121 protein-coding genes, 1 tRNA gene and 3 pseudogenes (2 of these 125 cut by a window edge) are annotated in these 110,867 nt (G+C 61.6%); 48 read left to right on the forward strand and 77 right to left on the reverse strand.

All coding sequences use genetic code 11. The features are described 5' to 3' along the window. Positions 1-328, forward strand: the 3' end of a protein-coding gene (locus BLR34_RS05340) for a methyl-accepting chemotaxis protein (RefSeq protein WP_092700214.1). Its footprint begins 1,130 nt before the window's first position; 328 of the gene's 1,458 nt are visible here — the last part of the coding sequence; its start codon lies off the left edge, out of view; the stop codon is at positions 326-328. Between the two features lie 21 nt (positions 329-349). Here BLR34_RS05340 and hisS read toward each other — a convergent pair whose 3' ends face one another. Next, a complete protein-coding gene (hisS, locus tag BLR34_RS05345) occupies positions 350-1,660 on the reverse strand; it encodes a histidine--tRNA ligase (RefSeq protein WP_092700217.1) in 1,311 nt (436 codons plus the stop codon). 84 nt (positions 1,661-1,744) lie between these two features. Between hisS and BLR34_RS05350 the strand changes: the two genes are divergently transcribed. Beyond that, positions 1,745-2,179 carry a cytidine/deoxycytidylate deaminase family protein gene (locus BLR34_RS05350; protein WP_092700220.1) on the forward strand — a complete coding sequence of 145 codons (435 nt, stop codon included), beginning with the start codon at positions 1,745-1,747 and terminating at the stop codon, positions 2,177-2,179. Here BLR34_RS05350 and BLR34_RS05355 read toward each other — a convergent pair whose 3' ends face one another. Both BLR34_RS05355 and BLR34_RS05360 read right to left on the reverse strand, forming a co-directional pair. Next, the gene (locus BLR34_RS05355) at positions 2,180-2,773 is read right to left on the reverse strand and encodes a DUF7411 family protein (RefSeq protein WP_092700224.1); all 594 of its coding nucleotides are present in this window, start codon (positions 2,771-2,773) and stop codon (positions 2,180-2,182) included. Between the two features lies 1 nt (position 2,774). Continuing rightward, entirely contained in the window at positions 2,775-3,122 is a 348-nt protein-coding gene (locus tag BLR34_RS05360; protein ID WP_092700227.1) for a DNA-binding protein, read from the reverse strand. A gap of 95 nt (positions 3,123-3,217) precedes the next feature. Between BLR34_RS05360 and BLR34_RS05365 the strand changes: the two genes are divergently transcribed. Then, on the forward strand, positions 3,218-3,736 hold the full coding sequence (locus tag BLR34_RS05365) for a hypothetical protein (RefSeq protein ID WP_092700230.1): 519 nt from the start codon (positions 3,218-3,220) through the stop codon (positions 3,734-3,736). A 75-nt stretch (positions 3,737-3,811) separates the two neighbouring features. On the opposite strand, the gene BLR34_RS17735 is transcribed toward BLR34_RS05365, so the two are convergent. The 3 genes and pseudogenes from BLR34_RS17735 to BLR34_RS05375 all read right to left on the reverse strand — a co-directional run bounded on the left by BLR34_RS17735 (position 3,812) and on the right by BLR34_RS05375 (position 5,432). After that, positions 3,812-4,342 (reverse strand): hypothetical protein, encoded by a 531-nt coding sequence (locus tag BLR34_RS17735; protein WP_449271822.1) that lies wholly within the window; start codon positions 4,340-4,342, stop codon positions 3,812-3,814. A gap of 17 nt (positions 4,343-4,359) precedes the next feature. Then, positions 4,360-4,654 (reverse strand): annotated as a pseudogene (locus BLR34_RS17740) (ArsR/SmtB family transcription factor); the annotation flags it as partial. Positions 4,655-4,715: 61 nt separating this feature from the next. After that, on the reverse strand, positions 4,716-5,432 hold the full coding sequence (locus tag BLR34_RS05375) for a TMEM165/GDT1 family protein (protein WP_092700233.1): 717 nt from the start codon (positions 5,430-5,432) through the stop codon (positions 4,716-4,718). Positions 5,433-5,663: 231 nt separating this feature from the next. On the opposite strand from BLR34_RS05375, the gene BLR34_RS05380 reads away from it, so the two are divergent. Together BLR34_RS05380 and BLR34_RS05385 are read left to right on the forward strand one after the other, a co-directional pair. Beyond that, on the forward strand, positions 5,664-6,035 hold the full coding sequence (locus BLR34_RS05380) for a DUF5802 family protein (protein ID WP_092700236.1): 372 nt from the start codon (positions 5,664-5,666) through the stop codon (positions 6,033-6,035). Between the two features lie 50 nt (positions 6,036-6,085). Beyond that, the gene (locus BLR34_RS05385) at positions 6,086-6,979 is read left to right on the forward strand and encodes a Vms1/Ankzf1 family peptidyl-tRNA hydrolase (protein WP_092700239.1); all 894 of its coding nucleotides are present in this window, start codon (positions 6,086-6,088) and stop codon (positions 6,977-6,979) included. Positions 6,980-6,983: 4 nt separating this feature from the next. Here BLR34_RS05385 and BLR34_RS05390 read toward each other — a convergent pair whose 3' ends face one another. Then, positions 6,984-7,517, reverse strand: a complete 534-nt coding sequence (locus tag BLR34_RS05390) for an HTH domain-containing protein (RefSeq protein ID WP_092700242.1) — start codon at positions 7,515-7,517, stop codon at positions 6,984-6,986. Between the two features lie 115 nt (positions 7,518-7,632). Between BLR34_RS05390 and rocF the strand changes: the two genes are divergently transcribed. The 3 genes from rocF to BLR34_RS05405 all read left to right on the forward strand — a co-directional run bounded on the left by rocF (position 7,633) and on the right by BLR34_RS05405 (position 9,922). Further along, on the forward strand, positions 7,633-8,547 hold the full coding sequence (rocF, locus tag BLR34_RS05395) for an arginase (RefSeq protein WP_092700245.1): 915 nt from the start codon (positions 7,633-7,635) through the stop codon (positions 8,545-8,547). A gap of 164 nt (positions 8,548-8,711) precedes the next feature. Further along, entirely contained in the window at positions 8,712-8,918 is a 207-nt protein-coding gene (locus BLR34_RS05400) for a DUF4177 domain-containing protein (RefSeq protein WP_092700248.1), read from the forward strand. After that, the gene (locus BLR34_RS05405; RefSeq protein ID WP_092700251.1) at positions 8,915-9,922 is read left to right on the forward strand and encodes a DUF7972 family membrane protein; all 1,008 of its coding nucleotides are present in this window, start codon (positions 8,915-8,917) and stop codon (positions 9,920-9,922) included. The genes BLR34_RS05400 and BLR34_RS05405 overlap by 4 nt, the downstream gene beginning before the upstream one ends. A 71-nt stretch (positions 9,923-9,993) precedes the next feature. Here BLR34_RS05405 and BLR34_RS05410 read toward each other — a convergent pair whose 3' ends face one another. Beyond that, positions 9,994-10,233 (reverse strand): DUF7312 domain-containing protein, encoded by a 240-nt coding sequence (locus tag BLR34_RS05410; RefSeq protein ID WP_092700254.1) that lies wholly within the window; start codon positions 10,231-10,233, stop codon positions 9,994-9,996. Between the two features lie 40 nt (positions 10,234-10,273). Next, the gene (gene metG, locus BLR34_RS05415) at positions 10,274-12,388 is read right to left on the reverse strand and encodes a methionine--tRNA ligase (protein WP_092700257.1); all 2,115 of its coding nucleotides are present in this window, start codon (positions 12,386-12,388) and stop codon (positions 10,274-10,276) included. 115 nt (positions 12,389-12,503) lie between these two features. Here metG and BLR34_RS05420 point away from each other — a divergent pair, with 115 nt between their 5' ends. Continuing rightward, entirely contained in the window at positions 12,504-12,995 is a 492-nt protein-coding gene (locus BLR34_RS05420) for a hypothetical protein (RefSeq protein WP_092700260.1), read from the forward strand. A gap of 9 nt (positions 12,996-13,004) precedes the next feature. On the opposite strand, the gene BLR34_RS05425 is transcribed toward BLR34_RS05420, so the two are convergent. Then, positions 13,005-15,548 (reverse strand): efflux RND transporter permease subunit, encoded by a 2,544-nt coding sequence (locus tag BLR34_RS05425; RefSeq protein ID WP_176765242.1) that lies wholly within the window; start codon positions 15,546-15,548, stop codon positions 13,005-13,007. 229 nt (positions 15,549-15,777) lie between these two features. Continuing rightward, positions 15,778-16,428, reverse strand: a complete 651-nt coding sequence (locus BLR34_RS05430) for a helix-turn-helix domain-containing protein (RefSeq protein WP_092700266.1) — start codon at positions 16,426-16,428, stop codon at positions 15,778-15,780. A 93-nt stretch (positions 16,429-16,521) separates the two neighbouring features. On the opposite strand from BLR34_RS05430, the gene BLR34_RS05435 reads away from it, so the two are divergent. Beyond that, the gene (locus BLR34_RS05435) at positions 16,522-17,193 is read left to right on the forward strand and encodes an HAD family hydrolase (protein ID WP_092700269.1); all 672 of its coding nucleotides are present in this window, start codon (positions 16,522-16,524) and stop codon (positions 17,191-17,193) included. A gap of 4 nt (positions 17,194-17,197) precedes the next feature. On the opposite strand, the gene BLR34_RS05440 is transcribed toward BLR34_RS05435, so the two are convergent. The 16 genes from BLR34_RS05440 to BLR34_RS05515 all read right to left on the reverse strand — a co-directional run bounded on the left by BLR34_RS05440 (position 17,198) and on the right by BLR34_RS05515 (position 32,417). Continuing rightward, positions 17,198-17,944: a metallophosphoesterase family protein gene (locus BLR34_RS05440; RefSeq protein ID WP_092700272.1), complete on the reverse strand. Its 747-nt coding sequence runs from the start codon at positions 17,942-17,944 to the stop codon at positions 17,198-17,200. An 80-nt stretch (positions 17,945-18,024) separates the two neighbouring features. Then, entirely contained in the window at positions 18,025-19,098 is a 1,074-nt protein-coding gene (gene mfnA / locus BLR34_RS05445; RefSeq protein WP_218120846.1) for a tyrosine decarboxylase MfnA, read from the reverse strand. A gap of 41 nt (positions 19,099-19,139) precedes the next feature. Further along, a complete protein-coding gene (gene ppsA / locus BLR34_RS05450) occupies positions 19,140-21,428 on the reverse strand; it encodes a phosphoenolpyruvate synthase (protein ID WP_092700275.1) in 2,289 nt (762 codons plus the stop codon). Positions 21,429-21,491: 63 nt separating this feature from the next. Continuing rightward, positions 21,492-22,373 carry a PhzF family phenazine biosynthesis protein gene (locus BLR34_RS05455; RefSeq protein WP_092700278.1) on the reverse strand — a complete coding sequence of 294 codons (882 nt, stop codon included), beginning with the start codon at positions 22,371-22,373 and terminating at the stop codon, positions 21,492-21,494. A 63-nt stretch (positions 22,374-22,436) separates the two neighbouring features. Continuing rightward, positions 22,437-22,652, reverse strand: coding sequence for a hypothetical protein (locus BLR34_RS05460; protein ID WP_092700281.1), 216 nt, complete (start codon positions 22,650-22,652; stop codon positions 22,437-22,439). Positions 22,653-22,685: 33 nt separating this feature from the next. Beyond that, positions 22,686-23,777 (reverse strand): class III poly(R)-hydroxyalkanoic acid synthase subunit PhaC, encoded by a 1,092-nt coding sequence (gene phaC, locus BLR34_RS05465; protein WP_092700284.1) that lies wholly within the window; start codon positions 23,775-23,777, stop codon positions 22,686-22,688. A 120-nt stretch (positions 23,778-23,897) separates the two neighbouring features. Then, a complete protein-coding gene (locus BLR34_RS05470; RefSeq protein ID WP_092700287.1) occupies positions 23,898-24,596 on the reverse strand; it encodes an adenosylcobinamide amidohydrolase in 699 nt (232 codons plus the stop codon). After that, entirely contained in the window at positions 24,589-25,593 is a 1,005-nt protein-coding gene (locus BLR34_RS05475; protein ID WP_092700290.1) for a threonine-phosphate decarboxylase, read from the reverse strand. Before BLR34_RS05475 ends, BLR34_RS05470 begins: the two co-directional genes overlap by 8 nt. Beyond that, positions 25,583-26,590, reverse strand: a complete 1,008-nt coding sequence (cobT, locus tag BLR34_RS05480) for a nicotinate mononucleotide-dependent phosphoribosyltransferase CobT (protein ID WP_092700293.1) — start codon at positions 26,588-26,590, stop codon at positions 25,583-25,585. Before cobT ends, BLR34_RS05475 begins: the two co-directional genes overlap by 11 nt. Next, complete coding sequence (locus BLR34_RS05485; RefSeq protein ID WP_092700297.1) at positions 26,587-27,129, reverse strand: NTP transferase domain-containing protein; 543 nt, start codon at positions 27,127-27,129, stop codon at positions 26,587-26,589. The genes cobT and BLR34_RS05485 overlap by 4 nt, the downstream gene beginning before the upstream one ends. Beyond that, entirely contained in the window at positions 27,129-27,872 is a 744-nt protein-coding gene (gene cobS, locus BLR34_RS05490; RefSeq protein WP_092700300.1) for an adenosylcobinamide-GDP ribazoletransferase, read from the reverse strand. Before cobS ends, BLR34_RS05485 begins: the two co-directional genes overlap by 1 nt. Beyond that, positions 27,869-28,816, reverse strand: coding sequence for an adenosylcobinamide-phosphate synthase CbiB (gene cbiB / locus BLR34_RS05495; protein WP_092700303.1), 948 nt, complete (start codon positions 28,814-28,816; stop codon positions 27,869-27,871). The genes cobS and cbiB overlap by 4 nt, the downstream gene beginning before the upstream one ends. Before the next feature lie 6 nt (positions 28,817-28,822). Then, a complete protein-coding gene (locus BLR34_RS05500) occupies positions 28,823-29,479 on the reverse strand; it encodes an HAD family hydrolase (protein WP_092700306.1) in 657 nt (218 codons plus the stop codon). Beyond that, positions 29,476-30,981 (reverse strand): cobyric acid synthase, encoded by a 1,506-nt coding sequence (locus tag BLR34_RS05505; protein ID WP_092700309.1) that lies wholly within the window; start codon positions 30,979-30,981, stop codon positions 29,476-29,478. The genes BLR34_RS05500 and BLR34_RS05505 overlap by 4 nt, the downstream gene beginning before the upstream one ends. A gap of 7 nt (positions 30,982-30,988) precedes the next feature. After that, entirely contained in the window at positions 30,989-31,681 is a 693-nt protein-coding gene (locus BLR34_RS05510; RefSeq protein WP_092700312.1) for a cob(I)yrinic acid a,c-diamide adenosyltransferase, read from the reverse strand. Then, positions 31,674-32,417, reverse strand: coding sequence for a cobalt-precorrin-7 (C(5))-methyltransferase (locus BLR34_RS05515; RefSeq protein WP_092700315.1), 744 nt, complete (start codon positions 32,415-32,417; stop codon positions 31,674-31,676). Before BLR34_RS05515 ends, BLR34_RS05510 begins: the two co-directional genes overlap by 8 nt. A gap of 102 nt (positions 32,418-32,519) precedes the next feature. On the opposite strand from BLR34_RS05515, the gene BLR34_RS05520 reads away from it, so the two are divergent. Together BLR34_RS05520 and BLR34_RS05525 are read left to right on the forward strand one after the other, a co-directional pair. After that, entirely contained in the window at positions 32,520-33,707 is a 1,188-nt protein-coding gene (locus tag BLR34_RS05520; RefSeq protein ID WP_218120847.1) for a PGF-CTERM-anchored ABC transporter substrate-binding protein, read from the forward strand. Further along, positions 33,707-34,609: a cobalamin-binding protein gene (locus BLR34_RS05525; RefSeq protein WP_092700318.1), complete on the forward strand. Its 903-nt coding sequence runs from the start codon at positions 33,707-33,709 to the stop codon at positions 34,607-34,609. The genes BLR34_RS05520 and BLR34_RS05525 overlap by 1 nt, the downstream gene beginning before the upstream one ends. A gap of 4 nt (positions 34,610-34,613) precedes the next feature. Here the strand turns inward: BLR34_RS05525 and hisH are convergent, their stop codons facing one another. Further along, positions 34,614-35,294 (reverse strand): imidazole glycerol phosphate synthase subunit HisH, encoded by a 681-nt coding sequence (gene hisH, locus BLR34_RS05530; RefSeq protein ID WP_092700321.1) that lies wholly within the window; start codon positions 35,292-35,294, stop codon positions 34,614-34,616. A 101-nt stretch (positions 35,295-35,395) separates the two neighbouring features. On the opposite strand from hisH, the gene BLR34_RS05535 reads away from it, so the two are divergent. From BLR34_RS05535 to BLR34_RS05605, 15 genes are all read left to right on the forward strand, one after another. After that, entirely contained in the window at positions 35,396-36,712 is a 1,317-nt protein-coding gene (locus BLR34_RS05535; protein ID WP_092700324.1) for an ATP-binding protein, read from the forward strand. 178 nt (positions 36,713-36,890) lie between these two features. Continuing rightward, the gene (locus BLR34_RS05540) at positions 36,891-37,172 is read left to right on the forward strand and encodes a DUF7518 family protein (RefSeq protein WP_092700328.1); all 282 of its coding nucleotides are present in this window, start codon (positions 36,891-36,893) and stop codon (positions 37,170-37,172) included. A 26-nt stretch (positions 37,173-37,198) separates the two neighbouring features. Next, positions 37,199-40,768, forward strand: coding sequence for a chromosome segregation protein SMC (gene smc, locus BLR34_RS05545; protein WP_092700331.1), 3,570 nt, complete (start codon positions 37,199-37,201; stop codon positions 40,766-40,768). Positions 40,769-40,782: 14 nt separating this feature from the next. Next, positions 40,783-41,724 carry a segregation/condensation protein A gene (locus tag BLR34_RS05550; protein ID WP_245683178.1) on the forward strand — a complete coding sequence of 314 codons (942 nt, stop codon included), beginning with the start codon at positions 40,783-40,785 and terminating at the stop codon, positions 41,722-41,724. A 60-nt stretch (positions 41,725-41,784) separates the two neighbouring features. Beyond that, on the forward strand, positions 41,785-42,588 hold the full coding sequence (locus tag BLR34_RS05555) for a hypothetical protein (protein ID WP_092700338.1): 804 nt from the start codon (positions 41,785-41,787) through the stop codon (positions 42,586-42,588). Positions 42,589-42,784: 196 nt separating this feature from the next. After that, positions 42,785-44,725 (forward strand): threonine--tRNA ligase, encoded by a 1,941-nt coding sequence (gene thrS / locus BLR34_RS05560; RefSeq protein WP_092700341.1) that lies wholly within the window; start codon positions 42,785-42,787, stop codon positions 44,723-44,725. Between the two features lie 50 nt (positions 44,726-44,775). Continuing rightward, complete coding sequence (locus BLR34_RS05565) at positions 44,776-45,507, forward strand: ABC transporter ATP-binding protein (protein WP_092700344.1); 732 nt, start codon at positions 44,776-44,778, stop codon at positions 45,505-45,507. After that, on the forward strand, positions 45,504-46,910 hold the full coding sequence (locus BLR34_RS05570) for a hypothetical protein (RefSeq protein ID WP_245683179.1): 1,407 nt from the start codon (positions 45,504-45,506) through the stop codon (positions 46,908-46,910). Before BLR34_RS05565 ends, BLR34_RS05570 begins: the two co-directional genes overlap by 4 nt. Before the next feature lie 38 nt (positions 46,911-46,948). Next, positions 46,949-47,731: an HAD-IIA family hydrolase gene (locus BLR34_RS05575; protein ID WP_092700350.1), complete on the forward strand. Its 783-nt coding sequence runs from the start codon at positions 46,949-46,951 to the stop codon at positions 47,729-47,731. 54 nt (positions 47,732-47,785) lie between these two features. After that, positions 47,786-48,172: an SHOCT domain-containing protein gene (locus BLR34_RS05580; protein WP_092700354.1), complete on the forward strand. Its 387-nt coding sequence runs from the start codon at positions 47,786-47,788 to the stop codon at positions 48,170-48,172. 54 nt (positions 48,173-48,226) lie between these two features. Continuing rightward, positions 48,227-49,393 carry an acyl-CoA dehydrogenase family protein gene (locus tag BLR34_RS05585; protein WP_092700358.1) on the forward strand — a complete coding sequence of 389 codons (1,167 nt, stop codon included), beginning with the start codon at positions 48,227-48,229 and terminating at the stop codon, positions 49,391-49,393. Positions 49,394-49,473: 80 nt separating this feature from the next. Further along, on the forward strand, positions 49,474-49,671 hold the full coding sequence (locus tag BLR34_RS05590; protein WP_092700361.1) for a hypothetical protein: 198 nt from the start codon (positions 49,474-49,476) through the stop codon (positions 49,669-49,671). Positions 49,672-49,722: 51 nt separating this feature from the next. Then, positions 49,723-50,568: a 3-methyl-2-oxobutanoate hydroxymethyltransferase gene (panB, locus tag BLR34_RS05595; protein ID WP_092700364.1), complete on the forward strand. Its 846-nt coding sequence runs from the start codon at positions 49,723-49,725 to the stop codon at positions 50,566-50,568. Between the two features lie 48 nt (positions 50,569-50,616). Beyond that, the gene (gene samp2, locus BLR34_RS05600) at positions 50,617-50,820 is read left to right on the forward strand and encodes a ubiquitin-like small modifier protein SAMP2 (protein WP_092700367.1); all 204 of its coding nucleotides are present in this window, start codon (positions 50,617-50,619) and stop codon (positions 50,818-50,820) included. Between the two features lie 2 nt (positions 50,821-50,822). Then, positions 50,823-51,209 (forward strand): GNAT family N-acetyltransferase, encoded by a 387-nt coding sequence (locus BLR34_RS05605; RefSeq protein ID WP_092700370.1) that lies wholly within the window; start codon positions 50,823-50,825, stop codon positions 51,207-51,209. Between the two features lie 7 nt (positions 51,210-51,216). Here the strand turns inward: BLR34_RS05605 and BLR34_RS05610 are convergent, their stop codons facing one another. The 3 genes from BLR34_RS05610 to BLR34_RS05615 form a co-directional block, all read right to left on the reverse strand. Next, the gene (locus BLR34_RS05610; protein ID WP_092700373.1) at positions 51,217-52,635 is read right to left on the reverse strand and encodes a phosphohexomutase domain-containing protein; all 1,419 of its coding nucleotides are present in this window, start codon (positions 52,633-52,635) and stop codon (positions 51,217-51,219) included. Positions 52,636-52,720: 85 nt separating this feature from the next. Further along, a complete protein-coding gene (locus tag BLR34_RS17745; protein ID WP_267162653.1) occupies positions 52,721-52,870 on the reverse strand; it encodes a DUF7563 family protein in 150 nt (49 codons plus the stop codon). 123 nt (positions 52,871-52,993) lie between these two features. After that, the gene (locus BLR34_RS05615) at positions 52,994-53,815 is read right to left on the reverse strand and encodes a DUF8155 domain-containing protein (RefSeq protein WP_092700376.1); all 822 of its coding nucleotides are present in this window, start codon (positions 53,813-53,815) and stop codon (positions 52,994-52,996) included. Positions 53,816-53,955: 140 nt separating this feature from the next. On the opposite strand from BLR34_RS05615, the gene BLR34_RS05620 reads away from it, so the two are divergent. The 7 genes from BLR34_RS05620 (at position 53,956) to BLR34_RS05650 (ending at position 62,739) form a co-directional block, all read left to right on the forward strand. After that, positions 53,956-54,939 carry a PLP-dependent cysteine synthase family protein gene (locus BLR34_RS05620; protein WP_092700379.1) on the forward strand — a complete coding sequence of 328 codons (984 nt, stop codon included), beginning with the start codon at positions 53,956-53,958 and terminating at the stop codon, positions 54,937-54,939. Between the two features lie 14 nt (positions 54,940-54,953). Next, a complete protein-coding gene (locus tag BLR34_RS05625) occupies positions 54,954-56,138 on the forward strand; it encodes a cystathionine gamma-synthase (protein ID WP_092700382.1) in 1,185 nt (394 codons plus the stop codon). Positions 56,139-56,252: 114 nt separating this feature from the next. Beyond that, positions 56,253-56,798: a response regulator gene (locus tag BLR34_RS05630; RefSeq protein ID WP_092700385.1), complete on the forward strand. Its 546-nt coding sequence runs from the start codon at positions 56,253-56,255 to the stop codon at positions 56,796-56,798. A gap of 61 nt (positions 56,799-56,859) precedes the next feature. After that, the gene (locus tag BLR34_RS05635; RefSeq protein WP_092700388.1) at positions 56,860-57,357 is read left to right on the forward strand and encodes a DUF5804 family protein; all 498 of its coding nucleotides are present in this window, start codon (positions 56,860-56,862) and stop codon (positions 57,355-57,357) included. An 85-nt stretch (positions 57,358-57,442) separates the two neighbouring features. After that, the gene (locus tag BLR34_RS05640) at positions 57,443-60,556 is read left to right on the forward strand and encodes an oligosaccharyl transferase, archaeosortase A system-associated (protein ID WP_092700391.1); all 3,114 of its coding nucleotides are present in this window, start codon (positions 57,443-57,445) and stop codon (positions 60,554-60,556) included. Positions 60,557-60,558: 2 nt separating this feature from the next. Continuing rightward, on the forward strand, positions 60,559-61,545 hold the full coding sequence (locus BLR34_RS05645; RefSeq protein ID WP_245683180.1) for a DUF368 domain-containing protein: 987 nt from the start codon (positions 60,559-60,561) through the stop codon (positions 61,543-61,545). A gap of 126 nt (positions 61,546-61,671) precedes the next feature. Next, positions 61,672-62,739, forward strand: a complete 1,068-nt coding sequence (locus tag BLR34_RS05650) for a DUF7973 family transport facilitator (protein WP_092700394.1) — start codon at positions 61,672-61,674, stop codon at positions 62,737-62,739. A 96-nt stretch (positions 62,740-62,835) separates the two neighbouring features. Here the strand turns inward: BLR34_RS05650 and BLR34_RS05655 are convergent, their stop codons facing one another. Beyond that, positions 62,836-63,018 (reverse strand): HEWD family protein, encoded by a 183-nt coding sequence (locus BLR34_RS05655; RefSeq protein WP_092700397.1) that lies wholly within the window; start codon positions 63,016-63,018, stop codon positions 62,836-62,838. Between the two features lie 82 nt (positions 63,019-63,100). Here BLR34_RS05655 and BLR34_RS05660 point away from each other — a divergent pair, with 82 nt between their 5' ends. Next, entirely contained in the window at positions 63,101-63,490 is a 390-nt protein-coding gene (locus tag BLR34_RS05660) for a DUF2237 family protein (protein WP_092700400.1), read from the forward strand. Positions 63,491-63,558: 68 nt separating this feature from the next. Here BLR34_RS05660 and BLR34_RS05665 read toward each other — a convergent pair whose 3' ends face one another. Then, positions 63,559-64,014: a UPF0179 family protein gene (locus tag BLR34_RS05665; protein ID WP_092700403.1), complete on the reverse strand. Its 456-nt coding sequence runs from the start codon at positions 64,012-64,014 to the stop codon at positions 63,559-63,561. Between the two features lie 39 nt (positions 64,015-64,053). Next, positions 64,054-65,034: a phosphomevalonate decarboxylase MvaD gene (gene mvaD, locus BLR34_RS05670; RefSeq protein WP_092700407.1), complete on the reverse strand. Its 981-nt coding sequence runs from the start codon at positions 65,032-65,034 to the stop codon at positions 64,054-64,056. Between the two features lie 105 nt (positions 65,035-65,139). On the opposite strand from mvaD, the gene BLR34_RS05675 reads away from it, so the two are divergent. Then, on the forward strand, positions 65,140-65,631 hold the full coding sequence (locus BLR34_RS05675) for an Ig-like domain-containing protein (protein WP_092700411.1): 492 nt from the start codon (positions 65,140-65,142) through the stop codon (positions 65,629-65,631). Positions 65,632-65,641: 10 nt separating this feature from the next. On the opposite strand, the gene BLR34_RS05680 is transcribed toward BLR34_RS05675, so the two are convergent. Genes BLR34_RS05680 through BLR34_RS05705 form a run of 6 tightly spaced genes read right to left on the reverse strand, consistent with a single transcriptional unit; the run spans position 65,642 to position 71,650 of the window. Beyond that, positions 65,642-67,141, reverse strand: coding sequence for an NADH-quinone oxidoreductase subunit N (locus BLR34_RS05680; protein WP_092700416.1), 1,500 nt, complete (start codon positions 67,139-67,141; stop codon positions 65,642-65,644). After that, positions 67,138-68,706: a complex I subunit 4 family protein gene (locus BLR34_RS05685; protein ID WP_092700419.1), complete on the reverse strand. Its 1,569-nt coding sequence runs from the start codon at positions 68,704-68,706 to the stop codon at positions 67,138-67,140. Before BLR34_RS05685 ends, BLR34_RS05680 begins: the two co-directional genes overlap by 4 nt. Further along, entirely contained in the window at positions 68,707-70,752 is a 2,046-nt protein-coding gene (gene nuoL, locus BLR34_RS05690) for an NADH-quinone oxidoreductase subunit L (protein WP_092700422.1), read from the reverse strand. A 3-nt stretch (positions 70,753-70,755) separates the two neighbouring features. After that, positions 70,756-71,061, reverse strand: a complete 306-nt coding sequence (gene nuoK, locus BLR34_RS05695; RefSeq protein WP_092700425.1) for an NADH-quinone oxidoreductase subunit NuoK — start codon at positions 71,059-71,061, stop codon at positions 70,756-70,758. Continuing rightward, positions 71,058-71,384: a hypothetical protein gene (locus BLR34_RS05700; protein ID WP_092700428.1), complete on the reverse strand. Its 327-nt coding sequence runs from the start codon at positions 71,382-71,384 to the stop codon at positions 71,058-71,060. The genes nuoK and BLR34_RS05700 overlap by 4 nt, the downstream gene beginning before the upstream one ends. Further along, on the reverse strand, positions 71,381-71,650 hold the full coding sequence (locus BLR34_RS05705) for an NADH-quinone oxidoreductase subunit J (RefSeq protein WP_092700431.1): 270 nt from the start codon (positions 71,648-71,650) through the stop codon (positions 71,381-71,383). Before BLR34_RS05705 ends, BLR34_RS05700 begins: the two co-directional genes overlap by 4 nt. 185 nt (positions 71,651-71,835) lie before the next feature. Here BLR34_RS05705 and BLR34_RS05710 point away from each other — a divergent pair, with 185 nt between their 5' ends. The 4 genes from BLR34_RS05710 to BLR34_RS05725 are packed head-to-tail and all read left to right on the forward strand — an operon-like array spanning position 71,836 to position 74,924. Continuing rightward, positions 71,836-72,918 (forward strand): geranylgeranyl reductase family protein, encoded by a 1,083-nt coding sequence (locus tag BLR34_RS05710; protein ID WP_092700434.1) that lies wholly within the window; start codon positions 71,836-71,838, stop codon positions 72,916-72,918. Between the two features lie 40 nt (positions 72,919-72,958). After that, positions 72,959-73,804 (forward strand): NOP5/NOP56 family protein, encoded by an 846-nt coding sequence (locus BLR34_RS05715; RefSeq protein ID WP_092700436.1) that lies wholly within the window; start codon positions 72,959-72,961, stop codon positions 73,802-73,804. Then, on the forward strand, positions 73,801-74,424 hold the full coding sequence (locus BLR34_RS05720; RefSeq protein ID WP_092700439.1) for a fibrillarin-like rRNA/tRNA 2'-O-methyltransferase: 624 nt from the start codon (positions 73,801-73,803) through the stop codon (positions 74,422-74,424). Before BLR34_RS05715 ends, BLR34_RS05720 begins: the two co-directional genes overlap by 4 nt. Before the next feature lie 44 nt (positions 74,425-74,468). Next, complete coding sequence (locus tag BLR34_RS05725; RefSeq protein ID WP_092700442.1) at positions 74,469-74,924, forward strand: MGMT family protein; 456 nt, start codon at positions 74,469-74,471, stop codon at positions 74,922-74,924. Here BLR34_RS05725 and BLR34_RS05730 read toward each other — a convergent pair whose 3' ends face one another. Further along, positions 74,925-76,784 carry a hybrid sensor histidine kinase/response regulator gene (locus BLR34_RS05730; protein ID WP_143414128.1) on the reverse strand — a complete coding sequence of 620 codons (1,860 nt, stop codon included), beginning with the start codon at positions 76,782-76,784 and terminating at the stop codon, positions 74,925-74,927. 161 nt (positions 76,785-76,945) lie between these two features. Beyond that, positions 76,946-79,180: a twin-arginine translocase subunit TatC gene (locus BLR34_RS05735; protein WP_092700449.1), complete on the reverse strand. Its 2,235-nt coding sequence runs from the start codon at positions 79,178-79,180 to the stop codon at positions 76,946-76,948. Between the two features lie 121 nt (positions 79,181-79,301). Here BLR34_RS05735 and tatC point away from each other — a divergent pair. Further along, positions 79,302-80,237 (forward strand): annotated as a pseudogene (gene tatC, locus BLR34_RS05740) (twin-arginine translocase subunit TatC); the annotation flags it as partial. 7 nt (positions 80,238-80,244) lie between these two features. Here the strand turns inward: tatC and BLR34_RS05745 are convergent. Both BLR34_RS05745 and BLR34_RS05750 read right to left on the reverse strand, forming a co-directional pair. Beyond that, the gene (locus BLR34_RS05745) at positions 80,245-82,416 is read right to left on the reverse strand and encodes a PAS domain-containing sensor histidine kinase (RefSeq protein ID WP_092700455.1); all 2,172 of its coding nucleotides are present in this window, start codon (positions 82,414-82,416) and stop codon (positions 80,245-80,247) included. 145 nt (positions 82,417-82,561) lie between these two features. After that, positions 82,562-83,020 carry a TRAM domain-containing protein gene (locus BLR34_RS05750; RefSeq protein WP_092700458.1) on the reverse strand — a complete coding sequence of 153 codons (459 nt, stop codon included), beginning with the start codon at positions 83,018-83,020 and terminating at the stop codon, positions 82,562-82,564. Positions 83,021-83,238: 218 nt separating this feature from the next. Between BLR34_RS05750 and BLR34_RS05755 the strand changes: the two genes are divergently transcribed. Beyond that, a complete protein-coding gene (locus BLR34_RS05755; protein ID WP_092700461.1) occupies positions 83,239-83,859 on the forward strand; it encodes a DUF8130 domain-containing protein in 621 nt (206 codons plus the stop codon). Positions 83,860-83,944: 85 nt separating this feature from the next. Here the strand turns inward: BLR34_RS05755 and secY are convergent, their stop codons facing one another. The 26 genes and pseudogenes from secY to BLR34_RS05885 all read right to left on the reverse strand — a co-directional run bounded on the left by secY (position 83,945) and on the right by BLR34_RS05885 (position 100,384). Beyond that, positions 83,945-85,432 carry a preprotein translocase subunit SecY gene (gene secY / locus BLR34_RS05760; protein ID WP_092700464.1) on the reverse strand — a complete coding sequence of 496 codons (1,488 nt, stop codon included), beginning with the start codon at positions 85,430-85,432 and terminating at the stop codon, positions 83,945-83,947. Between the two features lies 1 nt (position 85,433). Continuing rightward, positions 85,434-85,904, reverse strand: coding sequence for an uL15m family ribosomal protein (locus tag BLR34_RS05765; protein WP_092700467.1), 471 nt, complete (start codon positions 85,902-85,904; stop codon positions 85,434-85,436). Further along, positions 85,904-86,368, reverse strand: a complete 465-nt coding sequence (rpmD, locus tag BLR34_RS05770; RefSeq protein WP_092700470.1) for a 50S ribosomal protein L30 — start codon at positions 86,366-86,368, stop codon at positions 85,904-85,906. Before rpmD ends, BLR34_RS05765 begins: the two co-directional genes overlap by 1 nt. Beyond that, on the reverse strand, positions 86,365-87,003 hold the full coding sequence (locus BLR34_RS05775) for a 30S ribosomal protein S5 (RefSeq protein WP_092700473.1): 639 nt from the start codon (positions 87,001-87,003) through the stop codon (positions 86,365-86,367). Before BLR34_RS05775 ends, rpmD begins: the two co-directional genes overlap by 4 nt. Continuing rightward, on the reverse strand, positions 87,000-87,560 hold the full coding sequence (locus BLR34_RS05780; RefSeq protein ID WP_092700477.1) for a 50S ribosomal protein L18: 561 nt from the start codon (positions 87,558-87,560) through the stop codon (positions 87,000-87,002). Before BLR34_RS05780 ends, BLR34_RS05775 begins: the two co-directional genes overlap by 4 nt. Further along, positions 87,560-88,009, reverse strand: coding sequence for a 50S ribosomal protein L19e (locus BLR34_RS05785; protein ID WP_092700480.1), 450 nt, complete (start codon positions 88,007-88,009; stop codon positions 87,560-87,562). The genes BLR34_RS05780 and BLR34_RS05785 overlap by 1 nt, the downstream gene beginning before the upstream one ends. Then, complete coding sequence (locus tag BLR34_RS05790) at positions 88,006-88,998, reverse strand: 50S ribosomal protein L32e (RefSeq protein ID WP_092700484.1); 993 nt, start codon at positions 88,996-88,998, stop codon at positions 88,006-88,008. Before BLR34_RS05790 ends, BLR34_RS05785 begins: the two co-directional genes overlap by 4 nt. After that, positions 88,998-89,534 carry a 50S ribosomal protein L6 gene (locus tag BLR34_RS05795; RefSeq protein WP_092700487.1) on the reverse strand — a complete coding sequence of 179 codons (537 nt, stop codon included), beginning with the start codon at positions 89,532-89,534 and terminating at the stop codon, positions 88,998-89,000. Before BLR34_RS05795 ends, BLR34_RS05790 begins: the two co-directional genes overlap by 1 nt. 2 nt (positions 89,535-89,536) lie before the next feature. Further along, positions 89,537-89,929 (reverse strand): 30S ribosomal protein S8, encoded by a 393-nt coding sequence (locus tag BLR34_RS05800; RefSeq protein WP_092700490.1) that lies wholly within the window; start codon positions 89,927-89,929, stop codon positions 89,537-89,539. Then, positions 89,926-90,108, reverse strand: a complete 183-nt coding sequence (locus tag BLR34_RS05805; protein ID WP_092700493.1) for a 30S ribosomal protein S14 — start codon at positions 90,106-90,108, stop codon at positions 89,926-89,928. The genes BLR34_RS05800 and BLR34_RS05805 overlap by 4 nt, the downstream gene beginning before the upstream one ends. Beyond that, positions 90,105-90,623 carry a 50S ribosomal protein L5 gene (locus BLR34_RS05810; RefSeq protein ID WP_092700496.1) on the reverse strand — a complete coding sequence of 173 codons (519 nt, stop codon included), beginning with the start codon at positions 90,621-90,623 and terminating at the stop codon, positions 90,105-90,107. The genes BLR34_RS05805 and BLR34_RS05810 overlap by 4 nt, the downstream gene beginning before the upstream one ends. After that, on the reverse strand, positions 90,620-91,339 hold the full coding sequence (locus BLR34_RS05815) for a 30S ribosomal protein S4e (protein ID WP_092700499.1): 720 nt from the start codon (positions 91,337-91,339) through the stop codon (positions 90,620-90,622). Before BLR34_RS05815 ends, BLR34_RS05810 begins: the two co-directional genes overlap by 4 nt. After that, complete coding sequence (gene rplX / locus BLR34_RS05820; RefSeq protein WP_092700502.1) at positions 91,336-91,692, reverse strand: 50S ribosomal protein L24; 357 nt, start codon at positions 91,690-91,692, stop codon at positions 91,336-91,338. The genes BLR34_RS05815 and rplX overlap by 4 nt, the downstream gene beginning before the upstream one ends. After that, a complete protein-coding gene (locus BLR34_RS05825; protein WP_092700505.1) occupies positions 91,689-92,087 on the reverse strand; it encodes a 50S ribosomal protein L14 in 399 nt (132 codons plus the stop codon). The genes rplX and BLR34_RS05825 overlap by 4 nt, the downstream gene beginning before the upstream one ends. Before the next feature lie 14 nt (positions 92,088-92,101). Beyond that, positions 92,102-92,440, reverse strand: a pseudogene (locus tag BLR34_RS05830) (30S ribosomal protein S17); the annotation flags it as partial. Beyond that, complete coding sequence (locus BLR34_RS05835) at positions 92,431-92,718, reverse strand: ribonuclease P protein component 1 (RefSeq protein WP_092700511.1); 288 nt, start codon at positions 92,716-92,718, stop codon at positions 92,431-92,433. The gene BLR34_RS05835 and the pseudogene BLR34_RS05830, both read right to left, overlap by 10 nt. Before the next feature lie 2 nt (positions 92,719-92,720). Continuing rightward, positions 92,721-92,927, reverse strand: coding sequence for a 50S ribosomal protein L29 (rpmC, locus tag BLR34_RS05840; RefSeq protein ID WP_092700515.1), 207 nt, complete (start codon positions 92,925-92,927; stop codon positions 92,721-92,723). Beyond that, positions 92,924-93,859, reverse strand: a complete 936-nt coding sequence (locus tag BLR34_RS05845; RefSeq protein ID WP_092700518.1) for a 30S ribosomal protein S3 — start codon at positions 93,857-93,859, stop codon at positions 92,924-92,926. Before BLR34_RS05845 ends, rpmC begins: the two co-directional genes overlap by 4 nt. Continuing rightward, entirely contained in the window at positions 93,859-94,323 is a 465-nt protein-coding gene (locus BLR34_RS05850) for a 50S ribosomal protein L22 (RefSeq protein ID WP_092700521.1), read from the reverse strand. Before BLR34_RS05850 ends, BLR34_RS05845 begins: the two co-directional genes overlap by 1 nt. Before the next feature lie 3 nt (positions 94,324-94,326). After that, complete coding sequence (locus BLR34_RS05855; protein WP_092700525.1) at positions 94,327-94,752, reverse strand: 30S ribosomal protein S19; 426 nt, start codon at positions 94,750-94,752, stop codon at positions 94,327-94,329. Then, positions 94,749-95,471: a 50S ribosomal protein L2 gene (locus BLR34_RS05860; RefSeq protein ID WP_092700528.1), complete on the reverse strand. Its 723-nt coding sequence runs from the start codon at positions 95,469-95,471 to the stop codon at positions 94,749-94,751. The genes BLR34_RS05855 and BLR34_RS05860 overlap by 4 nt, the downstream gene beginning before the upstream one ends. Before the next feature lie 2 nt (positions 95,472-95,473). Next, a complete protein-coding gene (locus BLR34_RS05865; RefSeq protein ID WP_092700530.1) occupies positions 95,474-95,728 on the reverse strand; it encodes a 50S ribosomal protein L23 in 255 nt (84 codons plus the stop codon). Next, positions 95,725-96,468, reverse strand: a complete 744-nt coding sequence (rpl4p, locus tag BLR34_RS05870) for a 50S ribosomal protein L4 (protein WP_092700533.1) — start codon at positions 96,466-96,468, stop codon at positions 95,725-95,727. The genes BLR34_RS05865 and rpl4p overlap by 4 nt, the downstream gene beginning before the upstream one ends. A gap of 3 nt (positions 96,469-96,471) precedes the next feature. Continuing rightward, positions 96,472-97,485 (reverse strand): 50S ribosomal protein L3, encoded by a 1,014-nt coding sequence (gene rpl3p, locus BLR34_RS05875; protein WP_092700536.1) that lies wholly within the window; start codon positions 97,483-97,485, stop codon positions 96,472-96,474. 6 nt (positions 97,486-97,491) lie between these two features. Then, complete coding sequence (locus BLR34_RS05880; protein WP_092700539.1) at positions 97,492-98,331, reverse strand: putative RNA uridine N3 methyltransferase; 840 nt, start codon at positions 98,329-98,331, stop codon at positions 97,492-97,494. A gap of 136 nt (positions 98,332-98,467) precedes the next feature. Next, positions 98,468-100,384 carry an ABC transporter ATP-binding protein gene (locus BLR34_RS05885; protein WP_092700542.1) on the reverse strand — a complete coding sequence of 639 codons (1,917 nt, stop codon included), beginning with the start codon at positions 100,382-100,384 and terminating at the stop codon, positions 98,468-98,470. 161 nt (positions 100,385-100,545) lie between these two features. Between BLR34_RS05885 and BLR34_RS05890 the strand changes: the two genes are divergently transcribed. The 5 genes from BLR34_RS05890 (at position 100,546) to BLR34_RS05910 (ending at position 104,671) form a co-directional block, all read left to right on the forward strand. After that, a tRNA-Gly gene (locus tag BLR34_RS05890) sits at positions 100,546-100,616 on the forward strand. Between the two features lie 64 nt (positions 100,617-100,680). Next, positions 100,681-101,268, forward strand: a complete 588-nt coding sequence (locus BLR34_RS16885) for an SWIM zinc finger family protein (protein WP_245683181.1) — start codon at positions 100,681-100,683, stop codon at positions 101,266-101,268. 186 nt (positions 101,269-101,454) lie between these two features. Then, positions 101,455-101,907 (forward strand): ribbon-helix-helix domain-containing protein, encoded by a 453-nt coding sequence (locus BLR34_RS05900; RefSeq protein ID WP_218120848.1) that lies wholly within the window; start codon positions 101,455-101,457, stop codon positions 101,905-101,907. Between the two features lie 565 nt (positions 101,908-102,472). Beyond that, on the forward strand, positions 102,473-102,955 hold the full coding sequence (locus BLR34_RS05905; protein ID WP_143414129.1) for a PD-(D/E)XK family putative nuclease: 483 nt from the start codon (positions 102,473-102,475) through the stop codon (positions 102,953-102,955). A 552-nt stretch (positions 102,956-103,507) separates the two neighbouring features. Beyond that, complete coding sequence (locus BLR34_RS05910) at positions 103,508-104,671, forward strand: hypothetical protein (protein ID WP_092700551.1); 1,164 nt, start codon at positions 103,508-103,510, stop codon at positions 104,669-104,671. A 4-nt stretch (positions 104,672-104,675) separates the two neighbouring features. Here the strand turns inward: BLR34_RS05910 and BLR34_RS16610 are convergent, their stop codons facing one another. Next, a complete protein-coding gene (locus BLR34_RS16610) occupies positions 104,676-105,089 on the reverse strand; it encodes a hypothetical protein (protein WP_143414130.1) in 414 nt (137 codons plus the stop codon). 292 nt (positions 105,090-105,381) lie between these two features. Here BLR34_RS16610 and BLR34_RS05915 point away from each other — a divergent pair, with 292 nt between their 5' ends. After that, positions 105,382-106,017 carry an IS6 family transposase gene (locus BLR34_RS05915; protein ID WP_092700554.1) on the forward strand — a complete coding sequence of 212 codons (636 nt, stop codon included), beginning with the start codon at positions 105,382-105,384 and terminating at the stop codon, positions 106,015-106,017. A gap of 3 nt (positions 106,018-106,020) precedes the next feature. On the opposite strand, the gene BLR34_RS05920 is transcribed toward BLR34_RS05915, so the two are convergent. From BLR34_RS05920 to BLR34_RS05940, 6 genes are all read right to left on the reverse strand, one after another. Further along, positions 106,021-106,299, reverse strand: coding sequence for a PD-(D/E)XK family putative nuclease (locus BLR34_RS05920; protein WP_092700557.1), 279 nt, complete (start codon positions 106,297-106,299; stop codon positions 106,021-106,023). Beyond that, on the reverse strand, positions 106,296-106,436 hold the full coding sequence (locus BLR34_RS16890) for a hypothetical protein (RefSeq protein WP_176765243.1): 141 nt from the start codon (positions 106,434-106,436) through the stop codon (positions 106,296-106,298). Before BLR34_RS16890 ends, BLR34_RS05920 begins: the two co-directional genes overlap by 4 nt. Before the next feature lie 203 nt (positions 106,437-106,639). Further along, positions 106,640-107,722 (reverse strand): P-loop NTPase family protein, encoded by a 1,083-nt coding sequence (locus BLR34_RS05925; protein WP_092700560.1) that lies wholly within the window; start codon positions 107,720-107,722, stop codon positions 106,640-106,642. A 2-nt stretch (positions 107,723-107,724) separates the two neighbouring features. Next, complete coding sequence (locus tag BLR34_RS05930; RefSeq protein ID WP_092700563.1) at positions 107,725-108,564, reverse strand: DUF8125 domain-containing protein; 840 nt, start codon at positions 108,562-108,564, stop codon at positions 107,725-107,727. After that, the gene (locus BLR34_RS05935; protein WP_143414131.1) at positions 108,561-109,088 is read right to left on the reverse strand and encodes a DUF8063 family protein; all 528 of its coding nucleotides are present in this window, start codon (positions 109,086-109,088) and stop codon (positions 108,561-108,563) included. The genes BLR34_RS05930 and BLR34_RS05935 overlap by 4 nt, the downstream gene beginning before the upstream one ends. A 71-nt stretch (positions 109,089-109,159) precedes the next feature. Then, positions 109,160-110,867: the 3' portion of an Env/VP5 family phage fusion protein gene (locus tag BLR34_RS05940; RefSeq protein ID WP_143414132.1), read on the reverse strand. Its footprint extends 194 nt past the window's final position; 1,708 of the gene's 1,902 nt are visible here — the last part of the coding sequence; its start codon lies beyond the right edge, outside the window — the gene reads right to left on this strand; it ends in the stop codon at positions 109,160-109,162.

Consider the following 110,867-nt stretch of genomic DNA (forward strand, 5'->3'; position numbering starts at 1 on the left):
CCGGTCAGAGGCCGCCCGGACTGTCTCGAACCTTCAGGAGACGACTGACCGCGTCGATAGCGGCGTCGACCAGGTCCAGGAAGCGATGGAACGATTCGAAGATATCGTCGAGGCAGTAGCTGAGACCGCCGAGGGCATCACACAGGTCGCCGACGCCACCGACGACCAGGCCGCGAGCGCCGAGGAAATCGCCAGTATGGTCGACCAGACTGTCCAGAAGGCAGACACGGTCTCGGGGTCGGTCGAAGAAATCGTCGCCAGCACCGAAGAACAGGCGGCCATGGTGTCCGATATCAACGATTCGGTGTCCGAACTGACGAGCAACTAGTACCGCGCTGTCGAAGGTCGCTTACTCGCTCCGGAAATCCGCGAGCGTAGGACGGTCGTACTCGCCGGGGAATGCCTCGACAGAGACCTGAATCTGGTCGCCCGAGGCCATTTCTTTCAGCGTCAGTTCGTCGTTTTCGAGGTCTTGCTCGCCGACGATGACGACGGTCTCGGCGTTGATACTGTCTGCGTAGTCGAGTTGTGCTCCGAATCCACGTCCCGCAACGTCTCCTTCGACGATGTGGCCCCGCTCACGGAGTTGGCGGGCAACTTTTGCCGCGACGGGCCGAGTGTCGCCGACCTGCAAGACGTAGTAATCGGTCGTAAACTCCTCTGCGGGCCAGACACCCGCGCGTTCGAGCAATAGGGGCAGTGTCGAGTTCATCACGCCCGGCGCGACACCGACGGCCGGCATCTCCGGACCACCGTAGGACTCGATGAGGTCGTCGTACCGGCCGCCGCCGAAGATGGCCCGGGATATCTCTCCCTCCGCGTCGAAACACTCGAAGACGACACCGGTGTAGTAATCAAGTCCCCGGGCGGTTTCGAGCGACACGTCACAGTACTCTCGGACGCCGTAGTCGTCGGCTGCCGAGAGGACTGCCTGCAGGTTCTCGACGGCAGACTCGACGCTGTCGGTGAACGCGACGAGTTCGCCTAGGTCGTCGTTGCCCGCTGCGAGCAGGTCGACGAAGGTTTCGGCCTGGTCTCCGTCGAGGCCGGCGTCTTCGAGCAGCCGGAGGTACTCGTGGCGGTCGACCTTCTCGGATTTATCCACGGCTCGAATCGCCGCCCGCACGTCGACATCGCCGTCGAACGACCGGAGTAGTTCGCCGAGAATATCCCGGTGAGAGACACGAAACTCGAAGTCATCGGCAGTGAGACCCAGCCCAGTGAGCGTGTCCGCGCCGAAGGCCAGAATCTCTGCGTCGGCCGCCGGGTCCGACGCACCGAAGATGTCGACGTTCGTCTGGTAGAACTCCCGGAACCGCCCCTGCTGGGGTTCCTCGTAGCGCCAGAACGGACGCGTCGAGAACCACTTGATTGGTTTCGCGAGTTCCTGACTGCGCCCGGCGACCATGCGGGCGACTGTCGGCGTCAGTTCAGGCGTAAGCGCGACGTGGCGGCCGCCCTTGTCCTCGAAGGCGTACAGCTCTTCGACAATCTCTTCGCCGCTTTTCTCGATGTACATCTCTGCCGGCTCCATGGCCGGCGTCTCTATCTCGCGAAATCCGTACCCCCGGGCGGTGTCCTCGACCGTGTCGATGACCTCCCGGTAGGCCGTCATTTCTTCGGGGTACACCTCAGAGAACCCCTTGATGCCGTCGTACATGTCACCGCCTTCGAGAAGCGCGCGCTTGAAAGCACCGTCTCGTGACTCATAAGACACTTATCGAATCGCCAACTCGCCGGTTCCATGGACACGACACCGCTCACTGACACGGACCGCGACCTCGTCGACCGGGTCGTCGAAACGAACGAGAAGAGTTTCGACGATGAACTGCTCGACGGTGCACACATCGTCGCCGCGGGCGTCCGGACCGCCGATGGCAGCGTCTACGAGGGCGTCAGCCTCCCGGCATCCATCGGGCGGGCGTCGCTCTGTGCCGAGCCGGTCGCTATCGGGTCGGCTATCGCCGACGGCTACAGTCACGGCGACGTACAGACCTGTGTGGCGGTCTCTTACCCGATGCCCGACCACGACGCAGACGAGGTTCGCACCGTTCCCCCGTGTGGCGTCTGCCGGGAGATGCTCGTCGATTACAACGACCAGATGCGCGTCATCATTCCGGTCGAGGGTGCAAACCGCGTCGCTCGGGCTGTCGAGTTGCTCCCGGGACGAACCTGGTAGTCACTCTCTCCGACCAGTGACCCGTGACTGGGTGTGTTCGGGAAATATCTCGACGACGCGCTCGGGGCTGTACTCGTCGGCGATAAGCGCCCGTAGCTCCGTCTCGTAATCGCCCTTCGGCACCTCTGCAGACGGCCCAGTCTGTGCGTGCAGGTGAGAGTCGACCATCGTGTCGATAGTCTCGCGGCCGATACCTGCAAGCGGCGCGAGATGGGCAACGCCGTGGCGGTCCTCGATGCTCTGTGCGAGTGAGCGAGGCACCGTCGGCACACGGTCGTCACGGCGAGTGCCATCGGCAATCGCGTCGAAAGCAAGCTGTGCCGTGCGTTCGAGCGCATGCTCGTGTACCGTCTGGATGCCGTTGCGCGGGAAGCCGTCCCCGACCATCGTCTCGACGGCCGTTCTGGCCACATCCTCGTCGAGGTCGACCCGCTGGACGGGGAAGTCGACTGCGGCTCCTGCTCGCTGTGCGTGCTCGTGGTCATCAGTCAGGCCGAACGTACAGCACAGGAGCGTTACCTCGCCAAAATCTTCCAGCAAGAGCGCCGCCAGCGTCGAGTCTTTGCCGCCGCTGTAGAGGACGCCGATGTCCATCCTATCGGCGCTTGATGTCGAAGCTCTTCGAGTCGGGCGTGAGTTCCTTGAGGAGTGCCTTCATCTTCTCCTCGTCGATTTTGCCCTGGATGCGGCCGCTCTGGGCGAGCGCGATGACCTGCTGTTCGACCTGTTCGCCGATCTGTGGCTTCGACATCTTCACCGTGTTGAGCCGTTTGCGTGCGCCGTCAGTCAGATTCTTGCGTAGGATTGCCTTCTTCTGTGCCTCCTGCTGTTGGCGTTTCTGTTCGATTGCCTCCTCGTCGGGTTCGCCGGCCTGCTCTTTGAGCTGTTTGCGCTTCTGTTCTCGAATCTGTTCGAGTTCGTCGTCGCTGGGTTCGCCGCTCATGTTCTCGTATTTGTGTGTGGCTCAGAAAACCATTACGAACCACCGAACCGACACGAGCCAAAGAACCAAATCCACGGGGACTCTAGCCATCTACCATGAGCGAACGTCAGCGCCAACAGACCGACGATGTCGACGATGTCGACCTGTCGGTAGACGTTGGCACAGGTCTCGACGACTCTTCAGGCGGATTCGACGAACCAGTGGAACCGCCAGCCGAGAGCGACACCTCCCGCGGGACCATCGGGTCGTTCTACGACCGGACGCTCGGGTCAGTGTTGTCGAGCCGCGGGCTTGTTGTCGCACTCGTGGTGACGCTCGTGTTCACCGTCCTCTCCGGCTTGATTCCGTTTCTCGGATTGTTGGGCAACATCCTCGGTATCGGTGTCGCCGGCTTCGTCTACGGCGCTATCGCATCCGAAAGTCGGTATGTCGAGCTCCTCGTGGCGGGCGGTGTGGTCGGGGGCGGCTCTGCACTGCTCGGGAATCTGCTCGTCATCACGTTCGGCTCGATGACCGGACTTCTGGGTGCAGGACTGGCTGGTGGCGCAATCGCGGCCGTTGTCGGACACTACTTCGGCCGGGATTTCCGAGACGGTCTCACACGCGAAGTCTAACCGTAACTCAGTGGAGTTCGATTTGTCCCACGTCTGGGAGAGGCCCTCCATCTTTTCTCAGACAATAGCCGCTGATCAGGCGTCGAGATACCACTCGTGGCCGTCTCTATCGACGACTCCCGCTGTCGCAAGCTCCTCGAGAACCTCCTCGATGACAGGAACGGGAGCGTCGAGTTCGCGCCCGAGATGCTGGGCTTCCTTGCTCTCGTTTGCCAGCGATAGCAACAGCTCCGAAATCAGGCGCGGGTCGCCGTTCCCGATTGCACTTCCAAGAGCGTCACGAAGCTCTGTTATCCGGCCCTGGGTCCAGCGCTGGGCCAGCGAGAGTTCGCGCTCGAGTTGTTTCAGGTCGTGCAGCCGTTCCGTGAGTTCGATAATGTCGTTGCTCGTCCCCTCGATGTTGCTCTCTGATTGCGTGTCGGCTGCCGGCTCGTCGGGGTCCCGTAACTCTCCGGTCGACTTGCCCCCGTCGGCCGGTCGACTGCTTGCTGTCTCGCCTTCACCGCCTGCATCCGGGGGTTGGGTCGTCCCGTGGCTGGCACGCTCGCCCTGTTTTGCTCCGTTCGCTGTCGGCGTCTGGTCCGTCTCGTCGATATCGATACTCAGGCGACGACAGGTGGTGAGGTCGAGCCGAGAACTGGCCGGGTAGGCGCTTTTCGTGCCGAACTCGTAGGGCGAAACCGTCACTTCCAGCCGGATATGTCGATTGATAGAGAAGTACTTACGCCGTCTGTCGTCGGTTCGACTGTTGACCAGTCCCGCCTCTTCGAGCTTGCGGAGGTGATCGATGACTGCTTTCGGACTCACGCCGAGGAATTCGCTGATTTCGGTCACGTAGCAGGGCTTTCGTGCCAGTAGCTGCAGAATACGACGCCGGTTCTCGTTTCCCAACAGGTCCAGAAACTCCGCAGAGTCCATTTTTGTAGGGTACGCCACTTGCAGTTAAAAAAGCATGGCTGTTTCGTCGCTCTGCGTTGTGTTAGGCAACTGCAAGCAGGACATTCGAGAGATGTTCGACGGCCGCTTCCCAGAGGCTGTTGTACCCGTAGACGGCTTCCGGTCCGGTCACCATACCGAGAATCGTATCCAGGCCGAAGAAGGTAAACAGCGTTGCGCCAAACAGGTGTGCCTTCCGGAGGTCAAACGTGGCCGAAAACCGATGGAAGAAATACGCGTTCACCAGACTCACGGGGATGATGACTATCATCTCGCCGACCCAGATGGCGGGCGTCGCCCCAAACTGGGCGGCCAGGCTAATAGTGACTAGCTGTGTCTTATCGCCGAACTCTCCGGCAGCCATCATCGCGAAGATAGTGAGGAAGACGCCGACCTGCCCGCCAACAGTGTACCCGAAGAACTCGAAGTCGGTCTCGATGTCGCGTATCTGTGTCTCCGAGACCTCACGCTCTGTCACCGAATTCTCTGGCATCGACCGGATGAGTAACACCGCAAACAGGAGGAACAGGGCCGCGGTCAGGCCGTCGAGGACGAACCCGGGAAGCAGCCGCTGAATTGTCTCCCCGAAGAGTATTTCGAGCGCCGTCCAACCGGCAAATGCCGTTCCGGCCGCAGCGACCACGAGAGAGGGAGCAAACCGCGTCGAAAGGCCCGCGATAATCAGTTGTACCTTCTCTCCCGGCAGGACCGTCAACTGTGCGATTGCGGCGACGACGACGATATCGAGAAACGATGTCATGTCTGTACGCTCCCGTCTCGAACGGGTATACCGCCGGCCAGTCCTGCGTCACTCAGCATTGTCCGAATCACGTCACACCGGACGCATATTAGACGTATCTAAATGAGTCTTTTGAAACTCCGCATATTGGACAGCCGCTGTCGGTCGGTTCAGACTGGATTGATTCTTCTTCGGTATAAGGATTGGCCAAACTACTTATATACGATACTATGCAATGTGTGTTCGTATCGCATGTTCGAGCAGTTCTCACGCGGCTACTACTTGGGCCGCCTGTACGTCGAACCGAGCAACGACGACACCGTGAAAATGTGTCGAGAGCAACACGAGTCTGTGAACGAACAGCTCTACGGCGACGACGGGATTACTCGACTCGACAATCCCCTCGTAATGAAGCTCGGCTCGACACACTTCACGGTCCGTGGCGGCGACGAGGTGCCGGTGGACACGCTCGTGGTGCCCGAGGAGTTGCTCGACGAGCGCGCCGTTCAAAACCCACCGAAGTGGAGTGAGGTGTTGTTGGCAAAAGCCGACACCGCCGCGCGGTTGCTCGGTATGGCGAGCCACCAGCCAACGCCCGAGTTCGACGGCGTGACCTACCAGTAGCGTCCCTCGTAGCGGGGGCTTTTTACCCTCGGGCGTCTCGTTCTCTGTTGATGCTCGACGACCTGCTGGGCCGGACTGAGCTCAAAGAGCGTATCGCCGAACTCGAAGACGAGCGCGACCGGCTCAAAGAGCAACTGTCGGCCGAGCAGCGGCGGCGCACAGAGGCAACCACGGCCAAGCAGAACGCAGAGCAACGACTCAACACGCTCGAAGACAAGATTGCACAGCTCGAAGACCAGGTCGAGCGCCTCCGGGACAACGAAACCACACTCTCGCCGCGTCGCGAGACGACGCTCTCGGGGGAGCGTCTCGACGAGATACTCGACAGGCTGTCCAAAGTCGAGACGGGAGCCGAGGGCGCACTCACTGCGTTTGTCGAAGACGGCCACGACCTGCCAGTGGAGGTACGGCAGGCCCTGGGAGACCGTGCGGCACTTGTCTCCAGAGCGGCCCCCTGTCTGGTCGCCACCGACGACGCAGGGCTGGTGAACGTCTGTCTGCGTCCGCCGGTGTCACCAGCGCCCTTCGCAGAATGGGGCCAGACGTTCCGTCTCGACCGCGAGTGGCTCTGCCCGCAAGGGCGATACACGCTTGCGCTCGTGCGCTCGGACCTGTTTGCGATGGGGACCTACGACGGCGACCAGCGGACCGCATTCCACGGATTCGACAGCGCCCTCAAAAGCCAACACTCGAAGGGAGGCTTCTCACAGTCACGCTTCGAGCGACTGCGCGACGAGCAGATAGACGACCACATCGACCGTTGTTGTGCCGCTATCGACGAGCGAGGGACCGACCGGCTGGTCGTCGTCGGTGAGCAGTCAATACTCGGGAACTTCGAAGAGAAAGCAGACGAGACAGCAACTGTCGACGCGACGGGTGACCCCGAGGATGCGCTCGAATCCGCCTGGTCGGATTTCTGGACTGTCCGGCTGTGGACTCTCTGAACCGCTACTCTGTCTGCGGGGCGACCGGCGCCCGCATATCGTCGATTGTCAACACGAGCGCGTTGTCGGTCTCGTCTTTGCCGTCGATCTTCCCGACGATTTCGAGCCGTGACAGCGGCGTCGGTCCGACAGTCACGGTATCGCCCTCGGAGAACGCCGAGAGCGACCCCTGAAGCGAGATATTTGCCCGGCACTTCTCGGGGTGGTGGACGCTTGTGAGGTCAATCTGGTCGACGTTCGCCGTCTCGACGTTCTCACCGTTGTGTGCTAGTGGCACGTCGGCGGCCTGGTCGAGGTCCTGTATTTCGAGCGCGTCGTAGGCCTTTGCCGTCGGCTTGTAGCCGCCTTTCGGACCCGGGACGCCTTCGACGAGTTGGAGCGCCTTGAGACTCTGCATCTGGTTGCGTACTGTGCCGGGGTTCCGGTCGACTTCGCCGGCAATCTCCTCGCCTTTGACGGCCGTTTCGGCCGTCTTGTAGAGATTGACCAGTTCCTGTAAGATTGTCTGCTGACTCGGGGTCAACTCGATAGATGACATGGTTCAGGATTCGACGTTGCCGGTATTAAAGTCGGCGGTCTGTTTAAAAAGACGAGGAGAGGTGTGGCGGCTGTGAATCCTGTATGCTTTTCTCCTGGCTCGGCAACCACTGGGTATGGAACGGACAGTCGAGACACTCGGTGTTCCGATGGACCTTGGTGCCGACCGACGAGGCGTCGACATGGGTCCGTCGGCGATTCGGTACGGTGGGTTAAACGCAGAGTTCGAGACAATCGAGCGGTCGATTGTCGACGGCGGCGACCTCTCGGTCCCACACCCCGAGGAAGGTGAGGCCGAAGCCGGCACACAACTCGGTGGCAAAGCGAAATACGCCGAAGAGACCCAGACCGTCTGTGAACGCGTCGCAAAGCGCGTGTCGTCGGTTCGGGACGAGGGTCGGTTTCCGCTCGTCCTCGGCGGCGACCACTCCATCGCTATCGGCGGAGTGAACGGCGTCACCGACGGCGAATCGACGGGCGTCATCTGGTTCGACGCTCACGGCGACCTGAACACGCCACAGACTACTCCGAGTGGCAACATCCACGGGATGCCACTGGCCGCAATTCTCGGACGCGGCGTGTTTGCAGACAAGCCCTGGGCACACTGTCCCGAGGTTGACGAGAAGAACGTGGCGATGGTCGGCCTCCGGAGTCTCGACGACGGAGAGACATCCTACATCCGCGACAGCGACATTCACGCCTATCCAATGTCCGAAATCGACCAGCGCGGCATCACGGCTGTGACAGAGGAGGCAATCGACGCGGCGACGACCGGCACCGACCATCTCTATGTCAGTCTTGATATGGACTTTCTGGACCCCGACGAAGCCCCGGGAGTGGGAACACCCGTTCGTGGCGGTGTCACCTACCGAGAGTCTCACGCTGCCCTGGAGATGGTTCAGGACAAAGCTGGCGACTCGCTCTGTGGGATGGACGTAGTCGAAGTGAATCCGATTCTCGACCGGGAAAACCGAACCGCGGAACTCGCCTGTGAACTCGCTGCGAGCGCACTCGGCAAGCGGATTCTCTGAGACGCGTCGGCGGCATTGCGAGACAGCGTATCGTCTCCCAACCACCGAACCAATGTTCCGCCAGCACCCGACGACGCGAGAGCCACGCCGGTTGTCTGTCTCCGATGGCTGCTGATACAGCCACCGTCGGTAGGTTTAGACGGCAGGAGAGCATCGCCCATACCATGAGTGACCCGCATCCGACACGCTGGGAGTACAAGACGTGTCGGCCGGAACGTGACGAGATTAAAAAGGAGGCCGAAGACCCAGAGGCGCTATTGAACGAGTACAGCAGCGACGGCTGGGAGTTTGTAGACACCATCGATTACGTTGGTGGCGGGACCAAATACCTCGTCTTCCGACGGCCAGTAACGGCGGGTGAAAACCCGTGAGCGATGAGGTAGATGCGAGTCCGTCCGACACGATGGATAATCGAATTGGCATCACTCGCCTCAGATATGCTGTCCTGTTTCAAGTCCATCGCGTTGCCCTCGCCGCAGGGATGGCCGTTGGAATCTTTGTGTCGTTCGTGGCTGTCGTCACCCACTTCGATTCGCTGTTCTTGGGGCAACTCACGTCCGGTGACATGATCGACTCGATATTTACGACGATGATTAGCGTCGTTTTGACCGGCACGACGCTCGTCGTCTCAATCGGCCAGCTCGTGTTGACCCAGGAGACAGGGCCCCTCGGAGACCAGCGCGAGCGCATGAGTAACGCGATGGACTTCCGAGGCTTCACTGCGGAACTCACCGGCCAACCGAGCCCTACCAACCCCGGTCAATTTCTCGCGGCCCTGATTGACGCCGTAGTAGTCCGGAGCAATCAGCTCCGCGAAGAACTCGACACCGCTCACTCGACCGAGCTTCACGACGAAGTCGACGTGTTCGTCGGCGATGTCATCGAAAACGCACAGACAGTGAGCAGTCGGCTCAAACGAACTGAATTTAGCACTTTCGGTGTGCTCTCTGCTGCACTGGATTTCAATTACGGGTGGAAAATCGCCAGGATTGAGCGATTCCAGAGCGAGTACGCCGAGGAACTCAGTGACGAAGATGTCGAACGTCTGGACGACATTAAAACCGCCCTGTCGATGTTCGGTCCGGCGCGAGAACACGTCAAAACGCTGTACTTTCAGTGGGAGCTTATCGACCTCTCGAAGATGATTCTCTACGCGGCACTTCCCGCAATCCTCGTTGCGAGTCTCATGATTGCTGTCGTCGAGCCAGCAACATTCCCCGGGACGCTGTTTGGTGTCGAGCACATTACGCTAGTCGTGGCAGGGGCACTTACTGTCACTCTTATTCCCTTTCTTCTGTTCGTATCGTACCTTCTCCGTATCCTGACGGTCGCAAAGCGTACACTCGCGATCGAGCCGCTTATTCTTCGGAAGTGAGGCCTGCGTTCCCGGGCGGGTAATCCGACAACAGAAGAAATCAGCGCTGTGTCGGTAACTGCGGTCGGTCGTCAGAAGCCGAGCACTGCGCCCAAGATGAGTCCGACGACGATGAGCACGCCAAGAGCCACGAACACGGCGTTTTCGAGGTCTATATCGCCCGGTTCGAGCGGCTGGCGCGTCTCCAGGGTACCCGCGATGTTACCGTCACCGTCACCCGAGGCGTCGGTCGCCGTCTCGCTGACCTCCCCGTCATCGAGGTCGTCGAGCGAGAACCGCCACTCGTCGTCTTCGTCGTCCTGTGTAGCCATATGTCGCCGTATGGTGTCAAGTGCTAAAAGCCGTCCGCACTCAGCGCACGCGCGTTCCGAGCGGGGCGTCTTCGTGGGTCGTCAGGAGGTCTGCCTCCTCGCCGGCCGCCAGTACCATCCCGTTCGACTCGACCCCGAATAGCTCCGCTTTCTCCATGTTCGCCAGCAAGACGACGCGCGTCTCTGGCAGGTCGTCGGCGTCGTGTAACTGTTTGATGCCGGCGACGACCTGACGCGTCTCGACCCCGATGTCGACTTCGAGTCTGACGAGGTCGTCGGAGTCCTCGATTGGGTCGGCAGTGACGATTTCGCCGACTCGCATGTCGATGTCCTGGAACTGTTCGAATCCGATACGCTCGTCCTCGATTGGGTCGATGTCTGTCATGGTTGCTGTTTCGCTGTCGTCTTGGTCGTCAGTTTCCTCTTGGGCCGTCTCGACGCGCTCGCGGAGCTGTTCGTTGAGGTCCTCGATTGTCTCGTCTTCGACCTGTGTGAACAGCTCAGTCGGCTCGTCGAAGTCGGCCGCTGGCGGTTCGAGCGCCGCCGACAGCTCTGCGTCGGCCACGTCGCCGTCCTCGCCGAGTTGCGCCCAGAGGTCGGCCGCCTTGCCGGGCATCACCGGCTGCATGAAGACGGCACAGGCTTTCGCAAGCTGGACGCAGTCCCTGATAACGACCGCCGCCGCCTCGGGGTCGTCGCCGATGAGATTCCAGGGCTCGTTGCGCTGGATGTACTCGTTGCCGAAGTCCGCGAGGTCGAGCGCCACCTCGCCGACCGTGCGAACGTCGTACTCTCGGACGGCCTGCTCGAAGGTCTCGGTGGCCTGCTCGATGCGCTCGCGGACCTCCTCGCTGGGGTCGGCATCGGGCGTGCCGTCGTAGTTGCGCTCGGCAAAGAGCAGCGCACGATAACAGAAGTTCCCGAGGTTGCCGACGAGTTCGCCGTTGACACGCTCGGCAAAGCGGTCCCACGAGAAGTCGATATCTGATTCGACCCCTGACCCAGTGGTGAGATAGTACCGCAACAGGTCCGGGTCGAAACCGGCGTCGAGGTACTCCGTGGCCCAGACCGCCCGGTTGCGCGAGGTCGAGAGCGACTTGCCGTCGATACCGACGAAGCCGGTCGCGATGACTGCACGAGGTTCGTTGAAGCCCGCGCCTCGGAGCATCGCCGGCCAGTAGACGCAGTGGTGTTGAATGATGTCGGTCCCGATGACGTGGATGATTTCGCCGTTGTCCTGGCTCCAGTCGTCGGTCCACGACGTATCGGGACGAGTCTGGCCGTCGAGTTTCCAGGCGGCCTCCCAGTCGAACTCGTCTGTTCCGACCTGCTCTGAGTACTGTTTCGTCGAGGCGACGTACTCGATTGGCGCGTCAACCCAGACGTAGAGGACGAGGTCCTCGCGGTCCTCGCCCGGGTAGTCGACACCCCAGTCCATGTCGCGGGTGATACAGAGGTCCTGTAACTCGCCTTCAATCCACTCCCGTGGCTGATTGCGGGCCTTCTCGGTCCCCTCCAGGCGGTCGATGAACTCTTGGAGGTACTCCTGGAAGTCCGAAAGCCGCAGAAACTTGTGTGGCTGTTTGCGGTACTCGGCAGGGTTGCCCGTCGTCACACTCACCGGGTCCTCGATTTCGCCCGGTTCGAGGTGGCGCTGACAGCCCTCGTCACACTCGTCGCCCCGGGCCTTCTCGCCACAGTACGGACAGGTCCCTTCGACGTACCGGTCGGGCAGTGGGTCGTCGGTCTCGGTATCGAAGGCCACTTCGATTTCCTTCTCGACGACGTGGTCCTGCTCAATCCAGGTTTCGACGAACTCCTGGGTGAGTTCGGTGTTGGTCTCGTCGTGGGTATGGCCGTAGTTGTCGAACTCGACGTTGAACGACGGGAACCGCTGTTCGTACTGTTCGTGGTGGTCCATCGCCAGCGCTTCCGGTTCCCGGTCCTGTTTTGCCGCGTTGACCGCGACGGGTGTGCCGTGCATGTCAGAGCCACAGACGAACGCTGTCTGTTGGCCGAGACGCCGGAGTCCACGGGCGTACGTATCCCCCGTAATGTAGCCAAGCAGGTGGCCGACGTGGAGGTCGCCGTTCGCGTAGGGCAACCCTACCGTCACCACCGCTGGCTGGTCCGTGGGAAAGTCCTCCTGACTCATACCACAATGTGGGGTAGCCGCCGTAAAAAGCCAGCCGGTTCGAAGAAGGGGCAACAAGAGCCGCAAAAAATGTGTGGCAATGCTTTTTCGTCTTGGTCACGTTCGATAACCACGGATGGACGACCCATTGACGAAGCGACGACGACTCATTCAGACGGCCGGTGCCGGCGGCGCAGCCCTCCTCGCCGGCTGTTCTGGGATACTCGACTCACAGGACGGCAGCGACAGCGAAGACGGTACCGATGGCGACGACGGCAGCGACGGCGACAGCGGTATCGAGTCCGGTGACGGCGACACTCGTGAGGTCGGCATGGTCGCAGAGCCAGACCAGCAGGCGCTGTCAGCCCTCCAACAGGAGCTCCAGTCAGGCAACCTCACCCAGCAGGAGGCCGTACAGCAACAACAGGAGATTATCGCGAAGTCTATCGAAGACCTGAAGACCGTTCTGTCGGCCGAAACGAGCATCGAAGTGACCGAAGAACTCCCACAGCTTGGTGCCCTCCGCGTCGACGGTGACCCGTACGAACTCGTTGACGCCATGACCGCAGACCGCGTGTCTGCGCTCGTCCCGGCCGGTTCACTCGACGTACAGCAGCCGACCGGATAACCGCCCTTCTTACCGGTAGCCGGCCCAGCGACTCCAGAGAACGAGTAGGCTCGGCAACGCGAGAACACTCGCTAGGAACGCAGCGACTAGCGTAAGTGCAATCAGTAGCCCGAACTGCTGTATAACAGGCAGAATGGCGAACGCGAGTACGCCGAATCCGCCTGCCGTGGTTGCGGCACTGCCAAGCAGTGCACCCCCAGTCCCGACGACACTCTCTTCGAGCGCGCGCTCCACGTCACCGTCGCTGTCGAGTTCGTGACCGAACCGTTCGCTCATGTGGATGGCGTAGTCGACGCCGAGTCCGATAGCGATACTCCCGATAAGCGCAGTGGCGAAACTGAATGGAAGGTCGACCACGTACATGGCACCGAGAATCCACGTGAGCCCGAAGAGGACGGGCGCAAGCGTCAGCGCACCGAGACTTCCCAACGACCGTCCATACCGGAACGTAACCACGAGGACAGCGAAGACGGTCACGAGCGTGACCGCCAGCCCCTCGACAGTCGTCGTCGCCAGTTGCCGCTGGACGAGTTCGTTGGTGATTGCGTCGCCGGTCACTGTGACTGCACTCCCGTTTCTCTCTGTCAGGTCTCCGACTGCACGCATCTGTTCGGCGACGACTGAGGGGTCTTCTGCACCGTCGACGACGACTGTGACCTGTGCGCCCTCGTAGCCGCCCTCACTCCTGTCCAGCAACTGGTCGGCACGGTCGGGCGACGCCTCGTAGAAACTATCGAGGACAGTTTCGAGATGACGGTCGGGGACGCCGTCGTCGTCCGTATCCGATGCAGCAAGCGTCGACTGGAACCGCTCGTTACTCGCTGCGAGGGTCTGCATCGCTCCCACGGGACCGGTGACGGCTGGCTCACCAGTCGGCCCGTCGACTGTCACCGGACGGGTCGCAGCATCCTGTTCCGCCGCTGCGAGGCGTTCCAGTGTCGCCGGCGTCACGGCCGTCTCGCTGACAATATGGACACGCTGGCCCGGTGACTGGAAGGAGCTGTAGAGGATGTCACGCGTCTCTCTGAGTTCGTAGTCGCCGGGTGCCAGCGACTCCGGCAGTTCCTGTGTCCAGTCTGGCGCATCCTCTGCGATGTAGTCGTCGGTCGAGAAGCTCGTATCGAGCTGTGTCGCACCGGCGGCACCCAGAGAACTGACGAGCAAGACGATGGCCAAGATTGCGACAGGCCGCCGATAGCTGACCCGGGCGAGCCGCCGCAAGCCAGCGCCCATTGTCCCGGTGGTTCCGACAGCTCTGTGCCGGCGCTCGTGGCCTCTCGTGACCAGCCACTCTTCGAGTACGACCTTGCAAGCGGGGACGAGCGACCCGAAGACGACGAGTGCTCCGACGATGCCAGCGGCCGTCGCCACTCCGAAGTCGGTGAGTGTCGGAACGCCGCTCACCCGAGTCGAGAGGAATCCGAGCATCGCCGTCACGGTGACAAGGGCAAGCGCCGGCCCCAGTCCGACGAGTGTCTCGTGCATGGCTTCGGCCACCGACGCGCCTCGCTGTTCGGTGACGCCGTTCCCCGCCCGGTTCTCCCGGTAGCGCATCACGACGTGAATGGAGTAGTCGATAGAGAGGCCGATGAGCAGTATCGGCACCGCTATCATCATGAGGTTGAAGTTGATTCCGAGCCACCCCATGACGCCGAAGGTCCACACCAAAACGAGCAGGATGCCGACGAGTCCGAGCACGACATCTATCAGGTCCCGGTACGCCAGCGCGAGCGTCCCGACGACGAACAGGAGCGCGAGCGGCCCGACGAGGCGCAGACTGTCACTAATTGAGGCCTGCTCCTCGACCAGTAAGAGCCCGTAGCCAGAGAGGCGATACTCGTCACGCGAGGTGTCCTCAGCGAGTTCGTCTGCCGCGACCTGTCCTTCTCTGACTGCCTCCGATAGCTCCGGAACCGACACCACCAGGCCGTCGGTCCGGTATGTCACGATGGTGATTCGGCCATCGGCGTCGGGCGACCCCGGCTCGTAGTCCTGTGGGAGCAAGCTGAGTGCGGCCTCGGTCAGGGCACTCTCACTCGTCGGGTCGAGGAGGTCCGTAACTGCTGCCTGTACCTCGGCGTCAGTCATCGATTCGAGCTGTGTCACCTGGGCTGAAAGCGGCGGCAACGCATCGCGTGTCAGCGGCCCCGTGGTGTCGCCGCGTTCCGACTGAATAGCCCCGGTCGCGACGAGATTCTCGATGCCGAACATCGCACCGCTGTCCAGCAGCGTGGCGTTTACCGTCTCGTTTTGCCGCAGCGTCTGCTGGTACCGGAGCGATTCGAGCAACGACGCTCTGTCGAGAACACTCCCCGACTCGTTGCGGACCATCACGACCAGTTCTGTGGTGTTTCCCTCGTGGGGTGTAAACTCCGACTGGACGTACTCCTGTGCGGTGACTTCCGGTGGGTCCTCAGAGAACAGTTCCATCTCCGGGGACTTCTCGATGTTCGCCGCGCCTGTCCCGACGAGGGCAATCAGGACGACCAGAACGGCGATAACTGTCTTTGGCCGACCGGTAACCGTACCGACCAGAGTATCGAGTCGACTCACGGCTGACACACCTCTGTTCTCGCGGTTCGTCTGGTAAACACACCGAGCGACAATCTGCAAGTAGTCATCACCTATACTGTGACGGTCGACAGCAATCGGACTGACGTGCCACATGTGAGTAGGGTTCATATACCGGTGCCCGTTGTTCACACCCGTCACCAGACCGTTCGAACACCGTATCACGCGGCGAGACGGCAGACCGATAGCGTGGCCGAGACAACGCAGAAGGTCAGGGGACGTACTTCTCGAATACTTTTGACTCGATGGAGCGAACGTGTTGACCGACGGTGCCGACAGAGATATCAAGCTCGGTCGCTATCTCGTCGAGTGTGGTCTCGCGGGGGTTCTCGTAGTACCCCAGGCGGAGTGCAGTTTCGAGCACTTCGCGTTGTCGGTCGGTCAGGTCGCCGAACACGCCCCGTGATTCAGGCGAGTACGGCCCCATCGAGACGAGTTCGATATCGGTCTCACCGACGCCAATCATCTCCGACATTTCGAGGAGTGACTCCTCAGTGCCGATAACAGTCACTTTTCTGGCGCTGTCTTCGGTGTACTCGATTGGCATATCGATGATGAAATCGCCTGCTTCCCGGTGTTCGAGCATCTCGCGTGTCTGTTCTGAGGCCTCGAAGTGACTGTAGACGTAGCCAGACTCGTCCCCCGAGACAGTGAACCCCTCGACGACGGGCGAGTCCTGCATGATTTCGCGGTACCTGTCGAGGTCCCCCTCTATCTCGCCCAGCAGAGCTATCGTATCGTCGTCGACGAGTTTGATGGAGTGAATCGCTTTGCGCTGAATCGAGGGTTCGCGGTCGAGTTCGTGGGCTATTGGATGGAACGCGCGTTCGTTCTGGTCGAGGATGACAGTCGCATAGCGCATCGACACCTGTAGTTGTAGAATCAGCTATATAAGAGTACTCGACCGAGACGTCTCCCGGTCCATTTTTCAGGGGACTCCGCCTACCCTCGCCCGATGACAGATTCGGTCGAAGCCGTGGTTTTCGATATCGACGGCACAATCTGTGAGTACGAGCGGACGACTGCAGACCTGCTCCCGCTCGCCTTCGAGCGCGCCGGCGTCGACCCATTTTTCTCGACCTCGGAATACGTCTCGCGGTACGAGACGTTTCTGGACAGCAGTGACGGGGTCGACGACCACCGCGAACGCTGTTTCGTCGATATCGCACGCGAGAAAGGTCGCGACCCGGACCTGGCTCGCGAGGTGGCCGCCGCCTACGCCGCCGAGCGTGACCACTCGCGCGTGCGGTTTCTCGACGGCGCACAGGAGCTACTCGAAACGCTTGCGGGGACGTACCCTCTCGCGGCAGTCACCAACGGCGACCCGGAGATGCAGTCCCAGAAACTCGCGTCCCTCGGTGTCGACTGTTTCGAGACGGTCGTTCACGCGGGCTACGACGCGCCTGCCAAGCCCAGTCCAGAACCCTTCGAGCTGGCACTGTCGGCAATCGAAACGCCACCGGAGCGAGCGATGTACGTCGGCAACAGTCTGCAGGCAGACATCGCTGGGGCTCGTAACGTCGGGATGCACGCGGCCTGGATAGCCAACGGTGAGACGAACGACCCCGAGCCGGTGCCGGACTACGAACTCGACTCCCCCGGAGCGCTGCTCGACGCGCTGGCGTGAACCGTCATTCGAGAGAAATTGTCTGCTGGTGGCTGTCGCGGACGAACAGGTCGGCGGTCAGCGGTCCGTCGAGGTCGAGTAACGCCCACGTCCCTGTGACCGGCCGGTCTGGGTGTTCCTTACTGACGGCGTTGACCGAGAGGTGGGGGACGCCGCGGTGTTGGACCGCCGATGTCTGGTGGATATGTCCGTTGACCGTCGCTCTCGCGTCGGGACAGAGTACGTCGAGTACTGCCTGCTGGTCGCTCAGAAAGGCTCGTGCGGGCGCGTCCCAGAACCAGTGGTTGTCTGCGATGGGTGCAGGACCGGCCGGATGATGCAGGAGGACGACAGCGCCTGGCTCTAGCGCTTTTGTGAGCCACTCGCGTTGTTCCGTACCGACGTTACCGATGACCCGATGGTCGGGCCGCTGTGTATCCAGATAGACAAATGGGGTCTCTCCTGTGTCGAGACGGCCACGGAACTCCGTCTGTCCCAGAATCTCGCCGATGTCCTCGCGCGAGAGCGAGACCGTGTCGTGGTTGCCGAGCAGATAGGTGACCGGAAGTCCGTCGAGTAAGTCGGCGACGCGGGCGACGTGGTTTCTGTCGGTGGCCGCATCGTCGCTGTCTTGAATGATGTCGCCCAGCACGAAGACGTGTGCCGGCTCTTCCTGTTCGAGCCTGACGCGAATCGTCTTCAGGGTCTCGGTCACCGCCGACCGATACTCCTCGCGCATGTGTACATCTGTGAGAATGGCGACCGTCGTCACGTCTCTCTCTCTCGGTGTGAACGTCTATAGGGGCTTTCGCTTCTGTCCTGGTAGTTCGCGGCGACAGTGCGTCGGCAGCGTCAGTACCAGTCCAAATCAGCAACGAACGACCGCAACATCGAGCGAGTGACGTGGGGCATGCATACGATACGCATTTCGTCGCTACCGGTTTTCGAAACGCGCCAGCCACGGCTCCGGAGTTCGTCGGTCATCGGGACCGAGAGGTCGGCCGTCACGAGTGGCAGGACAGGCCCGAACACGTCGTGACCGCGGGCGCGAAGCTGGTCGGCCAGCCACTCCGCGTTGTCCATCGAGACGCGGTACTGCTCGCGGTACCCCTCGGGCCAGAGCGCCTCCATCGCGGCGACGGCACTGGCGACGCCGGCCCCGCTCCGGGTGCCGGTAAGCGTGACCTGAGAGGTCGTTTCCAGATATGGCGTATCGATGGCGAGCGGGTCAAAGACCGACTCAGAGCGGGCGAGCAGCCCGCCCGAGGGAACGGCAGCCTGACCCACCTTGTGTGGGTCGATAGTCAGCGTGTCAATCTCGGCGTGGTCGAACTGCCACTCGAAGTCGGTGAACGGGAGATAGAAGCCACCCCAGGCGGCGTCGACGTGACAGAGCGCGCCGGCGTCGGTCGCGAGTTCGGCGATTTCTGGAATCGGGTCGACGACGCCGTACTCCGTCGAACCTGCGACACCGACGAGCGCGACGGTGTCCTCGTCGACGAGTTCGTTCATCGCGTCGACGTTCGCACGGTGGTCCGTGGTGGGTGCAGTCCGGAGTTCGACGCCCAACAACTCGGCGGCTTTCCGGAAGCTGAAGTGGGCGCTTTTGGGTGCGACGACGTTGGGGTCGTCCGTCTCGGCACGGTTGCGGGCGATGCGGACCGCCTGAATGTTCGCCTCGGTGCCGCCGCTGGTGATGTAGCCGGCAGGCTCGTCCAGGCCGGTGACGGCCCCCAGCAACTCGACCGCCCGGTCTTCGAGGTTGGCGACGGTCTGATAGGTGCCGGGGTCGCCGGGATTCGTCGCTAGAAAGCGCTCGGCAGCCTCGCGGGCCGCCGGGTGGGGTTCGGTACACATCGACGTGAGCACACGGTCGAAATCTTGGGGCTGCATCCCGTCGAGACCCGCCTGCTGTGCCTGCTGCATGGCAATTCATTCGAGCGGTGCCGGTTTATCTTCTGTGGTCTTCAGCGAACGGATTCGAGCAGCAGGCGCTGTTCGACGCGTTTGACCTCGTGTTGTACGTCCCGGACCGCGTCGATGTTCGCACTGATTGAGGTAATTCCCTCCTCGACGAGATAGCGGACCATCTCCGGGTCCGAGCCTGCCTGCCCACAGATGCTCGTGTCTACGTCGTGTTCGCGACAGACTTCGATGGTGCGAGCGATGAGGTCGAGGACCGCGGGGTGCATCGCGTCGTAGCGGTCGGCAACCCGCTCGTTGTTGCGGTCGATGGCGAGCGTGTACTGGACGAGGTCGTTCGTGCCGAAGCTAACGAAGTCGACTCCGGCCTCCGCGATGCCCTCGACAGAGAGGGCGGCGGCCGGCGTCTCTATCATTGCCCCCCAGGTCCGCTTGTTGGTATCGATGCCGACCTCCTCCATGAGGCGTTTCGCTCGAAGCACGTCCTCGGCGTCGTTGACCAGTGGAAGCATGAGTTCGACGTTGTCGTAGCCGAGTTCGTACAGCTTCCGGAAGGCATCGAGTTCGTGTTTGAACGTCTCTGGTGTGTCGAGACTGCGCCGAATCCCGCGGTAGCCGAGCATCGGATTGTGTTCGACAGGCTCGGATTCGCCGCCTTCGAGCTGTCGGAACTCGTCGGTCGGCGCGTCGAGCGTTCGGACCCGCACCGGTCGCGGGTAGAACTCGTCGGCGACGGTCCGAACGCCGTCGACGAGGGCCTCGATGTACTCGCCCGTGCTGTTGTCTTCGATGAACTGCTCGGGTGTCTTGCCGAGCGAGAGGATCATGTGCTCGACGCGAAGTAGCCCGACCCCGTCTGCCCCGGTCGCGGCCGCGCGCTCGGCCGCCGACGAGATGGAGACGTTTACCTTCACCTCGGTTGCGGTCATCGGCTTGACCGGCGTATCCGGGCGCATTTGCTCGACAGCGTCTTCTTCGTCGTTGTGGGTTCCCGTCACAGCACCGGCAGTAATCGTGCCCTTGTCGCCGTCGACAGTGATGAGCTGTCCGTCCTCGAGTTCCTCGGTGCCGGTCTCCGTACCAACCACCGCAGGCACGCCGAGCTCGCGCGAGACGATAGCCGCGTGTGAGGTCGTGCCGCCCTCGTCGGTGACGATGCCCGCGGCGCGTTTCATCGCGGGCACCATGTCCGGCGTCGTCATCTCCGTGAGGATAATGTCACCCTCCTCTACTTTGTCGAGCTGGTCGAGCTTGCGGACGATTTTGCTGTTGCCCGACGCCGAACCGGGCGTCGCGCCAAGGCCGCTCAGGATTACCTCGCCACCCTCAGTGTCGCTGCTGTCGTCTGCTGTCCCACCGTCGGAGACGCCTCCCTGTACGGCCGTCGATTCGCTCCCGTCGATTGTCGTGATAGGGCGAGACTGGAGGAGGTAGACGTCGCCGTCGTAGATAGCCCACTCCACGTCCTGTGGCTGGCCGTAGTAGTCCTCTATCATTTCGCCGGTTTCGTGAAGCTCTGTGAGTTCCTCATCCGAGAGTACCCGCCGATTACGCTTATCGTCGGGGACTTCTCGCTCGACAGTCTCGCCGGTTTCGTCGTCGCGGACGAGCATGGTCTTCTTCTCGGCGATAGTCGTTGCTTTCAGTTCGCCGGTCGCCCTGTCGATAACGTAGTTGTCGGGCGTGACAGAACCAGAGACGACGGCCTCACCCAACCCCCACGCGGACTCGATGGTGATTTCAGGCGCACCCGTCGAAGGGTTGCTCGTGAACATGACGCCGCTTTTGTCGGCATCGACCATCCGCTGGACGACGACAGCGATATCGACCTCGTGGTGGTTGAAACCCTGCTCACTGCGGTAATACAGCGCCCGATGAGTGAACAGTGAGGCCCAGCATTCTCGAACACAGTCGACGACGCGCTCTCGTGTGACGTTCAGGAACGTCTCCTGTTGGCCGGCGAAAGAGGCGTCGTCGAGGTCCTCGAGCGTCGCAGACGAGCGAACTGCGACGGAAGCGTCTGACCCGATTGTGTCGAAGGCATCGAGAATCTCCTCCTCGATACTCTCGGGCATCGAGGTCTCCGTGATGAGTTCCTGTGCGGCCTCGGCGGCATCCCCGAGGTCGGGGTCGTCGGCCCGCAGGTCGACGATGTCGAACAGTTCCTCGTCGATACCAGTTTCCTCGATAAACGAGCGGTACGTCGCGGTCGGGACGACAAAGGCCGGCGGAACGGGCAAGTCTGCGGCCCACATCTCCCCAAGCGAAGCGGCTTTCCCACCGACGGTATCGAGGTCATCGCCCCCGATGTCGTCCAGCCAGAGTACAGCCATGGCGTATGTGATGCAACTTCAGGTATTGTAATGAAGCTTCTGGACGGTGCAATTCAGGCCGGGTTAGACTTCGATGATGTCGTCGCCGTCGTCTTCCGGCAGCGAGAGTGTCGTTTCGAGCGCAGTGAGTCCGTGTCCGCCGACCTGTACCGGCGCGAGGAGTGTCGTCTCGACGGTCGCTGGCCGGTCGATGAACCGTCCGCATTCGACAGAAACTGTCTCACGTCCGCCTTCGAAGGCGTCGTGCTGTTCGAGATACTGTCCACAGCCCGCGGTTGCGACGCCACTTGCGGGGCGCTCACACCCTTCGACGCTCGGGTCGAAGACGCGGGCGTGCAGGTCGGCCCGCCGCGAGACGGTATCGAAGGTAAACGCGAAGACTCGCGCTGTGTCTGTTTCGGTCAAGACTGCCGCTAGCGCGTCCCGGTTGGGCGCGCAGTTGCTCAGGTCGTCGAGGAACCCGACCGGGACGAACAGTGTCCCGCCAAATGCCGTCGACCGGGAGACCGGCAGTTCTCGACCGACGTTTTCCAGGCCCGCGGCCTCGACACCGAGCACCGCGGCGAGCCGGTCGAACGAAACAGAAACTGAGTCAACGCTCTGACTCGGAACCTCGACGTGTACGTCTCCGGTCTCGTGTTCGACGGGGTAGGACCGTTCAGCCCCGTCGGACCCGAGGACGCTCATCTGGTCGCCGAGGTCGGCCCGGTTACGGTCGTGCCCGGCAGTCAGTCCCGCGACAGCGGCTTCGACGACGTTGTTGGCGGGCACACGCTCGACGTAGCGGAACCCCTCTCCCAGCGACACCGCGCCGCTGGCACCGAATTCGGCGGCGACAGTCTGAAGCTGGTCCGGTGTCGCGCCGTCGGTGACCACGGGTACCGGAACCCCGCCCAGTGGCTCGTCGGCGAACGTATCGACCAGCAGTACTGATTTCGTCTCCATGCAGGCTTCTCTCCCCGTGCGGTGAAGAAAGCTCCCCTCCAGCCCGGGGCCACAGTGCCATCGTCACTCCCGCGCCGACTGGTACAGCGCCGCGAGCGCAATCAATATCAACCATCCTGCGCCAGCTACCGCTGCCACGACCGGGTCGAACCACAGGGGACCGGATCCAATCGTGTACTCGCCGGTAGTTCCCAGAAAGAAACCTCCCGTCAGTACGACAACGCCGACGCCGAGATAGAAGTAGGCGTTCGACCCTGTCGGAAGCGTTGACTCTCCCATCGCTGTGTCACTGCGCGGCCCAGTGATAAGGGGTTACCCCCCCGTTTCAGGCTGGGAAACATCCCGCTGTGCGAGCCAGGAACAGACCTCCGGCCAGAGCTGTTCGTGTGCCCGCTCGGAGACGGAGATGCCGATGTGACCCGCTGAGAACGATATCAGACGCTCGTCCTCGCTTCCGACAACCTCGTTGAGCGGTTTGCTGGAGGCCGGCGGGACGATATGGTCGTATTCGCCGACAATCTGGAGCAGGGGTACCTCGACATCGGCGGGGTCAACCCGCTCTCCGGCGAGGGTTATCTGACCGTCGATGAGGTCGTTGTTCCGGTAGACGTCGTCGACGAACTGCGTGAACACGCGTCCGGCAACGTCGACACCGTCCCATGTCCAGCGCTCCATGCGTGCGAACATCTCGACGAACGCCTCGTCGTCGAGGCGCTCGAAAAACCGGACGTACTTCGTGAGCAGGTTCTCGACGGGCTCCATCATCGCGAACTGGGCGGCGAGCAACTCGGCAGGGACGTTCCCGTAGGTTTTGGCGACTGTCTCGGGGTCGTAAAACCGCGCCCACCGCTCCAGGAGGCCGCCAGTGTCGTCGAAGACGATTGGCGTCGCCATCAGCGAGAGGGTCCGCACCCGCTGCTGGAACCGCGCGGTGTACATGAGCGCTAGACTCCCGCCCATACAGTAGCCAAGCAGATGTACGTCCTCCGTAGTCGAACGGTCGGTGACAGCCGAGATACAGTTATCGAGATAGCGACAGATATAATCCTCCAACCCGAGCGACGTGTCCAGGCCGGAGGGTTCGCCCCAGTCGACGAGATACACCTCGAAACCGTCCGCAAGCAACTGTCCGATGACGCTTCTGTCGGGTTGTAAATCCAGAATGTAGGGCCGATTGACCAGGGCGTAAACGAGACAGATTGGCGCCTCGTGGCGTTTCTCCGGGGGCTCGTAGCGACGGAGTTCGAGTTTGTTCTCCTCGTAGACCACCTCACTGTCGGTGTGTCCAACATCGGCCCGAAACAGCGCAGCGAGCCTGTCGGGCGGGCCTGCCCCCTGTTCGATAGCCCTGGCAGCGAGATGTACGAGCCGGCGTCTGAGGTGTGCCGGCATGTCGTCTCTCATGCCGGTCGCCCCCGACCCAACTGTTCCGACGCGACGGCAGGCAGGCGGATGTCGTCCACCTCGCTGTGGTCCATAGACGGGTTTCGTCCACCTGTATTGTAGTAGTTTTCTTCTGACCTATCAGGGGACAAATGTCTCGGCTCGGCGTGTCGTCTCGACACCGTACTCAGCGGCTTCGACGCTCTCGGGGTACTCTCGGTCTGGGTACCGAGAGCGGAGACTGGCCTGAACTGCGTCCCGCGTGCAGGCGCGGGCGGCCGCGCCGACTTCAGTCGCCGCGCCAGTGTACTCTACTGGCTCGCCGGCAGGGTCGGTAGCGACGACGACCGCGTCGGTCGTGGTTCCGGGAAAGCCCGCCTCGGCCAACAGCGTCGCGCTCTTTGCCTCTGCGACCACCGTACTCAGGTTGGCGAGCGCACCGTCGCCGAGGGCTCGCGTCGTGCCGAGGATGATATTGACAGTTCCCGGTGGCGTCGCGGGGGAGTCACCAGTCCCGTCGTCGCCCGAAGGGTTGGCTGGCAGCGCCGCCGGGTTCGAAATGCCGGCCGTGGCGTAGGCTACGACAGGGCCATCTCGTGCGCCCCGTGCATGATTAAGATTGACACCAGTGAGAAGCGCCGGCCCTGCCGTCGAAAACTCTGCCCGACTGCGGCGGGTTTCGACGTATGTATCGAGGTCAGTCCGTCCCCACCCTTCGGGGACCGAAATGTTGTACGCGGCTCCGGCTTCAGTGATACCGCCGTCGTAGCCGCCGGACAGCCACCGAGTCCCGTCCCGTGTCACCTGCAACACCCCCTCGCGCACGGTCGTCTCAAACATCTCCGAGCACCTCCAGCAGTCGGTCGTTCTCTCGGGGCAGACGCACCGCGACCCTGATGTGTGAGTCGAGTCCACGGAAGCTTCGAGCGTCACGAACTGCGATTCCGTCGTCTCTGGCGGCCTCGAGGACGGCATCGACCGAACGCTCGCCTATGTCGAGCAACAAGAAAGGCGCAGCAGAGTCGAACACATCGAACGCCTCGCCGAGTGTTGCCGCCATCCGGTCGCGCTCTGCCCGGACTCTCGCCCGCGTCTGCTCGACGAACTCACGCCGGGTCAGACAGTATTCGCCGACAGCGATAGCTGGCGCGCCGAGATTCCAGGTCTGTCTGGCAGTACCCAACCGCCGGCGCATCTCGCCGGTTGCGGCCAGAAACCCGGCGCGAATGCCGGGAAGACCGAACATCTTGGTCAGCGAGCGCGCGACGACGACGCCCTCTGTTCCCGCCAGTGAGGGGCGGTCCGTGAAATCCAGGAACGCCTCGTCTACCAGCAAGCGGGTATCGCTCTCTCGGCACCGACTGGCGAACTCACGAAGTGCTGCGTCGTCGTAGGCCTCGCCAGTCGGGTTGTTCGGGTGACAGACGACAGCCATCTCGTGCTCGCTCGGGTCGGCGTCCAGTACCGCGTCGTGGTCGACGAAAACGGGCTCGGCTCCCTGAAGCCGAACCTCGCGACTGTACTCGCCGAAGCTCGGTGCGGGAAGCAGCGCCGAATCTCCCGGCGTGAGCGTCACTTCGGCGGTGAGTCGTATCCCGGCCAGTCCACCCGGCATGGGCAGGACCTCCTGACGCGAACAGCCCACGCAGTCGGCGGCAGCAACACGGAACTCGGCAGGTAGGTCTGGCGGGTACGACTGTGCGTCCGCCAGCGCCGACCGGTACACGTCGGCAACACCCTCAGGCGTCTCGGGGTTCGTGTTCGCACTGAAATCGAGAACGTCGGCCTCGCCGCCGTGTTCGACCCGTCCAACTTCGTCGACCGCATCAGGCTCCATCTATCGCTCCTCCTGTGTCTGTGAGGTTACCGTACACCGATTCGATTTGCCCGCGCACGTCACGCATCGACACGTCGCTCTCGGCTGCGAGCGCCAACGCACCGCCCATGCCAACGCCCTCCTTGGCCTCGCCCTGGCAGTACTGCTGCATTGCGACGTGGTCGGTGGTCTCGAATCCGGGGTCGGTCACCGTCAAATCGAGTCCGAAAGCGTCCGTCGCCTCCCGGAGGTCGTCTGTGTCTTCGTCGACGAACACTGTCGTCGCGAGCGCGAGGTCAGCATCAACCCCGAGGTGTCTGAGCAACGCTGCCACCGCGACCATCTGTGTTCCGCCTGCCAGTGTCACGTCGACGCCTGTGTCAATTGCTCCGGCGGCCACGCCCATGACAGCCGGCATCACCGGGTCACCCACCAGCCGGACCGCCCGTAGCGGGTCCTCAGCCGCCTCGCCCGCGGCAATTCCACTCGCCTCGAGTGCGGTGTCGACGACCGCTCCCTTCCGGCCGAGCGGGTTCTCGGGGAGTGAGGAGGAGACGCCGTATGGCTCGCCGAGCGCTCGCAGGACGCCGAGGGCAGTCGTTGTCCCACCGGGGACGCTCTCGCCGATAGAGACTGCATCATTAGAGAACGTTCGGCCGACTGCCCTGGCGCGGTCGAATATCTGGCGCGCGTCTGGCACTGCCTCCGCCTCTCGAATATCTGCGCCGGCCTGGTCTCCCACTTGGACTATCGGTGCGGCGGTGTCGACGGTGAGGCCGGCCTCGATGGCGACAGTCTCGAACGCCAGCAGGTCGCGAACAGCACGCGTAATGACTGCGGGTGTCGGACACCCGGTCGGACTCATCGGAACGACATCTGTGAACACCGGGCGACCGTACGTCACGAGTTCGAGGTCCGCGGCTGGCGTGTGATAGGTGCGGTCGGGGTTTGCACCGGCGGCACTGATGCCGTCTATCGTCGCCGTCGCCGTCGACCCCGCAACCAGAACAAACGTCACAGCAACGCCTCCGCTATCTGTCCGTCTCGTCGTCTGTTCACGTTCACGGCAAATCTAAAGTCCTCGGTCACGTGTCTACTGTCCTCTCTATCGCCCACGACGTTAATTCCGCTCGGTACGAGCGTCCGCTCGCCGGCCTCGACCGTGATATCGTATCCGAGACCGAGCGCCGTCTTCACCTCGGAAGGCGTGTAAACGCTCAGCGAGCCGCCCTCGTGGATTTCTAGCACGTAGTCAACAGCCTTGCCGTCGAGTAGCGGGAGGTCGGCAGCGACGGTCAACACCGGCAGTTCACGGCCATCGAGAACGTGCTGGAGGTCCTCGACGTACCCCGTCCCTGGGGTGTCAATAATCGCGACGTGCTCGGCGGCGAGCCTCTCGCGTGTTTCCGGCGTGGCCGGCGAAACCGCTGCGTGAATGTGCTCGACGGCGCTGGCTTCGAGCGCGTTGAGGACCCGACAGACCATCGGGTCACCGCCGATTTCGTACAGCGGCTTCTCGACGGGCGTGTCCAGTCGGGTTCCCTCACCGCCACACATCACAACTGCGTCCACGCAATCACCCCCGCGTGGAGTGCGACGGCGCGGGCTATCTCGTTTGCCGCGCCGAAGATATCACCGTTGACGCCGCCGAGTCGGCTGCGCGCCACTCGGAAGACGACCAGCGCCGAGAGCAACCCGGCGACGACAGCGACGGCACCGGCCGGATGTGGCCAGGTGATGACTGTCGCTGGAACCGCCGCGAAAGCCGGGAGTGCCAGGTCACGCGGCCCCGACTCGCCGGTCAATGTCGCTGCCATCCCTTCGTGTATTGCGGTGCCAACACAGACCAGGGTTGCCATCCCGAGTTTCGCGGACACCTCCGCAGCGATGACCAGACGCAGGCCGACGAGTGGGTCCGCCGCTACACTCACGACAGCCAGCGCCAGCCCAGAGACCAGCACGACGACAGTGACGACAGCGCCGACGCCGACAGTCGTGTCTTTCAGTACGTCCCGGCGTTTCTCGGCCGAACCGTGGACGACAAGGGCATCACCGAGGTCTGCGAGCCCGTCGATGTGCGTGATGCCGGTGAGCAGGTAGAGCCATGCGACCACCATCGCGGCGGCGGTCGGCTCGGGAGCAGGGACGAAAAGCGGGAGCGCCACCAGCGCACCGACGGCGTACCCCGCCAGCGGGAAGGTAACTGGCGACTGTCTGAACGCGTTCCAGGCGCGCTCGGTATGACCGACTGGAATCCGGGTCAAAAATCCAATAGCACCCCGGAGTGCCTGTAGCGTCACGCGACCACCTCCGACCGGGCGACGACGACCGCGAGTACGACAGCCAACAGCCCGGCAATTGCGACGATTCGGACACAGGCGTCTGCACGGTCGACGGTTGGGTAACTGGCGATCTCATTCAGCGTGTACGCACCGGGCTTCGAGAGTTTGACACTCGCTGCTGCCGCGAGTGTCGCCATTGGCCACCCTGAGTTAGGGGAGGCAGGCCTGTCTGCCCAGGGCCGTCCGCGCCGGATTGCGCCTGGGTCCCAGGCCGCCACTGCGAGCAGGAGTGCACTGACCCGGGCCGGGAGCCACATCGCCATGTCGTCGAGTCGTGCGGCCGCCGTGCCGACCGACTTCGATCGATAGCCGAGCATCGAGTCCATCGTGTTAACTGCCTTCAGTGTCGCCGCCGCGCCGACGCCAGCGGCGAGGGAGAGCTGTGCGCCGACGGCAAACGCGAGTACCGGCCCAACGAGTCCGTCGGCCAGGTTCTCGGCCGCGCTCTCGACGGCCCCACTACGAAGCTGTGCCGGTGACAGCGACCCGGCGTCTCTGCCGACGAGAGCTTTGACTCTGCTCCTCGCAGTATCGGGGTCGGACGCTGTAAGCGTGATTACTTCTCGGGCCGTGTCGAGCAACATCCGGTAGCTGAACGTGCTGAACAAGGCGAGAGCGGCGACAGCGACACCCACAATTGTCCCAAGTCGAAGGGCAAGGGCCGTCACGGCCCAGAGCGCTCCGCCAGCCGCGAGCGGCAGGGCCACTGCGAGTCCGAGGCCGACGGCTCGAGGGTGTCGCCACTCGCTGTCGAATGCGCCCACGACCCGTCCGAACCAGACGACCGGGTGGACCCGCTGTGGGAACTCCGACACTGTCACATCGAGGGCGAACGCGAGTGCCAGCACCACCGTCGAGAGTTCGACGGCCCCGGGTATTCGTATCAGACTGTCGACAACCATCGCTCGTTACGTGTCGTTTGGTCGGCCATCGCTTATAAACGCTGGTAGCGAACTCAGCGGAAGGTCATCGAGGAGCACCGCAGTCGCGCCGGCCGACTCCGCGCCGCCGTCGGTCTCGGGGTCGTCACCGACATGCACCAGTGCCGACGGCGATACACCCAGCCGGTTGGCGACGGTCTCGAAGGCGCGTTCGTCCGGTTTCCGCCAGCCACAACCGACGCTAGTCACCACTGCATCGAACCAGCTGTCATCGAGTGCTGACTCCGATAGGGCGTGCTCGACGAGCCCCGGGACACTGCAGTTCGAGAGGATGCCGACCGGTCCTTGGCCGCCGAGGGTACGTACCACGTCGACGGCACTCGCCCGGGTCGTTACGTCGGTCTCGAACGCGGCGCGGACAGCATCGTCGACGATGCCCGTCTGTGCTGGTGGGGCCTCGATACCGCTATCAGCGAGGGCTGCCCGGACGTGGGCCGACAGTGAAATCTCGGTGCCGGGTGGGGAGTCGACCTGTGGCTCGCGATAGCGCTGTTGCCAGTCGTCGGGCACGTCTATGCCCCGTGCCGCAAGCTCGTCGGCGACCAGCGTCGCTGGCTCTCCCGGCGTTTCGACGGTCACGAGCGTCCCGAAGAGGTCGAAACTGACGGCTCCGTCCTGACTCACGCGTCACTCACCGGTTGTGTGTAACCGAGTTCCGTTGCGAGCCAGTCATCGTCGATGCGAGCGACAAGTGTGGCGGCTGCGTCGTAGGGAGACGTATCCTGTGTTGTCTCGGTCGGTCGCTGTTTTCCTGCATGCTCGAACACCACGTCGAGGAACGCGTCGCGGACGGTATGGTTCTCGAACAGGCCGTGGAGGTACGTGCCCAGCACCGACTCGGTTGCCGTACTCCCCTCGTCGAGTGGCTCGGCAGCTCCACTCAGGCGTCTGGTTCGACCCATATGTATCTCGTAGCCCGTTGCCGTCCCGGTCGCGCCCGCAATCGGACCAGTCCCGTCGACCGACACTGTTGTTTGCTTTACTTGCTTGTCAGCCTCGAATCTGGTCTCGACGGGCAAAAGCCCCAGCCCACTGACCCGCTCGTGTGCCGCCGTCGACTCCACGGACGCGTTGGTAATCGCCTGCCCGAGCATCTGATACCCGCCACAGATGCCCACAATCGGTCCCCCGAAGGCAGTCAGGTGTTCGTCGAAACCCGCCTCGCGAAGCGCCAGCAGGTCGTCGACGGTGTTTTTCGTCCCTGGAACGACCACGGCGTCTACCGCGAGACCGTCCGCTTCGAGCGGGAGGTAGGCGACCCTGACACCTGGCGTGTCACGGAGCGGTTCCATGTCGGTGAAATTCGAGATATGCGGGAGCCGGGGGACGCCGATGGTGACTGTTTGCCCTGGCGGGTACTCGTCGTCGCCCTGCACTGCTCGCGTATCGGTCGCTGGCAGGTCGACGCTGTCCTCGGCGGGCAGTCCGGGGTCCTCGTATGGAAGGATGCCGACGACCGGGATATCCGTCAGCGATTCGAGTTCCGTGACGCCGGCATCAAGCAGGCTCGGGTCGCCCCTGAATTTCGTGATGACTGTTCCGCTGACGCGCTCGCGCAGGTCCGCGGGCATGAGTTCGATTGTGCCGTAGAGACTGGCAAAGACGCCGCCCCGTTCGATATCGCCGAGCAACAGAACGGTAGCGTCGGCGAAACGAGCCGTTTCGACGTTCGCCAGGTCCCGTTCGTGGAGGTTTATTTCGGCGATGCTGCCAGCCCCTTCTGCGACGATGACATCGTGGGCCGCTGCGAGGCGGGCGTGGGCGTCGGCGGCGGCCTCACGGGCCCGCTCCCAGTGGTCCTCGTAGTACGACCCCGTGTCGTAGTGGCCGACAGCCTCGCCGTCGATGACGAGTTGACTCTCGGTGTCACCGCGAGGTTTCAACAGCACCGGATTCAGGTCGGTCGTCGGATTGATGCCGGCCGCTCGGGCCTGGACGTACTGTGAGACACCGATTTCGCCCCAGCCGTCGTCGGCGACCACTGCTCGTGCGTTGTTGCTCATGTTCTGTGCCTTGAACGGCGCAACGTCGACGCCGGCGTCGGCGAGAAGCCTGCAGAGTCCGGCGACGACAGTGCTTTTGCCGACGTGGCTCGCTGTCCCGGCGACGAGCAGTGTGTCTGTCATCTGCGCTTCAGAACTCCGTTCCCTTCCTGGCTCGATGCCCCGAGGAGAACGGATGCTGCTCTTTGCTTACTTCCGTGACGAGGTCTGCGTGGTCGTAGAGATAGTCGGGCTTCTCGTGGCTCCCAGTGAGCACGAGTTCGAGGTTCGACGGTTTCTCCTCGACGAGGTCGAGGACGCTATCGGGGCTGATGAGCCCACGGTTGGCTGCGTACAGTATCTCGTCGAGAATCAGCATGTGAACGCCGTCCTCGGGGTCACCATCCAGCGTGAGTGGCTCGTCAAGGTCGGCGTCCCCCGCTGCCTCGACCAGTTCGCGGGCGCGTTCGAGTCCCTGCTGTGCCTCGCGCTCGTGGTCGTCGTCACTGGAGTTGTCGAGGCGCCCGTGCCAGCCGTAGTGACCCGCGTTTTCGTACGAGATAGCCGGCATCGCCGCGATAGCGTTGTACTCCCCTCGCACGTCTTCGACGCTCCCGGTCCCGCCTTTCATGAACTGTAGAACGTGGACGCGGTAGCCGTGTCCGGCGGCCCGGAACCCCATCCCCAGCGCGGCCGTCGTCTTCCCTTTGCCGTCGCCCCACCAGGCCTGGACGAGGCCGAATGACTCCGGTTCGCCCGGTCGAATCTCACGGTCGTCGAGTGGTGCCTGTCCTGGTTGTTCGCCCTGTGCGTGTGTGCTCTCGGCGTCTGTCTGTTCAGTCATCGGTATCAGTTGCTCGTACTGTCAGTATCGTCCGGTCAGAGTATCGGTCTTGTGCTGTCGCTTCCACTGCCGCAAGCTCGCCCAGCGTCGTTCGCTCGATGGACTCGTCGGGGAGCGTCAACTCCTCTAAGACAAGCGCAGGTGTTTCGGAATCTACACCGCGCTCGAGTATCGCTCGTGCGATGTCCGGTGGCATCCAGTCGTATGGCCTGACGATGACGACGAGATGCCGACCCCGGGCGAGGCTGTCGGCGAGTCGGTCGAACTCGCCTGCCAGGTCGCCGCGGCGGTGCAGGCTGGCAAACGTCGCGTGTTCGAACGGAATCCGCGACCGAGAGGCGGCAATCTGCACCGACGAGATGCCGGGAACGACCCGGACCGGTCGGTCAACCGCGCGCTCGACCCGGCCGAGAAACTGGTATCCCGAGATGTTGGGGTCGCCCCAGAGCACCGCGACGCCGCGCTTGCCGCTGGCAATCCGCTCGCCGAACTCCGCCAGACGTGCCGTCTGGTTGTCGTACGAACAGCGGAGTATCTCTGGGTCGCCGATGTCGGTGATTCTGTCGACCACCGTGTCGAACCCGACGACGATGTCGGCGTCGGATAGCAGGTGGTGTGCCCGCTGCGTGAGAAACGCCTCGTCTCCGGGGCCGACACCGACCGCATACACCGGCTCTGTCTGCTGGTCCCGTTCTGGACTGCTGGCCGCGTGCCGGGCGGGATTATCTGGTGTCATTCCGTACCAATACCTCCTCGACCCGCTCGTGGCGGCAGTCGCATTGGACAAAATTCACTTGTTATAATTAAATATTTATTGTTTTGTTCGCAACCGGGTGACGTGCAACGCACAATCAGTGCCATCGTGACAATGCTGTTGGTCGTGGGAGCGGCCAGCGGCATGGTAGTGACAGACGGTATCGTTGGCGAAACAACGGCACAAGACTCAGACGAGTGTACGTTCCCCGTCTCGGCGACGGATGCGACGGGAACCGAGGTGACCGTCGACGAAGAGCCAGAGTCGGTCGTCACGCTCAATCCGAGCGCGGCACAGACGCTGTGGGAAATTGGGGCAAAGGACAAAGTCACTGGTGTGACCAAACACGCCTCGAACCTGGAGGGAGCCAGTGAGCGAACGAACATCTCGACGGCCGGGCAAACGATTACCCACGAGGTTGTCGTCGACCTCGAGCCCGACCTCGTTCTCGCTCCGCTGTCGGCAGTGACGACCGAGGAAGATGTCGAGACGCTTCGCGACGCCGGCCTGACGGTGTTCGCCTATCCGACCGCCGAGTCCATCGACGAGGTCAGACAGCGCACGCTCCAGACCGGCGAGTTCGTCGGCGAGTGCGAGGGTGCCACCGAGACTGTCGAGTGGATGGACGAGAAGCTCTCGGTGGTCGAAGATGCCGTCGACGAGCAGGAAAAGCCAAAGGTCCTGTACACCTTCTTCGGCTACACCTCCGGTACTAACACGTTCATTCACGAAATACTCGAAACCGCCGGCGGCGTGAACATCGCCGCAGAGGCAGGCATCGAGGGGTACCAGCAGATTAATCAGGAAGTTGTCGTCACCGAGGACCCCGAGTGGATTGTCCTCAACTCGGATTCAACAGAGGTGCCCGACGGCAACGGCTTCCAGGAGACGACCGCGGTCAAACAGAACCAGACTGTAGTCATCGACACAAACCGGCTGAACAGACCCGCACCGCGAATCGTCTACGCGGTGACAGAGCTGGCAGAGACATTCCACCCTGACGCCTACGAGGAGGCCGTCAAAGCTGCACAGTCGACACCGACGCCGACACCGACAGAGTCACCGACTGAGACAGAGCCGACACCAACCGAAACGGAGCCGACTGCGACGGCAACCCAGACGCCTGCGGCTACGGAGACACCGACGGCAACCCAGACCCCGGAGAACTCCGACGGCGACGGCGCAGGGTTCGGGGTTCTCGCCGTGGTGGGTTCCGTCGTGCTCGTGAACGCCCTCGTGCTCGGCGCTCGCCGCCGAAACGACGGTCACTGATGCGAGTCGTCTCCACGTCACCGTCGTCGACGGAAATCCTGTACGCGCTGGGCGTCCAGCCGGTCGCGGTGTCACACGCCTGTGACTATCCGCCAGCTGTCGAGAACCGACCGGTCATCGATGTCTCGAAAGTCGACGCAAAAGCGAGTGCAGACCGCCACGAGCAGGTCCAGGCAGCGACGGCTGACGGCCACGTCTATCGGATGGACGCCGACACCCTGGATACAGTCGAGCCAGACCTCATCGTCACCCAGGGCGTCTGTGGCGTCTGTGCTGTCGACGAGGTGCTCGTCGACGAGACAGTGGCCGAACTCGACGCAGACCCCGACGTGGTGGCCCTCCAGGCGCATACTCTCGACGACGTACTGGCGTGTATCCGTGATGTCGGAGAGGAAACAGACACCGACGACCGGGCAAGGGCGCTCGTCGAGGACTTGCGGCGCCGTATCGAGGCAGTCGAGCGCCAGCGGCCGGCAGACGACCGGCCACGGACCGCCGTGCTGGAGTGGCTGGACCCACCCAGACCGGCCGGGAGTTGGGTTCCCGATGTCGTCACAGCCGCTGGTGGCGAGTACGGCCTCGGGGAGGCCGGCGAGCGGTCGCAGGCAGTCGAGTGGGAGGCGGTCCGCGAGTACGACCCGGAGCGACTCGTCGTCGCACCCTGTGGATTCGACCTCGAACGGACGCGCCGGCGACTCCACGAGTTGACCGACCGACCAGGCTGGGACGAGATTACCGCGGTCCAGACGGGACAGGTGTACGCACTCGACGGGAGCGCGTACCTGACCCGGTGGACGCCCCGGATTGTCGACGCGGTCGAACACCTCGCCCGAATCTGCCATCCGGAGACGTTCGGAAGCCCTGTGGAGACGATGGGCGTCGCGAGACTACGACGCGAGTAGCCACTCAGCGCCCGTCAGCGCACAGGTCGACGAAGTTTCGCAGAATCTGGAGGCCGGTCTCGCCCGATTTCTCGGGGTGGAACTGAGTACCGAAGACGTTGCCCGCGTCGTTGGCGATGACACTCGGGAATTCGAGCCCGTAGTCTGTTGTTGCGACGACAGCCTGTTCGTCGTCAGGGTCGGCGTAGTAGGAGTGGACGAAGTAGGCGTACTCGTCGTCGACGTTGCCGCCCTCGTGTCGGTCTCTGTCGCCACCAGTCACCAGCCGGTGGTCTCGGGCGACGGAGAGTCGGTTCCAGCCCATCTGTGGAACCTTGACTGTCCCGGGAAAGCGGCGGTTGGTTCCTGGAATCAAGTCGAGGCCACGCGCCTCGCCTTCGCCCGCGTGTTCGGCCTCCTCGCTCGACGTGAGCAGCATCTGCATCCCCAGACAGATGCCGAACAGCGGCGTCCCGGCCGCTGCTTCCTCGACGAGCAACTCGCGGAAGGGACCAGCGTTTTCCATCCCTTCACTGAACGCCCCGACGCCAGGCAGGACGATGCCGTCGGCGTCTGCAATCGCGTCCCGGTCGTCAGTCACGTCGACCGCTGCCCCGGCGCGTTCGAGTCCGCGGGTGACACTCCGGAGATTTCCCAGTCCGTAGTCCACGACAGCGACCTCGGCGGCAGTCTGTCTCGTGCCCATGGACGTTACGTGGGGTGCCCGGTGTAAATGAATTCGTTTTGGCACCGAACGTCCACGCGCTTCGATTGACTTATTCCTGCCCGGAGGCTAGTCTCGTAAGGATGACTGATTCGGACTTTGCCGTCGTCGAGTTCGTGTTGACCGCGCTCACGTACAACGAGGACGATGAACTCGACCCCGACGACCTGCCGCCCGCCTACCGGACGCCGTTCTGGAGTGAAGGGGCAATCGAACGGCCGCTGGCGGTCACTGTAGACACAGTCGCGAAGGCAACGGGGGTTTCACATCCGTGGGAAGCTGTTTCGGGTCTGATGTTTACCGACTACGACGACTTCACCGGGGAAATCCAGTTCACCGACCGGTCGATGGCCGACGACTGGTATCTCGACCGCGTCAGGGACGACGACCTCGAAGAGAACCCCGTGCTCACAGCAGCCTACGAGGGCGACCGAGACGTGAGCTACACCCGGGCGAGAGAAAACAACCGCCCGGCGAGAGCCGACCGGGCGTTTATCGACGCGCTGCTGGAGGAGTACTTCGACGACGACGAGGAAGACGAGATGCTCGACCTCGTCGACGTTCGCGCGCCCGAAGAAATCGAGATGACACTCGACGACATCGTCCTGACGGGCGAGCAGGAGGGCGAAATCCAGAAAATCGTCAAGGCAATCGAACACCGCGAGTACCTCGCGAACATCGGGCTCCGCGAAATCGGGAAGCTGCTGTTTGTCGGGCCGCCAGGAACTGGGAAGACCTCTGTCGCACGTGCGCTCGCGAGCAAGCTCGGCCTCCCGTCGGTCGAGGTGAAGCTGTCGATGATTACGAGCCAGTACCTCGGCGAGACGGCCAAAAACGTCGAGAAGACCTTCGAGGTGGCCAAGCGGCTCTCTCCGTGTATCCTCTTTATCGACGAATTCGACTTTGTGGCCAAGACCCGCGCAAGCGACGAACACGCCGCAATCAAGCGCGCTGTCAACACGCTGCTCAAGAGCATCGACGAAGTGTCGCTCATCCGTGACGAGGTGTTGCTCATCGGGGCGACCAACCACCCCGACCAGCTCGACGCAGCGGCCTGGCGGCGCTTCGACGAGATCGTAAACTTCCCCAAGCCCGACGCACCGATGCGCGCCGACATCCTCGAAATCGTCACCCGTGACATGGAGATTGTCGACTTCGAGCCCGAAGAACTCGCGGAGTTGACCGAAGGACTGACCGGTAGCGACCTCCGTCTGGTGCTCCGGGAAGCGGTGCTCGAAGCGCTCACCGAGGAGCGGACCACACTCACACAACAGGACCTCGTCGACGCTGTCGCTGACTTCGAGGAGCGAGACACGCTCAAGAACCTGGACATGATAGAGGGAGACCACGATGCGCTCGTTGCCGGTGGGAGCTTCGATAACGACGGGCACGACCACTGAACGGCCTCGCCGAGGAGTTCCGCATGTAGTTCGGGGTCGGTCCGCGCTGCTTTGCCTTCGCCGGGAACTAGCCTGGGCGTGCGTGAGGGCTGGAGAACTGGGAGACAACGCAGACCTATAACAGAGGCGACTATTGTCTGACGTACGTTTATGTGGAGTGGCAGTTTCTGTCATTATTATGTGTGGCAACAGAGTCGAGGAACTGGAAGCGCGAGTGAAGGAACTTGAGGCCTCAGTCGAGGGTCTGACCGACGAACTGGTTGAATGCAAGGTTCGTCTGCGCGAACTGGAGAACGCGGTCGACGACGAACTCGGGTTCGTCCCGGAGACCGACAGCGAGGAAGAACGTGTCGGGACAGAGCGCGTCCAATCGCCAGACACAGGCGAAGCATCTAAAACCGAGGCCGCCGACGAGGAAGATAACACGGAGGAGTCGGACAGCGATATCATCGTCGCCTGAGGCCGACGCTCCTCCGCGAGCACCCCATGTATATCAAAGAGCTCGTCCTCGACAATTTCAAGAGTTTCGGCCAGAAGACTCGCATCCCGTTTTACGAGGACTTCACGACCGTGACCGGCCCCAACGGGTCGGGGAAATCGAACGTCATCGACTCGGTGCTGTTCGCGCTCGGCCTCGCCCGCACCTCTGGTATCCGGGCTGAGAAACTGACTGACCTCATCTACAACCCCGGCCATCAAGAAGGCGAATCGTTCCAGGGCCAGCGCGAGGCGAGTGTCGAAGTCGTGATGGACAACGCGAACCGGACGCTCGACCGCGCTCAGGTCGTCAACGCCGCCGGGAGCGACGACATCGGCGACATCGACGAGATTACGATCAAGCGACGCGTCAAGGAGACTGAAGACAACTACTACTCTTATTACTACATCAACGGCCGCTCGGTCAATCTCTCCGATATTCAGGACCTGCTCGCACAGGCCGGCATCACTCCCGAGGGGTACAACGTCGTGATGCAGGGCGACGTGACCGAGATTATCAACATGACACCGGGCTCTCGGCGGGAGATAATCGACGAGATTGCCGGTGTCGCCCAGTTCGACGAGAAAAAAGAGGCTGCATTCGAGGAACTCGATGTGGTCGAAGAGCGAATCGACGAAGCCGACCTCCGAATCGAGGAGAAGACAGAACGCCTCGACCAGCTCGAAGACGAACGGCAGACTGCACTCCAGTATCAGGACCTCCGCGAGCAGAAAGAGACCTACGAAGGCTACCGAAAGGCGGCAGAACTCGAGAATAAGCGGGCAGAACGCGACGAGATAGACGCTGAACTCGCAGAGGCAACAGAGACACTCGAAAAGCGTCAGGCGACGCTCGACGAACGGCAGGGAGAGCTGATGCGCCTGGAGAGCGACCTCGAGCATCTCAACGGCGAAATCGAGCGGAAAGGCGAAGACGAACAACTCGCGCTCAAACGCGAGATGGAGGAGATAAAAGGCGACATTTCCCGCCTGAACGATAAAATCGAGACACAGCGCGAGCGAATCGAAGACGCCGAAACCGAGCGCAAGCAGGCGTTCGTCGAAATCGACCGCAAACAGGAGGAACTCGACGAACTGGAGAGTGAGATTCGGGAGTTGAAAGTCGAAAAATCCTCGATTGCTGCCGACGTTCAAGAGAAAGAGGAGTCACTCGAAGCCGTCGAGGCCCGTATCGACGAAGTCGGCGAGGAGTTCGAGGAGGTTAAAGAACAGCTTCAAGAAAGGAAAACACAGCTCGAAGAGGCCAAAGCAGAGAAAAACGACCTCCAGCGCGAACAGGACCGGCTTCTCGACGAAGCGCGACGCCGCTCCTCAGAGAAACGCGAGAAACAGGAGGCAATCGAGGCCGCCCGAGAGCAGATTCCCGCCCTCGAAGCCGATATCGACGACCTCGAAGTCGAGCTCGAAAAGGCGACCGAGAACCACGAGACGATTGGCGAGGTCGTCGACGACCTCCGCATCGAAAAGCGCGAGCGCCAGAGCGACCTCGACGAAATCGAGGACGAGCTCAACGCCGCCCAGCAGGAGTACGCCGAGCTAGAGGCAAAAGCCGGCCAGTCAGAGGGGTCGTACGGTCGGGCCGTAACGACGATTTTGAACGGCGGCATCGACGGCGTTCACGGCACCGTCGCCCAACTCGGGAGCGTCTCGAACCAGTACGCGACCGCGTGTGAGACCGCCGCGGGCGGGCGACTCGCCAACGTGGTGACCGACGACGACCAGGTCGGTCAGCGCTGTATCGAATACCTCAAATCTCGCAACGCCGGGCGGGCGACGTTCCTGCCGATTACGAAGATGCACCAGCGCTCGCTGCCGTCGCTGCCGAGTCACGACGGTGTCGTCGACTTCGCGTACAATCTCGTCGACTTCGACTCGGAGTACGCCGGCGTCTTCTCGTACGTGCTCGGCGACACGCTCGTCGTCGAGGACATCGAGACTGCCCGAGAACTGATGGGCGAGTTTCGAATCGTCACGCTCGAAGGAGACCTCGTGGAGAAATCCGGCGCGATGACCGGCGGTTCGAAGAAGGGGTCGCGGTACTCCTTCGAGGGAACCGACGGTAAACTCGAACGGGTCGCGGCCCGCATCAACGACCTCGAAGAACAGCGCCAGTCGATTCGCACCGAGGTCCGCGAACTGGAAGACCGCCTCGAAGACGCGCGAGACCGCGAAACCGAGGCCGCAGAACAGGTCAGAGACATCGAGTCGGAAATCGAGAAACGAGAGAGCGAAATCACAGAAACCGAGTCCCGAATTGAGACACTGACAGAGGAAGTGGCCGACATCGAGTCCGAACGCGAGGAGGTCTCGGACAAGATGGACGAACTGGAAGCGGCTATCGCCGACCAGAACGAACGGATTGCCGACATCCAGTCCGACATCGAGGAGCTCGAGACCGAGGTCGAAGACTCGGAACTCCCCGAGCTCACGGCCAGAGCCGAGTCCATCCGCGAGGATATCGACGACGCGAACGCACGTATCGACGACCTCGACGGACAACTCAATCAGCTCTCGCTCGAAAAGCAGTACGCCGAGGAGGCAATCGAGGAACGCAACGAGGACATCGAGGCGGCACAGAACCGTAAGGCCGACGCCGAGGAGACAATCGAGGAACTCGAAGCGGATATCGGGGAAAACGAGGCGAAACTCGAAGAGAAAGAGGCAGAGGTCGCAGAGCTCGAATCCGAGCTTGCAGACCTGAAAGCCGAACGCGAGGAGCTACGAGACGCGGTCGAGGAGGCACGGACAGAGCGCGACGAGGCCAAAGAGCGCGTCTCGACTATCGAGGACGAACTCGCCGAGTTGCGCCAGGAACGCGAAACCCTCGACTGGGAAATCGAAGAACTCGAAGCCGAGGTTGGCGACTACGACCCAGACGAAATTCCTGACCACGACGAGGTCGAGGCCGAAATCGCACGCCTGGAAGGCGAGATGACGGCACTGGAGCCGGTCAACATGCTCGCTATCGAGGAGTACGACAGCGTCAAAGGGGACCTCGACGAGCTACAGGACCGAAAGGCGACACTGGTCGAAGAGGCCGAGGGAATCCGCGAGCGTATCGACACCTTCGAGGCACGCAAAAAGGAGACGTTCATGGACGCATACGAGGCAATCGACGAGCAGTTCCGGGACATTTTCGAGCGCCTCTCGAATGGAACAGGGCGACTCCACCTCGAAGACGAGGACGACCCGTTCAACGGCGGCCTGACGATGAAAGCCCAACCCGGCGACAAGCCTATCCAGCGCCTCAACGCGATGAGCGGCGGCGAAAAGTCGTTGACTGCGCTGGCGTTCATCTTCGCAATCCAGCGACACAACCCCGCGCCCTTCTATGCGCTCGATGAGGTAGACGCGTTCCTCGATGCGGCAAACGCCGAACTCGTCGGCGAAATGGTCGACGAACTCGCAGGAGAGGCTCAGTTCGTCGTCGTCTCGCACCGGTCGGCGATGCTCGAACGGTCAGAGCGGGCAATCGGCGTTACGATGCAAGATGACAACGTCTCTGCGGTGACCGGTATCGACCTCTCGGGCAGCGAGGAGGTGCCCGCGGATGACTGACGGGGGTGACGGCCGTGACTGACGAGATACCGCTCGATATCACCGGCCACGAGGACCGTGACCCGCCCTCGGGAGCAGATGGACTTCTCGAAGAGCCCGTAGAGACTGAGAGCGAACAGGCAGAGAACACAGACGAGGCGACCGAGCAAGTCGACGACCAGGCGGCCGAGACAGACGAGGAGGAAGTCGAACCGGTCGAGGTGCTGGTTCAGCTCGCCGAAGACGGCGCTATCGACCCATGGGATATCGACATCGTCGAGGTCACAGACAAGTTCCTCGACCGACTCGACGAGGCCGACCTCCGGACCTCTGGACGGGCGCTGTTTTACGCGAGCGTCCTCCTGCGGATGAAAAGTGACGTGATACTCGAGGACGACGAGCCTGAAGCGGAATCGGCCGAGCCCTGGGAACAGGCGATGAACGGGGGAGATGTCCCCGAGGAGGCCGACCCGTTTGCCACTCTCGAACAGGAGATGGACCGTCGCCTCGAACGAAAGCGCGCACGGGGGATGCCACAGACACTGGACGAACTGGTGCGTGACCTCCGCGACGCAGAACGTGACACCTGGTGGAAGGAGTCACGCGAGTACGACACCAGCGACTCGCCCCAGCGGTACGACCGTGGCACTCAGGAACTCGATTACCGGTCGACAGACCAGCTTCGGATGGACGACGAACCCACGGAGGCCGAAGTCACCGAGAAGACCCACGGCGAGGATATCGATGCCGTCATCGACGACGTTCAGGCCGCGGTTCGCGACCAGTACGACCAAGGACGTCCGGAGGTGCTGTTCAGGGAAGTTGCACGCGTCGGCGGCTCGCGGGTCCAAACCTATCTCGGGGTGCTCTTTCTCTCCCACCGCGGAGCGGTCCGACTTCAGCAGGACGACCTCTTTGGCGACCTCTGGATACAGGACCCGAACGCAGTCGAGCGCGAGGAAGCACTCGCCGACTGAGATACCAGTCTCGCTGTCGCTGTGCAACAGATATATTCCTCCTGTGTCGGAATCTGAGGTATGGACCGACGTGGGTTTCTGGCGGCAGGTGCCGGCTTGGCGGCGGCGACGGCTGGTTGTCTCGGGACTGACGAGGAGGTCGACACGGGTCGAGTCGCTGCCGGCGGGACCATCGGCGACGAGGGCGAGACAGTCGCGAGCGGAGCGGTCGTCGAGGTCGATGGCGGGACGATGCGTCTCACCGCGACAGACGTACAGCGGTCGGTCGTCTCGCCACAGGAGGGAAACACCGTCTACGAACCTACAGACACACAGTTTCTCGTCGTCGGGCTGGACACCTCCGACCTGCTTATCGAAAGTCCACTAGAGGATATGAGCCTCCTGCTCGACGGCGAGCGGCCGGACATCCCACAGCGCGTGCCGCGTCTGGTAAATCTCGACCGGGGCGATATAACAGCGACCCGAGGGAGCGCAGACATCGCCTTCGCTGTCCCGACGGCGACGCCGTCGACGGCACGCATACGGTACGATACGCTGACGAACGTCTCCTGGCGGGTACCCGACGCACTGGTCGATATCTTCGAGACCGCACCGGAGTTCGCCTTGGAATCGGCCGCAGTTGTCGAGGACAACGGCGAGACAGCACTGGCACTGACAGTCGAGAACCGCGGCGACAGGGACGGCGTCTTCCGGTGTACCACAGCGAGCGGGGACGGTACCCCAGAGGTCGTCCGGTTTACTGTCAGTGCCGACCGTCAGGCGAATGTCACGATTACGAACGCGGCGGTCAGCGAGTGGCCGGCAGGGGCGGATTTCGCGCACCCGGTCGACCCAGACACCCGGGCGTTCGCTGTCGACATCTGAACGAAGCCACGGTTGACAGCGACAGGGCACGAGCGCAATCTTTTTGACCGGTGGCGAGATAGGGGGAGGTATGATGGTAGGTGTCCGTTTTACAGGCCCGCTGTGAGCAACACCTGCCAGTTCTGTCGTGCGCTGGTCCCGAGCAGCCACGGCGTCAGCGCGGTCCTGAACGCGTTCTCTCGGGGGAGGTATACTGATGTCACGACAAGCGTCTACCATAACTGTCGTCCTCCCGGACGGCTCGGAGATGGAAGTTGAGCAGGGTGCAACGGTCGAGGATGTCGCCCACGAAATCGGTCCTGGACTGGGCCGGGATACGGTCGCGGGCGTCGTCGACGGTGACTTGGTCGACAAAGCGACACCGCTGACCGAGGACTGTCGGATCGAAATCGTCACAGAGAGCAGTGACGAGTATCTCGACGTGCTCCGTCACACCGGCGCTCACGTCTTCGGGCAGGCTCTCCAGCGACTGTACCCCGAGGCAAAGCTGGCTATCGGTCCCCCGACCGACGATGGGTTCTACTACGATATTGCAGGCGTCGAACTCGACGAGGACGACCTCGAAGACATCGAAGCCGAGATGGAGAATATTGTCGAGGCGGACTACGAACTGCAGCGAGAGATTCGCTCCCACGACGAGGCCGTCGATGCCTACGACGATAACCCCTTCAAGCAGGACATTCTCGCCGACGAAGCCGCCGGCGAAGACACCGTTTCCTTCTACGTCCAGGACGACTGGGAAGACCTCTGTCAGGGCCCTCACGTCGACTCGACGGGCGATATCGGCGCGATTACGCTGCTCGAAATGTCGGCTGCCTACTGGCGGGGCGAGGAGGAAAACGACCAGCTCACCCGCGTCTACGGTACCGCGTTCGAGAGCGAAGACGACCTCGAGGCGTTCATCGAGCGCCGCGAGAAGGCAAAAGAGCGCGACCACCGGAAAATCGGCCGTGAGATGGATCTGTTCTCGATTCCAGACCACTCGCCGGGCTGTGTGCACTTCCACCCTAACGGGATGGAGATTCGCCGCGAACTCGAAGACTACATTCGGAACAAAAACGACGAACTCGGCTACGACGAGGTCTGGACGCCGGAGCTAAACAAGGCAGAGCTCTGGAAGCCGACCGGCCACTACGACAACTTCAAAGAGAACGGCGAGATGTTCGCCTGGGAGCAAGACGAGACCGAATACGGTCTCAAGCCGATGAACTGCGCGAACCACGCCCACGTCTACCAGGAGGGGCAGTACTCCTATCGGGACCTTCCGGTCCGGTTCTCGGAGTTTGGCACCTGCTACCGAAACGAGCAGTCCGGAGAGCTGTCGGGACTGCTCCGGGTCCGTGGGTTTACCCAGGACGACGGCCACGCGTTCATCCGACGCGACCAGATTGAGGACGAAATCACGCAGACGCTATCGAGCATCGAAGACATCTACGACAGATTTGGCATCGAGATTGCCTACAAACTGGAGACTCAGGGCGACAACGCCGTCGGAAGCGACGACATCTGGGAGGAGGCGACGGAGGGTCTGCGGGACTCGCTCGAATCGCTCGGACTCGACTACGACGTCGAGCACGGCGAGGCTGCGTTCTACGGCCCGAAAATCGCACTCAACGGTATCGACGCGCTCGGTCGCGAGTGGACCATCGGCACCGTTCAACTCGATTTCAACATTCCGGAGCGTCTGGACTTGAGCTATGTCGGTAAAGACAACGAGGACCACCGGCCGGTGATGGTCCACCGCGCGCTCCTCGGTAGTATCGAGCGCTTCATGGGCGTGATGATAGAGCACTTCAACGGGAACTTCCCGACCTGGCTCGCGCCAGAGCAGGTCCGGATTCTGCCGGTGTCTGACGACAACATCGGCTATGCCAAGCGGCTCAAAAACGCCGACCTCGGTGACTTCCGGGTCGAAATCGAAGACCGCTCGTGGACGGTCGGGAAGAAAATCCAGCAGGCCCACGACGACCGAGTGCCCTACATGCTCATCGTCGGCGACAACGAGGAGGAGGCAGGTACGGTCTCTGTCCGTGACCGCTTCGAGAACGAATCCAAAGACATCGAAGTCGAGGCGTTCCGCAACCACCTCGCTGACGAGGTCGAGAGTCGACGCGTCGAACCCGACTTCCTGGAATAGGTCCTGTCTGCTGCGATGATATAAGTGGGCACATCCCCACGTATCGGACAATGCCAGCAGTGGAGACACAGCAGTTGACCAAAGAGTACGGCGCAGTACACGCGCTCGACGGCCTGGATTTGACAATCGAGCGGGGCGAACTCTACGGGTTGCTCGGCCCGAACGGCTCGGGCAAGACCACTACTATCGAGATTCTGACCGGCCAGCGTGTCCCCACATCGGGTGAGGTGTCGGTGCTCGATATCGACCCGGTCGAGAACCCGCTCGACGTTCGCCGCGCGGTCGGCATCCTCCCCGAGCGAGAGGACCCGCCCAGTTTTCTGACGCCGCGTGAGTATCTCCAGTTCGTCGGCGACGTGCGCGATATCGCGGACGTCGACGCGCGCATCGAGGAGTGGTCGACGAAACTGGAGTTTCGCGGGATTCTCGATACGCTCTCGACGGACCTCTCTGAGGGGGAACGCCAGCGGGTGATGCTCGCACAGGTGTTCATCCACGAGCCGGAACTCGTGTTCATCGACGAGCCACTGGTGAATCTAGACCCGCTGATGCAGGCCGAAGTCAGAGACATTCTCACAGCCTACTGCGAGGCCGGCAACACGCTCTTTCTCTCGACGCATTTCATGGAGGTCGCAGAGGACCTGTGCAGCCGTGTCGGCATCATCGCCGACGGGAAACTGGTCACCGAGCGCGACCCACAGAGCCTCGACGAAGACGGACTGCTCGAAACCTTCGCGACCGAACTCGGCGGCGAGTCCGCCGTGGAGGCTGGTCGACCGTGACGCTGAATCGAACGCTGTTCCGGCGGATGCTCGTCGAGGAGTTCCGGATGCACACCTCGCTGTTTGGGGTTCGACGGTTTTTGCTCTTCCCCGTCTTCGTGGCCGTCGTCGTCACAGCCAGTGCGTGGCTGCTCGGGCTGACCGGCACGGCGATGGAGACCGTGGTGGCCGGCGTCCACCTGCTCGTCTTTTTCTTCGGCTTGCAGGTCGGTACCGCAGGTCTGGTGGGACGTGACGCGATGCGTAACGTGCTCGGTGAGATGACGCTCCTCGTCTTCTCGGGGCGAACGCTGCCTGTCTCGCGGCGACGGTTGCTGAGTGTCTTTCTCCTCAAGGACCTGGCGTACTACTTCCTGTTCTTTCTCACGCCGATTACCGCCGGCTTCCTGCCGCTGGTCGCCGTGGGCGAACTCTCGGCGGCGAATCTGGTCGTGTTGTGGCTCTCGGTCACCGGAACTTTCGGTCTCGGAGCGGCGACGAGCCTAACTCTCGTCGGTGTTCTCAGTCGGAGCCAAGTCGCGGTCCTCGGCATCGTCGCTGCTGTGGCCGCCGGTATCGTCGCCGAGGGGATTACACTCGTCTCGTACACGCCATACGGTGCGTATCTCGACCAGACTGTGGTCGGTGCCGTCGGTGGATTCCTGCCGTTTGCCGTCCTGCTCGTCGTCGGCCCACTGGCTTTCGAACCGACGGCCAGCCGGCGGGTCAGGCGCTTCGAGTCGGGCCGGTTCGACCGGCTTCGCTCGCTTGGCGACGGCCTCACCGCGCGGCCGCTGCTCGAAATTACGCGCTCCAGTGGCTCCGTCTGGAAGGTCGTATTCTCCCTCGGTGTGCTCTTTGGCGTGGCCGCACTCCTGTTAGACCGGGTCGCCGTTGCGACGAGAATCGAGCCGTCGGCAGGTATCGCCTTCGGGACGCTGCTCGCGCTCGGTACCTTCACCACCTACAACTGGGTGACGCAGTTCGACGAGCCTCGGGAGTACCTGCGGTACCCGGTCGGTATGGACGCGGTCTTCCGTGGGAAACGCCGCGCCTTTCTCGCGCTCTCGTTGCCGACCGGCGTGGCGTACCTGACCCTTGCGGCAGTCTGGTATCCGGTCGTCGACCTGTTGGTCGGGCTGGTCGTCTTCCCGCTCGTCTCGGTGTACGTCTTCGGTGTTACCGCCTACCTGACGGGACTTTCAGCAAACGAGTTACTGTTCGATACGGCACTGTTCGCCTTGTACGGCGCTGCCCTCGCTGTCGTCGCAACGCCGTTACTCGTGGCTGCGCTCGCACACGGGAGCGCGCCGGTCCCATCGCTCGCCGTTGCTGTTGCTCTCTCGGTCGTTGCGGCGGCTGTCGGCGCTGTCCTCTCGCGACGGGTGGGAGTCCGCTGGCACAGTCGGCTACGCACCGAGTGAATCACTGCCGTTATACCACTCCAGTCGTCCGGCTAGGTATGGACGGTGTCATCGTCGACCTCGACGGAACCGTGTACCGCGGCGAAACGCTGCTCCCGGGGGCGGCAGACGGTGTCGACGCCCTCCGGTCTGTGGGTCTCGATGTTCTTTTCTTCTCGAATAATCCAGTTCGGGACAGCGAGGCATACGCCACGCGTCTCACCGAGTTCGGGATACCGACCGAGCCACACGAAGCCTGTTCTTCGGGCGTCGTAACCACGGAGTATCTTCGCAAGAATCACCCTGCTGAGGACATTTTCCTCATCGGCGACGACGGACTCCGCGACCAGTTCCTCGATGCCGGTCTGGAACTCACTGCGACGCCCGAGGATGCAGACGTACTCCTGGCGTCGTGGACCGCGGAGTTCGGGTACACCGACCTGCAGGCAGCACTCGATGCGACCGAGAAACAGATACCGTTCTACGGCACCGACCCCGACAGGACCTTCCCGGATGAGAATGGCAGAGACGTACCTGGCTCGGGCGCAATAATCGGGTCCGTGGCCAGAACAATCGGGCGAGAGCCCGACGAGGTGCTCGGCAAGCCTTCGACAGTCGCCTTGGAGTATGCGCTCGGGCGACTCGACACGAACCCTGAGTCCTGTCTCGTCGTCGGCGACCGACTCGATACCGACCTTCTGCTGGGCGACCGCGCGGGGATGACGACTGTCCTGGTCGAAACTGGTATCGCCGACAGCGCGGATATCGACGACAGCCCTGTAACGCCGGACTTCGTCGTCGATTCGCTCGGCGATATCGAGAGTGTGCTGAGCCAGCTTTAGTGGTGGAGTAATCAAAAGTAGTATGCTACCACTCAACAAATAGGAGAGCGAAGAATGTCAGGTGAAACGAACGATACGGACCCACTAGAGGAGACGGTCGCCGGTGCGGTGACCGGACTGACGCTGCTGGTCGCGTTCGGGCTGTTGTTCGCGGGCGTCGAGTTCTTCTGGGTTGCCTTTCCCGTCGGCTTCGGGGGCGTGTTGCCGATGAGCATCGGTCTCACACGGTACTATCAACAGCAGGCAAAACCAGCAGAGACCGCCACCGAGACAGCGGACGCACTCGAATCGTTACGGGAGCGATATGCCCGCGGTGAGCTGTCCGACGAGGCGTTCGAGCAACGGGTCGAGCGACTGCTTGAGACGGAGTCTGTCGAAGACGCACAGGAGTATGTAACACGCGGCGACACCGAGACAGACCGGATACTCGACCGCGAATAAGACACGACCTTTCGCAACCTAAAGGCATAATAGGCCACGCCCGAACATTTCTGCATGCTGGATTACTTCGACATCGACGCGAAACTGTCTCAGGAGGAACGCCTCATCCGGGATGAGGCCCGCAAGTTCGTCGACGAACGGGTTCGCCCGGACATCGCCGAACACTACGAGGAGGCGACCTTCCCGACTGAGCTCATCCCAGAGATGGGGGAGATGGGGTTCTACGCCCCGAACCTCGACGGCTACGGCCTGCCGGGGGTCAGTGAAACCGCGTACGGACTGTTGATGCAGGAACTCGAAGCCTGTGACTCCGGGCTGCGCTCGATGGCCAGCGTCCAGGGGGCGCTGGTGATGTACCCGATACACGCCTACGGCTCCGACGAGCAGAAAGACGAGTGGCTGCCAAAACTCGGAGAAGGGGAAGCAGTGGGCTGTTTCGGACTCACCGAACCAGAACACGGCTCGAACCCCTCAGCGATGGAGACTCAGGCCGAGAAGACAGACGAAGGCTACGTCCTCAACGGCTCGAAGACCTGGATTACGAATTCGCCGATTGCCGACGTTGCCGTCGTCTGGGCGCGTGACAAATCCGAGGCGGACACGCCCATCCGTGGTTTCCTCGTCGAAACCGAGCGAGACGGCGTGACGACGAACAAAATCGACGAGAAACTCTCGCTCCGTGCTTCGATTACGGGCGAGATTGACCTCAACGATGTGTGGGTGCCCGAGGCGAACCGGCTCCCCGGCGTCGAGGGGATGAAAGGGCCGCTGTCGTGTCTCACTCAGGCCCGCTACGGCATCGCGTGGGGTGCGGTCGGCGCAGCACGAGACAGCTTCGAACAGGCCCGAGACTACGCCCTCGAACGCGACCAGTTCGGCGGTCCGATTGCGCGCTTCCAGATGCAACAGGAGAAACTCGCCGAGATGGCGACCCAAATTACGCTCAGTCAACTGCTCGCGTTCCGGCTGGCTGAACTCAAAGAGGCCGACGAGATGCGTCCCCAGCACGTCTCGATGGCCAAACGCAACAACGTCCGGATGGCCCGTGACCAGTCTCGCGTCGCCCGGGAGATGCTCGGCGGTAACGGGATTACGCTCGACTACTCGCCGATGCGCCACATGTCGAACATGGAGACCGTCTACACCTACGAGGGGACCCACGACATCCACACGCTGATTCTGGGCGAAGACCTCACCGGCATCCCCGCTTACAACCAGTAACACACAGCCCGGTGGTTTCTCCGAGTACAGTCACGGCATCGAATCGGGAGACTCAAACCGGGCCATCAGTAAGTACCGGCATGCCCATTCCAGCAGTCGACCGAATCGACGTGGCGACGTACGGATTCATGCTCGGTCTGCTGGCGTTCGTCTATTTCATCTATCCACGCCATTTCCTGCAGGTAGTGGCGTGGTACACGAACATCATGGTGTTCACTTGCTGGACCGGGTACTTCGTCTATCGGCTGGCTTTTGGTGAGGCCGAGTTCTGGGAGTGACACCCTCCAGGGATGCGATGTTTTACAATCACACCCGTCGAAGCCACCGCCATGCAGGAACGAACGTCAGTAAGTGATATCTGGACACGATACGAGGACGGTGAGACGCTGACGATGCTGACGGCGTACGACGCACCGATTGCGGCCCAGGTTGACGCTGGTGGCGTGGACATGATTCTCGTCGGAGACTCTGCTGCCGACAACCACCTCGGCCACGACGACACGCTCCCGCTGACGATGGAGGAAGCGCTCTCGAACACCGCTGCGGTCGACCGGGCGGTCGACGACGCGATGGTCGTCGGCGACATGCCGTTTCTGTCCTACGGCGCGTCGATGGAGGAGTCAGTCGAGAACGCCGGCCGATTCATGAAAGAGGCCGGCGCCGACGCGGTCAAACTCGAAACAGCGCCACACGGCGAGACGACAATCGAGATTATCGACCGACTGACCGAACTGGGCATCCCGACGATGGGCCACATCGGCTTTACCCCACAGCGGATGCACCAGATTGGCGGCCCCTATATCCAGGGTCGCGGCCAGACGACCTCCGCTGCGGCCGACGAACTCGTCGAGACAGCAGAGCGCCTGGAGGAAGCGGGCGTGTTCACAATCGTCCTCGAAACGGTGACCGAGGAGGTGGGCAGACGTGTCACCGAGGCCGTCGACGTTCCCACAATCGGTATCGGCGCGGGCCGATACGTCGACGGACAGGTACTCGTCATCACAGACATGCTCGGCCTGGGCGGAGAGGCATTCAAACTCTCGAAACAGTACGCAGACCTCGACAGTGAAATCGAAAGCGCAGTCGAGTCCTACGTCGACGAGGTGAAAGGCGGGGAGTTCCCGGCCGAGGAGAACACCTACGACCCACTGCCGGAGGGGCCGGACGAGGACTAATCGGTGCCGAACGATAGCGTAAAGGCCGGCGAGCATCGACAACAGGACATGGGAATCACGGTCGAACTCGTCGGTGAGAGAAGCCAGGAAGTCGAGGCTGAAGCGGGCTGTTACAGCGACCTTCTCTCGCCGTTCGACGTGAGCAAACACGAGGTCTCGATTTTCGTAGACGGGCGGCCAGTGCCCGAGGACGAACAGATAGACCCGTCGGTCGACCACGTCCGTGTTCTCCGCCTCATCAAGGGCGGCTAACGATGGACGTGCGTGCTGCGACAGTCGACGATACGCCCGTCGTACGGAACGTACTAGACGCGGGCCTGCTCGAACTCGACGGCTCGACACTCGAAGCGGCAATCGAACGCGAAGCTGTTTTGTTCGCGGTCAGCGAGCGCAGAGCGACGGTACTCGGCGTGCTGGTACTCGATGGCGACGAGATTCTCGCAATCGCGGTTCGGAAACGACGGCAGGGACAAGGAATCGGGACGGCACTCGTCGAGGCTGCGGTGGCTCGCCGTGGCTCTCTGTCCGCGGAGTTTCACGAGCGTGTTCGCCCGTTCTGGGAATCGCTTGGATTCAGCATCGAGGAACGTGACGAGGCGAACCGCTACCGTGGGGAGTTGCTGACAGTCACCGGCGAATAGCGTCGTCTTACTGGGTGTCGACCAACGGGTCGACGATAGCTTTCCCTGCGTCGAGTAGCTCCGTCACGCGGGCGTCTGCAGTCGCTTCGGCGTAGATTCGCAGTTTCGGCTCGGTGCCGGAGGGTCGCACCAAAACCCACGTTCCGTCTTCGAGGACGAGCTTGACTCCATCGACCCCGCTCGCGTGTTCGACGGCTGTCCCGGCAAGCCGGTCGGGACGGTCGCCCTCCAACGCGTCGAGGACCGCCGTTTTCTCCTCGTCGGGGCAGTCGACGCTGCGTCGGCCCTGACGTATCTCACCGTAGGTGTCGAAGAGTTCGTCGATACGCTCGTCGAGTGGCTGCTCGACGTGAGCGGCCGCCGCGATGAGCGCGACCAGCACGCCGTCTTTGTTCCGGAGATGGGCAGTCACGCCGTACCCGCCGCTTTCCTCACCGCCAGCGAGTACGTCGTGGTCACCCATCGCCTCGGCGACCCACTTGAATCCGACTGCCGTCTCGTGGACGCTACGGCCGTTGGCCGCCGCGATGCGGTCGACGAGACTGCTCGTCGGAACCGTCCTGACCACGTCGCCGTCACCGTATTCGAGCAAGAAGTCGTACACCAGCGCCAGGACGACGTTCGGGTCGAGAAATCCGCGCTCTGTGGTGACGATACCGACGCGGTCGGAATCTCCGTCGTTGACAAATCCGATGTCGGCACCGCCGGCTGTCACCTCATCGACGAGTCCGCTGGCGTTCTCGGGGGTTGGCTCCGGAGCCGTGCCCCCAAAGTCGGGCACCCGCTCGCACCGACGGCGGCTGACCGTCGCCCCGGCACGCGCTAGAACCTCGTCGGTGACGCCGCGACCGCTCCCGTGCATCGCGTCGTATGCGACGGTCAGCCCGTCGAGTGCAACATCGATGCCGAACTCCTCGCCGAGAAAGTCAGCGACGTGGTCGATGTACGGCCCCCGCAGGTCGCGCTCTCTGTGACTGCCGGGCGCGTCGCCTGTCTCCCGTGGCGGTTTTAACTGTCGTTCGAGTTCGTCCGTCACCGTAGCTACCGCCGGCGCACCGTCCGCAGGAACGAACTTCACACCGTTGTACGACGGCGGATTGTGCGAGGCGGTTACGACGAGCCCGCCGGCAAAGTCGCCGCTGGCGACAGTCCAGGCGAGAGCGGGCGTGGGACAGTCACGGTCGGAGAGGACGACATCACGACCGTTTGCCGTGAGCACGCTCGCGAGGTCCTCGGCGAAGCCACGTGAGTGTTCACGCGCGTCGTAGCCGATAGCAACTGCTCCCGGCTGTCTGTCTTCGAGATACGTGGCGACCGCTTGGCCGACCATGCGCACGCGCTCGCTCGTAAACGTAGAGAGCGGCGCACGCCATCCGTCCGTTCCGAAGGTTATCGGTTCACGCGTCCCAGGGTCCTCGTTTCCCATAGGCGCTTTTCCCCGGCGATGGCACTAAAATCCCCGTTCGTCGGCACGGAAACGTATAGCCAGGGGGGTCCGCGGAGTCGGTGCGTCAAGCTTCGTGGGCACGGCGTCGTGCCGCCTCGGCGATACCCGCGTTGGCCGAACAGCTTGGACAGGCACGGATGTGCCCAGCCTCGTCGGCGAATACGCGAGCGAAGCGGTCCGATACGTGTGCGCCACAGTGGTTACATTCAGGCATTCGTCTGGCAACCGGCCTCGTGCTGCCGGCGTACAGTTGTAGGAGAGGACCGTAAATACAGATAGTGCCTAACAGGTTGGGTGTGTTGTACCAACCGTCGCTGTCGCTCGGTATGGCGGTCTGTCAGGACTCGTCGTGGCTGACGCTAACTGTCACGTCCTGGCCAGACTCTAGTTCTCCTGCTGTCGAGCCAACGAGTTTGAGACCGAACTGGTCTCGGGCGCAGTACAGCGCGACGCCTCGCACGGGCGTACCGTTCGCCTCGACAGTTACGTCGTCCCAGGTCACGGTCCTGTCCGAGGCGGTGCCGACCGCGGTGTCTGTAAACGTCGCTTCTGTCCCGTCACCGAGGACGCCGCCGCGCTCGTAGTGAGGGAAGCCGCCGTCGAGGACGCCGCCGTCGCTCGCTAGCCCGACGAACGTCGAGCCCGGGTTCGGGTGGGTTGGGCTGTCGAGGCGGGCCCACGTCTCGCCGGTTTCGACGACTGTCCCGGTGCCGTCCCACGCAAGCGGCGTCGGGTCGACCGACACAGTGAGGCCCAGCGAGCCACTCGCACGGTAGGGGTTGGTGTCGTGGTCTCTGAATCCGAGATGGATGTGATTCGGGACCCAGGGTGCGAAGAAGCCGGCTCTGACGAGTGTCCCCAAAGGGTCACCCTGCACAACGTGGTCACCGGCCTCGACGGCCGGGTCGACGTGGAGCAGTCTGGCGACGTGGGTTCCGGTATCGACGAGTATCAAGTGGTCGTGGGTCGCGGCGTACGGTTTCGGTGGCGCTTCGACGGTTCGGGTCTCGAGCACCTCGCCAGCCACCGGTGACGGGGCCGTTCCAGCCTCGGGATAGAGGTCTATCGCCGCGCCGGTATCGTGGGCTACGTACGGCGAGTTATACAGCGTGAACCGGCGATACTGAAAGAGGGTGTCACTGTCGATGGTGACCGTCATTACTGTGTTATTTGCCGAAGCCTGCATATGCTCGTCGGTCTTCACGGTGGCGAGGAATGAACAGTTCTAAGCCTGCGGCTCGGTGACTGTGAACCGATGGGAACTGGGAGACAGACCCCGGTAGTTCACAGGGCAGAGCCATGACGACACACAGGGAGCCACTCGAATCCGTACTGGAGACGGTCGGCGAAACGCCGCTCGTCCGGGTCCAGGCGAGTCCGGACGACGTACCCGTCTACGCAAAACTCGAATCGTTCAACCCCGGCGCGAGTATCAAAGACCGGCTCGGCGTCTATCTCGTCGAGAAGCACCTCGAACGCGGCGATATCGAGCCAGGAGGGACGGTCATCGAGCCCACAGCCGGAAACACGGGCATCGGCATCGCACTGGCCGCGACACAGATGGACGTCGAGGCAGAGTTCGTCGTCCCCGAGCGGTTCAGCGTCGAAAAGCAGACGCTGATGCGTTCACTCGGTGCGACGATTGTCAACACCCCCACCGAGGAGGGCATGAAACGCGCTATCGAAGTCGCCCACGAGCGAGCCGAGCGCAAGGACAACGCAATCGTTCCACAGCAGTTTGCCTCGCCGCTGAACGCGGCGGCGCACGAGGCGACGACCGGGCCCGAAATCTGGGACGCCCTCGACGGCGAGGTCGGTGCCGTTGTCGCGGGTTGTGGAACTGCGGGAACGCTCATGGGTATTGCCGGCTACATCAGCGAGCGTCAGCCCGACGTGCACGTCACTGCCGTCGAGCCCGAAGGGTCGCTGTTTGCCCGGACCAAAGGCGCGGATGTCGACCACGAAGAGTACAACATCGAGGGAATCGGTACGAGCGACCTGGGGACAAACGAACTGTTCGACGAGTCTCTGGTCGACGAGGTACGGCAGGTCAGCGACCGCGCTGCACAGGAGGAACTCAAACGCCTCGCCCGCGAAGAGGGACAGCTGGTGGCCTCCAGCGCCGGTGCTGCGAGCGTTGCCGCGCGCGACGTCGCCGACAGAATCGCCGACGGCGACCTCGATGTTCCACACGAGACAGTCGTCACCGTCTTCCCGGATTCGAGCGAGCGCTACCTCTCGAAAGGCATCTACGACGAGTACGAGGAATGGGTCGACGACTAACCAGACGATAATACATGACACGAGATACCGACGACGACGGTTATCGCTTCGAGACGGACAGTATCCACGCCGGACAGGAACCTGACGCGGAGACGGGCGCGGTTATGCCGCCCATCTACGCGACCTCGACGTACGTGCAGGACGGCCCCGGAGACGACCGCGGCTACGAGTACTCGCGGACGGGGAACCCGACGCGAACAGTCCTCGAAGACAACCTCGCTGCGCTCGAAGGCGCAGAGTACGGTCGCGCCTTCGCCAGCGGGATGGCAGGCATAAACACGGTGCTGAACCTGCTCGAATCCGGCGACCACGTCATCGCCGGTGACGACGTTTACGGCGGCACACACCGCCTTTTCCGGCAGGTCTACGAGGATTACGACCTCTCGTTTTCCTTTGTTGATACCACCGACCACGACGCGGTCAGAGAAGCGATTCGTCCCGAGACTGAGCTGCTGTGGGTCGAGACGCCGACGAATCCGCTGATGCGGGTCAACGACATCGAGACGCTCGCCGATATTGCCCACGACCACGACGCGCTCTGTGCCGTCGACAACACGTTCGCGACGCCGTACCTCCAGCAGCCACTCACACACGGTGCCGACATCGTCTCGCACTCGCTGACGAAGTATCTCGGCGGACACTCTGACGTTGTCGGCGGTGCACTCATCACGGACGACCCAGAGCTGGACGAGCAGTTCGGCTTCTATCAGAACAGCGTCGGCGCGACGCCAGACCCCTTCGCGTGTTTCCTGGTGTTACGCGGCACGAAGACGCTCCCGGTCAGGATGGACCGTCACTGCGAGAACGCGCGAACGCTCGCAGAGCGCCTCGAAGCCCACGAAGCCGTCGATACCGTCTACTATCCCGGTCTGGAGTCTCACCCCAGTTACGACCTGGCGCGCAAACAGATGGACGACTTCGGTGGCATGGTCAGTTTCGAGCTGGACGCGACGCTTGACGAAACCGCCGAGTTTGTCGCCGAGACCGACGTGTTTGCGCTGGCCGAGAGCCTCGGTGGTGTCGAGAGCCTCATCGAACAGCCCGCGACTATGACCCACGCTTCGATTCCCAAAGAGGAGCGTCTCGCGGCTGGTCTAACCGACGGCCTCGTTCGCATCAGTGTCGGCATCGAACACGTCGACGACCTCTGGGCAGACCTCGACGGCGCAATCGAGAGTGCAGTCTCGTCAGAAATCTAATATAGGCTGCCGACGGAGACCCAAGCTGTTAAAAGGGTTTCATCCAGATATATAGGTAGACAGCCGACCGGGGGAAGCCGCCGAGATGGTCGGTACCTACAGTCAGACGAAACAATGACAGAAACTGACGATGAACGTGTCCTCGTCGTCGACGACGAGGCGGAACTGGCGAACCTGTACACGACGTTTCTCGAGCCCGAGTACGATGTCGTGACGGCAACGAGCGGGGAGGACGCACTCGATGCGGTCGACAGTACGGTCGATGTGGTGTTACTCGACCGCCGAATGCCGGAGATGTCCGGCGACGAGGTGCTCGCAAAACTCGCCGAACGTGGTATCGACATTCAAGTTGCGATGCTCACTGCGGTCGAACCCGAGCGGGACATCGTCGACTTACCGTTCGACGAGTACAAGACAAAGCCAGTGACGCGCGACGAACTCCTCGCGCTGGTGCAGGTCCTGCTCGACCGAGCGGAGTACGACAAACACAGTCAGGAGTTTTTCAGTCTCGCAGTCAAGAAGGCGACACTCGAAGCAGTCAACGAACACGGGACCGAGGAGTACGAGAAAGTCGTCGACCGGCTCGACGAGCTCCGTGAGGGTATCGACATGACCCTCGAAGAGGTAAGCGCAAACAGAATCGTCCTCGACGACTCTTGAGGGCACTGTCACCGTCCTGGGATGCGAAACCACTTTCACCCAGCCTCGTCACCCTGTGAGTATGGCGCGAGTCTGTCTCGTAGGAGAGGAAGAGATAACGCTGCAGTACGAACTCCTCTCCAGAGAGACTTCGCGAAACGCGCTTGCGGCATACGACCTCGAGGAACCTTTCGCCAACTCGATAGCCGTCGAGACGGTCAGTCTCGGGGCCGCTGTCGCGCTGTTGAACGACCTCGATTGGTATCTCGCCCGCTTCGTCGAGGCCGCCTTCGTTCGCGAACCCTCGGTAAGCGACACAGAGTGGCTCTCACGTGCGATGGCGACCGCGATTCGAGACGGTGACGTTGCCCCCACAGACAGCGGGCGCTTCCTCAAAGTGTACGGGCTCGAGCCTGTCGAGACAACCGTTGACGACGAGTCTGGCGAGGATTCGCCACAGTACAGGCTCGTTGAACCGATGTTACTGGCCCGGACCGGCCAGACTATCCCGGAGTACGACCTTCGCGACGTCGAACAGACGCTCACGGTCCGAGTCACGGAGTCCGAATTCGGCGCCTGAGCGCGCTCTGGCGGGCCGGGATTTTTCGAGAGCACATGGCTGTATTACATAAAACTTATCCCCCCCGTTCTGTTCTCATCTTGTAATGAGCAACTGGCGGGAACAGCTCTCCGAGGAGTCGGAATCAAAGGCGCTGGCAGCGTGGCTGGAGGACTACTACCACTTGCCAGTCCTGCTCCTTCTCGTCGGATTTGTGGTGTGGAATCGCTTGCGGAACTACGGTAACTTCATCGTCGACGGAACGGTCTATCTCTCGGGGAACGACCCGTGGTATCACCTCCGGATGACCGAATACGCGGCGAACAACTTCCCGTCGACGCTGTCGTTTGACCCCTGGACGTACTTCCCGTACGGGTCGGCAACCCAGCAGTTCGGGACGATGTTCGACCAGATTGTGGCGCTCGTCGCACTGGTCGTCGGCCTCGGGAATCCCAGTACCGAGCTAATAAACACTGTGGCACTCATCACTCCGCCGTTCTTGGCTGCCCTCGTCTGTCTCCCCGGGTATGTCATCGGGCGCCGTCTCGGCGGCCGTATCGGGGGACTCGTCGTCGTCGCGATGGTCGCGTTTATGCCCGACCGCCTGCTCGCAGTGACGATTGCCGGGACCTTCGACCACCACGGCTGGGAGGTCCTGGTGATGTCACTCAGCGTACTCGGCCTCATGGTCGCCCTCTCTGCGAGTGAACAGGAGAGGCCCGTGTTCGAACTCGTTCTGGCACGTGAGTTCGAGGCGATGCGCAAGACCATCGGCTACTCGATGCTCGCTGGCGTCGCGATGGCGATGTACGTCTGGACGTGGCCGCCCGCGGTGTGGATTTTCGGCATTCTGGCCATCTTTTTCACCATCCAGATGAGCCTGGACCACCTCCGCGCGCGGAGTCCCGAACACGTCGCGTTCGTCGGTGTCATCAGTATGACTACCGCGGGACTGTTGGTCATGAGCACGACCCGGACGTTCGAGTTGACCGGCGTGACGAGTCGGTCGCTGCTCCAGCCGGGGCTGGCCTTCGTCGTCGCTGGCGGCGTCGCCACGCTCGCCGTGCTCTCGCGTCAGTTCGACAGACAGAATCTCAGTCGGTACTACTACCCGCTGACCGTCGGTGGCACAATCCTGCTCGTTGGCGTCCTTTCGTCGCTCCTGTTGCCGGAGCTGTTCGATTTCTTCGTCGGTCAGGTCGACCGTGTCTTCGGCTTCGTGACCAGTCCTGGTACAGCCGCCGGAACCATCGGCGAAGCACAGCCGATGGAGTTCAGCCAACTGCGAGACACCTATCAGCTCGCCCTGTTCACGGGCGGCATCGGCGGTGCAATCGTGCTCGTCCGGCAGGTCATCAACGACCAGCCCCGGAGTGAACAGCTGTTGATAGTCCTCTGGGGGCTGATGATGCTGTTGGCGACGCTCACCCAGCTTCGCTTTGCCTACTACATGACTATCGTGGTGGGCGCACTCAACGCAGTGCTGGTCGGCTTCGTCTTCCAGTTCACCGGGAGTTCCGCGGAGAAATTCGAGTTCGAAACGTACCAGGTACTCACCGTCGCGGTGCTGGTGCTCGTCATCTTCGCTCCCTTGCTTGGTCTCCCGGTTATCAGCGCAGATACGACCGCGACCGAGTTCGCGTCTGACCGCAGCTACCCCGGTGATGTCGTCGCCTGGGACGACAGCCTGCAGTTCATGAGCGAGAACACGCCACAGCCCGGTCAGTTCGGTGCGCCCGACAACGACCCGATGGAGCTGTTTGGCTCCTTCGACCAGACTGACGACTACGACTATCCCGACAGCTCGTACGGCGTGTTGTCTTGGTGGGACTACGGTCACTGGATAACCGAACGCGGCGAGCGGATTCCGACAGCGAACCCGTTCCAGGAGGGGACCGACACCGCTGCGCGGTTCCTCCTCGCACAGACCGAAGAGCAGGGACTCGACGTGCTCTCGGAGATGAGCGACGGCGAGAGCGCACAGACTCGGTATGTCATGATCGACTGGCGAATGGTCGAAACCGAGTCTTCACGGCCAGTCAGAGGGAAGTTCTTCGCGCCGCCGGAGTTCCATCCTGATTTCGAGCAGAAAGACTTCACCACACAGCTGATGCAGGTCGGGGAGCGCGACCGGCTCCGACCGCTTGCGCGGATACAGAAACAGCCGTACTTCAATTCGATGGTCTCGCGGCTCTATCACTACCACGGCAGCGCAAAGAGTCCGGAGCCGGTCGTCGTCGAGTGGAACGGGCAGGAACGCGAGTTTCAGCGTGAGGAACTCGACGGCCGGTCGTACATCGAGGCACCGTCGGGCGGAAGTACACAGGTGTTCGAAACGGTCGAACAAGCCCGTGATTACGTCGAAAACACGACCTCCGCACAGCTGGGTGGTATCGGCGCGATGCCGAGCGAGCGAGTCTCTGGGCTCGAACACTTCCGGCTGGTTCACATGAGCAACACGACGGCCATCCCGCAGACAAGGCAGGACCGCCAGATGGCCAGCTACGGCGTCAATCTCGCGATGCGGCTGTCGTACCGCCAGAACTTCAGAAACACTGGCTTTGGACAGGCACTCATCGAGCAACTCGATAACGGCGAGATGAGCGACGAGCAACTCCGGCAACGGGCTGCTCTCAGGGCCATCAATATGATGTATCCCACGACGCCTGCGTTCACGAAAACCTTCGAGCGCGTCCCCGGTGCAACGATTCAGGGTACTGGACCGGCGAACGAAATCGTCGACGTGTCGGTCGACCTGCAGCCAGAGAACGGTCAGCGGTTCACCTATCGTCGCCAGGTGGCCACCGACAGCGAGGGTAACTTCGAACTCACTGTCCCGTACGCCACGACCGGGTACGACGAGTACGGCGTTGAAGAGGGGTACACCGACACCGCTGTCAAGGCAGTCGGCGAGTATCAGTTCACCGTCGGCACACCGGAGCGCGTCGACAACAGCACTATCGTCCGCCAGCAGGCGACTGCGAACGTCTCTGAGGCGAAGGTCATCGGTGAGGATACCGACCCGGTGACCGTCGAAATCGAAGAACAAGAGCTGGATCTCGGGGGGCAAGACGGCAACGAGTCGAGTGACGGCACAACTAACGGCGGAGCGAGCGATGGCGAAACCGACGACTCGGGTGGTGACGGAAGTAACAACGAAACACAACATATTGCGCTGTCGACCGGAGTGACAGCCGTGGCACCGGCAGCGAGAACGTAGCCGTGCAACCCTCCGAAACCATCGGGACCGAAGAGACCCGACCCGCCGTTGTCGGCCTCGTCGTCGTCTACTGCAAGGGGCTGGCGATGGGTGCTGCAGACGCCGTCCCCGGCGTCTCCGGCGGAACTATCGCCTTCATTACCGGCATCTACGAGCGCCTCATCCGGGCGGTCACCTCACTCGACCCGTCGGTGATACTGCTGGTACCCTCGCTACGTCGCCAGCGTGGCCGTCAAGAGTTCGTTGCAGAGCTCCAGCGGATGGACGTTCCGTTCCTTATGGCCGTCGGGACTGGAATGGTGACGGCTGTCGCCATCCTTGCTCGCCTGGTCCAGTTCGCGCTATCGGCACTGCCGGGGCCGACCTTCGCGTTTTTCTTCGGTCTCATCGGCGCGTCGGCAGTTGCGCTCTTCGAGCGAGGGTGGGTATATCAGTCCGGTCCTGCGGTTGCGGCACTGGTCGGGTTCAGCGCCGCCTTCCTCGTTGCCGGCGAGACTGCGACCGGGACGTTCCCGCACAGTTTCCCCGTCATATTCGGTGCCGGCGTGCTCGCCATCTCTGGGATGGTACTCCCGGGCATTTCGGGAGCGTTCATCCTGCTCTTGTTGGGGCAGTACGACTACATGACGACGACACTCAACGAGTTCATCGACGAGTTTATCGCAGTGTTACAGGGTAGTTCGCCCGACGCGTTCCTGGATGCAGCGCTGACTGTCGTCGTCTTCGTCAGCGGCGCACTCATCGGGCTCTTTACGATCGCCTTTGCGGTCCGGGCCGCACTGGAGCGGTACCGCATGGCGACACTCGCATTCCTGGTGAGCCTGATGCTCGGAGCGCTTCGCTACCCAGCGATTCAGGTAACGGAGACGACATCGGCGTGGACGGTGCCCCGCGTCGCCGCTCTCTTTGCTGCGCTTGTTGCCGGTCTCGGGGCAGTGTTACTCCTCGATTATTACACCGAGGACTTCGGCTACGAAGCCGACGCCTGAGCCGAGACACAAACAACTATCATCCCGGTGGACGCACTGATAGCTGAGTATGCGACGGGAGTTGACCGGCGTCGAGAGCGAATCGAGAGACGACCGCACCCGAGGCGGCGTCCGCTGGAGGTAACGATGGTGGTTTCCGAGTTGACTGTCGAGATTTTGATTGCAGGGTTTGCCGGCGGAATGGTCGGCGCGGCCATCGGTGCGCTCCCCGCACTGAGCCTGTCGGGTATCGCTATCGTTGTCGGCGAGATGACTGGAACGCTCGGCGATATCGAGGGGACAGCAATCGCCGGCGTCTTCGGGGTCGACCCAGCAACGGTCGACGTTCTCGGCCTCGGCGGCGCTATCGGCTTCGGGCCGGTACTTGGCCCACACGTCGCTTTTGCCGGCGGCGTAGCTGCAACGGCGTTTTTGGGCAGACGAGAGACGTTCGATACCACGTTCCGGTACCACCAGGCCAAAAACATCACCAAACCGCTCGGTTCGGAGCCGGCGACACTTCTGGTCGGCGGCGCATTCGGCGTCTTCGGCGTCCTCGTGGCTCGCCTCGCCGTCTCAGCCGAGGTGCCGGTCGACCCAATCTTCTTCGCGGTGGTTCTCTCTGCGTTCGTCCACCGCCTCGCACTTGGTTATCCGCTGGTCGGTCGGGTGCGTGGAATGAGCCGTTCGATGCTCGATATGACTCCACACGTCCGTGACGAGCGCTGGGGCGAAGAGCCATACGAGACTGAACAGGGAACCGAAGGACGGCTGGTCGTCGAGGTGTGGCTCCCGGACCATTACGAGCCGGCAAACGTCGCCGTGCTCGGGCTGGCCGTCGGTCTCGCCTCTGGCTACATCGCACTGGTGAGTGATAGCGCCTTCTTGGCCTTTGGTATCTCGCTTTTCAGCCTCGCATTCCTCGCGCTTGGCCAGTACAGGTTCCCAGTCACACACCACATGGCGCTCCCGGCCGGAATCGCAGCTCTCGCCGTTGCAAGCGAGTTCGACCCGACAGTCGGCCTCATCGCAGCGGGTGTGTTCGGCGTCCTCGGTAGTCTGCTCGGTGAAGGAGCTCAGCGCCTCTTCTACGCTCACGGCGACACTCACGTCGACCCGCCAGCCGTCTCTATCGTTGTAACGACGCTGCTGTTGGGCTTGCTCGCGACCGCTGGCGTCATTGACCCCGAGTTGATTCCGTACCCGACTCTGTAGCCCTCAGGAACTGGTTTCTTCCTGTACCCACTCGCCGACGGGGTCGAACCGCTCTGCCCCGTCGAAGCGCAGTGATGTATACCGTCGGTATCGTGGTCACTGAACGCCGGTCGGGTTGTAGTTTCCCGTGATGTCCCATTCGTGGACGCAGTGGGGCCGGCCGCGCCGTGTCTCACCATCGACCGTCGCCGCAACCCACGACGTGCGGTCCTCGTCCCACGTTTCGATGCGGCCACAACGAAGACACTCCCGCTCGGTCGGGGGTGCTATCGTACTCATACATCCGGGTACGAGGGAGAGAGACTTGAATCGTGTGTCTGGCACCCACAGCGGTTATCAGCGGGCTCTCCCTAGGACGGCTATGAGCGAGGAGACGAACGTGCTTGGCACAGAGCTGGAACCCTGTAGCATGGACCCGACGACAGGCTACAAGCGTGACGGCTGTTGTCGGCACGTCGACGACGACCCCGGCAGACACGAGGTGTGTGCGGTGATGACCGCGGAGTTCCTCGACTACAGTAAACAGAAAGGAAACGACTTGATAACACCCCGACCGGAACTGGATTTCCCTGGCCTCGAACCCGGTGACCGGTGGTGTCTCTGTCTGGGGCGCTGGATAGAGGCGCTTGAAGCCGATGTCGCGCCGCCGGTGATTCTCGAAGCGACAAACGAGTCTGTTCTCGATTCACTGTACTTTTCGACACTCACCGAACACGAGTACGAGGGGGAGACAGGCGAGGACGCATCCTGACTTATCGTGGTTGGTGTGACAAGGCCTCTCTGGTATACGCTGAGATGGGTTCGAAACCGGAATCCGCACTATCGGCTGCCGTCTGGGGCCTCGAATTCGACGAGGGTAAGCTCGCGGTCGAGCACGCAGTAATCGTGTGGCGGGTCCCCGACAACCTCGTCGATGCGGTACTCCTCGTCGAAGGCGGCACCTGCCGGTTCGCAGTACTCGTGGCTCGGACAGCTCGTGTGTGGGCACGGTCCCTCAAGCGAGGCCTTGCTGCCAGAATAAGCGCTGCTCGATGCGACGTTTGCCCGCACCGGTGTCGGCTCGACCTCGACTGCGGTAACTCCCGTGTCGTGAACCGCACAGTCGAGCGTGCTCGCATCCTCACGAATCGAGGTGACACGGTACTTGCGTCCTTCGGTCAGATTGAGACACTGACTCCGATAGGGACACCCCTCACAAGCGGTTGACTCCCCGTTGTACACGAATTCGACCCCCTCCTCAGCGAGTCGCGTCCCGATAAGTGTCACCGTCGTCATTGGGTGCTGTAGGGCCCCTGGTGGATTAAGTCCCCCGCCTCAAAACAGTGCGTTCTCCTCGGGCAACACCTCTGCGGGACCGCCGACGTGCCAGCGACGAGTCTCGACACCGCAGTCGGCGATGGCGTCCTCGACACGGTCGGCGTACTCTGCAGTTGTGTTGACGTAGACGCTCGCGCCGGTGTCTGCAGAGAAGTAGACAGGCACCTCCTCCTCAGTCCGGAGCCGTCTGACCGTGTTGAACACCTCGATGGTCTCGGGCTGCCAGTAGACCCACCCCGAAGGCCCGGTCATCGTCGTTGCAGTCAGCGAGAGCGTGTCGTGCTCGGCGAGTTCGAAGGTGCGATGGAAGTTCCCTTCCTGCAACGCGTCGCGCATTTTCGCAATCTGGCCGTGGATGTGAGCCATCCGCGCCTCGAACATGTGACTCGCAGCCGCTTCCTCGTGGGCGTGCTCGGTCTCTTTGTATGAGGGGACGAGCGCACCGATGACACGGAGGTCTTCCTCGAAGGCCTCGGGCGAGGAGACCGTCTCCGAACGGCAGTCAGCGTCGTTGAGTCCAGAACGGAGATGCGAGAAGCCGCCAGTGACCGCCCGCGCCGCCGAACAGGAGCCACGCCGGGCGATTGTTGAGATTTCCGGCAACGTCAGGTCCAGTCCCGCGGCGTCTGCGAGCGCCGTTGCGGCGGCCGCAAAGCCAGAGGCAGACGAACCAAAGCCGACGTTCGTCGGGAAGGAGTTCTCCGATTCGAACCGGACTCGGTGGTCAATGCCTGCCAGCTCGCGGACGTGGTCGACGACGTGACAGACGCGTTCGGCCGCCCGACCGTCGACTTCCTCGCCATCGATGACGTAGCGGTCCTCCGTGAGTGAGGTATCGAACTCGACGGTCGTCGTCGTGTTGCTCGGTGCGGTACAGAGGCTGATGGAGTCGTGATACGGGAGCCGAAGTTCCTCGTCACGCATCCCGTGGTATTTGACGAGCCCCTCGATTGGGTGGGCTCTCGCAGTCGCCTTCATACCCTGAGCAATTCGGCGTCGGTACTTGGCAGTTTTGAACCGCACCGTCGCAGGCGGTCCCAGCTCCGCCAGCAGATTTTTGACCGAATCGGCCGTACGAGCGCCATGCGCAAACGGTTTCTCGTCGTTATGGCCATCCTGACGGTGCTGCTGTTCCTTTTGGTTCCAAGCGACGGTTCGGCGCCGACTATCACGGACCAAATCGAGTCTGCTGACGGTGATTGCTATACAGACACCTCCGTCGGTGACCCCGTGCCGACGTACTGTCTGGTCTCCGAGAAACCGCCAGACATTAGGGTCATCAACGACCACGGCGAGCAACACGAGGTCTTCGTCGAGGTCATCGAAAACGGGACCACGCGGTACGCAGAGACGGTTTCGCTTTCCGGCGCGGACAGCGGTCAACGGCGCCAGATTCTCGAAGACGTAACACGGAGCTCAGGCAACTACACGATTCGGGCGACTCTCGACGGTGGCCGACGTGCGTCGCTCGTCTGGCGTCTCGAGGAGGGGTATCTCGGTGAAGGTGGTCCGACGTGGGTCGTCAGAATCGGCGCAGACGAGTCACTGGCAGTCCGTCACATCAAGGAAAGCTAACCCACAGGCGTCAGGGGACGACGAGTTTTGCCGCCGTGTTGGCGAACTCGACCGCGATGCCAAAGCCAGGCAACAGCAGGACAGTGACCAGCGCCGCCAGCGCGAGCGCGGTGTACAGTCCGACGGGCTGGCTCTCGATTTCGAGGTCGTCGCTTGGGTCCTCGACCCACATAGCCTTGATGACTCGCGTGTAGTAAAACAGCGAGACGACGCTGTTGAGCACCAGCGCAACCGCAAGCAGCGCAACGTCGGCCCTAACTGACGCTATCAGCAGATACAGCTTCGAGAAGAAGCCGCCGCCGATTGGCAGGCCAGCAAGCGAGAGCAAAAACAGCGTCATCGCACCACAGGCGAAGGGTGCCTGTGTTGCGAGCCCGTTGAAGTCCTCGATGCGCCGTCCGATACCCCAGTGTTCGGCAAGCGCGATGAAGAGGAACGCCCCGGTGTTCATGAACGCGTACACCATGAGGTGGACCATGCCCGAGCCGAGGACGAAGGCACCGCTGGCCTCGCCGGTAAGCGCCGCCACCGCGATGAGAACGTACCCCGCGTGCCCGACAGAGGAGTACGCGAGCATGCGTTTGACCTTCTCTTGTCTGAGCGCCGCGAAGTTGGCGACGGTCATCGTCACGATGGCGATTGCCTGGAACGCCATCACCCAGTCGACGGTGCCTTCGACGACTTCGTACGGGAAGACATCGACGAAGACGCGGAAGAGAATCACGAATCCAGCGGCCTTCGAGGCCGAGGAGATGAACGCAGACACTGGGCCAGGTGCCCCTTCGTAGGCCTCGGGTGCCCAGAAGTGAAATGGCACGGCAGCGATTTTGAAGCCGAAGCCGGCCAGAATCATCACGATTCCGAGCCCGAGAATACCACCGACGCCCCCGGAGAGTGCCTCGGTGACCGCACCGAACTGGAGGGAGCCAGTCGAGACGTAGACCAGTGAGATGCCGTAGGCCAGAATTGCCGACGAGAGCGCACCGATGAGGAAGTACTTCAATCCGCCTTCGATACTCCCGCGGTTCTCTTTCAGCGAGGCTACGAGCGCGTAGGAGGGGAGCGACGAGAGTTCGATGGCAATGAAGGCGGTGACGAAGCTGTTTGACATTCCGACCATCACCATCCCCGTGGCTGCGAGCAGTGTCAGCGAGTAGATTTCGGCCTGATGTGGGTGATCGACGAGGTAGTCGTAGCTCGCCAGCGTGACGAGGACGACGACGCTGGTGACGATAGTCGCGAAAAACAGCGACATCCCGTCGACGACCAGCGTTCCTTCGAACAGTTGGATTGCGCCGCCGCTCTCGGCCTGGCCGGTGCCAGCGACGAGATACCAGACGCTGAGAGCGAGTCCGGCGAGGCCGCCGGTAACCGAGATGCCGGCGAACAACTCTCTTTGGGGCCTTTTGGGATAGACCATATCGGCGACAAACAGCGCGAGCGCGGTGAACCCAAGCGCCAGCGCCGGACCAAGTGCCGCCCAGTCGGGGAGCGTTCCGAAGTCCGTCATCGCAGCTCACCTCCGAGGTCGACGACGAGCGCAAGTGGGTCGTTCAGCGGGTTGACAGCGTTCTGGATTGTCTCGTAGATGATATCGGGTTGGACGCCGAGCGCGATAATCAGCGCGATGAGGACGAACATCGGGGCAATGTCGTGAAGCGGTGCGCGCCCGATTTCGTAGTCGGTTTCGACGGCGAACTCACCGAACAGCGTCCGCTGCATCGCCCACAGCAGGTAGCCCGCGACGATGACGATACCGAACATCGCGGCGGCGGTGAACAGCGGTGCGCCCCCGATAACCGTCGATTCGAAGGCACCGATGAATATCAGCACTTCGGCAGCAAAGCCGCTCATCAACGGCAGTCCCATGTACCCGAACGCACCGACGAGGAGGATACCGACCGCGTATGGCATCCGGTCGGCCAGCCCGGACATGTCACCGACCATCCGGGTGTGGGTCGCGTTGTAGATGACGCCGACGGCCATGAACATCAGCCCCGAGATGAGGCCGTGACTGACCATCTGGAATGTCGCCCCACCCATACCGTGAGGTGAGAACGCGACCAGCCCGAGGATGACATAGCCCATCGAGGATATCGAGGAGTACGCGACGATGCGTTTCAGGTCACGCTGTGCGAGCGCGAGCAGGGCACCGTAAATAACACTGAAGACGCCGATTGCGGCGATAAGTTCGGCGTTTGCGCGTGCCACGTCCGGGAGCATCGTGAAGTTGAACCGCAAGAGTGCGTAGGTCCCCATCTTCAACAAGACGCCTGCAAGCATGACCGACACGGGTGTCGGGGCCTGAACGTGAGCGTCGGGTAGCCAGGTGTGGAACGGTACCACCGGCACCTTGACCGCGAACCCGAGAAAGAGCAAGACGAACGCGAACAACCGCAGTGTGTCGGGTTCCATCCCAGCGAAACCACTCAGTTCGCCCCCCCGCAGCGCCTGTGCGATTTCGGCGAAGCCGAGCGTCGAAATAGCGTCGCCGAGTCCGAAGATGAGGGCGAACATCCCGACGAACATCACGAGCGATGCCAGATTCGTGTACAGCAGGAACTTGATGGCGGCGTACTTCCGGCGAGGCCCGCCCCAGATGGCGATGAGGAAGTACATCGGAATCAGGACGGCCTCCCAGAACACGAACCATAGCAGAAAGTCAAGCGTCGTGAAGACGCCGATGAGCGCCGTCTCCATCAACAGCATGAGGCCGTAGAACTGCGACTGGCGGCCGTCGATTGGCGTCCACGAGGAGACCAGCGCGAGCGTCGTCAACACCGTCGCAAGCACCAACAGCGGGAGGCTCACGCCGTCGACGCCGACGTTCCACTGGAGTGTCCACTCGTAGGTGTCGAACGTGAACCTGAACCAGTCGACCGTGTTGCCAAACGCGACAGTGTCGTCCGCGAGCAGCGCGTTCCCGTCACTGGAAAACTCGCTCCACATCCAGAGGCTGCCAAGCAGTGGAACGGCGCTCAGGCCGGTCGCGAGTTTCCCCGCGTACCGGTCAGGGACGCCAAAGACAAGCATCGAACTGGCGAGTGTGAACGCAAGCAGTGCCTCGATTATCATCTAGAACCACCCCCCGAGGAATCCAAAGACCAGCAGCAACAACACGAGGCCAAGCGATAGCAGGGCGGCGTAGTTGGTTACGATACCGGTCTGTATCCGCCGGAACCGCTCTCCGGTGAACATGCTCACGCTGCCGGCACCGTTGACCACGCCGTCGATGCCGCTTTGGTCGAACTTGTTCGCCGCGCGGGCGAGCGGTGCAGTCACGCCGGTTGCCAGCCAGACCTGGAACTCGTCGAGATAGTAGTTGTTCATGAGTAGCGTGCGAATGCGGCCGAGTTTCGTCATGTGCGGCGTCGGCTCCGGAGCGCGATAGAGCGCCACGGCGGCTCCGAGACCGACCAGCCCGAGAACGAGCGCGAGCGCGCCGGGACCGAGCGGTGAAAGCTCAGTAACCTCGTAGCCGGCGGCAAAATCGCTTTCGAGGATGTGATGATACTCCTCTGCCGAAAGCGGGCCGAGTTCGCCGCTGATAGTTTTGCCTTCGAGCCACTTCTTCAGAAAGAGGTTTTCTGACCCGATGAAGTCCTTGAGAACGCCCATGTTGAGGACGCCACCGACGACCGAGAGCGCACCGAGAACGACGAGCGGGAACTTCATGCTCCAGCCGATGGGTTCGGGCGACGCTGCGGTGTCAGTCCGGGGCTCACCGTGGAAGGTGAGATAGACCATCCGGAACGTGTAAAACGCCGTCATGACGACGGCAAGCAGTCCGAAGGCGTAGCCGACCAGAAGCAGCGGCTCACCTGAGAGGGCGTGCTGAAGCGTCTCGAACAGCACCTCGTCTTTCGACCAGAACCCTGCAAACGGGAAGATGCCCGCGAGCGCGAGCGACCCGAACAGGAACGTCCAGTAGGTGACCGGCATCCGCGATTTCAGGCCGCCCATGTCCCACATGTTCTCGTTGTGGTGCATGGCGATGATGACCGCACCGGCACCGAGGAACAGCAACGCCTTGAAGATGGCGTGGGTCGTGAGGTGGAAGACTGCCCCGACGTAGCCGCCACCACCCAACGCGAGCATCATGTAGCCGTACTGTGAGACAGTCGAGTACGCAAGTACCTGCTTGAGTTCCTGTTTGACCAGCGCCATCGTCGCCGCGAAAAACGCGGTGAAGCCGCCGACGAGCGCGATGACGCCGAGTGCGGTCGGCGAGAGCGCATAGAAGCCGTACATCCGCATGACGAGATAGACGCCGGCGGCGACCATCGTCGCGGCGTGAATCAGCGCCGAGACCGGCGTCGGACCTTCCATCGCGTCAGGAAGCCAGGTGTGTAGCGGGAACTGTGCGGACTTGCCCATCACGCCACCGAGCACCAGCAGACCAACGACCGTAATCCAGGCCTGCTCACCGAGGCCGAGGAAGGTGTTCATCTCTCCCGTGGCGTCGGGTTCGAGGACGTGTGTCGCCTCGACGATGAACGAGTGGTCACCCGCGAAGGCTGTCGTTCCGAAGGTGGCAAAGACGGCGACGACCCCGACGAGGAAGAAGTAATCCCCGAAGCGGGTCACCAGAAACGCCTTCTTCGCGGCGCTTGGCGGGCCAGCCTCCCGGAACCAGAAGCCGATAAGGAGGAACGAACACAGCCCCACCAGCTCGAAGAACATGAAGGCCATCAGGAGATTGTCGCTGTAGACGAACGCAAGCATCGAAAACGTGAACAGGCTGAGACTCGCGTAGTAGCGTCGTAGCCCGATTTCGCCCTCGTCGTTCATGTAGCCAAGCGAGAAGATGTGAACCAGGAACGAGATGAGCGAGACGATGGTCAACATCAGGGCCGCCAGCGGGTCCACGAGCAGACCGAAGGAGAGTTCGACGCCTGCGCCGTCGCCAGCGACGAACGTGAACAGCTCCTCGTGATAGACCTCGCCGCCGGTCGCGAGGTCGAGAACGACCAGCAGTGAGATAGCCAGCGAGAAGCCGGTCGCGGCAATCCCAGAGAGCGCGCCCTTCTTGGGCATCCGGTTCCCGAGGGCGAGAACCAGGAGGAACGATACGAGCGGAACCAGTGCAATCGCCTCGACAACGTTGAAGACATCTACCATCTGTTACCACCTCATCGTGACTGCTTCAGTGACATCGATATCGTCGAAGTTGCGGTTCAACACGAGGATGATTCCGATGCCGATAGCGACTTCAGCGGCAGCCAGCGCGATGCCAAAGAGCGCGAACACCTGCCCCGTCAGATTGCCGTGTTCGAGCGAGAACGCGACGAGATTGATGTTCGCGGCGTTGAGCATCAACTCGACTGCCATCACGAAATGCAGGGCCGACTGTCGGACGAGAACGCCGAACAGACCGGCACAGAAGACGCCGGCCGAGAGTACGAGATACCACTCCAGGGGAGCGGTCACTGACCCTCACCTCCGTCGTCTCGCTTCGCGAGCATCAGTGCGCCGTCGAGTGCCGCGTCCAACAAGACGGCGATGAGGATGAGCGCGACGACGAAGTTCTCGGTCGCCTCGACACCCTGCTCGGCTGCCCCGATGAGCGCGTACCCGATGCCGCCGACGATGCTCGTGTCAGGGAATCCTGCCGGGTCGGTGAATACCCACTCGAAGAGACCCGTTCCGTCCGCAGTCAGGAACACAGCGGACATGATGCCAAAGAGTACGAAGGCGATGAGTCCCGGGACGAGACTCCGGTCTATCTCGATGAGACGCGGTCCCGTCGTCATGCCGTGACCTCCCCTGTTTCTTCCGTGTCGTCCTGCGTGAGCATGACACCGAACGCGATGAGTATGAGTACACCGCCGATGTAGACCAGAAGCTGCATCACGGCGATGAACTCGGCCTGTAACAGCACGTAGTGTATCGCCACGCTCGACAGCGCGACACCGAGCAACAGTGCCGCGTGCCACACGTCACGGACCAGAACGACACCCAGGCTGCTGGCGAGCGTCACCAGCGCGAAAAACCCGAATGCTAGTTGGTCGAGTACCATTGTTACTGTAGTGGTGTACACGGCGTGCTTTTCAAGATTCCCTTTTTATGCCGCGCTCGTGTCAGAAAGTGGTGAGAAAGTAGCGCGCTGCGGTCGCTTGCCGGTTGCCTCGGACCCCTCTGGTGCGCCAGCCTGTCCCACTCGTAATCGTCTCGCTTAAGAGTCGGGCAGCCAAGGGTACGGACATGCACGATTTCGTCGTCGTGGGCGCTGGTCCCGCCGGCTCGCGGTTCGCACGCGGGGCCGCTCAGGCTGGCTACGACGTTGTCGCCTTCGAGCAGGGGGAGGTCGGCAAGCCACTGGCCTGCTCGGGACACGTCAGCACCGACATCTGGGAGTTCGTTCCCGAGGCGGCCCACGACCGCCTCTTTCAAAACGAGATTTACGGAGCCAGGTTCCACACGGGCGGTCCAGACAGCCAGCCCTATCAGTTCTACAAAGACGAGGTCGTCTCCAACGTCATCGACAGAGTCGAACTGGACCGCCAGCTGGCCAAGGCCGCACGCGAGGCTGGCGCCGCCGTCCACGAGAATCATACCGTCGTCGACATAGCCGAGTACCGCGATTACGTCGACGTAACGGTTCGGGGCCCCGACGGCACTGAGACACACCGCGCCCGGATGGTCGCGGGCTGTGACGGACCAAAATCCCGGGTCCGACACGCCGTTGGGCTGCCGGAACCGGACGAGTTGCTCCACGGCGTGCTCGGGTTCGACGAGGAGCCCGACCACGAGGAGTTCGTCGACGTTCACCTCACCGTGCCGCGGTTTTTCGCCTGGCGCATTCCACGAGGTGACGCCGGCGTCGAGTACGGGCTGGCAATGCCCCCGAGCAACAACGTGAGTGCACGCTTCGAGGAGTTTACCGACAACTACGGGGCTGAGACAGACCGGCGCTGTTCGGGACTCATCCCTATCGGACCGGCGAAGACGGTAACGACCGGACGCGTGTTTCTTATCGGGGACGCCGCAGCCCACAACAAACCCTTTACCGGCGGCGGCATCCTCTATGGGATGACAGCCGCGGACTGCGCGGTCGAGACAATCGACCCAACGGAGCCGGAGACCCTCGACGCCTACGAGTCGGCCTGGCGGTCGGAACTGCTCGGGGACATCCAGCTTGGCCATCTCATCCGCAAAGGGTACTCGGCTCCCGAGACGATCCAGGAGACTGGGATGGGACTGTTCGAGGGGGAAATCGGCGTCCACATGGACCGACCGACGACGCTGTTTTCTGCAGATCAGTTCCGCGCGATGCTTCCGCGGTGAGTGAGTGCTGTTTTTAGGTGGTGGGGTTGTACGAGCCTACATGACTACACACGACGCCGACCCCGGTTGGTTTGCGGGGCTCGACCCGGAGGACCTCGATTCCGGAGTCGACGCAATCCGAGACGGGTCAGCTACCGAGCCACGAGAGTGGCCCCAGGAAGCAGTCGAAGACGGAGCCATCGGCGACAAATCGACGTACTACGACTGGCTTCACGAGGCGACGGTTGCGGCCAGCGAGCGAGCGGTTGCCGAACGCGAGCGTGCCAGCGACCAGCAACTCATCCACGCTATCCGAGCGCTCGACGACTGCGAGCGAGTCACCAACGAGCTGACCGAGCGGGTCGCTGAGTGGGCGGGAACCCACGACTGCGACGCGACGGTCGACACCGAGTACGTACAGGAACTCGCCGAGCGAGAGCCCGAAGACGCCCTCGAGTCTCATATCGTGACCTTCGCCTCTCGGGTCGCGGCGCTCGACGACCAGGCCACCGAGCTACGGGCGTTCATCGAGCGATGGACGCCCGACGTTGCGCCGAATCTGTCGGCGCTGGCCGGTTCAGAACTCGCGGCTCGGCTCATCGCACTCGCAGGCGGACTGGGAGACCTGGCCAAAAAACCCAGTGGAACGGTCCAGGTACTCGGGGCTGAAGACGCGCTGTTCGCGCACCTGCGTGGCGGGGCAACCTCGCCGAAACACGGCGTCATCTACCTTCACGAGGCCGTCCGCGGCACCTCGCCGGAACACCGCGGCTCGGCGGCCCGTGCACTCGCCGGAAAGCTCTCGATAGCCGCCCGAGTCGACCACTACTCGGGTGAACGGAAGCCGGAACTGGACGACGAACTCGCCGAGAGAATCGAGCGAATCCGCGCTCGTGATGAGTCGTGACGCTGCCCGACGGCGTCGAACGTCGCAGTATTGCCGGGGAGACTGGCCTCGCGACACGCGGTCAGCCGGTGTACGGCGAGCCGACAGAAGACGGCTGGCGGCGGTGGAACCCGAACCGCTCGAAGCTTGGCGCGATGCTCGAAACCGGAATGCAGACGGGGCTCTCCGGCGGCGAGACGGTACTCTATCTCGGGGCCGCCTCGGGGACGACAGTGAGTCACGTGGCCGACTTTGCGGGGCCGACCTACGCCGTGGAGTTCGCGCCCCGGCCGATGCGCGACCTCCTGACGGTCGCAACAGACCGGTCGCGCCTGTTCCCGTTGTTGAACGACGCCAGAGAGCCGACAGCGTACGCTCACGTCGTCGAGCCGGTCGACGTTATCGTCCAAGATGTTGCCACACGCGGCCAAGCACGCGTCGCTCTCGAAAACCGGCGGTTCCTCGACGATGGGCGACTTCTGCTGGCAATCAAGGCCCGAAGCGAAGACGTGACACGGCAGCCTGAGAACGTCTTCGACGACGTGCTCGAGGAGTTACGCGAGGGATACGAGGTCCTGGAGACAGCGTCGCTCGAACCCTATCACGACGACCATCTCGGGGTCGTCGCTCGCCCCGACTGATAGCGGGGAGGTATCTTCAAGTCTGTCGAGAGTCCAGAGAGACTATGGACGAGACGGCCGGCATCTACGCGGTACAGTCAGCGTATCTGGAACGACACGTGCAGGTCGGCATCGCACAGGGGCGTGTGTTATCTGTCGAGTTCCCACAGACACCCACAGCGGATGCCAGCGATGAACACGACCTGCTCGACCGTATCGAGGCATACCTCCAGGGCGAGCGCGACGATTTTGCCGATGTCGAGGTTGCCATGACGATGCCGACCGACCAGCGTGAGGTGCTGTCGGCGGTCCGACAGATACCCTACGGCGAGGACGCGACCGTCGAGCAGGTCGGACACATGGCAGCTGGCGTCGAACCAGACGACGACGGAGGCAAGATACGAGAGGCGTTAGCGGCGAATCCAGCACCCATTTTCGTGCCGACACACCGCGTCAGAGATGGACCGAACGGCATGCCGGCAGCGGTCGAAGGTCGGCTACGAACGCTCGAAGGGTTGTAATCAGTCGTCGGCGCCTGTCGGGACGAGAATACGGACCGTGCTACCGTCCTCGGCAGCGTCGACAATCCGGAGCTCTCCACCGAGGAAGGTGACGACCCAGTGGACGAGCCAGAGGCCGAGTGAGCTGCTGTGTTCCAGGTCGGTCTCGTGGCCGCGTTCGAGCGTCTGTCGCTCGACTTTCGGAATACCTGGCCCGTTGTCGGCGATATCGACCTCGACCATTCCCTCGTGTGTCGCGGACGCGCGGGCGCTTACGGTTACCTCGGGACTGTCCTCGTCGTGGACGATAGCGTTAGTCACCAGCTCGCGCAGGCAGATTTCGAGGGGGCCCTCGGGCACCGGAGTGGATTCCTCGACAGTGGCCTGAAGCGTCGCGTCGGGGTACTGGTCGTCGAGGTCTGTTACCACCGCATCGACGACTGCCGACAGCGAGGCTTCGGTGTGTTTCTCGTCGTCGTTTGTCGTCTCGACGATGCGGTTTGCGAGGCGTGCCTTCTCGCTGAGGTCGAGCAGGTCTTCGATTTTGGCCTGTGCCCGTTCGGCGTGGGCTATCCCTTCCTCGGATTCGAGTTCCGAGAGCAACAGCGATATATTTCCCGTGACGACGTTCAGGTCGTTGCGGAGGTTGTGTCGAATGACACGGTTCATCACTTCGAGACGCTGCTCCCGGGCTTTCAGTTCGGTGATGTCCGACTCGACGATGATAAACCGCTGCAGTTCACCCTCGACAGCGACTGGCGCGACAGAGAGGTCGGCGACGAACTGGCCGCCGTCGCGGCGTCGCTGGACGACTTCCCGCCTGACAGTCTCGCCATCTGTGACCCGGTCCCAGAGGCGCTCGTAATCCCCGGCATCGAACGACTCCGAAGCGAGGCGGTCGACAGAGCTCTGACGAAGGCTGTCGGGTTCGTATCCCGTTATCTCGTAAAATGCGGAGTTCGCATACGTAATACAGCCCGACGTGTCCGTGATTGCGATTGCGGTTTCGGCCTGCTCGACCGCGGTCTGGAAGAGTTCGACCTCTCTGCGCATCTCGGTCGCCGCGAGCGCATGCCCGATGGTGGTCCCCAGATGAGAGAGCGACTGTCGGTCCGATTCCCGGAAATCGACGCCGGGTTCGCTTCCTACGACGAGCGAGCCGTGGCGCTCTCCCCGATGCTCCAGTGGTACCGTTACGACGGTTCGCTCTGTGCCATCTGCGAGCGAGAGCTGGGTGCTAGTGAGCCAGGCTGCCCCGTCAGCGTTCTCGTCTGCGAGCCTGTCTTTGATAGAACCGAGGTCGACCGACTCGACTCCTGCCGACCCGAGTGTCGTCTCGTCAGGGGTTTGGACCCACGTGAACGCGAACCGGTCGATTTCGACCAGCCGCTGGCAGACCTGCCCGCACATCTGCTCGTGGCTACCGGCGGTGAGCAACTCTTGAGTGACGTTCCAGAGCTGTTCGTGAAGGAGTCGCTGGCGTTCGAGGCTCGCTGCGGTGCGTCGCTTCGTGACGATATTTTTGATGCGGTTACCCAAGATATCGAACTGGTCGTCGCCGCTTGTCTTCGGAAAGTAATCGTCGATGCCAGCGGTAATCGCTCTGCTCGCGACTTCCTCACTCCCGGCGGCCGTGAGCAGGAAAAACGGCATTTCGAACCCGCGGTCTCGAACCATCTCGAACAGCTCGATGCCATCGGTACCCGGCATGTCGTAATCGCTGACGATACACTCGAAGCCGTCGTCGAGGCGTTCGAGCGCCTCTTCGCTGCCGGTGGCCTGGACAACCTCCATGTCGTACAGTCGCTCGAGCTCTCCGGACACGAGTGTCCCGAAAAACTCGCTGTCGTCGACAACCAGGACCCGGATGCGCTGGTTCACGTTCGCCCCTTCGAAGCAACCCTTGAAAAAAGATTTCCTCGTTACTCCGTCTCCATATTTGCCAACAGGTGCCGTGAATCGGCCTTCCAAGCGAATCCGTGTTGTCGTGTCGGACCAGTCTCGCTTCCGGTGTCGTGTCGAATGTTACCGCACCGTGACCGTTAGTCGGCAGCTTCCCCACGGCGACGTGGGACGTGGCTCCCGACGCGAGTGTAGGTCCAAGAGAGAGCCAACCCGATGCCGAAGGCGATTGCTGCCGGGATAGCGACGATAAACATCGTCCAAACGCCGTTTGGCGACAAGAACCCGGCCGCTGCAAAGAAGGCCAACACGACTCCACGCCAACTCTCGCGCATCCGGCCGTACGAGACGATGTTGCCGTGGGTGAACAACACCATCGTGACAGGAATCATCGTGAGCGCACCGATACCGACAGTCAGGTAGATGACCAGCCAGCCGAAGCTGCTGATGCGGTAGGCTACGATCATGGAGTTGGCGACGACATCCTTGGCGAGCAAAGAGAGTATCGTCGGCGCGATATAGAGGAACCCAAGCGCCGTCCCACCGACCAGCGTCACGAACAGCGTCGCGCCCCAGTAGAGGATGACGTTCTGGTCGCCGCTGGAGATGCCACGTTCCTGGATAGCGGGCCAGGCGAAATAGAGCACGATTGGCACTGTCGCCACCGCGCCAAGCAGTGTCGAGAACTTGAGCATGAAAATGAGGGCCTCGACGGGATGGAGGACGACGATTTCGGGCTCTTCGGCGATTGCCTCGGGCATGTTCTGGAAGAATATCTGGCGCACCTCGTCGATACCGCCGAGATACAGCCACATGAACGAGCCGGCCATGACGACCATGAACGTGGCGACGACCCAGATTGCCCGCGAGGTCAGCGATTCGAGGATGAACCGGATGTCGTAGTAGTAGCCGCCGATGTCGTCTTCGGTCGTCTCGTCTTCGGTGAACGGGTCGAGCATCCCTGCCGCCGTCGAGGTAACGAGGTTCTCGTCTTCTTCCTCGGCCTCGGCTTCTTCGCTTTCCTCGTCTTCCTGTTCCTGTTTGTACTCCGCTGCCTCGTCGAGCCTGTCGAGAATCGCCTGTGCCTTCTCGGGGTTGTCGTTCTCGACTGCCTCCTCGGCGAAGGCGATAGCCCGCTCGCCGTCCATTTCGACGAACGCCTCGACGTTTGCGGCCTTGATTGCCGGAGTCTGCATCGCGCCGAGGTCCATCTCGGCGGGCTCGCCTGCCTCAGCGCCCTCGGCGTCCGCGGGCGCTCTTTGTCCGTCCTGGCGCTGGCTCGCCGCGACACTCCGCTCGAGTGCCTTAATTCGGAAATAGAACAGCGTCACGCCGGCGATTGGGAGCGCGGCCAGCAGACCGACGCCGACAGCAACGACCGTCGGCTCGAAGCCGAACACGCTCAACTCTTCGGGTGTAATCAGGACGCGATACTGTGACCCGGCCGAATCCAGCAGGTCGTTCGTCGCGGCGATGCCACCCTCGAGCAGATAGGCATAGACGCCGCCGACCGTCAGGAAGGCGACGCCTGCGAGGACGTTCCAGCGCGATTTGGCCACGTCAACCGTCGAGACCTGTTCACCGGCGCGTTTCGAGAGTACCGCGAGCTTGGCGAAGCCGAGGCTGATGAAATACAACAAGACGAGAGGCACACCCCACATGACCTGCGTGAAGGGGTCCGGCGGAGAGAACATGGCTCCGAAGACGAAGATACCGACGACCGCGTACCGCCACTTCTCTCGGTAGGTCTCGTACGGGACGATGCCAGACCGTGCCGTTGCGCTCATAAATAGGGGAAGCTGTGCGGCCAGCCCGAACGAGAGTGCCAGGAAGAAAATAAACTCCGTCCACATCACGATAGACCAGGTCGGCTTGAACCCGGCCTGGACGGCGTTAGCGGCGAGGAAATCGAACATAATCGGGAAAAACAGGAAGTACGCGTAGCTGACGCCTGCGAAAATCAGCAGGAAGATGATAACCACGAACGACCAGATTTTCCACCGTGGAACCTCCGACGACGGCCAGTACCCTCGGGCACGGAGCGCGTCCCGGCTGTAGTAGATGAGCACCGGCAGCGAGAACAGCGCACCGAGGATAACGCCGATTTTGACCTGGAGGAGAATGACGTCGAACGGCGTCGTCACGATAATCTCGGTGGCCTCTTCGGTGCCGGCATCCATTCGGTCGTAGACGAGGTCCGCCTTGAGCTGGTCCCAGACGAACGCGCGGAGCGCCCAGATGGTTACCATCATGAACGTCACGAAGACCAGAAACACCTTCTTCAGATGAGTCTGTGCCGTCGAAAGCATCGAACCGACGGCTGCCCGGCCGTTCGCCAGCGACCGAGTCGCGTCTTCCGGGAGCGCTCCAGACATCTATTCCGGTCTAACTCGTTGTCGGTTATCAATCTATTCATACCGAAACCGGAGGGCAGCACCCCTTCGGCCGAGAGAGAAGGCTTACAAGAGCCGACGGAGTATTCCCGTATCGATGGCTGACGGTGACGAGGAGACGGACGAGCCCGCACCGAGCAGCGACGCCGACGACACAGCACTGAACAACGGCACGGACGGGCCCACGACGCAGTACAACATCGACCAGGAGTGGTCGGGCGGGGCCAAGGCAACGCCGTCAGGGGAACCACAGGCCGCTGAACCGGTCGAGGAGAGTGCGGACGGCACATTCGAGGGCGCACCAGACGACCAAGAGATGCCGCTTACGGAACATCTCGAAGAGATGATAAAGCGCCTCGCCGCCGTTATCGTCGTCATGGGCGGCGTGAGTCTGCTCGTCTTCCCGGTCGCGCCTGACCTCATCAACTGGCTCTGGTACTCCTATCTGCCGGGGAGTCCCGAGGCGTGCGAGGCCGGTGCAAGCAGCACGAGTGCCTGCCCGCGTGTCTATCACCCGCTCGGACTCCTCTTTTCACGTATCAAAGTTGCCTCGCTGGTCGGGTTCGTCGTCGCCTTACCCGTGTTCGTCTACCAGACGTATCTGTTCATGCGCCCGGGACTGTATCCTCACGAACGGCGGTACTACCTGGCGGCGGTGCCGACGAGCCTGCTACTGGCCTTTGTCGGACTCTCGTTCTCGTATTTCCTCGTGTTGCCGGTTATTTTTACGTACTTCCTGTATTACTCCGAGGACGTGGCCCAGATTGCCTTCGGCCTCACCGAAACGTTCGACCTCATTCTCCTGATGATGGGGATGTTCGCAGCTATCTTCCAGATTCCGCTGTTCATCATGCTGGCTATCATGATGGGCGTCACGACACGCCGCTGGCTCGAACAGAAGCGGTACTACTTCTGGCTCGGCTTCGCTGGCTTCGCGTTCATCTTCAGCCCCGACCCGACCGGAATGGCACCCTTCATCGTCGGTATCACGATGGTGGCACTGTACGAACTCACGTTGCTGTTGTTGCGATGGACCGGGCGGTAACTCAGACTTCCTGGGGGTCTCGCAGTGAGTACACGTTGTCAATTTCGAACCGTGCACCTCCCTCCGCGCTGTCGGTTACGCCGACTTCCCAGCCGTGGCCGTCGGCGATATCGGCCACGATAGCCAGCCCGTAGCCAGTCCCCTCCGTGGCGTGTGTCACGCCCTGTTCGAAGATTTCATCCCGCTGGTCTTCGGGGATGCCGGGGCCGTCGTCGGCCACATAGAAGCCGTCCTCGGTCGTGCCGACGCGAATTGTCACCCCGTCGGTACCCTGTGTGCTGTCTGCCTCTGGTCCCGCGTGTTCGACGGCGTTTCGAAAGAGGTTCTCGAAGAGTTGTTGTATCCTGTCGGGGTCGGCGGTGAAGTGAGCGTCGCCGTCGAGTTTGAGCGTCGCGGTCTCGGTGTCGACGCTCTCCCAGGCCTGCTGTGCGGCCTTTCCCAGCGAGAGCTGTTCTTTCTCCATCTCCTCGTCTCCCCGTGCCCGGGCGAGGATGTCTTCGATGAGCGACTCCATCCGGAACAGCGACTGCTCTATCTTGTCGAGGTTCTCTCCGGGCTCTTCGGACAGCCGTGCGAGTTCGAGATGAGAGGACGCGACGTTGATAGGGTTCCGGAGGTCGTGTGAGACGATACTCGCGAAGTCGTTGAGTCGCTCGTTTTGCCGTGCCAGCTGTCGCTCCCGCTCTGCCCGTCTGAGTGCAGACTCGACCGTGCTGGCGAGGATTTTGAACAGCCGAATATCCGTCTGCTCAAAGGCATCGCGTTCGTCCGAATACGCTCCCAGGACACCGTACTCTCCGGCACGAACCAGAAGCTCTGACGAAACTTTTCCCGGGTGGTGGGACGTGGCTGTCGTAGCCGGAATGAATCCCATGTTGCGGCTCTCGCCAGTCTCGTAGACCTCCCAGATGAATTCACTATCGCGTCCGAGCGAGTCCATCCTGCCGACGCGTTCGTCTATCTCGTCTGACCACGCCAGCGGGTCGAGCGTATCCGTCGAATTCTCGTAGCGCCAGACGGCCACCATCGGGAAATCGAGTATCTCTTCGGTCGCCGCGACCGCGCATTCGGCAATCTCGCGGTCGGATTCGGCGACGACGAGGTCTCGGGTAACGTCGTGTAGCTGTTCCAGATTCTCCTGAAGCGTGACCTGTTCGGTGATGTCGCGCAGGAACACCGACAGCCCGTCGTTCGATGGGTACGCGTTGACCTCGAACCACCGCCCGAGCGGCCTGTAAAATTCCTCGAAACTAGTCGGCTCCTGTGTCTCGATTGCCCGGTTGAACTCCTGGTAGAACTCGGTGCTCACCGCCGCCGGGAACGCGTCCCAGAACCGAACGCCGGTCACGTCTTTGGCATCGACATCGAGCAAGAACTCGGCCTGGCTGTTGAGGAAGACGAATCGCTCTTTCGTATCGAGTGCAAAAAACGCGTCGGTGATGCGGTCGAGCGTCTCCTCGAAGCGCGCACCTGTCCCCTCGATTTTCCCCCCGGCGTTTTGAAACTCGGTCACGTCGAGCAGATACACCTCGAGTCCGCCTCTCCCGTGGCTGACGACCTGTGCGTGGAGCCACTTGCGCGTCTCGTCATGAAAGACACGCACGTCCGTTTCACCACCAGACTCACGCAGTTCCTGACACGCCGCCGCCAGGTCGCTGTCTGTCCACTCTGGAAACACCTCCCACAGCGACGTTCCGAGTGCCTCCCTGGGAGCCCAGCCCGTCCAGGAGGCGAGGTCGGGGTCCCAGTCGATGATGTCGTCCTCGGTATCGACTGCGAGATAGTGGTACGGTCCCCGCGCCAGCCTCTGCTCCTCCGTGGAGTCGAGGACTTCGCTGAGGAGCGTCTGGGCGTTGACCTGTGGCGGGGCCGACGGGTCCAGATGGTGTATCTCGACTCGCTCCGGGACTGCTGCCACCTCGCCCGTAAGCTCGAAGATTGGGACGGCGCGCGCGTCGACGGTGTCGAACACCGCTTGCTGGAGGTCACCGTCGGACAGTGCTGGCCCACACAGCACGCAGTCGATGCGGTCGTCTGTCAGCACCGACCGGAGACGGTCAAGTTGTGTCGTCACCACTCTGGCGGGCCGCTCAAGCCGCTGGTCGAGGCCCGAGACAATGTCGAGCCCGTGTTGTTCGTCACCCACGTATGCCACGACCAGCGGCTCTCGCATGGTATATTCATCGTTACTCTACTGAATAATAATTGTGGTACTGGCGAGCCCTTCTCGACAGAACGAACTTTCGGTGACAGGCCAGTATGGACCAGACCAAGCAGTAAAGGGCAGATACGGTGTCTTCGTGGCTGCCCACGCCGGATTATCCGCCCCAGAAGTTGTCCCGACTGCCCAGCCTCGGGTCGTCTTCCTCGTCTTCTTCTTCGTGGTCGCTCTCGTCTTCTGCCTCTTGTTCGTCGTCCTCGTCGACTTCCTCTGCATCTTCGTCCATCGGGAGGCGTTCGACTTCAGTTGCGCGGGCGTGATTTGACCGCACTTTCGTCACCTTGACCTGAGCGCGTGCAGGCGGGAGGAGGCCGTCGACCATGATTATAAAACCGTCTTCGGTTCGACCGACGCCAGCCCCGCTCTCGTGGATATCCTCGACGGTAACAACGACCTCCTCGCCGGGCTTGACCGGCTGAGATTTGAGGTCCGAGATCGGCTGGTTGTAGTGGTTACACCACTCCGCCCCACCACGGTCACCGTAGTGTTGACATCCCATCCCCTCGATTCGCTCACTGTAACTGGGACAATCGTCGGCGAGTGGGCAATCGGACATTACCCTCAATACTCCGGGGTTGGATTAAACGCTTACGCAACGGCGAACGCACGCTCTCGCTCCGAGAAGTCATGACAGACTACGACATATCAACTGGTAACATGAAATCTGAACGAGGGGGCTCCGACGGCGGTCGACTACACACAGAACATGCTGAGACACAAATTGTATTTTGAATCTTGGGCAGTTATTTGAAGACTGGCTGTGACGGCCCCCGCATGAAGCGCCGGAAGCTGCTTCGGTGTGCGCCGCTGGTGTATCTGGGGATTGCTGGCTGTGCGACCGAGAGTGAGCCAACACCGACCGAGACAGCACGGACCTTCGAGCGCCACGTCTCGGTCACGGCCGTCGACCAGCCGTCGGGCAACGGCCCTGTCGAGTTCGACGTGACAGTCCCAGACGTTGCGGTTACCTCCGAGACGACGGCGTTCCTCGAGATCTCGACGACGAACACGGGCGGCTCCGTCTGGGAGGTGCAGACACCGTTCTACAAGGGAAAAAGTGCCAGCAACGAAGGAGTCTTGTTGTACTCGCTCGATGCCGCCGACCACCCACCCCGAGAGTACGAGCCGTCCTGTTATGTCGACCCGGAGCCAAGCCAGGAGTCTGTCTCCTACACGGGCGAAGGACTCCCAACTCACGACCTCGCACCGTCTGAGACGGTAACAGACGAATACATTCTCGTCGACGACCCGACCCACGCCGGCTGTTTTCCGGCCGAGCGGTATCGGTTCGAATCGACGCCGGCCCTGTCCGACGAGAACGACGACTGGATGAAAGACGTTGACCTATCCTGGGGATTCAGTATCGAACTCGCTGAGCCTGTCAGCCAGCGGTAGCTACGGCGCTGGTAACTGGTTAGTAACTATATCAGCGCTGTCGGACCGTGACCGCGCGAGAACAAAAAGAGGTGAGCGGCAGACCTTAGCCGAACATCTGGCGCATCATCGGGTGCATTTCCATCAACTGCTCTTCGGCCATCTGCTCGTAGAGCTTGTAGGTGATAGAGACAGTCAGCAGCAGTCCTGTCCCCGAGACGCCACCAATGGTACCGAGCATGTTCGCCGCCACCGCCAGCACGCCGACCAGTGCACCGCCGATGACGGTCACCTGCGGGATGTACTGGCCGAGCACGCGCTCGATACTCTTGACGTTCTGTCGGAAGCCGGGAATCTGCATCCCGGAGTTGTGAATCTGTTTTGCCGTCGCCTCCGGCCCCATGTCGGTCGTCTTCACCCAGAAGATGGCGAAGATAGCACCGCCAACAATCATCACGGTCAGGTCGACCCCGACGCGGACCATGATATCGATGGCTTCCTGACCGCGGCCGCCGCCGGCGAACCACATCCAGTCGTCAGGGTTCTGAACCGGTGCCACGTAGTAGAAGAACCCACTGATTGGGTTGCCTTCGCTGCTGTAGTCACCGAGCCAGGCGGGCATGCCCGCCCACTGTGAGTGGACGATACGGCCCAGGAACTGGAGGTTCATCTGAAGCGCTCGGACGAGAATCATCGGCAGGACGCTCGCGTAGATGAGCTTCACCGGGAACCGGCCGCGTGCACCTTTGACACGTGCGTTCGAGAGCGGTATCTCAACGCGGACGCTCTCGGCGTAGACGACGATAACGAAGATGGCGACCGTCGTGAAGATAGCGAGTAGCTGTCCCTGTCCGAAAACGAGGTCACGGATTCCCTGTGTCGTGAGGAGCCCGCCTGAGAGGCTCTGCTGGCCCAGGGCCAGGCGGAACCACGTTGGGATTATACCGTACGATTCGACGTTAGCGGGTGTAATGAACGGGAACTCAATCAGGCCACCAATCAGTCGCTGGCTGACGCCGGCGATAATGAACAGCCCGACACCGCTCCCAATGCCCCACTTGCTGACGACCTCGTCCATATAGAGGATGAGGACACCGCCGATGAACACCTGCAGGAAGATAATCCACTGCAATCCGGCGTCAGAGAGTCCGAGACTGCTCGCGAGCCCCGAATCGACAGGGAGGAAGCCGCCGGTGAACACCATTGGCATGCCCGTCAGGACAATCATCACGAGCACCAAGAACTTCTGGAGACCCTGGTAGAGCACCTGGTCTCGGGGGTTGTTCTGCGTGTCGAGTCCGAGCAGGTCGGCACCACCGAGCAACTGGAGCACGATGCTCGCAGTGACAATCGGGCCAATTCCAACCTGTAGAATCGAGCCCGACGACCCTGCGAGAATCGACCGGAACTGGCCGAAGATGTCAGTTCCTTCCCCCTGTGCCACGCCAAACAGCATGACGTTGGTCAGGAAGAAGTACAGTACCAGTATCCCCGCTGTCCAGCCAAGCTTGCGCTTAAACGGGACGTGCCCGTCCGGCCGTCTGACCGAGGGCATGCGGGTGAGTACGGGTTCGGCGGTGTCCTTCCAGCTCATACTAATTCTCTGTCTCGTCGTCTTCTTCGGCCGCCCGCTCCGAGAGCTTTACGAAACCGTCTGCCGACTTGATTTTCGATTCGGCCCCGTCGGAGAAGGCGTCTGCGGTCACTTCCAGGCTGTTTCGGACCTGGCCGCCACCGAGCACCTTGACGACGTCGGCATCGTGGCCGCCGTCAACGACATCGCGCGCGTCGATGACGTACCGGTCGTTGGCTTCCTCTGCCACACCCTCGGCAGCATAGAGGTGGACGTCCTCGTCGAGTTCTCGCACGTCGACTGTGAGGACTTCCTCTTTGACCTTCTCGGGCCGGGAAAATCCGGATTTGCCGAGAGGCGGGTGGTTGTGCATCTCGTGTTTGTCGCGCCCGGCGTCACCGCGACCGCCACGGTGGCCGGCACCACGGCGGTTCTTGTGGGAACCGCCGCCGTGTGTGCGAGAGCCGCGCTGTCGTTTCTTCTTGTTAGACATTATCGCATCGCCTCCAGTAGCGAATCGAGGTCGTCGGTGTCGTGAACACCAATCTGTCCGCCCGTCGAAACGGGCTGTTTGATGCCGTCGTGGCCGCCACGTGGCGGGTGAAGCCGGAGCGTCGGCGACAGTCCTGCGTCCTGCAGGGTCGTCTCCTCCTCGAGCAGTGCGCTCGCGAGGTCGTCGACGGAGTCGTAGTCGGTGTTTTCGCCGACCCACTCGTCGTCGATATCACCGTCGCCCGACGCGGGTTCGCCGCGCTGGCGAATCAGGAGCGCAACCGTCTCTTGGCTTGGTTCGCCGTGGGCCACGTAGTCGTTGACTTTCGTTATCATCCCTTCGTAGGTCGGCTCCTCGGGGACGAACGTTGCGTGGTTGACGCGGCCGATGTTGAGCATCTCGAGCGTGTCGACGATGTCGCCGTCGATGTTGACCTCACCGCGAAGCTGAACGATTGCTTTCATTCAACCACCTCCTGCTGTTCCATTGCGTGCTCGGGAACGCGTGTCTGTGCGGTCTTCTCTAGAGCGTTGAACGTCGCCTTCGCGAAGTTGACCGTCGTCCGGGTGTTCCCGTCGCTGCGCGTCCAGGCGTCCTGGACGCCCGCGAGTTCGAGCACCTTCCGGGGTGTCTCGGCTGCCGCGAGCCCCAGACCGCGAGGTGCCGGACGCAGTTCGACGGTCACGCTGCCGGCTTTGCCCTCGGTGTTGCGAACCAGGGAGTTCGTTCCGCCGGGGCGGTCCTCCCAGGAGCCACTGCCAAGCGGAACCTTCACCAGGTTCAGCTTGCCGATGTCGATGGCCTTCTGAATCGCGCCGCCGACCTGGTCGTCACGACCTTCGGCGTAGCCGATGAGGCCGTTGCGGTTGCCGACAACGACGACACAGCGAAACTTCACGCGTCGCCCCGAGTCGGTCATCCGCTGGACCATGTTGATGTCCAGAACCTCGTCTTCGAGGTCCGGAACGAGCTGGTCCGCAATTTCGGGTTCTTTGAGCGGGAGCCCCGAGTTCAGGGCGTCCTCCATCGAGTCGATTTCGCCGTCGGCGACTTTTCGCCCGAGTCGCGTCTGTGGTTCCCATCCGTCTTCGGCACTCATAGTTCAACCTCTCCTTCCAGCAGTGTCTCGCGCATCTCGTCGAAATGCGCTGGCAGGTCTGTTGCGTCGAACTCCCCGCTGTAGAGGCCGTCCTGCTGGTCGGCGTACTCGGCGATATGTTCGCCGCGCGTGCGCGGCCACTCGGCCAGCACGTCGTCGTTGTGGGGAATGTCGAGTCCGGCGTCGATTGCGCCTTCCTGTACTGCGAATACCTTGCTTCCCGGCGTCGGGGAGTTCAGCCCAATGTCGAGAACGGCCTCGTCGAGACCGGCCTCCTTGGCACGCAGTCCCGCAAGCAGTCCGGTCAGGTACGCCGCCGGCATGTTGCCGGTCGGCGCTTCCCAGCCGTACTCCTCGAGGTCCTGTGAGTGTGCGCTTGCGACCGTCTCGTCGCCGTGAGGGCCGGTCACGACCAGCTGCGCCCTGACGTGGCTGTTGCTCTTCCGAGCAACGAGACGAGGTTTGCCTGATTTCAGCAGGCGCAACCGCTGATGGTAATCCGTTCGGGCCTCGCGGCGACGCCGCATCGGCACCGTGTATCGTGGTCCTGTTGCCATTATGCATCACCGTAAGTTTCGTCGATGTATCGTTCTAGGTCTGCGACGGAGTCGAACTCGCCGCCACCGGCCTTGTCGTAGAGGTCTCGGTACTGCGAGCGGTCGAGGTCGCCGTCATCGCGCAGTTCACGCAGGTGACTGCGGAGTGCGCGAATGCTCGATTGCCATTCGTCTGTCTCGTCCTGTCGGCCACCGGCCTTGCCCTTCCGGGAGCCAGGCCCTTTCTGGTGGCCGTAGGCGCGCTTTTCCTGTCGTTCGCGTGCTCGGCCGCGGGAGTTCCCCTCTGGGGGGTCTGCTCTGATAACTCCCTCGTCGATCAGCTCACGGATGTCTTCGCGGGTAATCGCCTCAGCGATATCACCCTGTCGGTCGGGGTCGAACCAGAGCTTGTTCTTCCCGACATCGAGCACGTCCGATGCGAGTCGTTTCTGTGCTGAGAGGTCTGTCATTCTATCTCAACCTCCTCGTACGTTGGATTCAGGACGCGAATCTCTCGCTCCTCGGCGAGCGTTTCAATCTGTTCGCGCTTGCGACCGCCGACTTTCGAGGCGATGCGGACTGCCTGCGTGTCGGGGTCGACGCCGTCGAGGTCGTCCGTGTTGTGCACGCGGACCTCCTCGAATCCGGAGGGGTGCAGGCCACGGACCGCTTCGGGCTGGCGGTAGCCTGCTTCGACGGTGTCGCCTTTTCCTTTGACGCCTTTGCGCTGTTTCGAGAGCTTGCCACGCGGGCGTCGCCACGAGGTGGGGACGCGCTTTTTCTTGTGGTAGTCCTGTCGGTTGAACTGCGGCTTGCTGCCGCGGTCGCGCTCGTTGAGAAGCCGTTCGGTCTCCTCGTCGAGCTCTGGCGTCTTGTCGACGAGACCACGTGGTTGCAGTTCGGTCTCGACTGCATCGTCTTCGGCTGGCTCGTCGGCCTCGATTTCGGCCTCGACGTCTTCGCTGACTTCGAGGTCACCGATATCGGCCTTAACACGGGCGGCGAGTGCCATCCCGATGCCGTCGACGTCTGCCAGTTCGTCCTGGCTTGCGCCTTTGACTTTCGCGACGGTGTCGTAGCCGGCCTCGCGCAGTGCCTCGGCCTTGGAGTCGCCGACGCCGCTGATGTCGGTCAGCTCTTCGATTTCGTCTTCGTCGTCTTCGTCGTCTGCGTCTGTGTCGTCGGTCGCCTCGTCAGCGTCGTCCTCGCCAATCTCGGCTTCGACGTCGTCGCTGACCTCGACCTCGTCGGTCTCGGCCTTGATGCGGGCTGCCAGCGCAGTGCTGATATCGTCGATGTCCTGCAGCTGGTCCTGACTCGCAGCGCTGACGTGTTCGACCGTCTCGAAGCCGGCCTCACTGAGTGCCTCGGCTTTCTCCTCGCCGACGCCGCCCAGGTCGGTCAACTCTTGTACTTTCTCGCCCGCTTCCTCTTCGACATCCTCCTGTTCTTCGCTCATTATGCGTCACCTCGGTTCGGTTTCGCGGTGATGTAGACGCCGTCTTGGAAGACGCGAACGTCCTTGTCGGTCACGCGCGTAAGCTGTTCGATGTCGGCAGCTGTCTGGCCGACCGCTTCGATGTCGGGGCCGCTCAGCGTGATTTCTTCGCCGTCGACCTCGACGTCGGTGTTCCCGTGAATCGGGGCCCGTCGCGGGGCACGCTCACCGAGGAAGTTCTCGATGACCACGTCGCCGTTCTCGACGTCCACCTGCATTGGGAAGTGAGAGTAGAAGACTTCCATCTCGTACTCCCAGCCCTCGGTGACGCCGTAGAACATGTTCTCGACGTGACTCTCGAACGTCCCGAGCGTCGACATCGTCTTGGCGTCCTCGGCCTCACTCTCGATGACGACCTCGTCGCCGTCGACCGACACCGAGACGTCGGGATACCACAGTCGGCGTGTAACGCTGCCGTTCGGTCCTTCGACGGTGAGCTCGAGATGGTCCATCTCCGCGCTCACCTCCGCCGGTATTTCGAGTCGTACTTCTGGCATTGTTAGTAGACGTATGCGATGACCTGGCCGCCAATCCCCGCGTCGCGTGCCTCGTAGTGGCTCATAACGCCTTGGGAAGTGGTGACGATGAGTGTCCCGTAGTCACGGGCCGGGAGGAATCGCTTCTCCCATTTCTCGTACTCGTCGGCACCCACGGAGTATCGGGGTTTGACGGGGCCACACTCGTTGATGGCTCCTTTGAGTTCGACCTCGAACTGTCCAGCTTTGCCGTCGTCGACGTGCTGGAAACCGTCGATGTACCCGCGGTCGTAGAAGACCTCGAGTACGCTACCAATCTCGTTTGAGGCGGGCTGTACCACCTGCTTCAGATGCCCAACGCCCTCGGCGTTGTCGATAGACGAGAGCGCGTCGGCGAGTGGGTCGTTTCCTGTCATGAGTATTTCTTGAATCCCATGCTTCGGGACACCTCGCGGAAGCATTGCCGGCAGAGGTAAATCTCGTATTTGCTGACCAGACCCTGTTTGCGGCCACAGCGCTGGCACTCCCGGAGCTGGTCCGTCCGCTTTGCGGCTTGCTCGCCGGTCGTGGGCTCGTCTGGTTCGCTTTCGCTCATGCTGTCACCTCCACGTCGAACGTGGACTGGATAAAGCCAACTGCGTCGTCTGTGTTCAGTCGGTGCGCCGACGGAATGGGCCGCGAGGCCTTGTCCCGTTTGGCGACACGGTAGCCCGGCCGGACCAGATTCACCGTCACGTCGAGCCCGTAGATGCCGACTGTCGGGTCGTACTCTTGGCTCGGGAAGTCGGTGTGGTCCTCGATACCGAAACTGAAGTTGCCGGTCTCATCGAACTGCGTCTCGGAGAGCTCGACCAGCGGCAGTGCCGTCTCGAGGAACTCGCGGGCGTCGTCCTCACGCAGCGTAACCTTCGCTCCGATTGGGTCGCCCTCACGGATGCCGAACTCCGGCTCTGTCTTCTTTGCCGTTGTCCGAACGGACGCTTGCTCGGTCAGCTCTTCGAGAATCTCTTCGGCTTCGGCGAGTTCGCGGCCACCCTGCCCGACGCCCATGTGGACGACGACCTTCTCGATGCGTGGCTCGCGCATCTCGTGGAACTCAGTCGAACTCATTCATCTCCCTCCTCGTCGGTGTCGACGAAGTTCTCGTCGATGGTGACGATGTACTCCTCGACGGTTTCGAAGCTGTCGTCGCCGTCGTACGTCGAAAGCACGACATCGTTCGGCGCGCTGCTTTTCGTCACCTGAATCTCTTCGATGGTGCCAATCTGACCAGCGTGTTTGCCGGCGACGGCAGTTGCCAGCGCGCCCTCTTCGTACTCGAAGTGGGCGACGACATCGCCGTCCTCGTTGTCGACGACCAGCGAGTCGCCGACATCGTAGTCGCTGTCCTCCTCGACGAGCAGCGTCTGCCCGTCGTGGAGTGTCAGCTGTACGTTGCCGCCGGAGACGTGCTGCTTGCCGTCGATTTTGCCCAGTTTGCTCCCTGCGGCATCGCCGTCGATTGGCGTTAGCGTCAGCCGGCCGCCCTCGTCGGGGAAAACGCGGTAGTACTCCTCGCGTTCGGTGAAGGCGATGATGTCGAACATCCCGACGGGCCGTTCCTCGTCGCTGACGGCTTTCCCGTTGATGTGGATGCTGTCCTGGTTCAGTGCGTAGCGGGCCTCTTTCCGGCTGTCGACGTAGCCGAGCACGTCCCGCAGGAGAATCAGGAGCGGAACCCCCGACTCTCCGTGTGGGCCTGCGCCCGCCTTGACCGTGAACATCTCCTCTTTCCGTTCGACTGGCCAGCTCTTGGGAACTGACAGCCGTTTCTGGTGGTTCGTCATTCGTTATCCTCCTCCAGTCGCTCGATGCGCCGCGAGTCAGAGCGATCGAGGCTCGTCACGCGCAGGTTGCTCGCGTCGAGTGGTTTGGGCGTTTCCTCGCCGTCGACGGTTTCGACAGTCACGTCCTCGATGTGGACGACCGCCTCGCGAAGGTCGACGGTGACGACTTCACCCTCTTCGCCGGCGAAGTCACCGCGCATCACTTCCGCGGTGTCGCCTGCGTTGACACGGACAGAGCGCTGTCCGAACTCCTCGCGGAGGTCACTCGACAGCGTCGCTTTCACCTGCTCGTGTCGCTCGTGCAGGGGCGCGTCTCGCTCTCGTTTTCGCTGTTTGTGTGGTTGACGCGTCATACTATCATCGTAGCTGTTGAGGCGATTGCACCGAAGCGCTCCGCGACTTCGCGCGCAATCGGTCCCTTGATTTCGGTTCCTCGGGGGTCTTCGTTGTCGTCGACGATGACGGCGGCGTTGTCCTCGAAGGACATCCGCGTGCCGTCGGGCCGACGAATCGGCTTGCGCTGTCGGACGACGACGGCTTCGAGCACCTGGCGACGCATCTCTGGCGTCCCCTTGGTGACCGACACCGTCACTTTGTCGCCCAGACCCGCCTTCGGCTGGCGGTTGAGCGTCCCAGTGTAGTTGTGAACACTGATGACCTTCAGCTCACGAGCGCCGGTGTTGTCGGCACACGTGATGAGCGAGCCCTTCTTGAGGCCCTGGGTCACGTCAGCTTTCATTGCTTCCATCAGTGGTCACCTCCTGCGCTCTCGGTCACTTCGACGACGACGTGTGATTTCGTCTTCGAGAGCGGGCGCGTCTCCGCGATTTTGACGCTGTCGCCGTCCGACAGCGGCTCCAGCACCTCCGGCGTGTGTGCCGGGATGCGGGAACGTCGTTTCATCTTTCGGTCGTATTTCGGCACGTTGACGTCGTACTCTCGCTCGACGACGACCGTTCGGTCCATCTCTGTCGAGACGACTTCGCCTTCAAGAATCTGTCCACGAACCGGCAACTCACCGTAGAACGGACAGGTCTCGTAGTCGTAGTCGTCTGGATTATCGGGTTCTGGTGGTGTCTCTACGTCTAATCCTATTCCCATTTCGAATCACCCTTCTGTTCGGTGCGCCTGGCTGGGCGGGCGATGAGTGTCTCGCCCGCCGTCTCGACGACTTCCCCGGAGGGAAGCGTCCATTCGAAGGTGGCGCAGTCCTTCGGCACGTGTGACACCCGTCCGTCGTGCTCGATGCCGAGTGTTCGCGTCGTCTCGGAGACAACTCGACCGTCGAGGTCGATGACCTCCGGGTTCGACGCAGCGACGACTCGCACGTCGAGTCCAACGAGTTCGTGACGCGTGAGCGTCTCGGGTGTCAGTGCCATTGTCATTCGAGGTCGCCTTCTTCGTTCTGGATGGTCTTGATGCGCGCGATGGTGCGTCGGAGCTCCTTGATACGGGCAGGGTTCTCCGGCATTCCACCGGTCGCTTTCACTGCCTCGGCGTTGAGGAGTTCCGTCTCCAGTTCCTCGAGTTCGACTTCCCGCTCGGCGGGAGTCATGTCTCGAATCTCAGCCGCGTGGAGTATCGTCATTCGTCGTCACCCTCCTCGCTTGCTTCCATCTCGTCCATCAGCTCGTCGGCTTCTTCCTCGGTCTCTTCGTCGAGTTCGTCTTCGACAGCGGCGTCGAGGTCGTCGAGTTCGTCTTCGAGGTCGTCCTCGTCAGGAACCTCGGGGTCGTCGTAATCGGCTTCTTCCTCGACGACTTCCTCGTCGACGACTTCTTCTTCGACGGGCTCTTCGTCGGCACCCGCTTCGTCCTCAGACGGCGGCGCGCCGAGTTCCGGCTCGTCGGCCTCCTCCTCGTCGGGTTCGCCTGCGAGCAGGTCGTCGACGCTGTCGCCTTCGACGACGTAGTCTTCGACTTCGACATCGTCGTGAATCTCGAAGTCGTCGGGGAGCTCGGCGTTCGGCGGGATGATTTTGACCTGTACCCCGATGGTGCCGAGTTTCATCACTGCGGTGCCGACGCCGTGGTCGACGATTTCCTCTGCGGGTTCACCGTTGTGCTTGATGTAGCCACGGTTGAACTTCTCGACGCGCGAGCGTGCGCCCGTGACCTTTCCGGAGAGGACGATTTCGGCGCCGAGTGCGCCGGATTCCATGATGCGGTCGATGGTCGTGTGACCGGCCTTGCGGAAATACCAGCCGCGTTCGAGCGCGTTCGCCAGCTTGTCGGCGACGATGCGCGCGTTGAGGTCCGGCTCGTCGACCTCCTGAACGTCGACCTGAGGGTCTTCGAGACCGAATTCGTTTTCGAGCGTGCTGGTGATTTTGCGGATGTTCTTTCCGCCCTTGCCGATGACCATGCCGGGCTTTTCGGCCTTGAGCACGATCTGGGTGCCCATCGGCGTCTTGGCGATTTCCATGCCGCCGTAGCCTGCGCGGCCGAGTTCGTCCTGGAAGAACTCGTCGATCTGCGTGCGCTGGAGTCCGTTTTCGACGAACTGGAGTTCGTCTGCCATTATTCCTCACCTCCCTCTTCGAGGATGAGCTCCACGTCACATTCGGGGGTGTTCCAGGGCGAGGCACGTCCCTGTGCACGGGGCTGGCGCCCCTCGCTTTCGCCCACCTTGTGGGGGGCGACGTGCATGATATCCATCGACTCGCCGTCGAATCCCTGGTTGTCGGCGTTCGCAATCCCGTTGTTGACAAGGTCGAGGAAGGCGTTCGCTGCCTTCTCCGGGAAGCGACCGGCGTCCCAGCCGTCGATGTTCTTGCGGTGACCGACGCCCGTGTTGTGTTCGCGGAAGGGTACGACCTCGTCGCCGTCGACGACGCCTTCGAGGAATTCGACTGCCTCGCCGGCGGTCATACCCTTGAGCTCACGGGCGATAGCCTTGCTGTGCTTGATGCTGATGGGCCGCTCTCGGAGCATGGCTTTCGCCGTCGTGTCCGGGTCGGCCTCGACTGAGTAGCTGATTCCCATGGTTTATTTCAAGGGTACGAACTTCGAGGAGCGCGTGGCTCCGATGCCGGCCTGTCCGTGCTCGACGCTCGTCCGCGTCAACTGGAACTCGCCCAGGAAGTGGCCGAGCATCTCCGGCTCGACTTTGACGCGCTCGAAGCTCTGCCCGTTGTGGACCGCGAAGGTCACGTCGACCATCTCCGGGAGAATCGGCATATCCCGGAGGTGGGTCCGAATCGGGTTGTTGGCGCTTTCTTCCTCGCCAATCTCGCGTGCCTCATCGAGCAGCTGTTCGTGCTCGTAGGACAGGCCGCGGTCGATAGTTCGCCGCTGTCGTGCGGGAAGCAGTTCCGCTACCTCGTCAACGTCCATCTCCTGCAGTTCCTCGAGCGTGTGACCACGGTAGGTAAACTCACCTTCGTGGCCAATCTGGTATTCGTCAGAACTCATGTGTCACCACCTCGGCCGGTGCGGCGCGAGGAGATGTCCCCGACCTTCCGTCCCGGCGGGGCGTCCCGCGAGACACTTTTCGGTCGGCCCGGGTGCTGTCGGCCGCCGCCACCGAATGGGTGGTCGACGGCGTTCATCGCAACACCACGGACACGCGGCCAGACCATACCGCGGGCCTTGGCCTTGTGGTGTTTGTTGCCTGCTTTGACCATCGGTTTCTCCGTCCGGCCACCACCGGCGACGACCCCGATGGTCGCCCGGCAGTCGGGAGCAAGCTGTTTCATCTCGCCGCTTGGCAGCTCGACGACCGCGGCGTTGCGGTCGTGGGTCAACAGCGTGGCGTAGACACCCGAGGAACGAGCGAATCGACCGCCGTCGCCCGGGTTCGCCTCGACGTTACAGACCGGAACGCCCTCCGGAATCTCCGCCAGCGGGAGCGTGTTCCCCGGCTCGATTGCCGCGGAGACGCCCACCTGAATGGTGTCGCCGACCGTGATTCCCTCGGGAGCGAGCACGAGGCGCTGGTCTCCGTCGTCGAACTCGACGGCGGCGACCGGTGCGCTCCGTGCAGGGTCGTGTTCGATGTCTACGACCGTCCCGGAAACCAGGTCGTCGTCCTCGACGGTCCGGTGGGAGAGCTCTGCTTTGTACCTGTGTGACGGGGCACGGAACGTCGGTGTACCACGTCCACGTCGTTGTCCGCGAATTCGTCGTCCCATCGTTAGAACACCCCGATTCGCGACGCAATCTCCTGTGCGTCGTGGTCGTCAGTCAGCTGTATCTCTGCCTTTTTCGTTCCATCTGTCGTTACCATCGTGTTGATACCCTCCGTCTCGACGTCGAACTGCGATTCGACTTCCTCGACGATTTCGTCCTGCTCGGCGTCGGACTGACAGATGAACACCATCTTGTTCTCGAAGTCCATCTTGTCGACGGACTTCTCGGTCACGTGTGGATGGAGTATCGCGTCCATCATCGGTCGGCCACCTCCTCGACTGCGCTCTCGGTCCAGACCGTGAGCCGTCCGGCGTCGGTGCCGGGCGCGAGGTCCTCAGCGTCGAGTTCTGTCGCCGTCGTCACGTCGGCTCCCGCGAGATTCCGGGCGGCGCGTGACTCTGTCTCGCTTGTGACGAACAGAATCGACTTGGGCCGGGTGTATTTCCGACCGCGTGTCTTGCCCTGACCGGCGCGAATCTTCGTCTTGTCGGCGCGCTCGATGTCGGCGTCGATGCCGAGCGATTCGAGCGTGTCGGCTGCGTCCTGTGTCTTCGTGAGGTCTTCGAACTCGTCGCTGACGACGAGCGGGAGCTCGACATCGTCGTCGAACTCGTGACCGCGCTCGCGCACGACTTCGGCGTCGGTCGTGGCCGCGATGGCCGACCGAATCGCCTTCCGTCGGGCTTTGTCGTTCATGTCGAACGAGCGGTCTTTCTCTGCCTTTGGCGGGTGTGCGGGGCGACCCCCGACCGTCTGGGGGACGCGCCGGGCCTGTCCTCCTTCGCGGGGGACGTGGGCCTGGCCGCGCCCGCTGCCGAACGATTCGGCCGGTGTTCGGAGACCGGCGTACTCGTCTGCGCCGTAGTCCTGTTTGCGGTTCGCCTGTGCAGCAAGCACCGCACGCCGGATGAGGTCCGGTCGGAACTCACTGTCGAAAACGGCCGGGAGGTCGATTTCCCCGTCCGTATCACCGTCGAGTGTGTGTACTGGTACTTGCATAGTTTATCCCTGGTTCGAGGCTGTCGAAACGTAGCGCACCTCGGGGTCGAGGCGCGGTTGGTCGTTGGGACGCACCGCGGGACGGAGCCGAACCAGCCGTTTCTCCGGACCAGGTACCGAACCCTTCACGAGCGTGTACTCGCCGTCGACTTCGCCGTAGTTGACGAAGCCGCCGTCGACGCTCGAATCGTCGCCGTCGCCGATATCGACGAGGCGCTTGTTGAGTTCGGTCCGCTGGTGGTAGCCGGTCTGACCCAGCTGGGGCACCGTCGACCGCACGCGCGAGGGATTCCAGGGGCCGAGGTTGCCGATACGGCGACGCCAGCCCTGGCGTTTGTGTTTCCCTTTGCGCTTCTGGACTCCCCATCGCTTGACGGGGCCCTGCGTGCCCTTGCCCTTCGTGACGGCCGCCACATCGGCGTACTCGCCGGCGCGGAACACGTCGTTGACGGTGTACTCGCCCTCATCGAGGAGGTCAAGTCCGTACTCGACGCGGTCAGCGAGCGAGCCGCCGCCGATGCGGTTTTCCATCACGTCGGGGCGTTTCTTGGGCACACCGTCGAGCGCCTTCGGCGTTGTGTGCGTAATTGCACGAACCTCGCCGAGGGTGCCCGAATCGAGTGCGTCCTGAATCTGTTCCTCCGCAGCGGCCGCGTCGTGTTCGTCGGGAAGGTCAAGGGCGCGTTCGAGTTCGGGATCGAACTCGTCTGCCCAGACCTCCGTCAGCGGTCGCTGTCCGTACGGCGTGTCTTCGTAGGCTCGAATGGCGACGACCTGCATCGGGGGCGTCTCGATGACGGTTACCGGCACCGTCTCTTCCATCCCCTCGCGTGCAGACTCGGGCTGGTCGTTAATCATGACGACGTGGCTCATTCCGGCTTTGTAGCCGGCGATACCCTGCAGTGCAGGTTGGCCGTCGTCATCGGGCCAGCTGTTGAAACGCGGCGTCTCGCTGGCCGCTCGCCCGCGCGGGCCGAAGCCCAACGAGCCTTTGCGTGGTCGTTCTGGTTGTGGCATGTGCGTTCACTCCATGAGGTTCAGGCAAGCGAGCGTTGCGAACAGTGCTTCTTCGGTTCGCACCACATCGCTGCCCTGATTTGGAACCGTATTGAGCCAGAGGTCAAACCGTCCGGTCTCGTCGTGGTCGTCTTCGCCGGCCGCCTCGGGCGGTATGTCCAGCACCTCCGGCAGGCCACGCTCGGGCGCGCCGAATGCGACCGTGTATGCCCGCTCGCTGGTGTCGGCCGCCAACTCGTCGAGTTGGTGTGGACGCAAGCGGTCACCGTGCCTCGATGAGGCGATAGTGAACCCTGCGTCGGCACGGGTAACTGCGGTATCCAGGTCCGCGGTGTCGACGACGTAGCCTGGTTGTGGCTCGTCGACGAGCTTTGCCCGGACCGGCTCTCGCGAAGAGACCCTGACGGAGACGCGCTCCCCCTCGCCCAGTTCCATACCGTCTGGAACGGGCAGGGAGACCGGGTGTTGCAGTCCGCAATTGACCCGCACGCGCCCATCAGCTCCGACCTCGGTCACGATTCCCTGTCTTAACGACCCCGAACCCTCGGATCCGGAGCCGGTCTGTGTCGCCACGCGGAGCGGCGGCAGGACGCCCGCGTACTCTAGTTCGTCCCGCGTCCCCCAGACCTCCTTTCGGAGGTGCGGGGGCGTCGCGGCGTACCGAAGCACGGTTTCGACGAACCCGTCGTCGTGATGTCGTTGCCCGCCGGGGTCCGGGTAGACCGTGAGACGGTCCACCCGGAAGACCGTGGCCGCGCGGGCCACGTAGCCGAGCTTGCGAGTTGCCTCGCGTTTGTCGGTTGCTTCCCTGGCGAGCGACGACGGCACGAGCACGCTGACGGTCATGCCGTAACGCTTCCACGTCGCGCCACTAGACTGTAGCGATTAGTCTCTCACACACACTTAAAAAGAGTCCGCTTTGGGTTCGTGCTGGGATGCGTTCACATGCCGGAATAAGCGTCTCTTCGCCGCGGTTACGGCATCAATCGAAGTCCAGTCCCTGCTGGGCGACGCGTTTGCTCGCGCGCTCGACAAAGCCCTCAGGAAGGTCCCCGATTTCGCCGGCCTGGATACGCCAGAGGTTCGCGTAGAGACCGTCTTCGGCCAGCAGGTCGTCGTGGGTGCCCCGCTCGACTATCTCGCCGTTCTCGATGACGAATATCCTGTCGGCGTCACGAACCGTCGAGAGCCGGTGGGCGATGATAAACGTCGTCCGGTCTGCCGCGAGGTCGTCGATAGAGCGCTGGATGAGCATCTCAGTCTCCGTATCGACCGCGGAGGTGGCCTCGTCGAAGACCAGGATTTCGGGATGCTGGAGGATGGTGCGGGCGATGGCGACGCGCTGTCGCTGGCCACCCGAGAGTTTCACGCCGCGTTCGCCGACCTCGGTGTCGTACCCTTCTGGCATGTTCTCGATGAACTCGTGAGCCTGTGCTCGTCTGGCGGCCTCGACGACCTCTTCGCGAGTGGCATCGAAGGCGCCGTATTTGATGTTCTCGGCGACGCTGCCGTCGAACAGGAAGTTGTCCTGCCCGACATAACCCATCGAAGTGCGTAGACTCGACAGCGTGACATCGCGCACGTCGTGGCCGTCAACCCGGACCGCGCCCGCCGTCGTATCGTACAGGCGCAAGAGGAGCTTGACAATTGTCGTTTTGCCGGCTCCGGTCGGCCCGACCAGTCCGACCGTCTCGCCGGGCTGGACCTCGAAGTCGATATCTTCGAGCACGGGCTCCTCGTCGTAGGCGAAGGTTACGTCGTCGAACTCGACGGTCCCTTCCACGGCGTCGAGGGGCTCGGCGTCTGGGCTGTCTTCGATGTTGACCGGGAGATTCATCACGCCGAGGATGCGCTTGAGCGAGGCGTTGGCGTCCTCGTAGCGGTCGATGATGTTGCTCATCTGTGCGAGTGGGTCGACCAGCCGCTGGGTGAGCAACAGGAAGATGACCAGCGTCCCCTCGGTCAGCTCACCCGAGAGCGGGCCCGGTGGCCCGTCGAGAATCCAGATGCCACCGACGACAAAGGTAGCGATGAACGCGAGCGACGTGAGCGCCTGGAGACCGGGCCGGTAGATGAAGTTCAGGCGGAGCGCGAGCCAGTCGAGTCGGAAATACCGGTAGGAGTGGTCCTCGACGCGATCGTCCTCGTACGACTCGGTGTTCGAGGCCTTGATGACCTGGATGCCGTTGATGTTGTTCTCCAGTCTGCTGTTGAGGTCGCCGACAGATTCGCGCACGTCGGAGTACCGTTCCTCCACGAACCGCATGAACCAGTAGGTGAACACAGCAGCAATCGGGACGACAACGAGGGTAACCATCGCAAGCTGCCAGTTGAACCAGAACAACACGACGGTGATGCCGACGATGAGCACGCTCAGCTGGATGGCCTGGCCGAACATGTCATCGAGGAACTGTTCGAGGCGGTTGGTATCGTTCGAGAGAATCGACATCAGCTCGCCGGTCTGAACCTCGTTGAAAAACTCCATATCGAGGCGTTGCATCTGCTGGTAGGTCGCTGTCCGTACCTCGTGTTTCACGCGGTGGGAGAAGAGATTGAGCGAGGACATCCGGACGAAGTTCAGAAAGGCCCGTCCGATCATCGCCACACCCATGAGCCCGACGACGAACCAGAACTGCTCGGGGGTCTCGGTGGGCAGCCACTCTCGGGGTATCAGCGGCAAATCGAAGTCCTGTTCCTCCCGGAAGATGGCGTCGATAGCGACCCCCAGCAAGACCGGCGGGACGAGCGAGGCGAATCGAGCCCCAATCGATGCGAAGATACCCAGCACGAACCACCGCCTGCTGCCGTGGCCGTATTTCTGGAATAGCGTATAGAGCGGTCGTTCGACCCGGTCACGATGCTCGCGAAGATACTCGACGTCAATCTGGTCATTGCTCATTCGCAGCGATGTACCAGCCTCAGGGGTGGCCCACTGTTAACTGTTCGGTCACCTTTCAGTCAGTCTGTTCGTCTCCGTAACATTTCTTCGAATGTTGTGACCGATGCACGCACATCATCCGGAACGTTTTTATTATCTACCCCAGTACGATAGGATGCAGCGCGCTGGTGGTGTAGTGGTATCACAGGACCCTGCCACGGTCCTAACCCGAGTTCAAATCTCGGCCAGCGCACTACGTATATACGCTTTTTCCAGGGTTCTCTGACACTTAGCGGCCGCTTTAGGAGGTGGTCCGCGTGAGCACAATCGAGTGGTCCGCAGACACCGGACCCGTCGACGAGCGAATCGGCGAACCGCCGACGCTCCGATTTCCCGACGGCTTCGAGTACACCGAGAGCTGGAAACGCGCCCAGACCGAGAGCGACCAGGGCGGCCCTATCAACGACGCCGAGCGCATGGTCTACCTGGAGGAGTCGAGCAAGCCCCACCGAGTTGTGTTTGTGCTCGACGGGGCACGGCTTCGCGCCGACTGTGGCTGTGCCGGGTATCACCACCGCCAGTGGTGCGCTCACGTCGCTTCGCTGTGGTGGCAGTGGGTGCGTGGTCGTATTCAAGTCACCCACCGACAGACCGGCCGTGAGCACGAGATGCCACCGTGCTGGCTGCGCTTTGGCGACGAGCGCCACGACGTGCGAGAGGACCATCTCGACGGGCTCACCAGCGCCGAGCTCGACGCCTACCTGACCTGTGACCTCGGCGAAACCGGTGTCCGAGAGTACGCCCGGAAGACGAGTCGCGCGCCGGGAACAGTCGGCAATCTGCTATCGCGGGCGAGACAGAAGGTCGAGGACGGTGTGGCCGTCACCGACGGGGGGCACCGATGACCCGCCCAACCCCCCACCCGCATGCGGGTGCTGATTTCGAGTACTTCGTATCATCACACGCGGGGACGCCCGCCGGCGCGAGACCTTCGCACGAACACACCCAGGGTGTGCATACGAATACCGTCTCGTTGCGCCGTCTGCGTATTCACGGCGTATTCACGATATGCAAACAGGGGGGTCGGTAAGATGACGATGGACTGGAATCCCGACAAACGCTACTCGTTTGGCTGTAGCTCCGACGCGATGGAGAAATTCGACGAGATTGCCGACCGCGAAGGCAAGAGCCGGAGTGAAAAGCTTCGGGAGCTGGTCGAGGAGGAAGTACGGCAAAAGACGAACCTCAGTGGTCGAGCGGTCGACCTGCCGGATAACGACGAGCTGGCGGCCGCCTACCAGACACTCCACGAGGAGGTTTACGCCGACCATCGGTCCCGGCCGAAGATGCGGATGGAGGACGCGAAGAATCTGCTGTACTCGACAGAACTCCCGAAAGACAACGTCGTCGACAAACTCATCAAGCCGCTGGAAAAGCGCGGATACGTGACGGTCGGCTGGGGTCTGTCCACTGTATGGGTCGGTGTCCGGCCGATGACCGATAGCGAAGACTACGCAGAGCCACCACAGGAGGCTACAGCATGAGCGGTCAGTCTGGAGACGACACTTATCGATGGGAGTGCGTCTGCGGCTGGTCTATTGAACGCAAAAAGCGCGCGTCGGATCTCCCTCCGGAGAATAATAAGCGGCTCGCACGCTCCGTGGCCGAGATTCACGAGACGCGGCCTCGTTTCGGCGCGTTCGGAGATGAAACGCATGCTGTGTCGAGAACGGAGACGGAGGGCGAGAACCATGTCTGAAGACGGTACTGAGCGGTCAGTGGCTCGTGGCAAGTTGGTCGAGACTGTTAGCGATGACGGCGAGCAGGTAGACTGTAGCGAACGCCAGTCCGGTCCAGACCCCCGTTATCAGCATTTCTCCCCCTCCCGATTGGATAATAGTAACCCACCATCCAATGAGTGTACAGCCGCCGATAATCAGTATCGATGCCTTACCGTGGTTAGGGGACGAATCAGAGGGCATAGTGTCGACTCGACACAGAGAGCTATTCGCTCTTACGGTCTTTCTTTCGTGAGAGTCAGGAATAATCGGTCACTCCAGTTGGGGGCTGACTGCTCAGACCCCCACCCGCATGCGGGGGTGACTCACAGTGATTCAGTCCAACCCGATGCATCCGAAGCGAACAGGCCAGTCTGTCGAGGCCGCGGTCATCAACGCCGAGCCCGCGCTCGACTCGGTGAGCGACCGCGAGAACCACGCCTGGGACGCCCTAACGACCGCGGCCATGTCGCCGACGCTCGACCGGCCGTTCGGTGGGATTTGTGTTGTGGAGAGTAACACACCAGTCGAAATCAAAGGGTGCATCCCCGAGACGAGCAACGGGTCCGGGACCGTTCCCGGCCGGTGGTACATCAAGCGCGAGAGCCACGACCAGCTCGCCACAGAGGGCGGCGTCTACTGGCTGACCGTCTACGCGCCCCGGCCAGAGACACCGATTCTCTCGCAGTTGGTCGTTCCCGCTGCGACTGTCGGCGACTTTCTCGACGGGAGTTGGTACGACAACGGCCGCCGGACGGTGGCGAAACTCACATGGACGCGAGTTCTTAACAGCAAAGACCTCAGCGCCAATTGAATCGCCACTGCTGCCGTTCTAACCGATAATTCTCCGAAAGGTAGTTTGTTAGTCGTGGCAGACCCTGAGAGTGTAAAAATGAATATGGAATGTCAGATTAATTTGGTTAGATTTAAGTCTACATGGGTAGTTCATTAATTTGGTGAGGCGCGAGAGTCCTGGTTATTTTTAAACCAGGACAAGCATTACGCCGATAGAGAATTCTACTTCTTTCGAGAATAGTGGTGTCTATTTTTGTCTGTATCCGTGTGTAGGGTATATATAAGAATAATCGAATTACTGTGGTGCATTAGGAATTGAATGGATACTATTGTGTTGTGCCAGATCTGCCTGTAATACAGGATAGCCCAAAGTTGTGTTTTAGGCCCTGTATTACAGGATTGGCATTTATACATACTAGACTAGTAATTTTCGTTATACAATCTTGGGACCTGAGTGAGGGCAAGGCTTAATACCCCTTCCAACATACTGTGATTTGGATGTCCTAACAGGGCTCTCGCGTCTCACCAACCGGGGTCCTTGTCATCCATTAGCAGAAGGTGTAAATAACATATGAACATTGAAACCGTTGAAGTTGATAGTGAAACTCTATCAGCTCACAAGACTGTAGAGGTCGCGTCAAGAAATTACAGCACCCCGGCAAAAGCTCTCCAGGTTGGAAAGCTACGAGCGTCTGAGAAAGTCTCCCCGCTTGCGCGAGGGGTAGCTGAAATCTATAGAAAAGGCAATGCAACTGCCCTAAAAAACTCACGAACAGGATGGGATGGTTTAGCGAAGGGGTTCAAATCCCAGGCTGATAGTGCCGACGATGATGAATTAGTTGTCCCATTCTTCGAATATGATGATACCGCACATTTGACCGAGGCAAATGCGGCTGAGTTGGTCAAACTCCAAACAAACTATGGGGATATAATTACTGTCCCACTGATGACTCCGCTTGTTGATGCTGCCGACGACGGCGACGACCGTACAACAGCGCACGTATCCTCAATCATTGACAACACAAGGACCTTTCTGAAAGCATGTACGGACCTGAAAATAAACAAACCAGTTATGGGCGTTATCCCGCCAATTAGTGAAGACTGCACTAACGCATTGGTCTCTCTCTATCTGGAAGAAAATCTTCGGGCTTTCTGTGTCGATTTCAGTCGGAGGTCACCAATGGCCCAATCACAGATTGATAATGTTTCAAACCCGATGATGCAAATGTTGGAAAATTATGACGTTCTCGAAAGTAGTTTAATTTACGCAGTGAATGCCCATTTCGGCCGCACTCTATCCGGTTCTCACAGGACACCAGATACGGTGTATGCCTACACACTCGGGTATGATATTGTAGGTGACAATCATATTGCCCCAAATCTACCCGAGTCGGTACTTGAGGACCTTGCTAAAGAGGCTGAACAGGGAGAAATAGAGTTGAGATTGTTCGATGCTGACACGGTTTCATTTATAGAAGTCCCTGTGAGTGACCTACATTCATTTCTTCCACCAGGGACAGATATCCCTGTTCGGCGAGTGAGGACCCGTGTCCGTACAAACTCGAACGAGCGATATCGGTTTGAGAAACTCATTAATACTGAATTGATCAGTCTGTATCTTGATTCCACTGGAGGGGTTAGTCCAAGCGAGATATTCGCAGAATTAACCTCAAGTCCCCTGACGCAGGACTCTGATATTGAGAGGGTGCTCGAACTGGCAGATACGCTCAGTTAAGGAATTATTCACACGCACCTACTACAGATCGGCGTCGGTGCGCGACTGTCGACAGGGGCTCGTTGCAGTGAGGACAAATATCATATTGAGGTGCCGTTTCTTCAAATTTTAGCGTAGCTTCTGCAATCTTTTGTGTATCTTGGCCACAATATTTCCACATCATTGCTTGGCTTTCTGGGCCGGGTGCCGTTATTATATACTGCTTGTTTTCACTCGTCTCTTCAACTCTCAACTTTGGTCCATAATAGGTCAAGTCCCGTTGCACTACAGACACTCTCTCTGGAATATCCATATCTTGAAAAGTATTGATTTTTTCTATAATTAGTAGAGAATCACCGTGTTCTGCTCGCATAAACACACGTTTTGTTGGAAAATCTGTTTCTCCTTGGTTGTTTTGTTGTCGGAGCGCCCCAGACATATCTTCTAATACAGTGTACGATACTAGAAATATTTCGGTACCGGCGAAATACTACACCTAATTTGAAGAGAGAACGTCTATATCCTCAATTCTCTGTTGAGTGGATTAATCCTCTAGCAGGAATCTCGGCCTGTTCTTGCCCGCGCGGTTGGGTATCACCGTACCACTCTATCGAGAGCGAGCTGGCGCGGACGCTCCGCGAGTGCGTGACTCGGATGCCGTCGGCCTGGAGTCGGTAGGGTCGTGTTTAGTTAAGCGTGAAAAGTGAGGCGGGAGAATTTTGTGGTGATCTATGCCAGAAATCGCCCGCCTCAGTGGGAATAGTGACTGGATTGATTTGGATTTTGTGGAGCGAGAACGGACACCCGAGCACGCGATGAAGCTCGGTATTCAGATGCACGTGGCAGGACTATCACTTTCGAATACCATCTCTATTCTTGAAAGGTTGGGTGTCCAACGGTCACGAAAAGCCGTCCATGATTGGGTACACAAAGCCGATCTACAGCCCACCAGCGGCAAAGCTCCGAATCAGGTCGCGGTTGACGAAACAGTGATTCAAATCGACGACCAGCAGTACTGGCTGTACGCCGCTGCTGATCCACAATCGAACGAATTACTCCATCTCCGGCTGTTTTCAACGACAACAACCGCTCTCACAGAAATCTTTCTCAGAGAACTTCGGCAAAAACACGATGTCGAAGACGCCGTCTTTCTCGTCGATGGCGCGAACCACCTCCAAGCTGCACTCCACCGAGCAGGCCTCCGATTTCAGACCGAACGCCACGGAAATCGGAATGCTGTCGAACGTATATTCAGAGAGGTAAAACGCCGAACCTCCTCGTTTTCAAACTGTTTCAGTCACGTCGAACCGGAGACAGCTGAAACTTGGTTACAGAGCTTCGCTCGCTGGTACAATGCTCCAAACTAAACACTACCGTCGGTAGACCACGAACACGTAGTAGCCTCCCGCCTTCTGGAGCGCCGCGTGTTGGTCCCGCCAGACTTTGAAGCGCGTCTCGTCAGCACGGCCACCACGCCGGTTCGAGGCCACGGCTTTGATTTCGACGGGCTGTCCGTTCTCAGGCACCTCTGCATCCATGCGAGCGCCGTGTATCTCGTCGTAGTTCCGTTCAAGACCGTAGTGGTCCAGAACCCACGACTCTACCCGAGCGCCGTAGAAGCCGGGCGAGCGTCGCGTCTCGTCGCTCACACGCCAGCCACCCCCCTGAGCCACTCTATCGGGACCGCGCGGATGAGTTGGTCGAGTGCCTGCACGCCCGTCTCGACGTCGAGCCACGCCAGTGCGACCAGGACGACCGCCGCAATTGCGCCGTATTTTTTCAGCATAGGTTCACCGTTTTGTGTTGTGTTTTGTGTAGATTCGCCAGACGGCGAGCGACCAGCGCCGGAGCCATTTCCGTTTTGTCCAGCCCGGTTTTCCCCATCCGGGGACCCTTCGCAGAATCAGTTCACGAACCCCGCTCACGCACGTATTAAAATGTATTTGCACGGGGGCCGCTGAATGAATGAACGACGGCGTCGGCTTGCCTTCACTCACTTTCGCTCACCTCCAGATTCAGCTCTAACTCCTCGTTGCGGAACTTCTGGACCTTGTCTGAGACCCAGCCAGCCGAGTAGCCAACAGCCTTCCCCGCCTGTTCCTGCGTGAATCCCTCGTTGAGATGCAGGTCGAGCGCCCGCTGAATCGCCTCCTGCTTGTCGCTGGCTGAATCACCGCCTTCGTCGTCCTCGTCGTACTCTTCGGAAACCTCGAACTCGGAAGCCTGATACTCGTCGTATGTCTCGGCCGTATCGGTGATTCCTTGGTAGGTCGAGAGTTCCTGCCACTCGTCTTTGCCGCCCTCACTTTCGAGAATGCGGGCGCGGTCGGGCCTCGTTTTGTCGGGCTTCTCGACGGCGAACGAGGCAACCCGGCGTATCTCCTTGGCCGTCTTCGTTCGCGTGTGAGCCACGCTCAGGACCGAGCCGCGTTTCGCGTACTCGCCGTGTTCTTCCTGCCGTTTCCGGATGAACAGCAACGAGTCAGAGAACGCTTCGGCTTTCTTCGAGCCGGTGCCGAACCCGCTAAGCTCTTGTGCCACTTCGTCGAGGACAGCCAGCACCGGTCCCTGATAGGAGGCCATCGTTTCGAGCATCTCGTCGTCTGAGTAGAACTGCGCGTCTGCGCCTTCCCAGTCGACGTTCGCAATCACTTTCCCGCCCGTGACCGCGCGCCAGACGTTCGCCGTGTCGAGAACGAGGCTCGTCTTACCAGAGCCCGGAGAGCCGAAGACGAGCCCGACCGCGCCCTCGTGCGTGAGTCGGTCGGCAATCTCGACGAAAAAGCGCTCTTTCTTCTCGGACTGGTTCGTGAGCCCCGTCGCCGCTTTCATCTGTGAGACGTTTCCAGACCGGACCGCCTCGTCTACCGTCGACGTTGCCACGTTGTCGATTATCTCGTTTCCGAGTCGGGTGTCTTCGAGGTCGCGCTCGGTCACCATGTCGAGATAGTTCAGGAGTTCGAGCGTCTCCCGGTCGTCGATGAGTCCCGCCCACGGCCGGACATGGTCGCCGGGCTCGTCGCGCAGTGCCGACGCCAGTTCAGCCGCGGCGTAAGCGTTGTTCTTGCTCATGGTCACAGCCCCCTCGGAGTCGGCTCGTCGTCATCGAGCAGCGCGTCGTACTCGTCCTGTTGGAACTCCCACTGCGCGTTATCTCGGTGCCCGTTGGTCGACTCGTCCACATCGTCTAACCCCCCACCCGCATGCGGGTGCAGGTCGTCGGGCAACTCGTCTTCGAGCACATCCGAGATGCTCGTCGCGTCGATACTATCCAGGCCGGTTGCCTCGTCAAGCTGGCGAGCCCGCGCCTCGGTCCGCTCGCGGTCCAGTCGCCGGATGATACCACGAATCCGGCGTTGGAGTCTCCGGGCTTTCGCCGCCTCGGGTTCGTACACCTCCCTGAGTTCCGCCACCGCCTCCATAGCTCCGGCAGGCGTGTGTTTGTCGAGTATCTCGCTCGCGGGCTCGCCCTCGCGCCAGTTGCCCACTGCGCGGTTTTGGTCGGGATAGTATCGCCGCACCTCGTAGACGCGCCGCGCCGAGTTGTCCCACTGGTAGAGTTCGCCCTCGTAGCTCATATCCTCGAACTCGTCTTCTGAGAGTTCCCATATCTCGCCGCCGGGCTTGTCGCCGCGAAGCGACACCAACAGGATGCCCTCGGGCTCGGGTACGAGTTTCCAGATATAGATTCCAGCCCCGGCCGCGGTGACAGCGGCCGCGCCGACCATCCACGGGATGAGCGGCCACCACGCAGGAACGCCGGGGTTGATGATGCCCGACAGCGACAGCACCACCACCACCGCCAGTGTCCCGATGATGATTTGGCTGTTCTCGTCGGCCACTCGTTGCACCGCATCGAGCTTTTCCATCGCGCGGCGTTCGAGGTCGTCGTAACTGTCGTTCGAGTCGGTCATGCTATCCGCTCCTTGGTTCGATTTTCAGTGTGTTTTCTTCGCAGGACGACGATAAACGCCCCCGCGCCGGTCAGCACCGACGAGAGGCCAATAGCCATGATAACCGACCGGAATTTGATACTCGGCCGCTCGGTCGGGTCGCCGTCTTGAAGGACGACCGCCTCGCCCTCCTCGACGCTCGATGCCGTCGAAACGAGGATTGCGGCCGTCCCGCCAGAGCGCACCTCGGCGTTCATCGTCACTTCCGTTCGTTCGCCGGGCGTGAGTCGTTGCTGTTGAAAGCTAATCTGAGTCGAGCCGCCCGAGTCGAGTTCAAGCATCTCGGTCAGCGTCACCTGCTCGGGCGCTCTCCCTTCCCAGGTCATATTGATAGTGAACCTGCCGGGTCCCTCGTCACCGTCGACGTACTCGTAGGAGTGAATCACGAGGTCGCCCAGTTGCTCGGCTATCTCCGCGTCGGGAGAGTCGGCCGTCTGGTTCGCCGCGGCCTGCGCGCTTGCCCCTGCGACGAGCGATATCGACACAAACAGCACAAACACAAAGCCGACGAAAGCCCACGCTACCAGTCTGTGAATGGAATAGTTAGAGGGCATGTTTAGCTCCTGAGTTGGCCGATTCCGAACAGCGCGAGTCCTGCCACAACCAGCGATTCGATAGCTCCGAGTCCCGGCAAGGTCGGGAAGTCCGGGCCGAAGTTGAGGCCGCCAAACACACCGTCGCCGCCGTCGTCTTCGAGGTCTTCCATGCGGTCCACGAGGTCCTGATAGAATTGTTGCTGTTGCTTGGACCACTGCTGATATTCTTCGGCAGTCGTCCACGAATCGTTTCGCTCAGGGGGTGCAACGTCGGTAAACTCCGCCTTCTGGATTTCCTCGCCCGCCGAGTTCTCGATTTTCTCGATTGTGAACGACGACGGCAGCGAAACCTGTGTCCAGGTGTCGAAAGCGCCGTCTTGGAAATATGTTTTCACCCCCGCAACGTCGGCGATTGGGTTTTCGAGTTGGCCGGATAAATCAATCGTCCACTTTTGCGACCCATCGACTTCCGAGAGGTCGGCGGGCGTGAACGTCGCCGTTTCGCCCTTGTTCGTCTTGACGCTATAGACGAGCTTGGACACGGGCTTCTTGACCATCTCGAAGATGCCGCCATCAAGACTCGGGGAGTGTGCCGAGGGGTCGAGCGTCCCGACGGCCTCGGCCGGGCGATGGGAGAGAAACGCGGTTCCGACGCCCGAGCTATCGGTCGAATAAGTCTGCCCGGATTCGAGCGCGGTCGAGGGGGCCGACGTGAGCGCCACGACTCCCCTGAGACTCCACGTTATCGGTTCATCCGGCCAACTCGTTTGCACGGTATAGAGCCGGTTCACGTCGGTCGGAATCCCGAGGCCGATAAGGTCCGCAACCGCCATCGGCGTTTTCTCGCTATCGGCAAGATTCGAGCGCATCCGGGCAGGAGTCCAGAGGTCCGAGACAGTCGTGTCGCCACTCTGCCAACTGTCATAGGTCTCGCTCACCCACGTCGAAACCTGGGTTCGGACATCGCTGTGGGCTGTTTTGATGTATTTCCAAGACTGTTGCCAGTACGCCCAGTGCAGAATAAACTCATATTCATCATTCTCCACGGGCAGGGCATAGTCATGATTTGAGGGGACCTTCATAGTCGAATCACTCCGGTTCGAGATATTGTCCAATTTGGACGGATTCGAGACAGCAGGGACAAGACTCCACTGTGTCCCAACACTCGAAATATCCGAGTCGGTTGGGAACGGAAGCGCATGAGTCCCATCAGAATAGTCAAGCACGAACGAGTCAAAGCTGTATTCCGACCCATCAACTAATTGCGTGGAGAATTTTTGCGTCGTGACCGAGAATCCAGCCTCGAACTCCTTGGGTCCCGCCGGGTCGATAGCGAACCAGGAGACAACATCCCCAGTTGAGAGTTTGGACGAAATATTAGAAGCGGTGGCTTGGAAGCTTCGAGACGTTGCGCCCCATGCGTCCAGCATGTCTTTTTGCGGATTGGCAAACATCTCGTCGACTTTAGCGAGTGCGGCACTCTCAACATCTGAGAGCGTCGCTCCCTGGTCCATTTTCTCGACGGCCTTTGCCGTCGCCTCATCGAATGCAGTTGACTTGAGCAGGTCGATAACCTCCTGTTCGTTGTTCAGAAAACGCTGATTAGCTCGTCTGCGCTCCTTAAACATCCGATGAGTCGAGATATGCTGAGCTTCGAGAACCGTCTGCTTTGCGGCTTCTTCCGCTTTGCTGTCGTCATCCCCGAAAGCCCATGAATAGAGCGATGAC

It is taken from the genome of Halovenus aranensis (assembly GCF_900100385.1).
In the GTDB taxonomy this organism is placed as follows: Archaea; Halobacteriota; Halobacteria; order Halobacteriales; family Haloarculaceae; genus Halovenus; species Halovenus aranensis.

Bases quoted from the DNA above. Each gene is read 5' to 3' on its own strand.
- BLR34_RS05795 (WP_092700487.1), bottom strand. From the start codon at position 89,534: ATGCCAGAAGTACGACTCGAAATACCGGCGGAGGTGAGCGCGGAGATG.
- BLR34_RS05655 (WP_092700397.1), bottom strand. From the start codon at position 63,018: ATGAGTACGATAGCACCCCCGACCGAGCGGGAGTGTCTTCGTTGTGGC.
- BLR34_RS05810 (WP_092700496.1), bottom strand. From the start codon at position 90,623: ATGAGTTCGACTGAGTTCCACGAGATGCGCGAGCCACGCATCGAGAAG.
- BLR34_RS05885 (WP_092700542.1), bottom strand. From the start codon at position 100,384: ATGAGCAATGACCAGATTGACGTCGAGTATCTTCGCGAGCATCGTGAC.
- smc (WP_092700331.1), top strand. From the start codon at position 37,199: ATGTATATCAAAGAGCTCGTCCTCGACAATTTCAAGAGTTTCGGCCAG.
- BLR34_RS05565 (WP_092700344.1), top strand. From the start codon at position 44,776: ATGCCAGCAGTGGAGACACAGCAGTTGACCAAAGAGTACGGCGCAGTA.
- BLR34_RS05400 (WP_092700248.1), top strand. From the start codon at position 8,712: ATGAGTGACCCGCATCCGACACGCTGGGAGTACAAGACGTGTCGGCCG.
- BLR34_RS05475 (WP_092700290.1), bottom strand. From the start codon at position 25,593: ATGGAGCCTGATGCGGTCGACGAAGTTGGACGGGTCGAACACGGCGGC.
- BLR34_RS05910 (WP_092700551.1), top strand. From the start codon at position 103,508: ATGAACATTGAAACCGTTGAAGTTGATAGTGAAACTCTATCAGCTCAC.
- BLR34_RS05855 (WP_092700525.1), bottom strand. From the start codon at position 94,752: ATGAGTTCTGACGAATACCAGATTGGCCACGAAGGTGAGTTTACCTAC.
- BLR34_RS05780 (WP_092700477.1), bottom strand. From the start codon at position 87,560: ATGGCAACAGGACCACGATACACGGTGCCGATGCGGCGTCGCCGCGAG.
- BLR34_RS05825 (WP_092700505.1), bottom strand. From the start codon at position 92,087: ATGGAAGCAATGAAAGCTGACGTGACCCAGGGCCTCAAGAAGGGCTCG.
- BLR34_RS05705 (WP_092700431.1), bottom strand. From the start codon at position 71,650: ATGGTACTCGACCAACTAGCATTCGGGTTTTTCGCGCTGGTGACGCTC.
- rpmD (WP_092700470.1), bottom strand. From the start codon at position 86,368: ATGAAAGCAATCGTTCAGCTTCGCGGTGAGGTCAACATCGACGGCGAC.
- BLR34_RS05925 (WP_092700560.1), bottom strand. From the start codon at position 107,722: ATGAGCAAGAACAACGCTTACGCCGCGGCTGAACTGGCGTCGGCACTG.
- BLR34_RS05360 (WP_092700227.1), bottom strand. From the start codon at position 3,122: ATGAGCGGCGAACCCAGCGACGACGAACTCGAACAGATTCGAGAACAG.
- BLR34_RS05630 (WP_092700385.1), top strand. From the start codon at position 56,253: ATGACAGAAACTGACGATGAACGTGTCCTCGTCGTCGACGACGAGGCG.
- BLR34_RS05750 (WP_092700458.1), bottom strand. From the start codon at position 83,020: ATGTCCGATTGCCCACTCGCCGACGATTGTCCCAGTTACAGTGAGCGA.
- BLR34_RS05350 (WP_092700220.1), top strand. From the start codon at position 1,745: ATGGACACGACACCGCTCACTGACACGGACCGCGACCTCGTCGACCGG.
- BLR34_RS16890 (WP_176765243.1), bottom strand. From the start codon at position 106,436: ATGCTGAAAAAATACGGCGCAATTGCGGCGGTCGTCCTGGTCGCACTG.
- BLR34_RS05625 (WP_092700382.1), top strand. From the start codon at position 54,954: ATGACACGAGATACCGACGACGACGGTTATCGCTTCGAGACGGACAGT.
- rocF (WP_092700245.1), top strand. From the start codon at position 7,633: ATGGAACGGACAGTCGAGACACTCGGTGTTCCGATGGACCTTGGTGCC.
- BLR34_RS05865 (WP_092700530.1), bottom strand. From the start codon at position 95,728: ATGATGGACGCGATACTCCATCCACACGTGACCGAGAAGTCCGTCGAC.
- BLR34_RS05435 (WP_092700269.1), top strand. From the start codon at position 16,522: ATGACAGATTCGGTCGAAGCCGTGGTTTTCGATATCGACGGCACAATC.
- BLR34_RS05845 (WP_092700518.1), bottom strand. From the start codon at position 93,859: ATGGCAGACGAACTCCAGTTCGTCGAAAACGGACTCCAGCGCACGCAG.
- BLR34_RS05610 (WP_092700373.1), bottom strand. From the start codon at position 52,635: ATGGGAAACGAGGACCCTGGGACGCGTGAACCGATAACCTTCGGAACG.
- BLR34_RS05375 (WP_092700233.1), bottom strand. From the start codon at position 5,432: ATGACATCGTTTCTCGATATCGTCGTCGTCGCCGCAATCGCACAGTTG.
- BLR34_RS05755 (WP_092700461.1), top strand. From the start codon at position 83,239: ATGAAGCGCCGGAAGCTGCTTCGGTGTGCGCCGCTGGTGTATCTGGGG.
- BLR34_RS05650 (WP_092700394.1), top strand. From the start codon at position 61,672: ATGGTGGTTTCCGAGTTGACTGTCGAGATTTTGATTGCAGGGTTTGCC.
- BLR34_RS05635 (WP_092700388.1), top strand. From the start codon at position 56,860: ATGGCGCGAGTCTGTCTCGTAGGAGAGGAAGAGATAACGCTGCAGTAC.
- thrS (WP_092700341.1), top strand. From the start codon at position 42,785: ATGTCACGACAAGCGTCTACCATAACTGTCGTCCTCCCGGACGGCTCG.
- mvaD (WP_092700407.1), bottom strand. From the start codon at position 65,034: ATGAAGGCGACTGCGAGAGCCCACCCAATCGAGGGGCTCGTCAAATAC.
- mfnA (WP_218120846.1), bottom strand. From the start codon at position 19,098: ATGCAGCAGGCACAGCAGGCGGGTCTCGACGGGATGCAGCCCCAAGAT.
- BLR34_RS17745 (WP_267162653.1), bottom strand. From the start codon at position 52,870: ATGCCTGAATGTAACCACTGTGGCGCACACGTATCGGACCGCTTCGCT.
- BLR34_RS05915 (WP_092700554.1), top strand. From the start codon at position 105,382: ATGCCAGAAATCGCCCGCCTCAGTGGGAATAGTGACTGGATTGATTTG.
- BLR34_RS05850 (WP_092700521.1), bottom strand. From the start codon at position 94,323: ATGGGAATCAGCTACTCAGTCGAGGCCGACCCGGACACGACGGCGAAA.
- hisH (WP_092700321.1), bottom strand. From the start codon at position 35,294: ATGGGCACGAGACAGACTGCCGCCGAGGTCGCTGTCGTGGACTACGGA.
- BLR34_RS05390 (WP_092700242.1), bottom strand. From the start codon at position 7,517: ATGTCATCTATCGAGTTGACCCCGAGTCAGCAGACAATCTTACAGGAA.
- BLR34_RS05615 (WP_092700376.1), bottom strand. From the start codon at position 53,815: ATGACGGTCACCATCGACAGTGACACCCTCTTTCAGTATCGCCGGTTC.
- BLR34_RS05660 (WP_092700400.1), top strand. From the start codon at position 63,101: ATGAGCGAGGAGACGAACGTGCTTGGCACAGAGCTGGAACCCTGTAGC.
- BLR34_RS05860 (WP_092700528.1), bottom strand. From the start codon at position 95,471: ATGGGACGACGAATTCGCGGACAACGACGTGGACGTGGTACACCGACG.
- BLR34_RS05715 (WP_092700436.1), top strand. From the start codon at position 72,959: ATGACTACACACGACGCCGACCCCGGTTGGTTTGCGGGGCTCGACCCG.
- rpl4p (WP_092700533.1), bottom strand. From the start codon at position 96,468: ATGCAAGTACCAGTACACACACTCGACGGTGATACGGACGGGGAAATC.
- BLR34_RS05525 (WP_092700318.1), top strand. From the start codon at position 33,707: ATGCGAGTCGTCTCCACGTCACCGTCGTCGACGGAAATCCTGTACGCG.
- BLR34_RS05605 (WP_092700370.1), top strand. From the start codon at position 50,823: ATGGACGTGCGTGCTGCGACAGTCGACGATACGCCCGTCGTACGGAAC.
- panB (WP_092700364.1), top strand. From the start codon at position 49,723: ATGCAGGAACGAACGTCAGTAAGTGATATCTGGACACGATACGAGGAC.
- BLR34_RS05355 (WP_092700224.1), bottom strand. From the start codon at position 2,773: ATGGACATCGGCGTCCTCTACAGCGGCGGCAAAGACTCGACGCTGGCG.
- BLR34_RS05580 (WP_092700354.1), top strand. From the start codon at position 47,786: ATGTCAGGTGAAACGAACGATACGGACCCACTAGAGGAGACGGTCGCC.
- BLR34_RS05575 (WP_092700350.1), top strand. From the start codon at position 46,949: ATGGACGGTGTCATCGTCGACCTCGACGGAACCGTGTACCGCGGCGAA.
- BLR34_RS05460 (WP_092700281.1), bottom strand. From the start codon at position 22,652: ATGGGAGAGTCAACGCTTCCGACAGGGTCGAACGCCTACTTCTATCTC.
- rplX (WP_092700502.1), bottom strand. From the start codon at position 91,692: ATGACGCGTCAACCACACAAACAGCGAAAACGAGAGCGAGACGCGCCC.
- BLR34_RS05640 (WP_092700391.1), top strand. From the start codon at position 57,443: ATGAGCAACTGGCGGGAACAGCTCTCCGAGGAGTCGGAATCAAAGGCG.
- BLR34_RS05900 (WP_218120848.1), top strand. From the start codon at position 101,455: ATGACGATGGACTGGAATCCCGACAAACGCTACTCGTTTGGCTGTAGC.
- BLR34_RS05505 (WP_092700309.1), bottom strand. From the start codon at position 30,981: ATGACAGACACACTGCTCGTCGCCGGGACAGCGAGCCACGTCGGCAAA.
- BLR34_RS05585 (WP_092700358.1), top strand. From the start codon at position 48,227: ATGCTGGATTACTTCGACATCGACGCGAAACTGTCTCAGGAGGAACGC.
- secY (WP_092700464.1), bottom strand. From the start codon at position 85,432: ATGAGCTGGAAGGACACCGCCGAACCCGTACTCACCCGCATGCCCTCG.
- BLR34_RS05680 (WP_092700416.1), bottom strand. From the start codon at position 67,141: ATGACGGACTTCGGAACGCTCCCCGACTGGGCGGCACTTGGTCCGGCG.
- BLR34_RS05515 (WP_092700315.1), bottom strand. From the start codon at position 32,417: ATGACACCAGATAATCCCGCCCGGCACGCGGCCAGCAGTCCAGAACGG.
- hisS (WP_092700217.1), bottom strand. From the start codon at position 1,660: ATGTACGACGGCATCAAGGGGTTCTCTGAGGTGTACCCCGAAGAAATG.
- BLR34_RS05455 (WP_092700278.1), bottom strand. From the start codon at position 22,373: ATGGAGACGAAATCAGTACTGCTGGTCGATACGTTCGCCGACGAGCCA.
- BLR34_RS05790 (WP_092700484.1), bottom strand. From the start codon at position 88,998: ATGAGCGAAGAACAGGAGGATGTCGAAGAGGAAGCGGGCGAGAAAGTA.
- BLR34_RS05725 (WP_092700442.1), top strand. From the start codon at position 74,469: ATGGACGAGACGGCCGGCATCTACGCGGTACAGTCAGCGTATCTGGAA.
- BLR34_RS05430 (WP_092700266.1), bottom strand. From the start codon at position 16,428: ATGCGCTATGCGACTGTCATCCTCGACCAGAACGAACGCGCGTTCCAT.
- BLR34_RS05710 (WP_092700434.1), top strand. From the start codon at position 71,836: ATGCACGATTTCGTCGTCGTGGGCGCTGGTCCCGCCGGCTCGCGGTTC.
- BLR34_RS16610 (WP_143414130.1), bottom strand. From the start codon at position 105,089: ATGTCTGGGGCGCTCCGACAACAAAACAACCAAGGAGAAACAGATTTT.
- nuoL (WP_092700422.1), bottom strand. From the start codon at position 70,752: ATGGTAGATGTCTTCAACGTTGTCGAGGCGATTGCACTGGTTCCGCTC.
- BLR34_RS05365 (WP_092700230.1), top strand. From the start codon at position 3,218: ATGAGCGAACGTCAGCGCCAACAGACCGACGATGTCGACGATGTCGAC.
- BLR34_RS05385 (WP_092700239.1), top strand. From the start codon at position 6,086: ATGCTCGACGACCTGCTGGGCCGGACTGAGCTCAAAGAGCGTATCGCC.
- BLR34_RS05775 (WP_092700473.1), bottom strand. From the start codon at position 87,003: ATGAGTGCCGAAGACGGATGGGAACCACAGACGCGACTCGGGCGAAAA.
- rpmC (WP_092700515.1), bottom strand. From the start codon at position 92,927: ATGACGATACTCCACGCGGCTGAGATTCGAGACATGACTCCCGCCGAG.
- BLR34_RS05765 (WP_092700467.1), bottom strand. From the start codon at position 85,904: ATGTCTAACAAGAAGAAACGACAGCGCGGCTCTCGCACACACGGCGGC.
- BLR34_RS05380 (WP_092700236.1), top strand. From the start codon at position 5,664: ATGTTCGAGCAGTTCTCACGCGGCTACTACTTGGGCCGCCTGTACGTC.
- BLR34_RS05470 (WP_092700287.1), bottom strand. From the start codon at position 24,596: ATGTTTGAGACGACCGTGCGCGAGGGGGTGTTGCAGGTGACACGGGAC.
- BLR34_RS05540 (WP_092700328.1), top strand. From the start codon at position 36,891: ATGTGTGGCAACAGAGTCGAGGAACTGGAAGCGCGAGTGAAGGAACTT.
- BLR34_RS05590 (WP_092700361.1), top strand. From the start codon at position 49,474: ATGCCCATTCCAGCAGTCGACCGAATCGACGTGGCGACGTACGGATTC.
- samp2 (WP_092700367.1), top strand. From the start codon at position 50,617: ATGGGAATCACGGTCGAACTCGTCGGTGAGAGAAGCCAGGAAGTCGAG.
- rpl3p (WP_092700536.1), bottom strand. From the start codon at position 97,485: ATGCCACAACCAGAACGACCACGCAAAGGCTCGTTGGGCTTCGGCCCG.
- BLR34_RS05485 (WP_092700297.1), bottom strand. From the start codon at position 27,129: ATGTGTGGCGGTGAGGGAACCCGACTGGACACGCCCGTCGAGAAGCCG.
- BLR34_RS05835 (WP_092700511.1), bottom strand. From the start codon at position 92,718: ATGGCACTGACACCCGAGACGCTCACGCGTCACGAACTCGTTGGACTC.
- BLR34_RS05880 (WP_092700539.1), bottom strand. From the start codon at position 98,331: ATGACCGTCAGCGTGCTCGTGCCGTCGTCGCTCGCCAGGGAAGCAACC.
- BLR34_RS05685 (WP_092700419.1), bottom strand. From the start codon at position 68,706: ATGATAATCGAGGCACTGCTTGCGTTCACACTCGCCAGTTCGATGCTT.
- ppsA (WP_092700275.1), bottom strand. From the start codon at position 21,428: ATGGCTGTACTCTGGCTGGACGACATCGGGGGCGATGACCTCGATACC.
- BLR34_RS05700 (WP_092700428.1), bottom strand. From the start codon at position 71,384: ATGACGACGGGACCGCGTCTCATCGAGATAGACCGGAGTCTCGTCCCG.
- BLR34_RS05510 (WP_092700312.1), bottom strand. From the start codon at position 31,681: ATGACTGAACAGACAGACGCCGAGAGCACACACGCACAGGGCGAACAA.
- BLR34_RS05410 (WP_092700254.1), bottom strand. From the start codon at position 10,233: ATGGCTACACAGGACGACGAAGACGACGAGTGGCGGTTCTCGCTCGAC.
- BLR34_RS05745 (WP_092700455.1), bottom strand. From the start codon at position 82,416: ATGCGAGAGCCGCTGGTCGTGGCATACGTGGGTGACGAACAACACGGG.
- metG (WP_092700257.1), bottom strand. From the start codon at position 12,388: ATGAGTCAGGAGGACTTTCCCACGGACCAGCCAGCGGTGGTGACGGTA.
- BLR34_RS05555 (WP_092700338.1), top strand. From the start codon at position 41,785: ATGGACCGACGTGGGTTTCTGGCGGCAGGTGCCGGCTTGGCGGCGGCG.
- cbiB (WP_092700303.1), bottom strand. From the start codon at position 28,816: ATGGTTGTCGACAGTCTGATACGAATACCCGGGGCCGTCGAACTCTCG.
- BLR34_RS05535 (WP_092700324.1), top strand. From the start codon at position 35,396: ATGACTGATTCGGACTTTGCCGTCGTCGAGTTCGTGTTGACCGCGCTC.
- BLR34_RS05785 (WP_092700480.1), bottom strand. From the start codon at position 88,009: ATGACAGACCTCTCAGCACAGAAACGACTCGCATCGGACGTGCTCGAT.
- BLR34_RS05665 (WP_092700403.1), bottom strand. From the start codon at position 64,014: ATGACGACGGTGACACTTATCGGGACGCGACTCGCTGAGGAGGGGGTC.
- BLR34_RS05620 (WP_092700379.1), top strand. From the start codon at position 53,956: ATGACGACACACAGGGAGCCACTCGAATCCGTACTGGAGACGGTCGGC.
- BLR34_RS05420 (WP_092700260.1), top strand. From the start codon at position 12,504: ATGGACGACCCATTGACGAAGCGACGACGACTCATTCAGACGGCCGGT.
- BLR34_RS05800 (WP_092700490.1), bottom strand. From the start codon at position 89,929: ATGACAGGAAACGACCCACTCGCCGACGCGCTCTCGTCTATCGACAAC.
- BLR34_RS05675 (WP_092700411.1), top strand. From the start codon at position 65,140: ATGCGCAAACGGTTTCTCGTCGTTATGGCCATCCTGACGGTGCTGCTG.
- BLR34_RS05930 (WP_092700563.1), bottom strand. From the start codon at position 108,564: ATGACCGACTCGAACGACAGTTACGACGACCTCGAACGCCGCGCGATG.
- BLR34_RS05805 (WP_092700493.1), bottom strand. From the start codon at position 90,108: ATGAGCGAAAGCGAACCAGACGAGCCCACGACCGGCGAGCAAGCCGCA.
- phaC (WP_092700284.1), bottom strand. From the start codon at position 23,777: ATGAGAGACGACATGCCGGCACACCTCAGACGCCGGCTCGTACATCTC.
- BLR34_RS05735 (WP_092700449.1), bottom strand. From the start codon at position 79,180: ATGTCTGGAGCGCTCCCGGAAGACGCGACTCGGTCGCTGGCGAACGGC.
- BLR34_RS05815 (WP_092700499.1), bottom strand. From the start codon at position 91,339: ATGACGAACCACCAGAAACGGCTGTCAGTTCCCAAGAGCTGGCCAGTC.